This window comes from Sphingobacterium sp. (genome assembly GCF_039596235.1).
Taxonomy (GTDB): Bacteria; Bacteroidota; Bacteroidia; order Sphingobacteriales; family Sphingobacteriaceae; genus Sphingobacterium.
This window is the reverse complement of the sequence record NZ_JBCNKE010000004.1, coordinates 115343-230685: the sequence shown is the minus strand read 5'-3', so window position 1 is coordinate 230685 and position 115343 is coordinate 115343. Positions and strand designations below refer to the sequence as shown.

Below are 115343 nucleotides of genomic sequence, written 5' to 3'. Positions count from 1 at the left end.
ATACAGCGGGTCAATATGTTTTTAAGTTATAATTTCTTAAATCAGAATTTTTATCCGAAAGGTTATTATACTGTGCGACGTTATCCAATGAATACGGCTAACTTTAGATTTGGTATTTCGTGGAAGTTCTATGACTAATTGTCGCGAAAATTATGTGGGTGTTTTTTAGCTTGTTGCGGTTTTAAATGTAGAAAATCTTTGCAAATAATTTTGAGAATAGAATTTTTAAGCTATATTTGCACACGCAATTAGGGAACGGCGTTCTTTAAAAAGTATGGAGGCTTAGCTCAGCTGGTTCAGAGCATCTGCCTTACAAGCAGAGGGTCACTGGTTCGAATCCAGTAGCCTCCACCATACAAAGTCGGAGAATTAGCTCAGCTGGTTCAGAGCATCTGCCTTACAAGCAGAGGGTCACTGGTTCGAATCCAGTATTCTCCACCAATCCAAACGGAGGCTTAGCTCAGCTGGTTCAGAGCATCTGCCTTACAAGCAGAGGGTCACTGGTTCGAATCCAGTAGCCTCCACAAAAGCATCATCAACTGGTGCTTTTTTTTCGTTAGGGGGTTTAGCTCAGCTGGTTTAGAGCACTACCTCGACAAGGTAGGGGTCACTGGTTCGAACCCAGTAATCCCCACAATAAAAAAAGCGTTCTTAATGAACGCTTTTTTTATGCGGTACAAACGGGCTTGTGTAGTGCTCGTATTGTTCTTTCTATTGCAGAGGTCTAGCCTTAAACTTGCTTTAATTGCTGTCCGGAGTTACCTTTTTTTGCCCAATTTAAAGCCATAGCCTGTTGTCCATTCAATAAAGTCTGCTTTACCACCATGTGCTTTAATAGAGACGCCGGCGAAGAAATCTTTATATACTTTATAGCGTACGCCTGCTCTTAGATATACAGGTGTGCTTTCTCCATTGAATTTATTGCGGTGTAAGTATACGCCCACATTTCCGTTAATGTAAAGTCGCGAGTTTAGAACATGGTCGATGTAAAATGCGGGACCGTAGGAAAACAATGCCCCGAAACTACCTGCTTTGTCCCCTGCAATTTTCTCATCATTGCCACTTGCTGAATAGAAAGCGTCCATTCCTGCACCTAGCCGCCATTTGTATCCGAAGTGCTTGCTATAGTAGGCTCCTAATGTCGACTTAAAATATTGACCATCGTGATCCCGGTCAATCTGCTTTAACCCAAATGCATAATTAACATGTAATTCTTCTGTTTCTTCCATTGTGGGGACAGCACGTTTTCTGTAATCAAATGGTTTGCTTGTTGGGGTATAAGAAACCGATAAGCTCAATGGAAGTAGGTTTATTCCAGTGTTTGGTAGCGCCAATGCGCCATTGCTGAAATGGTGAAAAGCGATTCCCGCACCGATCTGAAATTTCCGGCTTAATCTGTAATTGGCCTGCAGTCCGAAGTCGATAAATACATTGTTTTTGCTTCCGATAATAAGGTTAAGTGGGTTGTCTTCTTCATTATATGGGTTGAATCGGCCTGAAAGGCCCAGGGCAATCCGGTAATTGAAGTTCCATTTGCTATTGACTTTGGGTTTGATGGGGATTGCTACGAAACCATAGAGCGCAAAAGGCTGGCCCAAGTGTTCCTGGCCAAAAGTACTGCTGTAGATGCCGACGCCATAGATGGGGTAGTTGTAAAGTTCGTTATAGATACTTTTTAATGAGTCCTGAAATTGTGTCTGGAAACCAACCCGAAAGTTAAGTCCACTGTAATAGGAGTCTTCTAAGGTCTGTTTGGTACGATCGTTAAATTTGAGTTCACCTCCACTTTCATGTTCGAGCTGAAATATTAACCTTGTTTTTGCGGGAGGGCGGTTGTTTAATGTGTCTTTCTGATTTTCTATTCTGGGGGTGACCTGCGCGTTTGTACGAAAGGAAAGGAGCGCGAAGATCACAAAAACAAGTATGCTTGATCTCATGAAATAAAACGTTAGCGTTTTTTTAAATTTTTGCAAAAATAAGAATGATAAACCATTGTAACAATATTCAATAAGCATATGGGAAATACAGATGACAAATTGCCGTATTCCAGCTACAAAGAGGAAAGCGCATGAGCGGCAGATTAAAATAAATTGTTTTTTATATGTGTTTAATTATATTGCATATCCACAGCAATTTATCTAAGTTTGAGTTGAAAAGAAAAAGGAAATATGATTAAAAACCTATTTAAAATTACTGCTGTTACGTTTGCACTAACAACAGCGGGGGGTACTTTGTTTGCCCAGAGCACCAAATTTGAATGGAAAGAATCTTCTGAGGGCGGATACACCTATAAGTATGTGACCAATGACCCTACCCATTCGAGATTTTACAAGCTCAAAAATGGTCTAACCGTTATTTTAAGTCCAACCAAGAAAGAACCCCGTATCCAGACCTACATTGCGACAAAAGCAGGAAGTAAAACCGATCCAAAAGATCATACAGGCTTGGCTCATTACCTGGAGCACATGCTCTTTAAGGGGACAGATAAATTTGGATCCAAAGACTGGGCCAAGGAAAAACCCTTGCTGGATCAGATTGATGCACTTTATGAAAAATATAATGTGACGACCGATGAGGCACAACGGAAAGCGATATACAAGGAAATCGACCGGGTGTCAGGTGAGGCTGCCAAGTATGCTATTGCAAATGAGTACGACAAGCTGATGGCGTCCATGGGGGCTGAGGGAACAAATGCGTTTACTTCTTTTGAACAAACGGTATATCAGGAGCAGATTCCAAGTAATGTGATGGATAAATATCTTGCTGTGCAGGCTGAGCGTTTTAGGAATCCGGTCCTGCGTCTTTTCCATACGGAGCTCGAGGCTGTATATGAGGAAAAAAATATTGGATTGGACAAGGATAGCCGCAAAGCTGTTGAGGCTATGTTCGAAGCCGCATTCCCGAACAATAACTATGGAAAACAGACTACCATTGGTACAGTAGAACATCTGAAAAATCCTTCCTTAAAAGCTATTAGGGAATATTTTAATACTTACTATGTGCCCAATAATATGGGAGTGATCATGTCGGGTGATTTTGATCCTACAGAGGTTGTAAAGAAGGTGGATAAAAGTTTCGCTTTTATGCAGCCCAAAGAAATACCGCCATATACTTTTGAGCCAGAAAAGCCTATTTTAAGTCCAATTGTTCGGGAGGTAAAAGGGCCTGATGCTGAATTTATGTTTATGGGATTCCGTTTTCCAGGAGCAGCGACCAAGGATGCACAGCTATTAAATCTGATGAGTCAGATCTTGACGAACGGTTCGGCTGGTCTGATCGATCTAGATCTAGTGAAGAACCAAAAGTTATTGGGTGCTGGAGCGTTTCCATATGTATTGAAAGATTACTCCTTATTGATTCTACAGGGAAATCCAAGTCAGGGGCAGAGCCTGGAAGAGGTGCAACAGTTGCTGCTGAAAGAACTGGATAAATTGCGCAAAGGTGAATTTTCTGATGACTTGATCGGCGCAATTGTCAATAATGCCAAAAAAGATGAGATCAAACAGCATGAAAGTTATGGTGATCGTGCAGAGGCATTGATGGACGCCTTCACCTCCGGTCAGGACTGGGCATCGGTGGTCAGTTATTCAGATGGATTGAATAAGATTACAAAACAGGATATTGTCAATTTCGCCAATCGATATCTGAACGAGAATAATTATGTTGTCGTTTATAAACGTAAAGGGGTTGATAATAATGTTGTCAAGGTTGTAAAACCGGAGATCACACCTGTCACAGTAAATCGTGATGATCAATCTGACTTCCTGAAAAAAGTAGAAGCAATGCCGGAAGATAAGATCCAGCCGGTTTGGGTAGATTACAATAAAGATGTTCAGAAAGCTACCGCGAATGGTTTGCCAGTGCTTGCTGTGAAGAATAATGATAATGAATTGTTCTCGCTGTCTTATCGTTTTGATGTGGGGAAATGGAATAATAAATTACTTTCATTGGCTGCAGGTTACCTGGAATTTTTGGGGACAAAAGAGAAGTCCAGCGAGCAGTTTAGCAAAGACTTTTATCAATTAGCGTCTGATTTTTCTGTTTCTGCTGGCAATGAAGAAACGTTGGTTTCTATTTCGGGCCTGAATTCGAACTTTACCGCTACGCAGTCTTTAATTCAGGATCTATTGCGCAATTGTGTGACGGACCAGGAGGCATTCAAAATGTATATTGCGCGCCTTAAGAAGTCAAGGGCTAACGCAAAGGAAAATAAGGGAGCTATTATGGAGGGCTTAAAATCATATGCGAAATATGGTGCTAAAAACCCGTTCAATAATGTTTTTACAGATGCGGAACTGGATGCATTGAAAGCGGAAGATCTGGTGAAAGCGTTGCATGATCTGGCCAATATGAAACATACGTTGCTTTATTTTGGACCGTTGAGTGCCAGTGAATTTGTGGCCAAGGCAAAACCGCTGAAACAAGGTTCGGGGGACTATGTGCAAGGGGCAAAAAGTATGGTGTTTACAGAGCAACCGACCAATAAAAATCAGGTATTGTTTGCCAATTTTGATATGAAACAAGCTGAAGTGTTCTGGTATAGATCATCAGGTACTTACTCCAGCTCGCTAACCCCAACAGTATCCTTGTTTAATAATTATTTTGGTGGCGGTATGGGAAGTATCGTATTCCAGACTATTCGTGAATCGAAAGCATTGGCCTATTCTACTTATGCCTTCTATGGACAGCCGTATAAAAAAGAAAATCATTATACAGTAGGGGCTTATGTGGGTACGCAGGCCGATAAATTCAATGAGGCCATTAAAGGTATGAACGAATTATTGGATGTCTTACCAGAAAGCGCAAAAGGGCTGGATATTGCTAAAGTGAGCTTGCAGAAGTCCATTGCCAGTGAGCGTGTGCTGAATGCATCTATTTTAAGTAGCTATCTGGCGGCTCAACGCTTGGGGAATACGACAGATATCCGTAAAGTAGTTTATGAGCAAGCTCCTAAACTGACTTATGCTGATTTGAATGCGTTCCATAAGAAAGAGATGAGTCAAAAGCCTTATGTGTATTGCATCGTAGCGAAAGAAGATGGCCTCAAAGCGGAAGATCTTGCTAAATTGGGCGAGGTCAAAAAACTAGACTTAAAAGAGATATTCGGTTATTAGTTTTTAAATGTTGGTATTTAAATAGGGCCTCGAGAAGAGTTTTTAAGCCTTTGGTCGATAAATTATAGTCTTATTCCCTAGTACTACATGAATAAATGAAAAGGTACTGTCCACAGTCGGACAGTACCTTTTTTTATATATCTTTTCCTCCTTGAACATTCTCTTTCAAATATTCAATTCTCCGAGGCCGTTTTTGTTTTTTGAAAAGTCTTTCTTACCTGTATTGTTTTGCCGGTAGGCTGTGTGCATATCAACAAAATCGGATAACCTTTTGTAGAATGCGTGTGGGAGACCCGTTGGGAGTTTGAATTTAAAGATAATCTTCTCGCTTAAGAGCTAAAACCGTGCTATTTCCTCAATCTGTTCGTTGATAAACTGAAGGGTGTCTTCTTTGAATAATTCCCCATTCTCATTCAGTTCCTGTTGTACATTAGGAAGGAATATCTTGAGTGGAAGAACCTGCATTCTAAGGTAGTGGCATATTCCGGTAAGGTGATCTATTCCACGTAGGTTGCCGTATCTTCCAGAAGATAATCCAACCAGTGCAACTTTTTTGTGGTAAAAACTGATCGGGAAGGTGCAGCAGTCAATAAAAAGTTTAAGCGCCCCAGGGATGCTTCCATTGTATTCAGGAGCTATAAAAATAAACATGTCGGCTTGGCTGACCTTGTGCTGGATCGGCTCAAAAGCTGCACTTCTTTTTCCGTAAAGATCTGTTTCTAAAATGTTTGATGGTAGGTCTGATAGTGAAAAGATCTCGCTCTCAATGGATTTACGACTAAGAAGCTGCTGGTAGCATTTTGCTATTTTTAACGTCTTACTATTGGGACGGTTTGTTCCGGATATTATTAAAATCATTGTGTTGTTGATACTTATAAAAAGCACTATTTCAAAGTGGATACATATCTTGATTTTTTGTATCTTAGCATCCTGAGGATATGTGCTTTTGATCAATCAAAAGTACGAAATATGCTGAATTTGTTAAGCTAATTTAAATTTAGCGTAAATATTTGGACAAATTGATCTTCGGGAAAGTGAAATGTAGTGTAAAATGACATTTTAATTAAGAAAGGTTTTCATTCAAGATGGGAAAAGTAATCGCAATCGCAAACCAAAAGGGTGGGGTCGGAAAAACCACAACGTCAATTAACTTGGCGGCTAGTTTGGCGGTTTTAGAATATAAAACATTGTTGGTAGATGCGGATCCTCAGGCAAACTCTACTTCTGGGATTGGTTTTGACCCTCGTACGATCAATGAAAGTATATACGAATGTTTGGTCAATGATTTGAATCCCAGAGATGCTATTCAGCCAACTGAGACACCAAATCTTGATCTTTTGCCTGCTCACATCGACTTGGTGGGTGCTGAGATTGAAATGATCAACATGCACGAAAGGGAATACAAGATGAAAAAGATCTTGGACCAGGTGAAAGACGATTATGATTTTATTATTATCGACTGTTCTCCTTCATTGGGTTTGATCACCATTAATGCACTATCTGCATCTGATTCGGTCATTATACCTGTTCAGTGTGAATATTTTGCATTAGAAGGATTGGGTAAATTGCTGAACACAATTAAAATCGTTCAAAACCGTTTAAATACTAGTTTGGAAATCGAGGGTATTTTATTAACGATGTACGATGTTCGTTTGAGACTTTCCAATCAGGTAGTCGAAGAAGTGAAGACGCATTTTACGGATTTAGTTTTTGAAACCATTATTCAACGTAATACCCGTTTGAGTGAAGCTCCTAGCTTCGGTATTTCTGTAATCATGCATGATGCGTCTTGTAAAGGTGCAATCAACTACTTGAATTTAGCGCGTGAAATATTGCAGAAAAACGGACATTTTAATGAAATGAATACAACAGTAACCGCATAATATGGCAGCACATCAGCGTAAAACAGGACTGGGAAGAGGTTTAGGTGCGCTATTAAACGATAGTGTAGAAGCTCCTGCTAAAAGTAATCAGCAAGTTGAGGAGTCGCCTTTGGTGACTTCTTCTACAGTAAATACAAATAAAGAAAATGGCAATATCAGCCATGTCCGGGTAGAAGAAATATCGGTAAATCCATTTCAGCCACGTACCGAATTTGATCCGGTTGCATTACAAGAATTATCGGAATCTATTATATTACAGGGTTTAATCCAGCCAATTACGGTACGTAAGATCTCGGATGGTAACTATCAATTGATATCGGGGGAACGTCGTCTTCGTGCTTCAAGATTGGCGGGTATAACGGAAATACCGGCTTATATCCGTACGGCCAATGATCAGCAAATGCTGGAAATGGCATTGATCGAAAATATCCAACGCGAGAACTTAAACGCTATTGAAGTCGCCTTAAGCTTTCAACGGATGATCGAGGAATGTAATTTGAAGCAGGAGGAGTTGGGTGAACGTGTCAGTAAAAACCGTTCGACTGTGACAAACTATCTCCGTTTATTGAAACTTCCTCCCGTGATTCAGGCTGCTATACGGGATGGCGCTCTGACGATGGGACATGCCCGTGCACTGATTAATATTTCCGAAGTAGATAAACAGTTATATATTTTTAAATTGATCATCGATCAGGGCCTGTCTGTTCGAAAGGCCGAAGAGCTTGTGCGTGAACTTCAAAAGGGAGGGAAGAAAAAAACGAACAAGGAGAAAACACCGATGTCATTTCAATTGCAAAAAATTGAGGATGATCTGGCGTCGAAATTTTCGTCTAGAGTCAAATTGAATTTGAAGAGTACCAAAGGTAAAGGGGCGATTGAGATTCCTTTTGAATCAGAGGATGATCTAAGCCGTATTCTTGAACTTTTAGATTGGTAATATGACCAAATTAATGAGTCTGCTTATTGCCGTATTTGCTGTACTGATGGTGCAGGCGCAGACTGTCGATACTATTTCAAAAAAGCAGGTTCAAACTGTCAATGCAGGCAGCTTGAAACCCAAATCAGCACAGGATACTGTTAAAAAGGAGTCCCGGAAAGAACGTAAGAAACGAGAAAAAGAAGAAGCCAAAGCGAAGGAAAAGGTGGTGTTTAAAGATTCTACCCGGTTGGCTATTGAAGCAAAAAATAAACAGGCCTGGAAGCGCTCTTTGGTCTTACCGGGATGGGGACAGTATACTAACGGCGGCGTTTGGTGGATTAAAGTGCCTGTGATCTATGGTGGACTGGCAACCACAGTGCTTGTTTTTGACTTTAATAATAAATATTATAAAGAGCTTTTAGGGGTACTGCAGGATAGGGCTGAAGGTCGGCCAGTAGATCCTTTTTATGAACGGATCCCTGATGAGTCAATTATTCGGGCAAAGGATAATGCAAGGCGAAATCGGGATCTAATGGTGTTATTGACACTCGGGGTCTATGGATTGAACGTCGCCGAAGCTTATATTGATTCTATGCTAAAATATCGCTGGAGCATCGGTGATGATAAACCCAAAAAGACTACTTTTTTGATCGGCCCTACATTAATGGACGCGAGTCTTGCATCAGGATCGTTTACTTTTAAACCTACAGTAGGGCTGAAATTGTCCATGAAATTCAATTAAAAACCTCATGTCGAAACCTGTAACATAGCACCACGGGGCAACAAATCAAGATTCTTTAGCGGCGTTGAATACGGATGCCTTCAATAAAAAATCGTTGTTAACTAGGTTTTGTGTCTGTTTTTCAATGGAATTTTTTAATTTTAAAATAAACTATACTTTATTTTCTAGATATATGAACATCATTCTCTTGGGATATGGCAAAATGGGGCAGATTATCGAACGATACGCACTAAAAAGGGGCCATCAGATTTTTTTAATTGTGGATGAAAATAATCGTCCCGGCCTGACAGCCGATGATATCAAGGGAGCTGATGTGGCAATTGATTTTAGTGTGCCATCTGCTGCTTTGGATAATATGAATCTCTGTTTGGAAGCTGGTGTTCCTATTGTGGTGGGTACAACAGGTTGGTACGATCAGTTGGAAAGTGTTAAAAGCAAGTGCTTGGATGTGAACGGATCAATTTTATATGGTTCTAATTTCTCGATCGGCGTGAATGTGTTTTTTCATATTAACCGTATGCTAGCGAAGGCTTTGCAACCTTATAAACAATATGATGTTCAGGTTGAAGAAATTCACCATATTCACAAATTAGATGCTCCCAGTGGTACGGCAATTACAATTGCGGAAGGTATCTTGGACCACAGTGATGTGAAAACAAACTGGGTAAATACTGTTGTGGGAGAGCAAGATGAAATTATTCCTAAGCCGCAGGAGCTTCTCATAGAGAGCCATCGGATTGAAGAGGTTCCAGGCACACATACCGTGCTGTACAGTTCTGAAGTGGATCAGATAGAATTTAAACATACTGCGCATAGCCGTGATGGTTTTGCTTTGGGGGCTGTCGTTGCCTCCGAATGGTTGAATGGTAAAAAAGGATTCTACCAGGTAACTGAAATTTTTGATTTTAATAAATAGTACTAATTAATAGATTATGTGGTTAATTATCTTTGCGGTTTTAACAGCAATAGCAGGATATGGATTGTGGCAATTGTTTGTTAAAGCTGGCAGAAAAGGCTGGGAAGCAATCGTACCTTTTTATAGTCAATATATACAGGCTAAATTAACAGGAAGACCAACATGGTGGGTGATCTTGTTGTTGATTCCTATTGTCAATATTTTTGTTTTCTATAACCTTTATCTCGACTTCATCCACTGTTTTGGTAAACGTCGTTTTTGGGAAAATACTGCAGCTGTTTTGGTGCCATTTATTGTGCTGCCTATGTGGGCTAAGGATAATAATGTACGATTCCTGAATGGATTGTATGCTAAAAATCTGAAAACCGCTGCACAGGAAGGTGTAGAATTGACCGAAGAGAAGCTTGCGGAAATAGAACAGGCCTCCTATAAGGAATATAAAGTCAAATATCCTTATAAGAAGTCTATGGTGCGTGAATGGGCTGACGCAATTGTGTTTGCAACTGTTGCAGCATCGCTTATCCGCGGATTTTTAATTGAAGCGTATATGATCCCGACAGGATCAATGGAACGTACCTTATTGATTGGGGATTTCTTATTTGTGAGTAAATTGAATTATGGCCCCCGGGTGCCTAATACGCCGATTGCTTTTCCCTTTGCGCACCACACAATGCCAATAACAGGTGGAAAGGCTTACTCTGAGTTGATTGAACTACCTTACAAACGATTGCCGGGATTTCAGAAGATAGAACGAAATGATGTTGTTGTCTTTAATTTCCCCGCAGGTGATACAGTAGCCTTGGAAAATCAGAATGCGAGCTACTATGACCTGGTCAGAGCTTACGGTTGGCAGACCGTTAATTCACAATTTACTATTCAGGCCCGCCCGATAGATAAACGCGAAAATTATATCAAGCGCTGTGTGGGCTTGCCGGGAGATAAAATTTCGATGAAGGATGCTAAACTCTTTATCAATGATCAACCGGGATTTGATCCGCCTGAAAGCCAAATGAATTATTATGTGTTGACAGATGGTACTCCTTTGGACATGGAACGTCTACGCGAACTACGTATCGAAGGCGGAGGATCTGATCAGCAACCGGGCGTATATGAACTGTATATGACAGATGATGAGGTCGAACTGGTGAGATCTTGGTCAAATGTAAAGGAAATAAGAAGAAGTCCAGCAGGCGAAGGAGCTTATCCGTATGACCCGCAGTATAAATGGGATTTCGATAACTTCGGACCCATCTTGATCCCGAAGAAGGGTTGGAAGGTAGCGTTGAATGCGCAGACCTTGCCTATCTATGAACGTGCTATTCGCGTTTATGAAAATAATAAACTTGAAAAGCGTACCGATGGTATCTACATCAATGATGTGAAAGCGGAGAGCTATACCTTTAAAATGGACTATTTCTGGATGATGGGAGATAACCGTCACAATTCCTTAGACTCAAGAGGATGGGGATTTGTGCCTGAAGACCATATTGTGGGTAAAGCATTATTTACCTGGATGAGTTGGGACGAAATAGGTACAGGTCTTTCTAAAATCCGTTGGAACCGTATATTTAAAGGAATTCATTAATAAGTGTACTTATAACGAGGCGTCTATTTTCTTTGTAGACCTTTGAATTGCTCTGATTAATAGATTGACAGAATTTAAGCGTAAATAGGATCCTTGTCGGGTTTACTGGCAAGGATTTTTGTTTGGGTATTTTATTGAATATGGAGCTTATTAAAAAAATCCTTCTCGCGAAGGGGAAGGATTTTTTAGGACTTTGAAGTAGCTATTTAGAGCGAATAGATCCAAAGTGATATCTTATTTCAGGCATAAGCCTTCGTGACATCATTTACTTTAGACAGGCCAGATAACGTTTGATTGTTTCCTCCAGCCCCAGGTACAGGGCATCTGAAATCAAGGCATGGCCAATGCTTACTTCTAATAACTCAGGTATATGCTGGTTGAAATACTGAAGATTATTTAGGTCCAGGTCATGACCTGCATTTAGACCTAAGCCAACTTCGCGTGCCTTTAATGCGGCTTTGAAATAGGGTTGAATGGCTTTTTCTTTATCAAATCCATATTCGCTGGCAAAGCCTTCTGTATATAATTCTATACGATCGGTCCCTGTTTCTGCTGCTGCTTCGACCATCTCTTCAACGGGGTCTACAAAGATCGATACACGTATACCCGCATCTTTGAACAACTCGCACATGTCTTTTAGATAGGCTTTGTTTCTGATGGTATCCCAGCCGTGATTGGAAGTGAGCTGTCCTTCGGCATCGGGTACAAGGGTTACCTGAGCAGGTTTGTTCGCTAATACCAGGTCGATGAATTTCTGTTCTTGACAGTTGCCTTCGATATTGAGCTCGGTCTGGATCTCGGCTTTTAAGTCAAATACATCCTGATAGCGGATATGCCTTTCGTCTGGCCTTGGGTGGACAGTGATACCCTGGGCACCAAATCGTTCACAGGCTAATGCTGCAGCTACAAGATTAGGATTATTACCGCCTCTGGAGTTTCTGAGCGTTGCAATTTTATTGATATTTACTGAAAGTCTAGTCATTTTCTTGTATGTTATATGGTAAAAATACAAATAATATCTATTTTTTTTTAACTTGCGTATATGGATGGAATCGATTATAGTTTGTTTAGTGGCTTTCGCCTATTGGACGTTATCGATATTATATTGGTAGCGATTATTATCTACTATATCTATAGTCTGATCCGGGGTACTATTGCCGTGAATATCCTGATCGGAGTCGCCTTATTTTACGGGGTCTATATTGTTGTCAAACAGATGCACATGCGTCTATTGACCGAAATATTTGGAGGATTTATATCTGTCGGATCCATTGCGCTCATTGTGGTATTCCAGCAGGAAATCAGGCGCTTTTTGCTCCATGTGGGTAAAAATATATCGATGAAACGAAAAAAGGTTTTCTGGTCTTTTTTAGGGAATAAGAAAGCTATACAAAAGGATCTTACTGAGGATCTAAGACCTGTTGTGGAGGCTTGCAGAAGCATGTCGCGTACACGGACAGGAGCGTTACTGGTTTTTTCAAAATATTTTGATGAGGAATATTACCAAAGCAGTGGTGAGTATATTGATGCACAAATTTCAAAACGTTTAATAGAGAGTATATTTCATAAAAACAGCCCGCTACATGATGGCGCGGTAGTGATTGTCGATTTCAAGATTATGACGGCGTCTTGTGTGTTACCGTTATCGGATAGTGAGGATTTGCCACTGCAATTTGGCCTGCGGCACCGTGCAGCAATCGGGGTTACTGAAATCTCGGATGCAATAGCGGTAATTGTCTCTGAGGAAACCGGGGAAATTTCTTTTGCAAAGGATGGTAATGTAAATATGAATGTTTCGCCCGAAGAACTGGAACAGCTGCTAAAAGATGAGTTATAAAAATGAAGTTGGCCCAAAGTAACAGAAGATCTTGCGCCTTGAATATTCGATAAGAGCGAGGGAGAGGCATTCGAAAAAAATGAACAAAAAAGGGGGATCTGACTTTTTGGATCCCCCTTTTTGTTATACAGTTTCCAATGCCTTATTTTTTTGCGGCATTGATGATTTGTGTATTCAATTTGATGTATTCGCTATTTTTGCCTTCAGTAGCTACCTCAACTCCTTTTGTAGCGGTTTCAATCGCGCCTTTTTTATCACCGGATTTTAATTGTGCCTTTGCTTTCCAATATAATACGTGGGCAGCCTTAGGTTGAGCTTTGGCCGCTTCGTCAAACCAAGCTAGTGCTTTCTTATCGTCTATATTATTGTTTAAATAGTACTGTGCTGCAGCGAAATAAGGTTTTTTATCTCCTTTCATAGCTTCATCAATAGAAGCGATAATTTTTGCCTGTTGATTGACCTTAAGGTCAACTTTTATAGCTGTTTTCTCCCATGCAAGAGTTAATACAGCATCTGTCGGCGTAACATTATCGAAAGAGATCGTAAATGTTTCCACCGGAGTACTCAAGTTCTGTGGTTTCACATTAAAACGAAGAGCATCTTCAGATTGATTGTAGGTATAGGCTCCCCATTGCTTGGTATTCTTGCTAATGATTACGGTCCACTCGTTCTTGTTGGGAATAGTAAACAAAGCATAGGTTCCGGCAGTAAGTTTATGTCCATTAAGGGTAACATCACCTTCAAAAGACAGGGTTGTATTCGTGTTGGCTCCTGTACGCCATACTTCATTGTATGGTACGAGTTCGCCAAAGATCTTACGGCCATTCATACTCGGACGGCTATAATTAAGGGTCACATTTTCGATTCCTAAGCCCTGAGTGATTGTTTGGGCGCTACTTGCAGCCGGTAGTTTTAATTGGGCAAAGGATTCGTTTGCAGTAAACATTAACGTTGCTGCAAAGGCAATGGCAAAGAATTTCTTTTTCATTTGTTCGATAATTTCTTTTTGAGCGTAAAGCTCGATTATTAATGACTATGAATTTGCGAATTAATGGCTAAGGTTCATTTATTTCAGATGAAGCACTTTGCATTATTATGGCACATGCAATGAATTCTGTCACAATAGTGCTTGGATTCATCATTTAAAAATAAGAAGAATTTCACAAAAAAGGGCATCTATTTTTTAGATGCCCTGTTGCTATAACAATATTTTGTTTTGATACTAGTTCTCCTTCCCAATTTTGTGTCCTTTGGCCGCAAAAAATAAGATATATAAATACGCCGGAACCATCGCAAAGAGAAATGCGTGTTGGAAATCAACATGTAAGCTGTCTTTTAAATAACCATATATCAAAGGCCAGATTGCCCCCCCGGCTATACCCATAATCATAATACCCGAACCTGTCTTGGTAAAACGGCCTAATCCTTTTATTCCAAGTGGGAAAATTGCTGGCCACATCAATGAATTTGCTACACCTAATAGGGCAACAAAGATATAAGACGTTAATCCTGTAGAAAACGCAGAAATAGCGGTGAACGTAATTCCCACAATTGTACAGATACGTAAAGCAGTTTGTTGCGATACAAATTTTGGAATGGAAATAATACCAATGAAATAACCAACTAACATACATACTAATGTGAAAGTCGTACCATACTTAACGAAAAATGGCGGAAGAGATAATAATCTGCCATAAGTTCCGATGATATCGCCTGCCATCACTTCCACTGCTACACAGAAGAAAATTGCTAAAAATCCTAAAAATAAATGCGGGAATTGGAAGATGCTTGTCTTTTTTGTTCCTGTAATTGTCACTTCATCTGTTGTTTCTTCTTCCTTATTGACATCAACCTCCGGCATTTTTACCGCAAATACGACAATGGCAAGAATGGCTACACCGATAGCTACACCGATATAGGGACCGTGAAGCCTTTCGGATAATTCTGCGAGTAAAGCATCATGTTCTGCACCTGCCTTAAGTTCTTTGATTCTGCTGGAAATACTGTCGTAATCTTTTAATAGGATACTTCCCAAAACCACAGGTACAATCATACCCGCTGTTTTATTGAAAATACCTACAATAGAAATCCGTTGAGCAGCACTTTCGATCGGGCCGATGATACTGAGGTAAGGATTAATCGCTGTCTGCAATAAGGCCATACCTGAGGCCTGAACAAAGATTGCGACCAGGAAAAGCTGATAGCTTAGGTTCGATGCCGCCGGAATAATGATAAGTGCACCAATAATAATCAAGACCAAGCTGGCTACAAGACCATTTTTAAATCCTATTTTGCCCAGAATCCATGAACTTGGCAATGCAAGAAAGAAATAGGCGATATACGATGCAAAAAGGATTAAAAATGCTTGCGTATCTGTCTCCAAATTAAATGCTAGTCGTACAAATGGAATCAGCGCTCCATTAGCCCAGGTGATATACCCCAGAATAAAAAATAATGCACAGCAAATGAGCATAGGAACTATTGCTGTTTTACCCGAATTAGGATTAGTGGTCATTTTTTTAATTATATTTTAGTTAAGTTATCGTTCATGGATTGGAATCTGTCAAAAAACTAGCGTTAGACAAACGATTGCATGCTATTTCTGATGATTTTTAAATGATCCATCTTACAAGACTACTTAATTTTCTTGAATATCGGAAATAAATAAAGTGGTATTTTGATAATTATTTGGCAAAAAAAAGAAGAATAAATTGTGAAAATTATTCTTCTTTTGTTGCAAATATTGTTGATTTCGAATTACATGGGATTAGTAAATCGAGTTAGCAAATTGCCGCTTATTTTGGCACGATAGCTACTGTAAGTCTTGAGATACAATTCAATTTATTGAAGCGGTCATACATTTTTATCTCCCAGATATGAGTTGACCGACCAATATGTATCGGACTACATTTTGCGGTGATGATTCCACTGCTTACCGGTCGGATGTGATTGGCGTTTACTTCGAGACCCACGCCACGATATTTGTCGGGATCAACCACCAAATTAGAAGCAATACTCCCTAAAGATTCTGCGAGTACTACAGATGCGCCCCCATGTAAAATGCCATGAGGCTGCTTTACATTGTCTGTAACGGGCATGGTTGCCGTAATACCATTATCATCTATTTCGGTTGCCCTGATTTCCAATAAACCGGAGAGGTATTTATTGAAAAAGACATTTATTTCCTCAATGCTGTAAGGCTGAAACCAAATTTTTGACATCGTCTGAATTTAAATAACGTTCCTGAATGATGATACGATGATGATTGAGATGCCCTGCAATCACATATAATAATGCTTTGACACTGGTGAGCCGTTCTGAGGCCATACCTTTACGCTCTAATTCTACATCATTAAAGCTGTTGAACAGCATCAGGTTGGCCTTGCGTAAATAAGTAAATTCTTTACTTAGACTTTCCAATGTGCGGTCATTGTAGCGGGAATATTGAATGAGGTAATCTTGATCATACCCTGCGAGCTCTTTCAGGTCGTTGCGCGAAAAACGTAACGCGCGGTAGGCCATGATTCGTTCATTGTCGATGACATGTCCGACGACCTCTTTGATGGTCCATTTATCTTCGGCATATTTGAAATTGCCTCTTTCTTCTGGAATAGCGTCCAGAAATGCAGGAAAGGAGAGCGTCTGTTCTTCCAATGCATCTAATACGTTATCGACTACAGTCTCAATATAGGGTGCGTAGACTGCTGGATATTCGTCAGATTTGAGTGGCTTCATATTTTAAGTTGCTTTTTAAGATTATTCGAAATGTTGTTCCTTTACCTATTTCAGATTCTTTAACAAAGATTTGTCCTTGATGATATCGTACCATTCGTTTGGTTAGGCTAAGACCAAGTCCCCAACCTCTTTTGCGTGTTGTAAAACCTGGCTGGAAGACAGATTCAAAATTTGACCTTGGAATTCCCTTGCCCGTATCACTAATGTCTATAAAAATTTCTTCTTTCGCAATATTTTGTGAAATATTAACAGTTATCTTTCCCTCTGTGCCAATAGCATTTACGCCGTTTTTCAATAAATTTTCAATGATCCAATCGAAGAGCGGAATATTGAGTTTGGCCTCCACATGCTTATCTCCATATAATTCGAATATAATCTTGTTACTGGTCCGTATGCGGAAATAATCAATGTAATTTTTGATCACATCATAGAGATTGTGATTGGTCAGCACAGGTGTTGAGCCTATTTTTGAAAAACGATCAGCGACAATTTCTAATCTTTTAATATCATTTTCCATTTCATTAAGTGTATCGTCTTCTTCGGCGTCAAATTTGATCCTGATAAGCTCTAGCCAGCCCATTAACGAGGATATTGGGGTTCCCAATTGGTGAGCGGCCTCTTTGGTCAGTCCCACCCAGACTAGATTCTGCTCGGATTTCCTAATGGAATTAAAAACGGTATAAGCTATAATCAGGAAGAGGGCAATCAGCGATAATTGAACATAGGGGAATACCCGCAATTGTTGCAGAAACCAAGAGTCTTTGTAGTAAACATGCCATTTTTGACCATTTTCCAATTCGAGGGTAATTGGAGGATGACTCTTTTTCATAAAGGCCAGCTGTTTCTGAAAATATACAGGGTCATATTCCAGGTCATTTGTAACACTATCATTCTGAATCGGCTTAATATTAGTCTTGGTAGAATCCAGATTACGCCAAAAAATAATATCGTTTTTATCGTCAGTAATAATTGCCGGTAAATTTAAACTATCTCTGACCGCGTAGATGAATGTAATGAATTCATCGTCTACGTCTGGCATAGTCATGATATTTTTGGTACTCATAGCCCATACTTCGGCTTTTGAACGTTCGGCATGGGCAAGGTTCCGAACAAGATAATTGGTATAAACCAAGGATGCGATGGCAATAATTGCCGCAAAGATGAGCAAAATAAATTTCCAGCGTTGTTGGCTTATCTGAGAGGATTTCATGATTCTGTATGTTGTACTCTCTTGCAAATTAATGAATAAATGTCTGTTTTTTGCACTTTTATTTGACCTTCGGAGTCATCCTGTTATCCAAATCAAAAATTTTGTGGTAATTTTGCCCCATGAGTTCAGAAAGAAGAGTAAGGGTGCGATTTGCACCGAGTCCTACTGGTGGTTTGCACCTTGGGGGCGTACGTACAGCTTTGTTTAATTTTCTCTATGCTCGTCAGCATAAAGGAGATTTTATTTTACGTGTCGAGGATACGGATCAAACCCGTTTTGTCCCCGGAGCCGAAGAATATATCAACGAATGTTTAGCGTGGTGTGGTCTGTCTCCGGATGAAAGCCCATTAAAGGGTGGTCAATATGGCCCTTACCGTCAAAGTGAACGAAAACCGTCGTACCGCAAATTTGCTGAGCAGTTGATCGCAGACGGATACGCCTATTATGCGTTTGATACTGCGGAGGAATTGGAAGAACAGCGTAAGCTACAACCTAATTTCCGTTATAGTCATGAAAACAGGTTGCAATTGCGTAATTCTTTGAGCTTGAGTGAGGCCGAAACCCAACAATTACTAGATGCCGGCACACCGCATACCATACGAATTAAGATCCCAACAGATGAAACAGTCTCTTTCAGCGATATGATCCGTGGTAAAGTCGCTTTTGATACCAATCTTGTCGATGATAAAGTGCTGCTTAAAGCAGATGGAATGCCAACTTATCACTTAGCCGTTGTGGTGGATGATAAGGCGATGGAGATCTCGCATGTTTTCCGTGGCGAAGAATGGTTGCCTTCGGCACCGATTCATGTTCTATTATGGGAATACCTAGGTTGGGCTGACAGCATGCCGCAATGGGCGCATCTTCCGTTAATCCTGAAGCCAGATGGAAATGGAAAATTAAGCAAACGTGATGGTGACCGTTTAGGTTTTCCTGTATATGCCATGAATTGGACGGATGCAAAATCGGGTGATACAACAAAGGGATTCCGTGAAATGGGATTCCTGCCAGAAGCTTTTGTCAATATGCTTGGTGTGTTGGGTTGGAACGATGGTACAGAACAAGAACTATTTTCTTTGGAGGAGTTGATCCAAAAATTCGGTGTTGATCGTATTAGCAAAGCTGGAGCAAAGTTTGATTTTGAGAAGGCAAAATGGTTCAATCACGAATGGATTAAACGTTCTCCAAGTGACTCTTTATTACCTCAGATCAATGATGTATTGGCTCAGCATCATATCAAAGTAGAGGAAGGTTATGTGAACCGTGTATTGGCTGCTGTCAAAGAGCGATTAACTTTTGTAGAGGATTTTTGGACTCAGGCTTCTTTCTTTTTTGTACAGCCTGCCGAATACGATCTGAATGCGGTAAAACCAAAATGGTCAACTGAAAAGACGGCATTCTTTGAAAATATGATGACATCATTTGAAAACTTTACAGAATGGAAAGCAGCGGAACTCGAATCATTTTTTAAAGAAGCAATTCAAAACTCAGGGATGAAGATAGGCGAATTGATGATGCCATTCCGGATTATGCTGGTTGGTGGAAAATTTGGTCCTGATGTTTTCCAAATTGTTGAACTACTTGGGCAACATGAAGTCATTGAACGTATAAAAAAAGCACTTCAGGAATTTGACGCTTAAACGCGGAAAGATATATTGTAGAAAAAGCTGTTGCAATCGATTTGTCAACAGCTTTTTTATGGCTATGAAATGCCTTAACTTTGGGTTAAAAGATACTACACCCAACGGCTTATCTGTTGCAGAATTAAGATCAGGTATTGCTATCGGCTTGTGATAATGGATTAGGCCAAGAGCTCGTGCAGATCTTCCTGAGAAAGTGATTTTATAAAACTTTCTTCTGTTGTGATAAGGCTCTGTGCAATAGATTTCTTCTTATTTTGTAGCGCCAATATTTTCTCTTCCACCGTGTCTTTACTGATGAATTTATAGATAAACACATTTCTGGTCTGCCCGATACGGTGTGAGCGGTCTACAGCTTGTTGTTCTACGGCAGGGTTCCACCAGGGATCCAATATAAAGACGTAATCTGCTTCAATCAGGTTGAGCCCTACACCACCAGCTTTAATTGATATTAAGAACAATTTGGTATTGTTGTTTTTGCGGAACTGGCTTACTGCTTCATCGCGGTTTTTTGTGCCACCATCCAGATAGGCATAGTTTGTTCCCTTCTTATCAAAATATTGCCTGAAAATATTGAGCTGTTTAACAAATTGTGAGAAGATAAGGACTTTATTTCCTCGCTGCATAACCATTTCAAGGGTTTCAATGACAGCATCAAATTTCCCTGAATCACCGGTAAATTCCTCATCAACCATTTTAGGATGATTGGCTAGCTGGCGAAGTTTGGTCAGTCCCTGTAATAGCGCAATCTGCGTTGATTTTGGTTTGTTGTCCAATTGTCCATCAAGAATGGCGTTGCGATACTCAGATTTAACCTTCTCATAGAGTTCCGACTGTTTATCGGTCATTTCACAATAGAGCACCTGTTCGGTTTTTGGAGGTAGCTCCGTTGCGACCTGATCCTTTGTTCGTCTTAAAATAAAAGGTTTGACAATCGCCTGAAGACGTTGGGCTTTTTCTTCGTCCTTTTTCTTTTCAATGGGCTGGACAAACTCCTTTTGGAAATAGGTGTAACTTCCCAACAACCCTGGATTGGTAAAGTGCATTTGTGCCCAAAGGTCGGATACTGAGTTTTCAACAGGGGTGCCGCTTAAAGCCAGTTTATTTTTGCTTTTCAGGCTCTTTATAGCCTTAAAAGATTTTGATGTGGGATTTTTAATGTTTTGGCTTTCATCGAGGATAATGTAATTGAAATAAAAGCCACTCAATATATCTTCATCAATACGCGCTATCCCATATGTTGTGATGATCAGGTCATATCTTGCAAATAATGAGGCATCTTTAATGCGATTATTTCCAGTATGCAGATGAATCTTGAGCTGGGGAGCAAATTGTTGTGCTTCTTTTTGCCAATTGTAAACAAGTGATGTTGGCAATACCAGAAGTGAGGTGTGTACTTCCTGCTGATCGACAAGCTGCTCTTTTTGTTGCTGTAACAGGGCTAAAGTCTGTATAGTTTTACCTAAGCCCATGTCATCTGCGAGACAGCCGCCAAATTTGTACTGTTTTAGGAAGTTAAACCAGTTATAGCCCGCTTTCTGATAAGGTCGAAGATTTCCTTTGAAATTCTTTGGTTCAGGAATATCGACAATTTCCTCGAAAGTAGCGAGATTTTGTAGTTTTCGGTTGAAAACTAATTTCGTGTGTTCGCTGATTTCAAAGAGTAAACCGATATGCACTTTATTTAATTTAAGTTCGTGTCTATCAGTAGAAAACTGGAAGAGATGATTGTATTGGGCGAACCATTCTTCAGGAATCATAGCAATCTCTCCGTTTGGAAGGGTAAATTCTTTGATATTGTTTAGAATATGGTTCCGTAAGTTTATAAAGGGAATTTCATAAGGGCCGAATTTAGCGATAGCACTGATATCGAACCAGTCATTATCCTCATCAACAGCAATGTCCAACGAGGTATGTCCTATGAAAAAGCGTTTTTGTTCACTGTTTTGTATAATCTGAAATCCCAAGGCCTTTATTTGTTCCTGGTGATTGTTCATCCAATCAAATACAGAGATGTGTTTTCCGGATTGAATAGATGGGGCGAGCAATCCAAGCTGACGATCCAGCTCCTCTAGGCCCAAATCTTTCAGATTCTTCTGCTGTTGTTCCTCCCAATGTAAAGAGCGTTTTACCCGATGAAAGGTGTATAGATCTTTGTCTTCGTCATATTCCATTCGGACGGTCACTTTATTTTCTGCTCCAGCAGTGAAGGTATGGGGCCCATATTGGAATTGCAGTTGTAATTTTGACGTACCATCTTCCACGTAGATCAAATGCAGTAAAGGGACTGCTTGGTGCTGATGTGTCTGTATCTCGAAGCCCTCAGCATAGACATGGTAGCGTTCAATTAATCCACAGACAAAACTTTCAAAATATTTCTTTTCCGTGCTTCTTCCAACAGAAATGTATCTTTTGTTGAGAAAGGGGCTTAGTTTTTTGCCTTCCAGGGCCTGATCAAAATAGTATAAGGTATTGTTTAAAAGTAGCCATGCCTGTGCATTGGTTAATACAATGGCATTTTTAAACATAAACTCTAAGCGCTGATTTTCGTATTTTATGGTTGGGAAGTAACGTGTTTCCTCCTCATTTCGGCGGAAATGGAATAAGATTGAGGCTGCTGAGGTCGCGCGTTTAATTTCCTGATCTGCTGGATAACCGTCTTTACTCATCATAAAAAGCGGTTTATCGCCGATAGACTCAAAAAATTGAATCATCTTTTCATCAATCTTTGGGCGCAACAAGTCATAAAGTTTTTTGTCAAAGACTTTGGAGAAAAAGTCTACGGGCCTGATCGCTTTTTTATAATACTTTTTGATAAGGTTTGTCTGTTCGATATCGTCAAGTAACCGGATGAGCTTATAGTCTACCTCATCCAATTCTGCAGCATAAGCATCTACGGTATTACTAAATATACGTTGATACCGTAGTGAGTAAGTCCCATTAGGATTGAGTTTGACCATGTGTGGCTCAATGAGATAGCCAAGATAGGGGTGCTCACAAATAGAATAAACGATTTTATATACTGGAAATGACTTAGACTGTTGCATTAAAAATAGCGGACCTTGTAAATAAAGGTATCTAATATACGATAAAATATAGTCAAAAGTGAAAATTAAAAGGTAAAAAATGAGGATTCCTAGGAATCTTTTTAGTCAATCAAACTAAGGTCTCAAATCTTTTGTTCGATTTTTAAATTTTTATCCAATTCTCTTAATTAAACCCTAAAAAAGTCCCTCAAAAACAAATTGAGCTGGACCTTTTAGGAAGACCTCTGTAAAATTGTGGCCGTCTTTATGGAACGATACATACAGTTGGCCGCCTAATACACGAATTGGGATATTGATATCGCCTTGAAGATTTGTTTGTAGTGCTACGGCCATCGCTGCGGCAGTAGCGCCGGTGCCACAGGCATACGTTTCGTCTTCTACGCCACGTTCAAATGTGCGTAGGAAATAGCCGTTTTCTTCTTTTTCTATAAAATTAACATTAATGCCTTCTTTGGCATATGTAGTGTTATTACGGATCGCAAAGCCATCCTGAAATACATTTTTTTCTTTTAGGTTTGTAACGAAGGAAACATAATGGGGAGAACCCGTTTGTAAGATATAAGCTTCGCCATCACGTCCAAATTCGTGGACATCAATCATCTGCAGGTTGACAAGATCAGCTGATAAAGAGGCGTGATGTATTCCATCTACTGCCAAAAAGGCAGTTTTGTCAGTGATAATGCCTAGGTCGTGTGCAAACGCTACGATACAACGTCCGCCATTGCCACACATGCTGCCTTCACGTCCATCTGCATTGTAATAGATCATCTCAAAGTCGTAATTTTCTTTGTTCTGGAGCAGCATTAGACCATCCGCACCAATTCCGAATCGGCGGTCACAAAGTCTTTTGACCAGCGCTTCATCGGTACGGGCAAATGAATTGTCGCGATTATCCACTAAAATGAAATCATTTCCTGCTCCTTGATATTTTGAAAATCTTACTTTCGATGCCATTATGTTGATTTGTAGTAACAAAAATACGTTTTTTTGTTACAAAAAAGCGGCAGAAAGTTAAGATTTGTTAAAATTATTGCATTTGTCTAGCAATTAACATTTTTTAACGTGTCGGATTTTCCGAAGGCCTTGAAATGGTATTACATTTGAACATATCCGAATAAAATCGGTAATTTTAAGAGCAAAAATTATCAGCATATATTAAGACAATAAATATAAATAAGTTTATGAATAAAGTCGGTTTAACGCTATTAACAGCTGTTTTCGGTGGAGCAGTAGCATTAGGTGGTTACAAGCTTATTGAGAATAAGAAATTAGAGGGCATGTCTTTCGAAGAGAAACAGAAAGTTTATTTTGCCAATAATCCTACAGGAGTAATGTCTTCAACAGGTAATCCTGATTTTACGCAGGCTTCTGCTGCAGTAGCTCCTGGAGTAGTACATATTAAGACAACGTATAGCAGAAAAGGTTCACAACAATCACAGGGATCCCCTTTTGATATGTTTGAAGAATTTTTTGGTATGCCACAGGGCGGCGGACGCCGTCAGATGCAGGCACAACCAGTGCAGGCATCCGGCTCTGGTGTTATTATTTCGGATGACGGTTATATCGTTACCAATAACCACGTGGTTGAGGATGCGGATAAGATTGAGGTGGTGTTGACAGATAAACGCACTTTTGAGGCAAAATTGATCGGTCGTGATCCGAATACTGATATAGCATTATTGAAAGTTGCAGGCAAAGGACTTCCTGTTGTAAAAATGGGAAATTCAGATAATGTTAATGTGGGTGAATGGGTGTTGGCCTTTGGTTACCCGCTTGGCTTACAGTCTACAGTGACTGCGGGTATTGTCAGTGCAACAGGTCGCGATATTGGTATTTTAAGAGAGGGACAACAGCAACGCGGTAATCCTTTTGGGGGCAGCACAGAACAGCCATTAGCGAGCTCGGCTATCGAATCATTTATCCAGACAGATGCGGTGATCAATAAAGGGAATAGCGGTGGTGCATTGACCAATGCTTCTGGTGAACTAATTGGTATTAACTCAGCCATAGCGTCACCAACGGGTGTATATGCCGGTTACGGTTTTGCTATTCCGGTTAATCTTGTGAAAAAAATTGCGGATGATTTTGTTGAATTTGGTAATGTAAAACGTGGTTATATTGGCGTTAGTTATGTGCCTATAACGTCTGAATTGGCCAAAGAAAAAGGTATTACAGAGATCAATGGATTATATGTTGAAGAGGCAGTTGCTGGTGGAGCTGCTGAAGCTGCGGGTATAAAAAAGGGCGATATCTTAACGAAGGTGAATGGTAAGGTAATTACAGGTTCTCCGGTATTAAGTGAAACCATCGGTCGTCTACGCCCAGGTGATAAAGTAAATATTACCTATAAGCGTGACGGCAAGGAAAAACAGGTGTCTTTGACATTGAAAGGCGAAGAATCGCTTAAATCGGCTTCTGGTGCGAATGGAAAAGCATCAAAAAGTGCGACTGAAATCTATAACAAATTAGGGGCAAGCTTTATTCCTGCTTCTGCTGCGAAGAAAAAAGAATTGGGTGTAAACTCTGGAGTTGTAGTCACACAGGTAAACCGTGGCGGTATCTTTGATTACTTTGGTGTCGAAAGAGGTTTAGTCATCACAGAGGTGAATGGAAAAGCTGTTAACAGTGTTGATGATATAGAATCTGCATTGGGTGCTACTCAACGTAATATTGTACGCTTAAAAGGTGTATCGCCTCAAGGCGGCGCAGTTCAATTGAGTTTCCCAGTTGAATATTAAAAATTGAATTAAGAATTGGTTGATTAATATAGTTTAGGTGGTTCTAACCGTAAGGTTAGACCACCTTTTTTATTAAAGGATTTCGCTGGAGAAGACCGTAAGATCCTAAATTATTTTGATGTATTTCTCTTTGAAAATAGCCCTTATTAAGATATAGTCATGCAGATTGTGTTATATATTATCATCGCTTATTGTGTGAAATGTCGTCATCTTTTGTGTGAATGAATGAACACAATCTAATCGAAAATACCTGAGATTAAATAATCATCGGAATGTTCCGATCGGAACTGGGAAGTACGATTTCATCAGGGTTTTTTCTTTAATAGGGTAAGTTTAGTTATTTTGTGCAAAAATGTAGAGATCGAGGTTGCATAACTATATTTGCGAAAGCTTAAAGGGCTTTTGGAAGATAATAATGTATGATTTGTCGGAATTTTGATCGCAATTGAGATTGTAGACTGCTCGTATTTTTCTTTTGGTTACATTGTTTAAAAAAAATATTTCGATGAAAATTTTAATGGTCTGTTTGGGAAATATCTGTCGTTCGCCGTTGGCACATGGGATATTGAAGCAAAAAGTAAAAGATAAACAATTAAACTGGGTGGTAGAGTCTGCAGGGACAGGTGACTGGCATATCGGTGAAGCCCCAGACCGCAGGGCAATTGCGATTGCCAAGAAATATGGGGTCGATATTTCCGGACAACGGGCAAGACATTTTCAGCCTACGTTTTTTAATGAATATGATCTTATATTTGTGATGGATCGTCAGAATTTTACGGATGTTTGTGCACAGGCAGAGAACAAAGATGACTTAGATAAGGTACAATTGTTTCTCGATGATGATATCGTTCCTGATCCGTATTTTGATGATAATTTGTTTGACCCCGTTTTTCAGATGATTGACAAGCGTTGCTCGGAGATGATCACAAAGATGTCCTCGTAAATGACATTGATATTATCTGACTTTTGTGAATTAATTCCTAATTTTCGATGATAAAAACGTTAAAGGAAGGCTTTTGGGGAAGTCATCATATAAATCATCGACAGGAATATCGATGAATACTATTTTATAAAGGGATCATATGACAATTCTACACAGTTGAATTTGTCTTTTCCGTTAAAAGAAAAAAATGAAAGCAGCAGAAGTAAATAAGAAGTGGAGCACCTTGCAGGAGGAAATTGCTTCTTTGTTTGATATGGAAAAACCTGATATCAAGGTATGTTTATTCCTCATCGGTGTGCAGGAATTAGGGAAAGGACCGCAGAGTTTTTCGAAGCGACAGAAAGAGGAACTGATGCATATCGCAACATGCCGCCTTTTTAGTGCCATGGGATTCTACACGTTAAAAGGGTTGGATGAAGAGGGGTGGCCACACTGGGAACTGGTAAAGCCCATTCCCAACTATACTTTATTGGAACAGGAGCTTATTATGAAGTCCCTAATTATTGATTATTTTGAAGAGTTAAACGTCATCTAAGGTATGAGATTTTTAAAAATTTGTTTAGTAACAATATTTTGTTTTTTGCAGATCTTGGCATTTGCAGCTAAACCGGAGTATAAGTATGTCCAGATTATTACGGACAAGGGAACTTGTGTATTGCGTCTGTATAATGCAACACCTAAACATCGGGATAACTTTGTGAAGTTAGCAAAAAGCAAATATTATGATGGTACTTTGTTCCATCGGGTTATCCAGAATTTTATGATCCAGGGTGGTGATCCAGATTCAAGAAATGCGGTTGAGGGTGCCCAACTAGGAAATGGAGGCCCGGGGTATACCATTCACGCGGAAATTCAGGATAGTCTATTTCATAAGAAAGGCACAATAGGTGCGGCGAGGGACAATAACCCCGCGAAAGCATCTTCTGGGTCACAATTTTACCTTGTTCAGGGTAAAGTATTCACTCCTGAAGATCTCAGTCGCTTAGAACAGACCCGGATGAACGGGAAGAAATTTTCCGAAAGGCAACGTCAAGCTTATACAACTGTTGGTGGAGCCCCACACCTGGACTGGAATTATACGGTATTCGGTGAATTAGTGCAGGGAATAGATGTTATTGACCAGATTGCAGCTGTGAAAACTGACAAGCACGACCGGCCAGAAACAGACCAAAAAATGAGTATGCATGTGCTGACCAGGCGTGAGGCCCTCAACCTGGAACGCGAACTTAAAGGTTTAAAACCCCAAACCGGTTTCTTTACCAAGATAGGTGATCTGTTTTCGTCCAAAGACTATTAAAAGTGCAAATTTCAAAATCTAATATCTAAATATTCATATTCTAAAGAAATGAAAATAGTAACCTATAATGTGAACGGTTTGCGGGCCGCTTTAAAGAAAGATTGGTTAGGTTGGCTGAAAAGTGTGAATGCTGATATCATATGCCTTCAAGAGATTAAAGCTACTCCTGATCAAATCCCGGAGGTAGTTTTGTTGGAAGAAATGGGTTATGAGCATTATTGGTATCCAGCACAGAAAAAGGGGTATAGTGGGGTGGCCATTTTCAGCAAGATTACTCCCACGCACGTAGAATATGGTTGCGGTCATGAAGACTATGATTTTGAGGGACGGATCATTCGTGCCGATTTTGATAGGTTATCGGTGATGAGTACCTATTTTCCTTCGGGGACAACAGGTGATATTCGTCAGGATTTTAAATATCGTTTTTTAGAAGATTTTCAGTTATATAGCAATAAGTTGTTAGCAGAAAAACCTAATTTGGTCGTATGTGGCGACTATAATATTTGCCATCGTGCGATTGACATCCATAATCCTAAATCAAATGCAAACTCTTCTGGATTTTTGCCAGAAGAACGAGAGTGGATGGAAAACTTTATTAATTCGGGATACATCGACTCTTTCCGTCATTTGAATCCAGAACCACATAACTATACTTGGTGGAGCTACCGTGCTGGGGCGCGATCCCGAAATCTGGGCTGGCGTATCGATTATAATATGGTGTCAAAGCCGCTAGAGACGCAAATCAAATCTTCACAGATTTTGTCAAATGCTGTCCATTCTGATCACTGTCCGGTTTTATTGGAACTGGATATGTAGATAAATAGTATTTTGAAAAAAAGCCATTTAACAATTGAGACAAATTTCTTGGTATTCTATTAAGGAGGCGTGCCTAAGGAAATATGGATTAAAACTAAAAAAAACTGGGGTATCCAAATGTTCGGATACCCCAGTTTGTCTAAAAGCTATGTTGATTAATCCACTTAAAGGGAGTTCAATCAATCCGTCAAATCTGTTTCGATAGCTGTTATCTTTAAACCTGACTTTGGATAATAGAGAGTTGTTGTGCAACCTTCTCCGCAATAGTCAAAAATGATTTTGTTACCGGATCTTCCTGATCTATCGCAATAGGGAAACCATTGTCTCCCGCGTCAGAAATGCCTTTAAGTAATGGTATTTCGCCAAGGAACGGTACTTTATATTCTTCAGCCAAACGTTTTCCGCCATCCTTGCCAAAGATATAGTATTTGTTATTTGGCAGTTCTGCCGGTGTAAAATAAGCCATATTTTCAACAACACCCAAGAGCGGAATATTGATGCTGTCCATTAAAAACATACCAATTCCTTTAACAGCATCTGCTAGTGCTACATGTTGTGGCGTGGTGACGATAACCGCTCCTGCAATAGGAAAAGTCTGTGATACCGTGATATGGATGTCACCGGTTCCAGGTGGCATATCGACAACTAGATAATCCAGTTCACCCCAATTGGCATCATTGAAAAGTTGTTTGATGGCAGAGGTGGTCATGGGGCCACGCCATGGAATAGGTTGATTTGGATCGGTAAAGAAACCGATAGAAAGTAATTTTAGACCGAATTTTTCAAGTGGTTCAATTTTAATCTGACCATCTGGCATCTCTACAGAGCCAGGTTTTGCTCCTTCTAATCCAAACATAATTGGTAGCGAAGGACCGTAAATATCAGCATCCAATAGACCTGTTTTTGCTCCTTTTGCATGGAGCGCCAAGGCAAGGTTCGCTGCGACAGTTGACTTGCCGACACCGCCTTTCCCTGAGGAAACCAAAATGATATTTTTGATTCCTGAGACTTGAGCACCTTGTTTACCAACCACATTGGAAGTCATGTTTATCTGGACTTCAAGATCCTTATCAATAAAATGTGCTATTGCGTTGCGGCAAGCATGTTCTATATGGTCCTTTAAGGGACAAGCGGGGGTAGTCAATATAACATCGAAGGCAATTTTTTGGTCTTCGATCTGAATATTTTGGATCATATTCAATGTTACAAGATCCTTTTTTAGATCAGGCTCTTCAACATAGGATAATGCATTTAATATTTGTTCTTTGGTAACCATCTATTATTCATTTGAAATCATGGAATACAAAACTACTCATTGCCGACCAATTTCATGTCATTTGTTTGTTTTTAATGGAATTCGGGTTATATATCCAGTTGGTGTTGGTGAAGGGTCGTTCCTCTAAGTCGTTCAATGAACGCTGTCAATCCTATTAAAACAGGCTAAATAGAGATGAGATGCTTGCTTTTTATGATAAAGCTCTTGTTGGTATTGGGAAAATCCTGGACAATTTTGTTTTCAGTTTAATTGGAGTTTGGATTAGGGATGTTTAGGTTGGTTTATGGGTAATTATAATTGTATATAAAGGCAAATTTATCTAAGTTTGACTATTGATATGCATGAATTTGCATGAAATTATAATTATGTCCAATCGATTTATAACATCTCTGAAGTCCCGCAAGTGGCGATGGCTTTATATTACTTTGGCTGTTTTCTTGATTTTGGTAATCGTGGGGGGCACTTATGCGTACCAAAAGCGAGACGGGATGCTCATGGGGGCGATCAATAAGGCAAAAGCTAAGCTGCTGGAAAAGTATGATATGGATTTGAAAATTCAATATTATGCCTTTCAGGGAATTAATGCGGTTCAATTTAAAAATATACAGTTGCTGCCTAAAAATAGAGAGCCGCTGGCACAGATTAATGATCTGACAGTTTCTGTTAAGTTATGGCCTCTTTTATTTGGTGATGTAAAACTGGGAGAAGTTATTTTGGATAATGCAACGGTTTCTTTGGTTAAGAAGGATTCCATTAGCAATTATGATTTCCTTTTTAAGAAACAAAAGAAGGATACAATAGAGAATGATAACCCGAAACAGAATTTGGCCGCCTTGGCAGACCGGCTACTGAAGAATGTGTTCTTTAAAATCCCGAATGATTTAGATCTTAAAAATCTTGAGCTTTCCTATAAGGACGACAGTACTTCTCAACGCATTGTGATACCCTCAGCTGTCATTGATGGGGGAGATATGGAATCTAAGTTTTTGCTAAACGATCATGAGGCTGCCTGGAACCTCACAGGGACAATAGATTCCGATAATCAGGAATGTGATTTACGACTTTTTTCGGATAAAAAAGAGGTGAATCTTCCATTATTACAACGCAAATTTGGTCTGGCGGTTAGCTTTGATGAAATATCCTTTCGATTGGACAAAGCCAATCGACGGAATAAGGAACTGTTGGAATTACATGGGCAATGGGGATTTAAAAACCTGAAGATAAATCATTGGCGTATCTCCAGTAAAGATGTTGTTTTTCCGGAGGCAATCATGCAGGGAGCATTGAATATTGGCGCTTCTTCCATAGAGGTCGGCAAGGAGAGTACTATACAGGTAAAAGATTTTGTTTTTTCTCCTTATCTAAAATATGTGCATAAGCCAGAGAAAGAGCTCTTTCTTGCGGTCCATACAGATAGAGTCAAAGCACAGGACTTTTTTGATGCCATGCCGGCAGGGTTATTTCCGGGGCTGAATGGTATTCAGGTTGAAGGGCACATTCAATATGATTTAAATTTCGCCTTAGAATTAAAAAGACCTGATAAGCTTCTCTTTTCTTCTAAAATGGATGATAGGGATCTGCAGGTTGTGAAGTGGGGAGAAGCGAATATTGGAATGCTAAATACACCTTTTACCTATACGGCTTATGAGGATGGTAAACTAATGCGTGAGATCGTAGTCGGCCCACAAAATCCGAATTTTACTCCATTGGATCAGATTTCCCGTTATATGCAAATCAGTTTGATTAATACCGAAGATCCTTTTTTCTTTAAGCATAAAGGCTTCGAAGAAAAGGCTTTCAAACTCTCTATTGTTACAAATATCAAAGAAAAAGGGTTTAAGCGTGGGGCGAGTACAATTTCCATGCAGTTAGTGAAAAATGTATTTCTTAACCGTAACAAGACTGTCGTTCGAAAGCTGGAAGAGATCTTGTTAGTCTGGTTGATGGAGCGTTCGCAACAGGTAAGTAAAAAACGTATGTATGAGGTTTATCTCAATGTGATCGAGTGGGGAAATAATGTATACGGAATTACTGAGGCTGCCCGTTACTATTTTGGGAAAACACCAGCGCAACTCGGTCTTGGAGAAAGTATATTTCTGTCCAGTATCGTGCCGCGTCCGAAGAAAGGACTTAACTTTTTTGATTGGACAGGCCACCTTAAAGGCAATATGTTGCGCTATTTTAATATCTATGGTCATATCATGACCAAAACGGGACAGATAGGTGTCGATTCGACTACAGCGGCCTATGGTTTTTATGAAGTCGTATTGCAACCAAATCTTCGTGCCGCTAGGCCTGCTGTTGTAGACTCGGTAGATACATTGGAAATGGGCGATGATCCATTGTTATTTGATGATTTAGGGGGAGGAGAGGCTGCCGACAATCTAGAAGGTATTTCTCTTCCTAAAACGATGAAAAAAATGTCCCAACCTGAAAAACAGGAGGAAGAGATCGCGGAACCGGAAAAGCATAAACGGTCTATTTTTGATAAGATCTTGGGCAGAAACAAAGAAGAAAAGGAAAAAACAGAGGCCGAGGCGACGAAGAATCCTAGGAAAACACAGAAGTAGCCTAGGTAAAATAGTTTGTTAAGGTCGATTTCGGATAGAAATCATACTCCGATATATTGAAATCATGTGTTGGGAAAACAAAAAGAAACAATATAGTGAAATAATAACCCGGAGAAGGAGGATATACGGAAGTAAATAAAATAGTGGCGCGAAACCATCGAATTTATTCAATGAAGCAAATTACCTGATTGCTTCGTCAGAATTGAAGGACAAATTTAAATAGATGAAAAAAATAGAAATTGACGGATTACTTTTTGAACCGCTTTTTGAAGAAGAACAGATTCAGAAAAGGGTTCGTTTGATGGGGATAGACATAAGTCTGCGATATGAGCACAAGCAGCCCGTTTTTATAGGAGTATTGAATGGTTGTTTTATGTTTATGGCTGATCTGCTCAAACAAATTGACGTTCCTTGTGAGATGTCTTTTATTAAATTAGCCTCCTATATAGGTACAGGCCAATCTGAATTGAATGAACTTTTAGGATTAGGTATTGATCTGGAAGGACGGGATGTGATTATCGTGGAAGATATCGTAGATTCCGGACATTCGCTGAAGCATACCTTGGATGCTGTGAAACGATTAAATCCAGCAAGTGTTATCGCTTGCGCACTGCTGGTCAAACCTGAAGCCCTGCAATACCATTTTGAGGAACTCACTTATGTTGGTTTTGAGATAAGTAAGGAATTTGTTGTGGGGTATGGAATGGATTTTAATGGTTTATGCCGCAATTTGCCGGATATTTATAAGAATGTCCCTGTTTAGATTTTTGCGTTAAGTTGTGAAAAGATAGAACTGAATATATAAATTTTGGTATTACCGGGTCTATTTGTCAACTGAAAATAGATCAAGGGACGGGAAAAAACTTCTTAAACGCTTGTTTGTCAATTAGCTTTGTCCCTTGATTCTACAACAATGTTGCTTAGTATTTAAAGGAACAAGTTTCAATATGATCATTGACCATGCCCACTGCTTGCATGTAAGCATAGCAAATCGTGGAACCAAAAAACTTGAATCCTCTTTTTTTCATATCTTTTGCTATTTTATCAGAAATCTCGGTCGTTGCAGGAACATGTTGCAAACTCGGCCAATGGTTGACCAACGGTTGCTGTTCTGGTAAAAATGTATATAGGTAATTATAAAAGCTGCCATATTCCAGTTGGATTTTTTTGAACAGCCGTGCGTTTGTAATAGTCGATTCAATCTTATTTCGATGTTTGATAATGCCGGAGTCTTTTAGGAGTGCCTCAACATGATCTGCTGTATAAAGACCGACTTTATCAACATCAAAATTCGCGAAGGCTTCTTGATAAGCTGATCTCCGACGTAGGATCGTAATCCAGCTTAAACCTGCCTGGGCTGATTCCAATATTAAAAACTCAAATAATGTTTTGTCGTCTTTGACTTGTCGTCCCCATTCCTTATCGTGATAATTGACATACTGTTCATCAGATCCGCACCATTGGCAGCGTACAATTTCTTTTGACATGTTCTATAAAAGATTTTTGAAGGCAATATAACTTTTTATCCTAACTTTACGACCATAAAAGAGTTTCGAATTTAAACAGTCTGTGATTTCTTCGTCGCCGATAAGAAACAGTTTATTTCAATGAAAGTTAATATCTTTAAATATTTTATTGTATTTGTAATTCTCTTTGTGTTTTCGGCTGTACAGGTGAGTGCACAACGACGGATATTGCAACGTGTTGCCCAAGATACGCTGTCCATAACGGATAGTATACATGTTTTAAAAGATTCGGTTTTATCACCTAATCAGAAAATATTGGCATCTCTAAATCCAGCGCTTCAGCAGCAATATCGAATTGTCACCGTAGGACCTGAGGGCTTGGCTGTTCACAATGTGTATGACTATGATGTAAAACAGTTTTTCAAAGGTGAACAACGTAATAATGCCTTGGCGAGACAATATGGGACACCTAAACCACACCGGGAGAACTGGATATTATTTACTGCACTCTTTTTGATATTTGGAGTTGGGTTAATTCGGGTATTTTTTCCTTCAGATATTAAATTGGTGTTTCAGGGCTATTTTGATGATCGCGTGTTATTATCAGTAAGTAAGGAAGATACGATCTTGACCTCTTGGCCATTTATTTTCCTATTTGTTTTGTTTTCAGGAGCAATGGCGTTATTTGTTAGTTTATTTTATGCTTATGAACTGAACCGCTTTGACTTTATTACGTTCCCCAATTATATTAAAACGATAGGTATGGTTGGTGGACTATTTGCTTTTAAAATCGGTTTTATACGATTTTTATCTTTTGTTTTTGAAATTAGAAAGCTGGTAAAAGAATATGTGACAGTGTTATACCTCATTTATTTTAATACCCTATTTTTGATGCTTCCCGTGCTGCTAATCCTGAGCCTGGTCCCATTAAGTGTGGTTGGGGTAGTTTTACATATGGCTATTGCGGGGGCTATCTTACTATTCCTATATAGATTTCTCAAAACAGCGGCACATATTATGTCAATGTATAAATTTTCAATTTCCTATTTAATTTTGTACCTTTGTTGCCTAGAAATAGCACCAATATTAATACTGTTAAGATTATTGAGCTAAAACTGGTTAATATGCAAACTTCAGACGTAGAAAGAGCAAAGAAGGTAAAAAGTGTACTGGTGACTTTACCAAAACCTGAAAACGATAAGTCCCCTTATTATGATTTAGCAAAGAAATACGGGTTAAAATTAGACTTTCGAGGTTTCATACATGTAGAGGGAGTTCCTGCCAAAGATGTGCGTAGGGATAAGGTTAATTTAGCAGATCACACTGCGGTAATATTTACAAGTAGAAATGCTGTAGATCATTATTTTAGGATATGTGAAGAGATGCGATTTGAAGTGTCTGCAGAAATGAAATATTTCTGTATCTCAGAGACGATAGCCCTTTATCTTCAAAAATATATTCAATATAGAAAACGTAAAATTTTCTTTGGTAAACAAACCGCTAAAGACCTGGAAGAAGTGCTGAAAAAACATAAGTCAGAAAACTTCTTATTCCCTTGTTCGGATGTTGCTAATGAAGAAACAAGAAATTGGTTGCAGCAGAATGGCTATAAGTTTACCCCAGCAGTTCTTTTTAGAACTGTAGTAAGTGACTTGAGTGATCTTAAAGATGTATTTTATGATGTGATTGTATTCTTTAGTCCTTCTAGTGTTCAGTCGTTATATGACAACTTCCCAGACTTTAAACAAAACAATACCCGTATTGCTGCGTTTGGTGCGTCAACACAACAGGCTCTTTTAGAACATGGATTGATTTTGGATATCCCTGCACCTACACCAAAAGCACCAAGTATGACTATGGCTGTAGAAGAATATATCAAAAAAGTGAATAAATAATAATCTAGTTAAGGTTAAGAATATAAAGGGTTTTTTTAAACCCTTTTTTTATTGACTTCAGTACTTATGGGATTTAATATATGACGATAATATGGAGCCATACCTGCGAGTACAAAAATAGTAACAGTATTGGCTTAATTTCCATGCGGTTGATAAAGAAACTGGTTACGCGTTTAATAAAGGCATACAGTTTGTGGATAATTGAACCGTTATAACAGGAGATTCATTTCGCTTGTTAAATTCAGGTTTGTAAGGTTGAGCTGGGTTGTTGTAGGGGAAATGTAATAAAAGTGACAGATGTCATTGAGATTTTAATTATATTTCTATTAAATTGTACCGGAATATTTGCTCCAGTTAAGAATAAGGTATAGTCGTTATTTTTAAAATTTGGCAGAAATATTTTTTATGTTTGTAATTAAGCAAAATTAGTCAGTCGTGAAGTTAAAGCAAGTTGATAAAATTTCGGGCATTCGATCAGAAGACTTTTTAAAAAACTATCTGAAACCAGGGTTTCCCGTGGTCATAACAGATTTTATTAGTGCTGATAGTCCTGCATGGAAGAAATGGAGTTATGATTACTTTAAGGAAATAGCCGGGGATATTAAGATTGATGTCTATGGAAAAGAAGAAGATTCAATGGACCGTGCGGCCAGTGCTCCTGTGGGACAAATGACATTTGCCGAATATTTGGATCTGATTACTAAAGAACCTACCGAGTTACGATTATTTCTGTTCAATCTGCTTAAGATACGTCCCGAATTGAAGCAGGATGTTATTTATAATGATGTGACAGGAGGAAAAGTGTTGCAGTGGTTGCCATTTATGTTTTTCGGAGGTGAGGGGTCTAGCACCCGCAACCACTTTGATATTGATATGTCCCATGTGTTCATTTCGCAATTTCAGGGACTTAAAAGAATCTGGCTTTTTCCGAATGATCAATCGGATCTAATGTATAAACTGCCATATAATTTCCATAGTATCGCTAATCCGAAGTATAGTAATTTGGAAGAATTTCCAGGTATAGAATATTTAGATGGATATGAAGCAGTGATTCATCCGGGCGAAACGCTATACATGCCCGCGGGATGGTGGCATTATATACAATATGAGACAGAAGGATATTCTATTTCAGTGAGGGCATTGGCTAATTCGATCAGTGAGAAATTGAAAGGCGCGCGGAACCTTTTTATTACAAGACATTTTGATAATACGATGCGAAAGATCTTTAAGGATCATTGGTTTCATTATAAAATAAATACAGCCAAGCGCCGCGCAAATAACGCTATTAAGAGAAATAAACGATAAAAATAAAGGGGGCTATTTAGCCCCCTTTATCGTTAATAGCTTTCTGATCTAGTGGATATATTTGTTCTAAGCCGATTCTTCATTTTCTGTCCTTTTACTTGCTTCTCTGTAAAATAATGTATAAGGGTCGCTGGAGTAGATTGTCGCCTCCGGATTATGTCTAAATGGAATTTCAGGATTAAAAATTTCACTGAGTATACTTCTTAGAAATTTAACGAAGTTTTCTTTCTGGAAAGCCAAAAAGTCTGCTGTTAATACGCCCTCTTTTCCATTGAATAGGGTTCCTTCTTCTCTCATTTTTCGGGCTACATATAGGTGTGGCTCCAGTTGCTTCCGGCCAGTCTTTTGTTCAAATACGTAGGCGTAGAAAAGTGTTTGTATAAGTGCTTTGTTCTCTGTGTTGGGGGCAAACACCAGATCCATCTCTTTAAATATAACGGAATCACCTCCAGTTTTATAATCAACAATTCGACTGATGATACGATCATCATGTGTGATGACCTCGTCGACACGGTCAATGATACCATATAATGTAACCTGTTCCTCTTTACCATTGACTTCAATAGCGAACGGAAGTGTATAGTCGGTATCGTTTTCCAGTTCTATGATACGAAAAGCCTTGTAGTTGGCTATATCGTATTCAAGATACATCTTGACATATTCACAGGCAATCTTCAACATAATGCGTTGCAGGCTATTAAGGTCGCTCGTAGAATTTAATTCCATCTGATACTGAAAGCCTATTTCCCGAATGACAAAAGATTCGATCTGATTGAATTGCTGTTGTAGGGTGTTCGTTGGAGTAAAATCTTTTATATCCTTAAATGGCAGGAATATTTTTTCCATGACATTGTGGATAACAGTCCCCAGTTTGTTCATCTCAAACTCCTGTGAAATAGAAGGTGGTTCTTTGATACTAGCAATATGCTTAAGGAAGAATTGTAGTGGCGATTGTAGGTATGTTGTTAGCGCCGTTGCTGATATTCTCTTCTGATCGATGATAAAGTCCTGATACATCTTGGACCAAACCTCGCCCTGTTTTTGAATTACGATCTCTGTTGTTTTGTTGGGGAACTGGATGGTTTGCTGCTGAATTTTCCGTTCAAAATTAAACTTGCTTTCAAACTCTAGCTGTTTGATAAACCGACTTTCCTCACCTGTTGAACTTTCGTCTACTAACCCGTTGTAGAAAATATGGATACCTTCACTATATTGAAAATGTCTATAGAACAAATAAGCTGACAGTGCATCTTGATTTTCCAATATCGGAAGCCCGTAAGCTCTTCTTAGACTATTTGGGATAAAAGTCGGAGAATTGGATGTTTTGGGTAGCACGCCTTCATTTGCACCTAAAATATACACGTTGTCAAAATTTAAACATCGGCTTTCCAAAAGTCCCATAATCTGGATACCTTCAAGTGGATTTCCTTCTATCGCCGAATTTATTGACGATATAGCTTTTTTGATCAATCCGATCTGAAAGCTTATGGTTAAAGGTGAAACTGTCTCAAAACCCAATAGCAATTGGTTGAGTGTCTTTTTGGTTTCTATCAGCAGGTTATTGTCAATCTGGCGGATACGTTCTTGTGTGGAGATGCTGTGTAATAGGTCTTCAATAACCTTAATGAGTGTCGGGATCAATTGAGAAGGGTGGGCGATCGGAACAAAAAACTGGGGTAACGCACTTTTGAAATGGAGCTCTTCCAATGCAATTTCAAATAATTGCTTGTCGGCAATCCCTTTTTGAATTTTGTGCTTGTCTTCAACAGCAACCTGTGTTAGCGGATGATTAATAAACGTTTCAAGGGTTTGATAGGAAACCTTGTTTTTCTTTAATTGTGATATTTCTAAATGCACGTCCATCCATAAGTTCAATATACCATAAATAGGGGATTGGGTTAGGGGATAGCCGGTAGTAATATTGGGGTTAACATCAGGTAGGCTTTGGAGTAAAGGAACCAATAGGTTTTCATCGGCTAGCAAAATGGCTGCGGTCTGCTCCTTGTTGTTGCTTTTTTCAAGGATGTCATACAGCAACTTTGTCTGACTTATTTTGCCTGTGCTTGCATATAAGTTGACTGTCGAAGTTCTGTTACCAATAATATTTGGACTATCACCAAGTGCATTAGCAAGCCCGGTCTGAAAAATATTCCGACGAATGAATAGACCAGCTTCTTGCATATTGTCTTCCAAATAGTAAGCATCTGCATCAAAGTAAAAGAGTGCTTTTCCTTCTTCTTGCCATTTGCGGAATAATTTGGCTTCAGCTCTATTCAAAGCATTGAAACCAACGAATAAAACCTGTTGGAAGGATGTTATAAAGTCCTGATGGCCAGCTTTGTCTTCGGCCAGATCACGGTAAATGGTTGGATAATTGGTCTGTCCGCCAGCTTTAAGCGTTTCTTTAAATTTCGTGTATAATATTGGAAGTCTTTTCCATAGTTGTAAAAATCGCTCTTGGACAGCGCTATGACCGGCAAGGGAAAAGGATTGCCAAAACTGACGGATAAATCCCTGCTGTTCTTGTGTAAGGTGTTGGAAAGCAATATCAATTTTGGTGTTATCATAAAGTTCGAGATAGATCTGTTCGATGGGAACCAGATCATAGTCCAATTGTCCAAAATCGCTCAGTACAATCTCCGCAATAGGATAAAATTCTTCTAACGTTTCAGGCTCTTTACCCTCTGCGGCCAAAAGCTCATTATGTATTTTAAAAAGCAGGAAAAACTGGCCCAAAGGGCTGGCCTCGGTATGATTGGTCGATAATTTGAAAAATTCTTGTATGGTAAAAAATTGGGGTGACCAAATTGCTTTTCCATAAACTTCGGCAAGGTGTTTTTTGAGGTATGTAATGGGACGTTTATTGTTAAACACGATGGCAATCTCACTCAAATCGTTTCCAAAACGCCGTTGGATATCCGTTGCTACTAATTTTAAAAAGGCTGTCTGCATCGTGATCGCTTATTTTACTTCAATTAATTGATTTGATTTGGCATAATAGAGGTAGGCTTTGACATTGCTGTAGCCTAGGTTCTCCAAATTTTTCTTATAGTTGTCAACCTGATATTTGTGGCCAATGTAATCCGTTTGCGTGAACTTAAAGTCCAGTACAATTGTCTCTTCTTCAGAAGTAAAGACTTTGTCAGGGCGGATAGTTTCACCCTTAGGAGTAATGATACTGGCTTCATTCCAGATTTTATATTTTCCTGAAAGCCACTGATTGATGACAGGATGGTTCCAGATCTGATTGATTTCTTGTAGCAAGTATGGTTCATCCTCTTTTGATAGTACACCTTCCTGAATGAATTGATGGACCAATCGGGAGATATCTTTTTTTCTAGAGATCTGAGCCATAATTTCATGAGCCAATATCCCATATTGAGCCGCTTTTTCCAGCATCATGATATCATTGATCGTGCGTGTACTGGATTTTTCCAGAGCCATCTCGAGTTGTTTGGAAATGGGGTAGTGGTTGAGCGAAATGGTATTGTCTTCTTGGTTTTGATGTACAGTTCGCGGTATAGTTTGATCGACCTTTATATTGGCATTTTCTAATGTAAACGGAGCAGCAGATGAATCTAAGACCTGATAGAGTACATCGCTTATATATTCATCCCTGATGTCATATCCCGTAATCTCACCAGTCTTTTTGTCCACAGACTCTTTAAATGATGGAGCTGTAATATAAAGGTGTTCAATAGCACGTGTTGTGGCTACATAGAAGGTGTTGAGTGCATCCATATAATTGAACAGCATTTCTTCAAAATACTGTTTGAAGAAGACAGACTTCCCAACTGACGTTGTATATTTTATGGGGATTTTTCCTAATTGGGCAAAGGGCGTATCATGAGTGTCGATCCAGAAATCACTATTGATCATCCCATCCAGATCCCAAGAGCAGAAAGGAAGCATGACAACATCATAAGCAAGTCCTTTTGATTTATGAATTGTTGTAACTTCGATTGCATTTATTTCTCCGTTGGAGGGGAGTACTGCACGATTACCATCTTCTTCCCAGAATTCCAGAAACTGATTAATTCCACGCTCACCATTGGTCGAAAAAGCCGAAATCATATCCTTGAACGCCAACAGGTAGGGAAGGTGAATGTTGTGTTCTGTTGTGAAACCGTAGATTTCAATAAGCTTTTCTACTAAATGAACCAGCGGTTGTTTCTGCCAGATTTCCCAGGAATCGATCAATGCTTGGGGAAGAAAATCTTTCAGTGCATGAATATCGTTGGAAGCAAATAGTAGCCACACGGCCTGATCGACTGTATTATTCTGGATAGTCTGATAGAGATAAACCATTTTTGCTTTATGTATGCTATGTTTATCCGAAGTGTATACGAGTGCTTTTAACGTTTCTATTAGCAGGAGCACTGCATCGTTGCTAGCCAATGATAGCGCATCTCCAGAGATGACCTCAAAATTAAGATTCTCCTCTTTTTTGAAATCCATTAATTTTTGGATAACCAATTTTGCTTGTGCATTACTCCGGACGAGGACACCTATTTGTTTGGCCTGATATCGATCGGTATGAAACCATTCTCCTATCTTTTTGCATAAAAGATCAAGAGATTCCTCGATAACCTGATTTCGTCTGTAGCGTCCATCTGATACAGGGATATATGAAATTTCGATGGATCCTAATTTGTTGAGGTCCCCCTTTTTGTGTACAGGGATTTCCTGTTGACTATTTTCATAGGCTTTAATAAGCATATTATTATTCCCCGAGGCAGCCCACCAATGTTTCCCGTCTTCGTCGAGGTTTTCATTGACCTTTTCATTTAGAATACGCTGCAAATGTTGTGGAATACTACTAAAAAGATAATTGTTTAGCTGTATGATATTCGGAAGACTGCGAAAATTGGTGTCGAGACTACCATTTTCAATAAAACTGGTTTTGGTACGTGCATCTAGGTTGAACGCATGGCCAATTTGCTGTTCGACCTGTTGGAGTAATATGCGCCAATCTCCATTTCGCCAACGATATATACTCTGTTTGACATCGCCAACGATGAGATGCTCACTTAGTGTACCATTGGCATCAGCAAGTGCATTGATCAGTAGCGGGCTGTAGTTTTTCCATTGAATACGTGAAGTGTCTTGAAATTCGTCGAATAAAAAATAATTGAAGCGATTCCCTATCTTCTCCCAGATGAATGTTGGATCGCGGTTCTCATCGATCCCAAGTTTATTTAAAAGGATCTGCGAATCAGAGATTAACTGAGCACTGTTTTCTTTGCGCCATTGGCTTAACAGATCGCTCATTTCTTTGAGCAAGCGTAGGTAATAAAGGTTATTTTGTACCGCTTGATATGCAATGTAAGCTGCTAAATTCTCCTGAAGTTTCTGAAAAGAATGTAGGATGGGAGCAAGTGCAGATTGGAGATCGTAGCGTATATTTTTGCAGCTATCTGTAAATGCCTCCTCATTTTCTATTAGCTGAACGTATTTGTCCAATATCTTGGCAATTTCTGAAGCACTTAATTTGTCTGTTTTTTTATTGGTCTTGCTCGCTGAGATAATTTTATTGCGTGATTTTCCTTTAAGCTCATTTTCGGGAATATTGAACCTCTTGAAGGTCTCACTAAACGTTTCGATCGTTAGCGAAAGTGCTTCTGTGAAAGAGTTTATTTTTTGTTCGATTTCCTGATTTAGGAGGTTGAAAACTTCCCGTGGATTGGCAGAATTAATATAGCTGTCAAACTCCTGGAAATTCTCAGAAAAAATCAGGTTGGCCAAACTCATTAATTGCTGGCGATAGTTCCAATTCTCATTTTTGGCTATTTTCTTCTCCGCATAGGCAATAATCCAATCAAGTAAGTCCGGCCGATCATCTAGTAATTGATTGAGCATGACTGTCAGGTCATTTTTGACTTTGTTGACATTCATCTCGATCTTATAGGCTGCGTCAAGATTGAGCTCATAGGTAAATGCACGGATGACTTTCTGGGAGAAACCATCGATTGTGCTGATGGTGAAATGACTGTAGTCGTGTAGAATACGACGATAGACATTGTAGGATTTCTCCTGGATCAGGTAAGCTGTCCAATCGGGCTGTTGCTGCAATAATAACTTTCTGAAATCTTCGATTTTGGGACTGAGGTCTCCAATAGCTAAGCCGTGGAGCACAGAGAGAATACGTTCTTTCATCTCTGCGGTGGCTTTATTGGTAAATGTTACAGCCAATATCTCTTTATAGCTATTTTCCTTGGATAGCAACAATGTTAGATAATGTAATGTCAGACTAAAGGTTTTTCCTGAACCGGCCGAAGCTTTAAGTATTTTTAATGGCGCAACAGATTTCATGGAATGAAGGTAGAAAGTAAAATGTGAATTGGCAAAAATGCCTGCGATTATTTAAAATAAAAAGTAAGCTTAATTTATATCCGATTCAGCTCGCCTATAATATATCATTCTTGCTCTTCATTATTTAGTGCTTTTATTTAATTCCTGTCAAATATGGGGCTGAAGAATATAACTCGATTGCTCTTATTAAAAAAGCGACTCAATTTAACTCAATAGTAAGTGAAACCAGTTTTCGGTTTGGATACGATTCCAAAGACGAGTAACAAAAGTTAAGGATCAAATATACCATTATGGAGAGAATGGAAAGATGATATTATATGTGAATAGTCTTTTGATATAAATCAAGCCATGTCTAAAAATGTGGAAAATGCTTTTTCTTTACTTCGGCTCAGTGTTAGACCGATAAGGAAATACTGCCATATTGGACAAAGAAAACAGCGGGAAAAATGACGTTGGATGCCATAGGGAAACCTACTGCAATGAATTACCTTGTAAAAGGGGATTTTGGATAGGCTAAAGATGTCATTCTCAGTGAATTTTTATTAAATTATGTCCATGAATAAAAAAAAATAACTATCTTTGCGTCCCCTCTAGTATGAAGCTCGGGGGATATGTTGAATACATAAAATAAAATTAAAAAATGGCAACTAAAATCAGATTGCAAAGACATGGTAAAAAAGGACGTCCTTTTTACCACGTAGTCGTAGCGGATTCTCGCGCTCCACGTGATGGTAAATTCATCGAACGTATCGGTTCTTACAACCCAAACACAAATCCTGCAACTATCGTTTTGGATTTTGAGAAAGCTTTGGATTGGATGAATAAAGGTGCGCAACCTACTGACACAGCTCGTGCTATCCTTTCTTACAAAGGTGTTCTTTACAAAAAACACTTACAAGGTGGTGTGAAAAAAGGCGCTTTTGACGAAACTGCTGCTGAAGCTAAATTTACTGCTTGGACTGAAGCTCAAGAAGCTAGAATCTCTGGTAAAAAAGAAGGTTTAGCTCAATCTAAAGCGGATGCTAAAAAAGCCGCTTTAGCTGCTGAAGCGAAGAAAAAAGAAGAAAAAGCTGCTGCTGTAGCTGCTAAAAATGCTCCTGTAGCAGAAGAACCTGCTGCTGAAGAGACTGAAGCTCCTGCATCGGAAGAAACTGAAGGTTAATTCTTTCATAAAGTATTCGAGAAAGCCGGCTCAATCTTGAGCCGGCTTTTTTAATAAAAGAGCAGGTATTGAAATTTGTTGAGGCCTGTACTGCTTAAATAGACCGTAAGTTTAAATCCTCATCATTTTGATACAAAGTGAAAAAATAAAAAGAGGTGGAATACATAGCGGAAGCTTGATGTATGACATCTCAACATGAATATCTCAATATATACAATACTACAAATGACTGTCGATCAAAGTTTTTATATAGGCTATATCAGCAAAACGAGAGGCCTTAAAGGCGAAATGCAATTGTTTTTTGAATTTGAAGACTATGAGCGTTTGGATATGGATGTCGTTTTTTTGGAGATCAATAAAAAACTTGTTCCTTATTTTATCGATACGATAAAACTGCAAAAAAATAGTACCGCCTATGTGACATTCGAAGACGTAGATCACATCGACAAGGCGCAGGCGCTCGTTCGAAAAAAGGTTTATCTTCCCAAGGATAAAATGCCTGAACGGGATCCGGATGATTTTAGATATACAGATTTAATAGGCTTTTTGGTGATCGATGAAAATCATGGTGAATTGGGGAGAATTACGGATGTACAGGAATTCCCACAGCAGTTTGTCGCTACGGTCGATATGGACGGAAAAGAGTTGATGTTCCCATTATCCGATGATTTAATCTTGGGCATAGATGGAGAAGAGGAAATTATCGAAGTAGAATTGCCTGAGGGGCTAGTCGATCTCTATAACGAATAAGAGCGATTGTCCTAAAAGTTCGTTCCTGATTACAAAATAAGGATCTAAATTTAAGGTGTTTTTTTAATCCTCGTGCATACGACGAAGAAGGTCTAAGTTCGTAAAACAATTTAGACCTTTTTCTGTCATAAAATTTAAGTCCGATTTTATTTAATAGTATTGATGTGCTGAAACATTCAGGAGTAGCTCAACTCTGCTGGATTTTGAGTATCTTGGTAGTAGATAATCAATTTATTGACCACATTAAATGATCTGTTTTGAAGCCATTATTGATCCTTATTTCAACGATATTTTTGTCCTCTTGCGTTTTTCTGGGAAAGGATAAGGAGTTCTCCGCTGGAAATTACCAGGTTATTTGCGGCTATACCAATGAGGCTTATTTGAAGGCTAAAGCCGATAATCCGCTAAATGTTGAGCCTGATATCCCCTGTGATCATCCGCTTTATCATCGTTCCTTTCTCTCGCTACGGGATAAAGCACATTTTGTCCTCGCTATAGACGATGTCCTGTTGAATGGTAAATACACATTTAAAGGAAATAAGCTTGAGCTTATAGATGCTGCCAAGGGAAAACTTTCCTTGGATATTATCCAGATAAACAAGGATTTTGTGCAGTTGAAAGGTGACTTCTCTCCATTTAATTCCGCCCATTTGCCCAATACCGAACGCCTATATATCAATTTCGAATTGGACAAGACTCCCATTCGCGAGCAGCCTAGTAAATTTGATAGCGAAGTCAATCTGTGGCGTAATATTCCAACAAGAGCTGAGAACGAGCGAGAGATAAAGGCCCGAGCATTGAATTTTTTGGATTATTCGATTGCCTATTTTCAGCATATCTCTAATTCCGGTGTTCATAATGATTATAAAATAGATGGGGTCGAATCTCCGATTACCTATGCCCGAAATGGAATAGTATTAAAAAGATGGGAAGATGTTCCTGTCTCGTGGAAGGAGCTGTTTTACAACGAGGAAAATGCATTGGTTGCCTATAAATATTTAATGGATGGGTTTAAGTACGGACAGAAGGAGAAGTATAGTGTTTCCGGTCTATTGTTAATCACATTCTATTTAAAGAACCTACGCAATGCTCTTTCTACTTTGGAGTAATTTGGGCGGGAAAAAATTGGCACGAGGCAGCTTTGGTGCCATAATTTTTAGATTTTCAAAAAAATATTTTTGTTGTTTGGTTTTTTAAAACGATATTAGCAACGCTTATAGAGAAAGGCCGAGGGACTAGACCCAGTGAAGCCTTAGCAACCTGTATTGTTCAAGGTGCTAAATTCTACCCTGCTCCATGTGGGAAAGATAAGTTACATGCAGATAGACATATCCTCGACTTGTGCGTTTCGATGTAAGCCAACCCAAACTTAAAACAGTTTTTTAATGAAGATTACCGACCATATCCAGAACGCTAAAGGAAAAACATTGTTTTCTTTTGAGCTATTGCCGCCTGCTAAAGGACAGGGCATCCAAAGTATTTTCAAAACAATGGATGAACTGATGGAATTTAAACCACCTTTTATTGATGTAACTTATCATCGTGAAGATTACATCTATAAGGAACATGCTAGCGGGTTATTGGAACGTGTGTCCTATCGCAAGCGCCCGGGAACAGTGGCAATATGTGCTGCTATCATGAATAAATATAAGGTGGACGCAGTCCCGCATCTGATATGCGGAGGCTTTACCAAAGAGGAAACGGAAAATGCTTTGATTGACCTGAATTTCCTGGGTATCGACAATGTGTTGGTGCTGCGAGGTGATGCGCGCAAAGGCGATGCTGATTTTATTCCAACTGAAGGTGGCCATGCTTTTGCAACGGATCTATTGGAGCAGGTCACAGATATGAATAAGGGGAAATATCTCCATGAAGATATTATTACATCTGAGAAAACTGATTTTTGTATTGGTGTTGCCGGATATCCTGAGAAGCATTTTGAATCCCCTAATTTCAATACAGACTTTAAATACCTGAAGCAAAAAGTCGACATGGGGGCCGAATTTATCGTGACACAGATGTTCTTTAATGTAGAAAAATACAAGGAATTTGTGACCAAATGTCGGGACAACGGAATTCATGTACCTATTATTCCGGGGCTCAAACCTTTGACGACAAAAAAACAGTTGGTCACATTGCCACGAATTTTCCACTTGGATATTCCAGAGGAATTGAGCGATGCCGTTGCATCATGTAAAACCAATGCCGATGTGAGGCAAGTAGGTGAAGAATGGCTTGTGCAACAATGTCAGGAGCTGATTAAATTTGGTGCGCCTGTGTTGCATTTTTATACCATGAGTAATCCCGGGCCAACCAAAAAAATCGTTGAAAAATTAGCCTAAAAATCAAAAAAAGCGAGGGAAGCCCCTCGCTTTTTTTATTGAACCTATAGTAGGCATACCATTATACCTATTGCGAAAGAATTCCTGTACATGCAATTGTTGCCTTCATGTATATACGGGGCTTAAGATGAAATCAGCCCCCTTTTAAAAAAATATATTTCTCTTTTCATTATAGAAGAGGTTTCTTTAGAAAAAATATTTTTAGATAGATCATGGTGTTAAATAGTGTTAATTAACATTTTTAAATCGAGATAACTGTTTAATTTAAAGTACTAAAAGGAATAAAGATTTAGACCAATTGACCTTATGACGTACAGTAAATTAAATACTCTATTCGGTTTGACCTGTGGCCTCGTTGCTACGTTTGTGTACATTGCTACCGTCGAAAAGACCGTGAGTTGGTGGGACTGTGGTGAATTTATTGCATGTGCCTACAAGCTTGAGGTTGCCCATCAACCTGGAGCACCCCTATTTTTGCTTATTCAGAATGTTTTTTCCAATCTGGCATTCGGTAACACCGGGAAGATAGCCTACTGGATGAATATTGGTTCGGCGATTTGTAGTGGTATGACGGTGGCATTCTTATTCTGGACAATCACCGCAATAGCCAAGAAGATTTTGAAAAGGCCACAGCAGCCTACTTTCTCTTACTACTTACAGCTATTCGCTGCAGGGACAGTCGGAGCAATGGCTTTCAGCTTTAGCGATACATTTTGGTATTCCGCTGTGGAATCTGAAGTATACGCGATGTCCTCGCTTTGTACAGCAGTGGTTTTCTGGGCAATTTTCAAATGGGAAGTGCGGGCGGATCAGTATGGAAGCGACCGCTGGTTGATTTTTATTGCTTTTGTTATGGGACTTTCGATCGGAGTCCACCTCTTAAATCTGTTGGCTATTCCCGCCATAGCTATGGTGGTCTATTTTAAAAGGACCTCGGAAATAAATCTGAGAGGTATTTTAGTTGCATTTTTATTGAGTTTGTTGGTTCTGGCAGCAATTCTTTGGGGTATCATTCAGTGGTTGGTAGCTTTTGCTTCAAAAATAGACCTGTTGTTTGTGAATTCGCTCGGACTGGGGTTTGGGGCTGGAATTCTCTTCTTATGCATACTTATCGGTGGTACCATTGTATATGGCCTTTTTTATTCACATAGAAACCGGAAGTATACGTTAAATACGGCCTTATTGGCCTTTTGTTTCATTCTATTTGGTTATAGTTCCTATTCCATGGTATTGATCCGCGGAAAAGCGAATCCATCCCTCAATAATAATGCGCCTGATAATGTATTTTCGTTTTTAGGTTATTTGAGCCGCGAGCAGTACACACAGGAGCCTTTGGTGAAAGGGCCATATTACGATTCGAAAGCTATAGACATAAAAAGTAAGACTGGTTATCGGAAAGATGAGTCCAATTATACAGCATTTACACAGGTTGATAAGTATGATTTTGATCGAGAAACATTTTTTCCGCGTATCTATAGCCAGGATCCAAATCATCAAGCTTACTATAGAAGTTATCTCAAATTAAAAGACGGTGAAAGACCGCAGTTTTCTGATAACTTTAAGTTTTTCTTTCATTTTCAATTGGGGGAAATGTATGCACGTTATTTCTTATGGAATTTTGTGGGAAGACAGAATGATAAGCAGGGTTATGGGTCATATACCGATGGGAATTGGCTTTCAGGATTAAAAAAGTTTGACAATTGGCGTCTTGGCGGACAATATGATCTCCCAGAATCACAGCAAAATGATCCCAGCCGAAATACGTATTTTTTCCTGCCTTTATTATTGGGTATAGCAGGAGCGATTTGGTTATATACGCACCATAAGCCCTATACTTTGGTGGTGACTTTATTATTCGTTTTCACTGGTATAGCGATTGTTGTGTATCTTAACCAAACTCCGTTACAACCCCGTGAACGTGATTATGCTTATGCGGGATCCTTTTACGCTTTTGCTATTTGGATCGGGCTAGGTACAATAGCATTGGTGCGTTTTTTAAAGCGTTTTGTTCAGACCCCTTATGCGTTAGTTACAGGTTTATCTTTTGCACTTTTGGGCGGGCCGATTATTCTGCTACATCAAAACTGGGATGATCATAATCGTTCCGAAAAATCCTTGGCACGGGATATTGCACGCAATTACCTTGAAACCTGCGCACCGAATGCGATCTTATTTACCTATGGCGATCATGATACCTTTCCGTTATGGTATTTGCAAGAGGTGGAAGGTGTTCGTCCAGACGTCAGAATAGTTGTACTGAGTTACTTAACGGGTGATTGGTATATGCAGCAGGCCAAGAAACCGACCTATCAGGCTGATGGACTTCCGATTGCAATCCCTGCCGAAAAAACAAAAAAGGGTATTCGCGATTATATCCCATTTATAGATCGACAGTTGAATGCTGCTGTTGATATTCAACAGTTATTGCAGTTTGTTACTTCCGATAATCCAGATTATAAAGTTCAGCTGAATTCGGGTAGTTTGGAGAATTATTTCCCGACTAAGAAGGTTAGATTGGCTATCGATAAAGCTGAGGTGTTAAGAAAGAACGCTGTACCGGCTTATCTACAGCATGCAGTTGTTTCTACAATGGAATGGGAAATTCCCGGGGATCACTTATCCCGATCGGATCTGACTTTGTTGTCCCTCCTTGAAAATAATCATTGGGATCGACCGATCTATTTTTCAAATATGCTGCCCGGTGATATTAAGTTGGGACTGGATAAATATCTTGTCAATGAAGGATTCGCTTCAAGGCTGATGCCCGTTGCTGTGACCAATGAACAGCAGGCGTCTGCTGGCGAGATGACAGCTTTCGTCGATGTGGAAGCCTTATATGATAATATCATGCATAAATACAATTGGGGGAATATCAAGAATGCAAAATATTTAGATACCGATTCCTTTCGCTTCTCGAGTATGTATGCGCGGGATATTTTTGGTAAGACAGCACGGTTACTGTTGGAAAACGGACAGGTCAAACGAGCTGGAGAAGTGGCCAAGAAAGCTTACGACCAATTGCCGGATCGAGTATATGCAATGTCGGATGCGATTAATTATGTAGATATCATTGATAGCCTATACCGTTCCGGACAAGGGCACCTTGCCGGAAATATCGTAGACAGAAACCTGGATTATGTTTCACAAAATATGGACTATTTACACCAATTGGTATTAGATCAAAAAAATCTAGGCTTTGAATGGAGCGAAATGCAGACGGCATTAGACTCGGTGGATCGTTATCGAGATATTTTATTGACAGCCAATGATAGCAAGCGGTTGGCACGTGTTGAGGGGCTTAGAAAACAGTATCAGCAATGGTATGGCATAGAATAGAAAAGTAAAAGGTCGGAATTGTTTCCGACCTTTTACTTTTTATGGTTTACTTAACCATTTTTCTTTACTTCTTTTCCCCAAGAGTCTTTCAATGTAACTGTACGGTTAAAGACCAAGTGTTCAGGGGTGGAATGTGTGTCCAAAGTAAAATAGCCTAAACGAATGAATTGATACCCTTTTCCTGGGGTAGCAGTAGCTAGATCTGGTTCGATATAAGCACGTTCAATTATATGTAAACTTTCAGGATTAATAGAATCTTTGAAGTTTTCGGCTGCAGCTGGATTTTCATCATTGAATAACCTGTCATATAATCTTACCTCAGCTTCCTTTGCATGGGGAACAGAAATCCAATGAATCGTTCCCTTAACTTTCAATCCAGATGTATCTTCGCCCGATTTTGAATTAGGGATATAAGTACAATGTACTTCTGTTACCTTTCCATTTTCATCTTTGATGAAATCGTTACAAGTAACGATATAGGCGTGTTTTAGTCGAACAGAAAGGCCCGGGCCGAGACGGAAGAATTTTTTTGGAGCATCTTCCATAAAGTCCTCTCGTTCAATCCAAAGTTCTTTGGAAAAAGGTATAGTCCTATGGCCCTCACCACCTTCAACTTCAGGGTTATTCTCACCGACTAAATCTTCTACTTGGCCATCTGGATAATTTGTGATCACTAATTTGATCGGATCAAGGACAGCCATTCTGCGCCAGGCAGTTTTATTCAGATCCTCACGGATACAAAACTCCAGTAAACTGACGTCAATCATGTTTTCCCGTTTTTGAACGCCGATCTTGTCGCAGAAGTTACGAATACTCGCGGGAGTATATCCTCTTCTTCTTAAACCCGAGATTGTTGGCATCCGTGGGTCATCCCAGCTTTCCACAAACTTATCATTGACTAGTTGCAATAGTTTACGCTTGCTCATGACCGTATATGTCATATTTAAGCGTGCAAATTCATATTGTTTTGAGGGGAAAATTTCCAATTTCTCAATACACCAGTCATACAGGGGACGATGCGGAATAAATTCTAGTGTACAGATCGAATGTGTGATCTTCTCTATAGAATCCGATTGTCCATGTGCAAAATCATACATGGGGTAGATGCACCATTGATTGCCTGTCCGGTGATGATGAGCGTGTTTGATGCGGTACAACAAAGGATCGCGCATATGCATATTCGGGCTAGCCAAATCTATCTTTGCGCGTAGTACCTTTTCGCCATCTTTGTATTTACCGGCACGCATGTCTGCGAATAGAGCTAGATTTTCTTCAATAGACCTGTCGCGATAGGGAGTTGGAACTCCCGGTTCCGTTGGCGTGCCTTTTGCTGCTGCAATTTCTTCAGCTGTACTATCGTCAACATAAGCTAAACCTTTTTTTATGAGCTCAACAGCGTAGCTGTAAAGTGTCTCAAAGTAATCCGAAGTATATAATTCCTCTGCCCACTGGAATCCAAGCCATTGAATATCTTTCTTGATGCTTTCAACATACTCTATATCCTCAGTGACAGGGTTAGTGTCATCAAAACGTAGATTAGTCTTGCCATTATACTGCTGTGCTAATCCAAAATTCAAGCAGATAGACTTGGCGTGACCAATGTGGAGGTAACCATTTGGCTCAGGAGGAAAACGTGTTAATACACGTCCGCCATGTTTTCCTGTACGAAGATCCTCTTCGACAATTTCCTCGATAAAATTTAATGATTTTTCTTCACTCATAGTACAAAGTTAATTATTCGCGGCGAGATATTAGCTAGGAGATCGTAGATATTCGGCTTAGCGTGAGCGGTTAAATGAGACAGTCGATTTGTTTAGCACTAACGGGCCTCGTAGCAAGTGGATCTCAAACAAAAAAGGGGCACTCTAAATTGAAATGCCCCTTTTACCGATTTTGATACTACTCTATTTATAAGTGAAGACTTCTCCTAACTCATCATTATTGGTGAAAGTACAGTGTTGGTCAATCAATTCTCCTGTACCGATATTGATAATCATACCATGGACCGCAAGATCGTCACGTTCTTTCCAAGCATTTTGAATGATCGATGTCGCGCAAAGATTAAAAACTTGCTCCTGTACATTGAGCTCGATTAAACGGTCTACTTTTTTGTCATGCTCTTGGATTGCATCGATCTCTTTACTGTGTAGGCGATATACATCTTTGATATGGCCCAGCCAATTGTCGATAATACCATACTGCTTGCGGCTTAAAGAAGCAGCTACGCCACCACAACCGTAGTGTCCAGCAACAATGACATGTTTAACTTTCAAAACATTAACCGCATAGTCTAATACGGAAAGCATACTCATATCAGAGTGGATAACCATGTTGGCGATGTTGCGGTGTACGAATACCTCTCCGGGCTTTGTGCCTGTCAATTCGTTGGCAGGTACACGGCTATCAGCACAGCCAATCCACAGAATTTCGGGATTCTGACCTTTTGCAAGTTGTTGGAAACGACCTGTCGTGTCATTTTTTACAAAATCCATCCACTCTTGGTTTCCCTTAATAATATTGTCAAATCCTGCTTTTAAATCTTTATTTTCCATATTTCCTATTTGCCCCGGAGGGGCACTTTTTCAATTTTATAATAATACAAATTTTTAACTCTGTTGTTTACGGGTAACAACTTTATTTTTTATAGACTACCTGTAAAAGCTCAATCTCCTTGCCTTTACTTTTGGCATTCTGTTCAAAATCTTTTATGACCTCGATGACATCCTTATCGATAAATTTACTGAACGTCCCGTCAATACGGATCTTACTGACCGATTTTGGTAAGTTATATAGTTTCTGTTGGATAGGAACTTTGTTCAAAAATGAAACTTCCTCTGCTAATACAATGACGGCCTTATCCTCTTCGTTGTCCTTCTCAATATTATATTTAAAAGCATTTTTCATATTTGCTCTTAAAATATAGAATGTTGCTACAACAATTCCAATTCCAACCCCCATCAATAAATCTGTCAATACGATAGCAACAATAGTTACAAAAAACGGAATAAATTGATCCAATCCTTTACGATACATAGACGTAAATAAGCTTGGTTTAGCTAATTTATAGCCGGTATGAAGTAAAATTGCAGCAAGACATGCTAGAGGAATCATATTTAACATCGTGGGAATAGCCAGCATAGCAACGAGTAACCAAATACCGTGTAAAATGGCAGATTGCCTTGTTTTTCCACCCGCATTCACATTCGCTGATGAACGTACAATAACAGATGTCAAAGGTAACCCGCCCAAGAGGCCGCTTGTCATATTACCAATTCCCTGGGCAACTAGTTCACGGTTAGTCGGTGTGTTCCGTTTATATGGATCAATCTTATCTACCGCTTCTATACTCAATAGGGTCTCCAAGCTAGCAATAATAGCAATCGTAAATGCGGCTATCCAAACATCTTTATTGACGATCTGGGTGAAGTCAGGCAATGTGAATAAACCTGTAAATTCGGCAAACGAGCCTACAATTGGCACGAGTACAAATTGTTTATCGTGCAATTGAAAAGATGAACCCTTAAAGAGATAAGCCAAAGCAACACCGACAATAACGACAACCAGTGGTGCGGGAACTTTATTCAATTTAGGGATTGCTGGCCAAAAGATCAGGATCGCTAACGATAAGGCACAGATGATCAATGCGCCAAAATTGATGGCTGAGGCAACGGTGTCAAAATATGCACCTATACCATGCCCATTGTCCAGTTCAAAAGCATGTGTTTCAATTAAGCCCAAGGCCAAAGGAATTTGTTTCATGATAATGGTAATACCGATAGCAGCCAACATACCGACAATAACTGCGGAGGGAAAATAATTTCCGATCATACCCGCTTTTAAAATACCAAGAATCACCTGAACCACACCTGCGATGACAACCGCAAGTAGAAAGGTCTCATAAGCACCTAGGCTCTGGATAGCTCCTAGAACAATAACTGTGAGGCCAGCAGCGGGCCCACTGACACTGAGTGGAGATTTACTGATTGAAGCAACAACGATTCCACCAATTACACCAGTCAATAATCCTGCAAACAATGGCGCACCTGAGGCCATTGCAATTCCCAAACATAATGGAAGTGCCACCAAAAACACCACAACACTAGCAGGGAAGTCATATTTTAAGTCTCTTTTCGAAAGTTTCAGAAAAGCCGACGTACGAGTTCCAAACATAAAATTTGTGTTTATCTGTATAATAAATCTTTCTAACAACACCTGCACAGAATAATAATGAACCACCTATTGGAGGTCTCAAGATACTAAGGAGCATTGTGCTTTCAGAAAAAAATCAATAAGAAACCGCATACTGGGATTCAGCATGAGGACGATTTGAATACATCCCATAGGGATGCCTTTATTAACAGTTAGGAGGCGGCGTTGGAACCGTAGGATGGAAAGCTAAAATGCTTTTCTCGTTTTTAAGGTAATTCTTTTGTTTTCCTTGGTTCTCAACAATGATAGTCTCGAATACAATGGGTTCGTCTGATTTTGTATTGAAAAATTTTGATGCGGTCTCAAGCGTATCTGTGCTTGCGCCATTATTGTTCTCGATTTCTATTTGTAAAACAATTTGTAAAATGGTATTCTGGTCTAAGCTATTGGAAAAAATAGGCGATATAGAGATGGCCATCTTTGTGAAAAAGATGATCGCACATAGGAATGCTGCCACAAATCTAAATCTCTTATTTAACATTTTTTAGTACCTTTAATGGTGTTGTTTTACATCGTAAAAATAGCAATTCTATGTTAATTTCAAATTAAAAGTGCATACAAAATGAATTTTGGCACGAAATTGTGACGGAAAGATTATTTTTTGGAGAGTTTTCAATATCATTTATGAACTATAAATATTAAGCCTTTTCTATGGCAAATAAAGAACAATTTATCGAGAAGGTTCAGGCTTCTTATAACCCCAAGGGGGCTTTTATATATTTGGGAGCGGGTATTTTGAATGGTGAGATTTTAGCAGATGCAAAGGTCAATCTGGCACTGAAAATGATGAATCGACATGGGCTGATTGCCGGTGCGACAGGAACAGGTAAAACCAGGACGCTCCAATTGATTGCCGAGCAATTATCAGATGCATCCGTGCCCGTATTTATGCTTGATGTAAAAGGTGATCTTTCTGGTCTTGCAGTTCCCGGAGTGACCAATCAGGCATTGCTGGATCGGGGAAATGCGGTAGGAGTGCCTTTCGAACCGGCCAGTTTTCCCGTAGAACTTTATTCCTTGTCAGGCAATAAGGGAATTCCCATGCGCATTACAATAGAAGATTTCGGGCCTGTGCTATTGGGTAGGATCTTGGAGTTGAATGAAACACAGACCGGAGTTTTGGCCGCCATGTTTAAGTATGCACAGGATCATCAAATGCCATTAATAGATTTTACCGATACCAAGAAGTTATTAACTTATCTTTCTGACGGTCCAGGGAGTGAGGAGATCAAAAACGATTACGGTAAGATCAGTTCGGCGAGTTCAGGTACAATTTTGCGTAAGATTGTCGCTTTGGAACAACAAGGCCTAGCGCATATCTTTGGGGAAAAGGAATTTGATATCAGCGATTTATTTCAGAAAGTTGACGGAAAGGGTATGATTAGCCTATTGAATATTTCCGATGTGCAGGATCAACCCGTACTCTATTCAACATTTTTATTGAGCCTGCTCGCGCAGCTGTTTAAGAACATGCCTGAAGTGGGGGATTTGGACAAGCCAAAACTGATATTTTTCTTTGATGAGGCACATCTTCTTTTCAATGGGGCGTCCAAAGCATTTCTAACGCAGGTGGATCAGATTATCCGGCTTATCCGATCTAAAGGCATCGGCGTGTTTTTCTGTACTCAGTCCCCAACGGATGTTCCCGAATCGGTATTGGCGCAATTGGGAAACCGTGTACAACATGCTTTGCGGGCCTTTACGCCTAATGATGCCGAAAATCTAAAAAAAACAGTGAAAACCTACCCTAAATCGGATTTCTATGAGATTGACCAGATTTTAACATCATTAGGTACCGGTCAAGCGTTAATTACGGTATTGAACGACAAGGGCATTCCTACGGAAGTTGTGGCTACCCATTTGGTACCGGCCCGTGCGGTAATGGGGCCTGCAGATGATGCAACAATCAATCAGATTATCAATCAGTCCGACTTAAGAGCGAAATATCAGGAAAGACAGGAAAATCGCTCTGCTGCCGAAATTATCGATGAGAAAATGCAGGTTGTTCAACAGGAAGAACAGCGCGCCGCTGCAGAAAAGGAGGCTGCCAAAGCTGATCGACCAACATCAAGAAGGCAAACACCATTGGAGGCTGCACAGCGTACCGCGACAACAACACTTGCTAGAGAAGGAGTCAAGCTGCTAGGGAAATTGGCAACAGGGCTATTGAATGCATTCTTAAAGAAGAAATAACACTAATTTTTAATAATTTTCGTTCCAATACGCTATTTTTAGAAACCGATTGATACTTAGCTAAATTTGCTTTTAAGGGCAAATTTAGCTAAGTTTGCGGACGAAAAGAAAGTTCTATTAACGCAATTTAAATATGAGTAAACCAACCCTTTTGATTTTGGCAGCAGGAATGGCTAGCCGGTATGGTTCTTTAAAACAAGTAGATGGTTTTGGCCCACACGGCGAGACAATTATTGACTATTCAATCTATGATGCCATTCGTGCAGGATTTGGAAAAGTAGTCTTCATTATCCGGGAAGAATTCCTGGAGAAGATGAAAGATGTTTTTGATAAAAAATTGGAAGGTAAAATAGAAGTAGACTACGCTTTTCAAAATTTTGATTTAACGAAGTTTGGCGTAAATCACGTCATTGAAAGAACGAAACCTTGGGGTACAGCACACGCTGTGATGAGCGCTAGGGATAAAGTGAACGAACCTTTCTGTGTGATCAATGCGGACGATTTCTATGGCTCAGATTCTTTCAACAAAATGGCTAAGTTTTTAACGACTGAAGTCTCAGACGAACAGATGTCATTGATGGGTTTTCAGGTCGGAAATACAATGTCTGATTACGGCTATGTATCACGTGGAGTATGTGAAGTTAGTCCTACAGGCCATATGGAAAGTGTTACTGAGCGTACCAATATCTATTACAAAGGTGAGGGTGACGATCGCAAGATCGTTTATGAGGAAAATGGTGTTGAACACGATCTAGATCCTGAAACACGAGTTTCGATGAACTTTTGGGGCTTTACACCGAAGATATTCGAAGTTGCACAGGCAATGTTCCCAGCTTTTGTTGAAGAAAACAAAGAGAATTTGAAAGCTGAATTCTTTATTCCTTCGGTTCCAGACTATATGGTGAAACATAAACTAGCAGATTTCAAAGTAATCCCGACATCATCGAAATGGTTTGGGGTAACTTATAAAGAAGATAAACCTATCGTTCAAGAATCAATTTCGAAATTGGTTGCTGATGGTGTATATCCTGAAAAGTTATTTTAAGAGCTAACAGAAATAGCTTATATTGAACCTGTATTGTGTCAAACAATACAGGTTTTTTTTGCCTAACAATGCAGATGTTCTGGACAGGCATTGTGCTGTTTTCGGATATGGAGTCCTTGGAAGCAGCCAAGATTAAACCGGCACATTAGATTATGATAGAAAATCGAATTATTTGAATGAAAAAAATACGTAAGGTGTTAGGATATATTGTTTTAGGAATTCTTGGTTTTTGTGTTTTATATGTTGTTGCCGAGTATTGTCTTTCACGACTCGCTGTATCATCCAAAAAGGTTCCTATGGACCGCAACATTCAGGTATTTGTTAAATCGAATGGTATACATACGGATATTGTGTTACCGGTTATTATGAAAGAGCTGGATTGGTCTCATATATTCCCTTATACCAACACGGTTGGTAAAAAAACAGGTTATCAATATATGGGGATAGGCTGGGGGGACAAAGGCTTTTATTTGGATACACCGGAGTGGAAAGATCTCAAGGCTTCAACGGCCTTTGTGGCAGCCTTTGGGTTAGGACAGTCTGCAATCCATGTGACCTACTATAATTCCATTCGAGAGAATGACTTATGTTTTGGGTATAAGATAAATGAAGAGCAATATCGCGTACTCGTAAAGTATATCTATGATTCGTTGGATTTGCATGAAGGTAAACCTATATTGGTTGATACAGACGCACAATACGATGACGCAGATGCTTTTTATGAAGCCAAAGGAGCATATAGTATGTTCTATTCCTGTAATACCTGGACGAACAATGCGTTGAAGAAGGCGGACATGCCAGCGGGGGTCTGGGCTACATTGGATAAAGGAATATTGAGCCATTATCGGAAGTAGCCTGGGCTATTGAATTCTTTTAAGAAAATATAGATAAACAGCTCCTTCGCTTTTTGAAGTGTTAAACCGAGGAGCTGTTCTTAGAAACAAAAAAGCTCCGGGTATGCATACCCGAAGCTTTTTTGTTATCAGGAGGAGTGATTATTTCACTTCTTCGTAATCTACGTCAGTTACGTCATCACCACCTTGGTTTCCACCTTGTGCTTGACCAGCATCTCCTTGAGGTTGTTGTGCGCCACCTTGAGAAGCAGCGTACATTTCTTCAGAAGCGGCATTCCAAGCATTTTGCAATTCTTCAGAAGCTGAATCAATATCGGCGAAGTTTTTCGCTTCATATGCAGCTTTTAATTTCGTTAAGCCAGCTTCAATAGGAGCTTTCTTATCTGCAGAAATTTTGTCGCCATATTCTTTCAATTGTTTTTCAGTTGAGAAGATCAGGGCATCTGCTGCATTTACTTTGTCAGCTTCTTCTTTCATTTTTTTATCAGCATCAGCATTTGCTTCAGCTTCTTCTTTCATGCGTTTGATTTCGTCATCAGATAAACCTGAAGATGCTTCAATACGGATGTTTTGCTCTTTGCCAGTTGCTTTATCTTTTGCTGACACTTTGATGATACCGTTGGCATCAATGTCAAAAGTAACTTCAATTTGAGGCACTCCACGAGGTGCAGGAGGGATATCGTTCAGATGGAAACGACCGATTGTACGGTTTTGGTTTGCCATTGGACGCTCACCTTGTAAGATGTGGATTTCCACAGATGGTTGATTATCTGAAGCTGTTGAGAATGTTTCCGATTTTTTAGTCGGGATAGTTGTATTTGCTTCAATCAATTTAGTCATTACACCACCCATTGTTTCGATACCCAATGAAAGTGGAGTTACATCCAATAATAGTACATCTTTTACTTCACCAGTTAATACACCACCTTGAATAGCAGCGCCTAAAGCAACAACTTCGTCAGGGTTTACACCTTTAGAAGGCTCTTTCCCGAAGAAAGCTTTTACAGCGTCAACAATAGCAGGGATACGCGTAGAACCACCTACTAAGATAATTTCGTCGATATCTGACTTGCTGAAACCGGCATTTTTCAACGCAGACTCACAAGGAGCAATTGTTCTCTTGATCAAGTCAGCTGCCAAGGCTTCAAATTTAGCGCGTGATAATGTACGAACTAAGTGTTTTGGACCAGTTGCATCTGCCGTGATATAGGGTAAGTTGATTTCAGTAGAAGTTGCACTAGATAATTCAATTTTCGCTTTTTCAGCAGCTTCTTTCAAACGTTGCAACGCCATTGGGTCTTTTTTCAAGTCAAAGCCATTGTTTTCGTTTTTGAATTCTTCATTCAACCAGTTGATGATCACGTTGTCGAAGTCATCACCACCTAAGTGTGTATCACCGTCGGTAGATTTTACTTCAAATACACCATCACCCAATTCCAATACGGAAACGTCATGTGTACCACCACCACAGTCAAAAACGACGATTTTCATGTCTTTGTGTGCTTTATCCAAACCGTAAGCTAAAGCAGCGGCAGTAGGTTCGTTGATGATACGTTTAACAGATAAACCAGCAATTTCACCAGCTTCTTTTGTCGCTTGACGTTGCGCATCGTTAAAGTATGCAGGTACTGTAATAACAGCTTCTGTTACTTCTTGTCCTAAGAAATCCTCAGCTGTTTTCTTCATTTTTTGAAGAATCATTGCAGAGATCTCTTGTGGTGTGTATTTACGGTCGTCAATTTCTACGCGCGGTGTATTGTTGTCACCTTTAACGATTTTATAAGGTACGTGTTCAGCTTCTTTTACGGCCTCATCATATGAAAGTCCCATGAAACGTTTAATAGAATAAATCGTTTTATGTGGATTAGTAATTGCTTGACGTTTAGCTGGATCACCCACTTTACGTTCACCACCCTCTACGAAAGCTACAATGGAAGGAGTGGTACGTTTACCTTCGTTATTCGTAATTACTACAGGCTCGTTACCTTCCATTACGGCAACACATGAGTTTGTAGTACCTAAGTCAATTCCTATAATTTTAGACATATCTTGTATTTTAATTTTTTACTTAATAAATTCTATCACTCTATTATCAACCCTTATGCCAATCCGAATGTTTTGTAAAAAAATCACTATTTGTCATCAATTTGTCCTTAGGTCCTGCCAAACTGACATTTTCAATACACAAGTTGCTCCAAGATCCGTTTTTTAGCTGACTCATTTTGACGATTGCGTGGCATATATCTGCCAAAGAGTGCTGTAAATTCTTCCAGTTGCATTTGTTTTGATTTTTTGTCTCGCCAATCTGTGGGGACGAGATTATTGGTATAGGCGATATTTGTTGCCCAATATTGGATATGCATCTCTGGTATGACCAGCCCCAATATCATACCCGGAAGACCATGGCTCAGGGCAGGGCCTGCAGAGACCGGTATTTCTTCTGCATAATAAGCAATCAAATAGAGTGAATCTTTGCTAGCTCCATTCACCCTTCGGCAGTTGATACCTGCGATATTGCGAAACTCCTCAGTAAAGCGCCAGGTGATGCTATCTAATGTTTCTGATAGCAAATATTTTTCATCGATGTCCAATTGAATCTCGGCTTTCCCAGTTTTCAGATCTTGGTAAAGTACTTTTCCATTTTTACTGGCTCCGCCTCTGAGGGTACTTCGCTGATTACTCTTACCCACGCTTCGCGGCACGCCCTGATTTCTGCCAGCTCGGCCACTTGCTGTGATACTTGGGGCGCCCATTTTGATTTCACGGGCTTGCTTTTCCGTCGTTGTAGTTTCCTCTGGCATGAGCACTGTAGCATTCTCATCGAAATAAAGATTAAGTTTTTCTGTACGTGAATCAGGCATCTTATCAATATGTTCCATGAAGTTTAAGCCCCGATCCATCATCTTTGAACCCATGTCGTTGGACATCTGACGCATCAATGCTTTTGTATAAATTATCTTGTCGAAACTGATGGTGCCTCTGCTGCCAAAATAGGCATATTGAGCCTGGAGAGATAAACTGGCAACGAAGCATATAATAATGGTTAAATATGTTCTAATCATTGCTTTTTCCTAAATATTTATTGAAGTCCCATTTGAGGCCTACTAGAAAATATTGTGTTAATACTTGTTGGATGGATTCCGAATAGTTAGTATCGCTGCCATTCCGACGTGTATTGTTAAATGTGTTAAAGATATCAAAAGCCTTAAGACTTACTGTCAGACTTTCATCTTTCAGCACCTTTTTCTCTAGTTCCATGTTGATGTAAAATTGATTTATTGATTTCTTGTACAGTTTGGTTGGTCCTGTATAGCTATAAAAGATATTTGTCACGATGTTGAACCGCTTTGGTAGAAAGTATTTAACATATCCCGAGGCTCCCCCTTCAAAGTTGGTCGCATTATATTGGGTGTTGATCGAGTTTTGTTGCGCATTAATGCCGGCGTTCAATGAAACATCAAAATCGAAACCCTCTGAATCCTGTTCATTCAAACTGGAGCTGAGTCCAAATGTGGTGTTTTTTGAATTGTTCAGCAGAAACTCGCCTTGGGATTGTCCACTTTCAAATTTTGTGAAGCTATAGCTGTTACTGTATCGTACATTTGCCCCCTTATTGAAGTTAATCCGGCGGTTGGCGACAGGCTGCATATGACTGATGTTTAAGTTACCGCTCCAGTTTGATTTGCCAGCTAAATTTTCGTAGCTGCTGATCTGGGCCGAATTTTCCATAACTGTTATTTTGTTGACAATCGGATTATTCACAAAAGAGAAATTCCCATTAATGTTAATATTCGTTCCCTTCAGTAAACTGAATGCATTATAATTGGCCGAAATGATATTGTTAACGGCGCGTTTTAAGTCTGGGTTACCGATCTGTTGAAATAACGGATTGGTCTGGGGTTGCAACGGTTGTAGCTGATCAAACGAAGGAATGATATTCGAACTGTGGTAAGCTAGTCGAATGTGCCTACTGTTTGAAATACGATAGTTAGCATCAAAATTTAAATTGTTATCCCAGAAATTCCTTGAAAGGTTTATATCCCGGTCGCTGTCACTTAACTTTTGATTTTTGTAGAATATTCGGTTGGATAGATTCATATCCAATTTATCCTTCCGATAGGACAAATAGACATTGATTCCCTGGTTGGTATTATTGTCTATTTGATTCTTAGAGTATAATGGATCTTTCTCATTAGTTGCTTTGTCTCTGGATATCTGTTCATTCCTGTTGTCTGATTGGTTGAAGCTATAACCTAAGGCCAAATTCATAAAGTCATTTAGTCGACTATTGAAATTTAATGAGGTTGAAAAATCATTGCCCTTAGTATTGATGCGTCTATTTTGGTTAATACGTGTTGTATCACTGCTTTTAAATAGAATAGTTTCCGAATTAACCTTGCTTTCCGAATTTGATTCATTATGATTGTTTGCAACCATTAAATTTAATGAACTGCCAGCTTTGAGTCTTTTTCTATAATTCAGGCGAAGATTATTGCTTTGGCTCGAAGTATTCGATTCATTTTTCTCATTAAAGGAGCTGACAGCGGCACCGGCGCCATCATTGGTAGCACTTTCCGATTGACTCAAACTGAAATTATTTGACCAATTGCCGTTGGTTTGTAAGTCTATATTTTGTGTTGAATCGAGCCGCATGGAAATATTGGATCTGATGCCGTTGCTTCTTGCGCTATTTTCACTGCTGCTTTTGCTCTTTCGCTCTAATATCGAGCTGTCGGGAAGGATATTTTTGTTGTAATCTTCTGACCGGTTTTTGTTGCTGCTATTGTTATAGCTATAGTTAGCATTTACTTTTAGCGCCTTTTTGAAGAACTGATTTTCGTAATTTGCGCCTAAAGATGTATTTAGCGGCTCTCCGGTGATCTGATTGTTCATTCGTAAAGATCCTTCATGACTATTAGAGCTTCCCATATTATTATGGTTGGCAGTTATGCCGATGCGCTCAGTCTGGTTGAATTTGGCCGCGAACAGGTTTCCGGCATAGAGCTCTTTCGTCCCGCCCAATATCTCCGCATTTCCGAAGATACCTTTTCTAGCTTTTTCTTTTAATACCACATTGACTGCCTGAATACGGACACCATCATCTATACCGGAGAGTTCGGCCTCTTCTGATTTTTTCTCGTACAATTGTACTTTGTCTACGGCATCTGCGCGAACATTACGTATAGCGATTTTAGGATCATAACCAAAAAACTCTTCCCCATCAATAAAGACTTTCTGTACAGTTTTGCCCTGGGCTGTAATATTCCCTTCGCCCGAAACTGTAAAGCCGGGCAATCGGCGTAAGAGATCCTCGAGTTTGGCATTTTTTTCGGTTTCGAAACTTGCCGCATCATATTCTATGGTGTCACCTTTGATTGTAATAGGGAGTCTGCGTGTAATGATGACTTCTTCAAGCACATTTTTCTGCGAATTGATTTTGATGTCGCCAAAGTCGATATCTTGTCCTTTGAGCTCAATAGTATCACTATAAAGTTCAAACTTTGGATAAGTTGCTAAAAGTATATAGCTACCAGGCTTAATATTTTTGATCTGAAACTTTCCCTCCTCATTGGCCCTATTGAAATAACGGAGAACGGAATCGGTGTTCAATAGAATGACAGAAGCATTGGTCAATGGCTTATTGTCAGCTTTATCTAAAATTTTTCCTTTAATACTTGTCTGGGAATAGGCAGTGCTAATCGCAAAAAATAATAGTAATAATTGAATGAATCTTTTCATTTACTGGTTATATCTGCCAAAGATAATTGAGTTAAATGTTAATAAATGTGAAATCTTATGCGGCAATGTAAAATCTTTGGTAGATGGAGTTTTGACAAAGTTGGATCTAAAAATTACCTTTGCACAAAAATGATGTTATGACTTTTGAAAATTATTTGCAACAATTCGAAGATATTTTGAATCATCCTGAAAATCACCCAACATATCAGGATGATGAATACTATCAATATACAAAAATGAACTGGACAAGGATGGGGCGTTGGTTAAAACGTTTTGAACCGAATGAAACATTCCAGCAGTTTATTGATACGATTTCGGAAAGGCAACAATGGATCATTATTACCGAACCTTGGTGTGGTGATGCGGCACATTCTGTCCCAATGCTTGCAAAGATGGCAGCTAAAAATTCCAATATTACGGTTGATATCCAATTGCGTGATAGCGCACCATTTTTAATAGATTCCTATTTAACAAATGGCGGGAAATCAATTCCAATTCTAGTGATCCGAAATGAAGATGGAGTAGATCTTGCAGTTTGGGGGCCAAGGCCAAAAAATTGCCAGGACTTATTCTTGAGCTTGAAGGAGCAAGGGAAAGATTTCGCGGATATTAAAGAAGAGATTCAAAAATGGTATAATACTGACAAAGGAGCAGAGATTCAAAAAGAGATTCAGGCACTTTTGCAGAAGTAGAAAAGAAACAGCGTCAACGTTTGGCTTTGAATAGTAGAAGTAATATTCAGGTATGTTGCACTGTAAAAAAAAGAGCCAAATTCATCGAATTTGGCTCTTTTTTGAAAATTGCTCTTTAATAGTTTGTTTTTAAATGAGTTGAATACGCCCAATTTTATTAGTCAGAAACATTTTGCATCAATTTCATCGCTGTTGGTGCCTGTGAAAATAACTCGCCTGCTTATTTGCTGCTTTTTGCTTCCAATATAGTTGCAATTTTATGAAACCCTCTTTTTCTGGCATGCTGTAAAGGTGTTACACCTTCGTTGTCAGCTATATTTTTATCGCTGTTGGCGTCCAAAAGTATCTGGACAATGTCCACATATTTTTGACTGCCATCCCCGAGTATGATAGCTTCTAATAGTGCGGTCCAGCCCAGTCTATTGATATGATCTATAGGGAAACCTTTTGTATTGGCTAATAGTTTTACAGTTTCCACATGACCGCGTTCACAGGCTGGAATAAGTGCTGTACCATTGTATCGATTAAAAATCTTGAAATCTGCTCCGTGATCGAGGTAAAGTTTAACTAGTTCAGTATACCCTGAAGCACCAGCGTATAGAAAGGGACTATTTAAGATATTGTCCTGCTGATTCACATTCGCACCATATTGAAGAAGTAATTTGGCCATCGCCAGATCTTTTTTTTCGGTGGCAATCAACAACAGCGATTTTGAATCTTTATCTTTTTGGTTTGCATTTGCTCCTTTATCCAATAGTTCCTTTAACGCATTGACCTGTCCTTTGGAAACAGCTTCAATAATGCTGTTCTGGGCGATATTATCTTGATTTGTCGTGTCCATACTTTTGCATTGTACTGAAAGTGCTGATATAATAACGAGTAGCACTAGTTTAATATATAAATTTTTCATGTTGACGAATGGCTTAGTGATAGTTCTGTTCATTTTGGTTTCTTGATATTCGCTTTTGATATACTACAAATTTAGGTACTAACTAAGCGCTTGTTTTGTTAGATTTATATGGATTATTGTCAAATTTATATAAATCTAATTGTTAATGGTCGAAAATGAATAAACTTAATTAATAAGATATGAATATTGAAGATCTAAGAGAGTATTGCCTGTCCATTGGGCCCGTTACAGAAGAGACCCCTTTTGGGCCCGATACATTGGTATTTAAAGTAGGAGGCAAGATATTTTTATTGGTTGGATTAGATCAGGTCGATATACTCCAATTTAATGTGAAATGTGATCCAGAGAAAGCAGTGGAACTCAGGGAAAGATATGATCAGACGGTATTTCCAGGATATCATATGAACAAAAAACACTGGAATACAGTCATTGCGAATCGGGAACTGAATGATCGGGCATTAGAAGAACTTGTGTTGCACAGTTATAGTCTGATTGTTGAAAGTTTGCCAACTAAAGTTAGACAGGAAATAAAAGGTAGTTAATATTCTTCTGAATTGTAAAGAATTAGTTGCTTAGCAGGAAAAGGTGATCGAAATGACTTTTCTTGGTAGGTATAATAGTAGTTTTGTGCTCATTTCCATGCAGCATCGCCAGCATTGGGAATATATTTACACTAATACTATTTTTTATGAGACAAAGACGAATTTACCCTTGGGTAATTTGTATTATGCTACTTTTTAGCCTTGGGAGTTGCATAAAAGAGGAGGCATTAAATGCTGAGGCTGATATTGAAGGAGCTACTATTCCACAAAGTGACCAATTTTTAAAGAGGAAACCTTCGATTGATAACAATACAGTTGTTTTTTCTCTAAAACGTTTCACGGGAAATTATGTGCAGTCGCCTGAATTTGTATTAACACCTGGCGCGACAATAGAGCCAAAAAGCGGAACACAGCTTGATTTTACTGAACCACAAAAATACACCGTTACTTCTGAGGATGGAGCCTGGTCCAAGACCTACACTGTTTCATTCGTTATTGACGAAGGCGCGGATTTGTATTCCGCATTTGAACATGCGGAAGTGGTAGATACCGATAGCCCAGAAGGACATTATCATAAATTTTATGATCTGACAAAACTTGGACAGAAGACATACAGCTGGGCTACGGCAAATGACGGCTATAATATTTTGGCTGAAACACTTTTGGAAGAAGGAGAGCAATTGGTCCCGGGTTTTTACCCAACATCCCAGATTAACGATGGATATATTGGCAAAGGGGTGCGGCTCATTACTAAAAGTACCGGTTCATTAGGTGGAATTTTCGGAACGCCATTGGCTGCAGGAAATTTATTTCTGGGATCATTTCAAACCACTTTTCCTACAATCAAGTCACCACATTTCGGAGTATTATACGAGGAAAAAACGCCGCCATTGGCTATCAAAGGTTTTTTTAAATATAAGGCTGGGGAAAAATTTGTTGTTAATAATAAGCCATCATCACTCGCCAAGGATACTTGGGATGGTTATGCTTTGTTATTTGAAAGAGCTTTGCCACCCAATGACGATTTTTTGTCTGGAGACCATGGTTTTGTTGATAAGCGAATAGTAGCAATAGCACGGGTTGGAGTCAAAGAACAGATCGAGACTAACGAATGGACAGCGTTTAACTTGCCGTTTTCTTTTGTAAATGGTAAATCATTTGATCCCAATAAGGAATATATGTATACAATTGTATTCAGTTCAAGTAAGGAAGGCGATAAATTTAATGGTGCTGTAGGAAGCACATTGCTTATTGATGAAGTTGAGCTTGTGGTCAATGATAGCCAATAAGCAAGGATCCTTATACTACTGGATTTAGCCACCTTGTAAAATTGCTGTGAGCAATATTAATTAAATTGATAACTAGTGAAGTTTTTACAAAGATGCTTGTTTAAAGAAGAACAGATCAGCAGGTATAAGCCGCTGTCTTTCGAGGACAAACATCCGTCAAAGGAATATTTTAATGAACAAAGTACTATATATAATTGCTGTTTTAATTATGGTGACCGGTGATGTGCATGCACAAAATGGTACACCCAAACGTAATCCAAATTTTTTTAATACAGCTGTTGATTACTCCGTCCAAGCACAATTTAGTATTGGGGGAAGTAGCCCATTGGGCCTTCCTAATACAATACGCAAAATCGAAAGCTACAATCCAGGTTTGCAGGTAGGCTTGGAAGCAAATGCGACAAAGTGGTTGAAGGAAAATAAACCGTGGGGAATTCGCACGGGAATTCGTTTTGAGACGAAAGGAATGAAAACCGAAGCTCAAGTGAAAAATTATCTGACCGAGATTGTGAAAGATAATTCAAAGGTGAAAGGGTACTATACAGGAAAGGTGGAGACGAATGTGCAAAATACCTATCTGACATTACCGGTTTTAGCCGTTTACAGATTGTCGGACCATTGGAATTTATATGGGGGACTCTATTTTTCTACGTTGCTGGATAATACATTTGATGGAAATGTATCGGATGGATATTTGAGACAAAACACTCCGATAGGAACAAAAATTACGTTTGAAGAGGGGAGTCAGGCTTCGTATGATTTCTCTGACAACATCCGAAAATTTCAATGGGGAACACAGCTTGGAGCAGAGTGGAAGATGAACCGACATTTCAAATTGTTGACAGACCTTACCTACGGGTTTAATAATATTTTAGAAGATGATTTTACCTCGATAGATTTTGGTATGCATAATATCTATCTTAATATAGGTTTTGGATATAATTTCTAATAGGAGCGCCCATAAAGGCAATTGCCTGCACGTTGGGATCATTTGATAAAATAAATGCATTTCTTAAAAAGAACAGTCCGTTAGTAATCAAACTAACGGACTGTTTTTATTATAACTTTAAACTAAACTGCTTGTGTTACATTTTTAAGCCAATCTCCCTCAGTCTTTCATCCAAGTACTGTCCAGCGGTATAGTCTTCGTAGACTTTTGGATGAGCTGCGTCAATACAAGAATCTAATGAAGCTAAGCTCATGGATGATTTAGGATGTAAAAAGAACGGAATGGAAAAGCGGGAAGTTCCCATTTTTTCACGCGGAGGATTAACTACACGGTGGGTTGTTGACTTAAGTTTGTTATTAGTCAAACGCTGTAGCATGTCTCCTACGTTGATGACAATGTCTTCTCCTTTTGCTTTGATCGGGAACCATTCTCCATCTTTCGTTAATACTTCTAGTCCATCTGCACTAGCGCCGATTAATAGCGTAATCAGATTGATGTCTTCGTGAGCACCTGCACGTACAGCATCAGGAGCCAAGGCATCTGGATCTGTAATTGGAAAATAATGGATTGCGCGCAAGATCGAGTTACCATTGATGACAAACTGCTCAAAATAATTTTCTTCAAGATTAAGGTAAGTTGCAATTGCTTTTAGTAATTCGCGTCCTGTATCTTCTAGTTTTTTATATACTTCAGCTGTCACACCATTAAATCGAGGTATTTCCTCGACCTCAGGGTTATCTGGAAAGTCAGTTTTTGAATATTCTTCACCAACGATGTTTTGCCCCCGTTGCCAGAATTCCTTTAAATCTGGCGTTTTAGCATCTTTCGCTTTTTCTCTTCCTTTAGCAGTGTATCCACGTTGGCCCGCAAGCTCAGGAAATTCATACTTTTCTTTTATTTCGGTTGGTAAACCAAAGAATTCTGGGACGACCTGATATAATTCCTCAATTAATTCTTTTGATAAACCATGGTTTGCGATCGTTACAAAGCCTGTTTCATTGAAAGCCTTTCCAATATCCTGAATGAATTGATTTCGTTGTTCTTGGGTTCCTTGTGTATAATGCAACAAGTCCAAGCGAGGTATGTTTACTAAAGCCATACGAAGTTGATGTTTGTTTAGGACAAATTTAACGCAATTAATTTTGAATATTAAACATGGATTGTTAATAAATGCTTTATGTTTTTCTTTATTTAGCTGTATTTCAGGTGTTAAAAGTTTTCCACATTAATGTTATGGTCATAAAAATGCAAGAAATAATGTTCTTAAGAGATAGTAGGCGATAATTCATAAAAATTACATTTTCTGGCTTGCTATTCTAATTCTTAACTATTATATTTGTTATGCAAGCATAATAATAAATCGCTTGTGATTACGCTATGGACCAAAATCAGACAATCGACTATTTTTTAAAAACAGGTTGGCAAACGATTGCCAATAAATATAATCAAATTGCTTCGCAGTATGGTTTTACCCAAGCGGCGGGTTATATTTTGATCAATATTCATAAGGAGGGTACGCCTGTTTCTCAGATTGCGAATTTGACGGGGGTTAAAACAACGAGTTTGTCCCGGGTGTTAAATAACTTAGAATCCTTAGGGTTCATTTACCGGGAGACCAGCGAAACGGATAAACGCTCTGTGAAAGTGTATCTGACAGACTTAGGTCGGGAGAAAAGAAGGATAGCCAAGGATGTGGTACGCAATTTTAACCAGTACCTCGCTGATAATTTTTCGGAAAATGAACGTGATCAATTGATAGCTTCTTTGGCTAAGCTCAATGAGCTTGCGACCAATTATAAGGAAGAAGTGATCATATAAAAATTAAACCAAATGTACGGATGTGCATGATAAATATGTTATGATGAACAGAAATATTAGAAAAGTGGCAGTTCTCGGTTCGGGTGTTATGGGCTCGCGAATTGCTTGTCATTTTGCTAACATTGGTGTCGAGGTTTTACTGCTGGATATCGTTCCCCGCGAACTGCTGCCGGCAGAAGAAGCTAAGGGTCTAACGTTAGAGAGTAAAGCCGTTCGGGACCGGATTGTTAACAGTTCGTTGGAGACTGCATTAAAGTCAAATCCTTCACCGATTTACAGCAAATCATTTGTAAAACGTATCAAGACAGGTAATTTTGATGACAATCTTCAAGACATCGCCCAGGTGGACTGGATCATTGAAGTCGTTGTGGAGCGCTTAGATATTAAAAAATCTGTTTTTGACCGGGTTGAACAGTTCCGTAAGCCTGGTACATTAATTACTTCCAATACTTCTGGTATTCCTATTCATCTCATGACAGAGGGCCGTAGTGAAGATTTTAAAGATCATTTCTGCGGTACACACTTCTTCAATCCGCCGCGGTACCTGCCTTTATTGGAGGTGATTCCAACACCACATACTAAGCCCGAGGTTGTCGATTTCATCCTTCATTTTGGTGATAAGATGTTAGGGAAGACAGTTGTGCTATGTAAGGATACACCAGCCTTTATTGGTAACCGGATTGGTGTGTATTCGATGTTGGCAGTGACTCATCTGATTGAGCCCTTGGGATTGACGGTGGAGGAAGTGGACAAATATACAGGTCCAGCAATGGGGCATCCAAAATCAGCAACTTTCCGTACTGCGGATGTTGTCGGTCTCGATACCTTGGTGAATGTAGCCAATGGCCTGGCCCAAAATGCACCTGAAGACGAAGCCAAAGGTGTATTCCAGCTTCCTGCCTTTATCAGTAAGATGGTTGAAAATAAATGGCTAGGTGAAAAAACAAAAAAAGGCTTTTACGAGAAGGTAAAAACAGCTGATGGTAATTCTGAAATTCTTTCCCTAGATCTTAAAACATTAACATTTGGCTCGCAACAGAAAGTTAAGTCAACAACCTTAGAGGCGACCAAACCGGTTGAAGATATCCGTAAACGGATGAAAGTCTATGAACAGGGGACAGACAAGGCTGCGGAGCTTTTCCGTGCCATGCATTATCCTTTATTTGAATATGTTTCACGTCGGGTTCCTGAGATTACAGATGATTTCTTCCGTATTGATGATGCCATGCGTGCCGGCTTTGGTTGGGAGCTCGGTCCATTTGAAGTATGGGATGCTTTAGGGGTGCGTGAGACGCTGGCTAAGATCAAAGCTGAAGAGAAGCGCTTGCCAGGGCAGGATGGTGAGGTGGCGTCCTGGGTGCACGAAATGTTGGATTCAGGACATGAATCTTTCTATAAAATAGAAAATGGCGTTCGCCATTATTACGATATTGCATCCAAATCCTATAAAGCTATTCCTGGAGCAGAGGATTTGATTGTATTGGATCATATCCGTGAAAGCAAAACCGTCTGGAAAAATACAGGTGTTTCCATTATTGATCTCGGTGACGGAATCATCAATTGTGAGTTTCATACCAAGATGAATACCATCGGTGGCGATGTGATTCAGGGCTTGAATAAAGCGATAGATCTTGCCGAAAAAGAATACCGTGGATTGGTTGTTTCCAATGACGGAAAAAACTTCTCTGCTGGAGCCAACATCGGAATGATTTTCATGATGGCTGTGGAGCAGGACTTTGATGAGTTAAATATGGCTGTTCGAGCCTTTCAAAATACGTCCATGCGCTTGCGCTATTCATCCATTCCAGTTGTCGTAGCACCATTTCAGATGACTTTAGGCGGTGGCTGTGAGTTTTCGATGCATGCAGATTTTGTACAGGCGCATGCCGAGACCTATATGGGATTAGTTGAGCTTGGTGTAGGTGTTATTCCCGGTGGCGGTGGAACTAAGGAATTTACATTACGTGCTTCTGAAGAATTTAAAGATGATCAGATTGTTCAAAATACCTTAAAGGATAAATTCTTGACTATTGGTCAGGCTAAAGTTTCGACTTCTGCCTATGAAGCCTACGAATTAGGTTATTTGCAAAAAGATAAATTTGCGATTTCGATGAACCGCGCGCGTTTACTTGCTGATGCTAAAGCGAAAGCACTTGAACTTGCGGACGAAGGATATGTGCAACCAGCTCCACGAAACGATATCAAAGTGTTGGGCAATCAAGGTTTAGGGATTGTATATGTAGGCGCATCATCCATGCGTGAAGGAAATTATATCTCCGATTATGACCGCAAAATATCGGAAAAATTAGGTTGGGTGATGTGTGGTGGCAATCTGTCATCGCCAACGGAAGTGTCCGAACAGTACTTGTTGGATCTTGAGCGCAAAACATTCCTCGAGCTCTGTGCTGAACGTAAAACACTTGAAAGAATTCAGTACATGTTGACAAAAGGAAAGCCTTTACGGAATTAGTATTGGGTATTGAGTAGGTTGCGGAAATCGAAGAAATTGAAAAAATGCTATACAATCTTATAAAGTCTTTAAAATGAATGATAATTGAGTGGTGGTACTCAATACTGAATACCCACTACTCACTACTAAAATAAAAATAATGGAAGCATACATCGTAGGAGGATTTCGTACAGCAGTAGGTAAAGCGCCTCGAGGAGGATTTCGTTTTATGCGGGCTGATGATTTAGCATCAGATGTGATTAAACATCTTGTGTCCACTGTGCCAAATTTAAATAAAGAAGATATAGATGATGTCATCGTGGGTAATGCGATGCCTGAGGCAGAGCAGGGTCTTAATATGGCACGTTTTATTTCCCTAATGGGTCTAGATACTGATAAGGTGCCTGGCGTTACCGTTAATCGCTATTGTGCCTCTGGATTGGAGACGATTGCTACAGCGGTAGCAAAGATCAAGGCCGGTATGGCAGATGTCATTATTGCCGGTGGTGTTGAAGTGATGTCAGGAATGCCTTTCGGAGGCTGGAAAATTGTGCCCAATCCTGTTGTTGCCAAAGAGCATCCTGATTGGTATTGGGGGATGGGACTAACTGCGGAAGCCGTAGCCAAGGACTACAATGTCTCCCGTGAAGATCAAGACGCCTTTGCGCTTAAATCCAATCAAAAGGCTGTAGCCGCTATTCAGAATGGTCATCTTAAAGATGGTATTGTGCCGATTACTGTCAAAGAGAACTATCTGAAAGATGGGAAGATCGCAACACGTGAATATATTGTGGATACCGATGAAGGGCCTCGGGCAGATACATCCCTGGAAGCTTTGAGTAAGTTGAAGCCGGTTTTCGCTGCTAACGGTTCAGTAACAGCCGGAAACTCCTCCCAAACATCGGATGGTGCCGCCTTTGTACTGGTGATGTCAGAGGCTAAAGTGAAGGAACTGGGGGTAAAACCAATCGCTAAGCTCGTTAGTTTTGTTGTTGCAGGGGTGCCACCACGTATCATGGGAATTGGACCAATCTATGCAATACCTAAAGCATTGAAACAGGCAGGACTTAAAAAAGAAGATATTGATTTGTTTGAATTGAATGAAGCTTTTGCTTCCCAATCTTTGGCTGTTATTCGTGAACTTGAGCTTGATGAAGAAAAAGTCAATGTCAATGGCGGCGCAATAGCTTTAGGGCATCCCCTTGGCTGTACAGGAGCGAAGTTGACCGTGCAGGTTTTGCATGAACTGAAACGTCGTGGTAAAAAATATGGTATGGTGACGATGTGTGTGGGGACAGGGCAGGGGGCCGCTGGTATTTTTGAACTGCTGGACTAAGGAGCGGGGCTAAAAATCGGATAAACAACATTGTTCGCGGGTCGTATAGCGAATAAGAATATTAAAAAATAGTGTAAATCGGAGCAGTCAATAACCACCTGTCGGATTACACCACAAATCTAAATTAACAATGAGCGAAAATAAAGCAATCAAAGGCGGTGAGTTCGTGATAAAAGAGACTCCCTATACAGCTATTTTTATCCCAGAGGAATTTGATGAAGAGGCGAAAATGATTCGCCAGACCTGTTTGGATTTCCTAGAAACAGAAGTGTTAAATAAGCTTGACCGTATTGACGCGCAAGAAGAAGGTTTGATGCCTAGTTTGTTGGATAAAGCTGGCGAATTAGGGATGCTGGGCGTATCGATCCCGGAGGAATACGGTGGGTTTGGCAAGAACTTCAATACCTCGATGCTTGTTGCAGATGCCGTAGGTGGGGGATTCTCTTTTGCAGTAGCTTTGTCTGCACACACTGGTATTGGTACTTTACCTATTCTTTATTATGGGAATGCGGAGCAGAAGGCAAAATATATCCCTAAGCTTGCTACAGGAGAATGGAAAGCTTCGTATTGTTTGACGGAACCCAATGCTGGATCGGATGCCAATTCGGGCCGTACCTCTGCAAAACTAAATGCCGAAGGAACCCACTATCTGATCAATGGTCAAAAAATGTGGATTACCAATGGTGGATTTGCAGATATCTTTATTGTATTTGCAAAAATCGATAACGACAAAAACCTAACCGCATTTATTGTCGAAAAAGATTTCGGCGGGATCACCATGAATCCCGAAGAACATAAACTGGGAATCAAAGGATCTTCCACTCGTCAGATCTTCTTTAATGATTGTGCTGTGCCTGTTGAAAACATGCTATCCGAGCGGGAAAACGGATTTAAGATTGCCGTAAATATTTTGAATATCGGAAGGATTAAGTTGGGTGCTGCGACAAATGGTTCGGCTCGTATGGTGATCAATCATGCCGTTCAATATGCCAACGAACGTGTGCAGTTTAACTTACCGATTTCTAAGTTTGGCGCCATTCGATACAAACTGGCTGAAATGGCGACACGTTTATTTGCTGTGGAATCAGCATCCTATCGTGCGGGGCAAAATATTGATGATGCCTATGATGCACTGATTGCAGGCGGGATGGATGAAGCGAAAGCCAAATTGAAATCCGTGGAACAATTTGCAATTGAGTGTGCCATTATCAAAGTATGGTGTTCAGAGATGCTGGATTATGTGGTGGATGAAGGCGTACAGATCTATGGAGGTATGGGCTATTCAGCCGATGCGCCGATGGAGCGCGCTTACCGTGATTCACGGATCAACCGCATCTTCGAAGGGACCAATGAGGTGAATAGGCTGCTTGTCGTAGATATGCTGTTAAAACGGGCAATGAAAGGTGAGCTGGATCTGATGGGACCTGCACAGGCGGTGGCTAGTGAATTATTGGCCATTCCTGATTTCGGAGAAGAAGATGACGCACCATTTGCAGCAGAGAAGAAAATTATTGCCAACCTCAAGAAGGCAGGCCTGTTGATTGCTGGAGCTGCGGTTCAAAAGTTGATGATGTCGCTTTCAAAAGAAGAAGAGATTCTGATGAATATCGCAGATATTATCGGTTACGTATATATCGCTGAATCTGTCCTGTTACGTGCAGAAAAGCTTGTCCATACGGGTTCTGAAAAGGCTGAGTACGCGACAGATATGGCGAAGATCTATCTGTATGGCGCGATTGATAAAATCAACGCTGCAGGTAAAGAAGCTTTGTATTCCTTCGGTGAAGGCGATGAGTTGAATATGATGCTGGTTGGATTGCGTAGGTTCACCAAAGCGCAACCATTTAACATCAAAGATGCACGTCAGCGGATTGCCAAGAAATTAATAGAAGAAAATAAATATTGTTTTTGATTGATAATGATTATTGGTTTTGGTTATTGGCCGGAGAGAAATCTTCGGCCATTTTTGTGTTACAATAACTCAAAGTATCCACAATTATAGTAAATTTAGCCTTTTAATACTAACCGTTATATGGCATCGTCAAGATCATTTGTACTTACAGAAGACTGGGTAGTCGTCATTTTGGGACTCGCTACCATTTTTTTAGCACTTTCAGGTGTTTTTGCACCTGTACCTAATTTTTCCTGGGGTAATTCTTCCGAACTGGCCTCTACAATTTTTGATGTAGCCAACCTCAATAAGATTTTCCAGCAGTTTATATTTGTCTTTGTGACAGGTGTTTTCGGTGCACTTTTGCTCGGTAAATCTGTTAAACACCTACTGGTCGTATTTCCTGTAGTGTTTATTTTGACTGTATTCGCGTTGATATTAGCGGGCAATTCGACAGTGAAAGAATATAACCTCGAGGCTGTTATTTTCAGTTTGATTATCGGTTTGGTTATCAGCAATTGTTTTAAGTTGCCTCCATGGTTTAAGGAGGCCTTAAGTACTGAATTGTATGTCAAGATCGGATTAATTCTATTGGGTACCACCGTTATCTTTGGGGATATTCTTAAAGCGGGCTCTTTAGGGCTTATCCAAGCTTTGGCAGTTGTGTTGTCGGTGTGGTATTTCGCTTTTTGGCTCTGTAAAAAATTGAAGATAGACAAGGAGATGTCCCTGATGTTGTCCAGTGCAGTTTCTATTTGCGGTGTTTCAGCAGCTATCGCTACTTCCGGGGCCATAAAAGGTGATAGTAAAAAACTTTCTTATGTGATTTCTTTGGTGCTGATCACCGCAATTCCAATGATGATTTTTATGCCCTATATGGCGGAATGGATGGGCTTGTCGCAGGAAGTGACCGGTGCATGGCTAGGAGGTAGTATCGATACAACCGGAGCTGTTGTTGCTTCCGGTTCCCTGGTGGGGGAGGAAGCGTTAAAGATCAGTACAATTGTCAAATTCTCACAAAACGTATTGCTAGGACTAGCAGCATTTGCGATCAGCATCTATTGGACCTACGCGAAATCTGTGGATGAGGAAACGAAAAGAGATAAACCGACACTAAGGATCATCTGGGAACGCTTCCCTAAATTTGTGCTTGGGTTTGTATTTGCCTCACTATTATTTTCTTTTGTAATTTCCCCTGAAAAAATTGATGCTGTCAAGGGTAGCCTTAAAAATCTGCAGGGACTCTGGTTTACCTTAGCATTTACTTCAATCGGTCTGGAAACAAATTTCAAAGACCTTTTTGTACAAGATAATAAAAAGCCTCTTTATGCATTTTTGATTGCCCAGACCTTTAATGTTGTTGTCACCTTGTTGATTGCATTGCTGTTGTTTCGGTAATCTAACGTAAGCGTATCATACGAAATACCTTCGGAGCTAAATAATATATGTGAAAAAGTCCACCATCTTTGGTGGACTTTTTCTATTCTTGTCATTTTCATTTTGACGACCCCTTCGATTGTTTCCCGCTAAATGCCTCCAACGAAAATAGAGGGTTTATTTTATACTTAATGTCTTTGGATTGTCGGATAAGAGGAGGTTGGTCAAGGATGAGAAAGCTAAGCTAATTATAAGTGGAATATTTGTATCGAGGAGTGGTCGTGAATGACTTGTACAAGAAAAGAGATTTTTTAATATATTCTTCACGGGTTAAATCGTTGTTAATTAGTGCTTAATGCCCGTATTATGAAAAAATATTTATAAAATCTATCAAATTAGTAGTCTTTTAAAAAATATTTCTATATTTGTACTGTTATCCTGATTTACAGCGCGTCATGGAAGGGTAGCTGAAAAATGAATATACTTAATTATGGAAAGAATGAAACAAGATTACTATTTAAAAACAAGTTTACAGATCACTTCATTGGATATAGCTTTTATTACTGCTGGAAATAGTGGAAAACGAATGTGTTGTTAAAATTTCTCTCTTACACTCTCTTATATTAGAAAAGGGAAGCTGAGGCTTCCCTTTTTAAACAAAGTTTTAACAATGAAACAAGTTCTATTGGCGTTGGCACTTGTTTATTTTCACTATTAAACTGAATAAATTTATGAAAAAAAATGCTATTTTTCGAATTAGCGTCATATTTAGCTTGCTTTTAGCGGGTACTTATCAAACTTATGCGCAGGTAGAAAATCCTAAACCCATTATAAATGCTTCATTAACAGGTACTGTGGTAGATGCGGTTACAAAAGAGCCCCTGCAAGGTGTAACTGTGCAAATTGAAGCCGTTACCCACCAGGTGAAGACTGACAGCAAGGGTGTATTTCAATTTGTTACCGGGCAAAAACTCCCTTTTTCACTTATTGTATCCATTGTAGGGTATCAGACAAGACGGGTTGTCGTGGATCAGTCACCTGCTGTGATCGAGCTGACGCCACGTTTGGAAGCCTTAGATCAAGTAGTTGTGACTGCCCGTAGGCGCAAGGAGCAATTGCAGGACGTGCCGATTCCTGTTTCTATTATCCGTGGAGCGGCATTGGAGGATGCTGGAGCTTTTAACGTCAACCGGCTGAAAGAACTTGTTCCAACGGTTCAACTGTATTCTTCCAACGCACGTAACACGACACTTAATATCCGCGGACTAGGTTCAACTTACGGTCTTACCAATGACGGTATCGACCCGGGTGTCGGATTCTATCTGGACGGCGTCTATATTGCGAGGCCGGCAGCAACTTGGTTGGATTTTATTGATATTGATCAGATCGAAGTATTGCGTGGACCGCAAGGGACACTTTTTGGTAAAAATACTACAGCCGGCGCCTTTAATATTACTTCACGTTTACCGCAATTTACACCCGAAGCCAATGTTGAAGTGAGTTATGGTAATCAGGGGTTTATTCAGGCAAAAACTTCCATCTCTGGGCCTTTGACCAAGAATCTGGCTGCCCGTGCCTCTTTTTCAGGTACACAACGGGATGGCAATCTGTTCAATGTTCATACCAATCGAAAAATCAATGATATCAATAATCTTGGATTCAGAGGACAATTGTTGTTTACACCAACGGAAAATATCAAACTTGTGCTCTCAGGTGATGTCTCTTCTCAAAAGCCTGATGGTTACGGCTGGGCAGTTGCCGGTGTTGTCAAAACCCAACGAGCTGATTACCGGCAGTTTGATGCTATTGTCAAAGATTTAGGTTATGAGCTACCTTACAAAAGTGCTTTTGAGCGTAAGATCGACCTCGATACACAATCCAAAGCGGAAAATAAACTGGGCGGTGTTGCCCTGAATGCTGATATTAAGATTGGTGAAGGTACATTGACATCTACCTCTGCCTGGCGAAAATGGACGTGGGTGCCACTCAATGACCGGGATTATTTAGGTCTTCCTGTTTACACAGTTTCTGCTGGTAATTCGGTACATAACCAATGGTCGCAAGAGTTCAGGTATTCTGGCAAAATCAGTGAGAAAATCAGTGGAGTTGTTGGTTTATTTGGCTTGTGGCAGGACCTAGGTACTGATCCTGTACATACTGAGGAAACAGGGGGCGCATTCTGGCGTTTCCAGAAAAATTCGACGAGTCCCCTATGGGAGACCCCGGGCTTATTTGACAATTTCGGTATTAAAACCGTTTACGGGATCAAAAGTACAAGCTTAGCCGCTTATACACAGATTGACTGGGAAGTGACCTCTAAACTTCATATCTTACCAGGGCTACGTTACAATTACGACAAAAAGAAAGCAAATTATGATAGACAGACCTATGGTGGGCTACAGACATCCGATCCAGCGCTGTTGGCTCTCAAAAATGGGGTCTATACCAACCAGACTTTTGATGTGAATGCGGATGCAGATAATTTTTCGGGACAGCTTTCTGCGAAATACCGTTTCAACCCTAAGATCAACGCTTATGCTACCTATTCCATCAGCTATAAGCCAGTTGGCATTAATGTTGGCGGATTGCCGACTGCAAATGGTACGGTGCTGCTGGATCTAGCAGAAGTGAAACCAGAAGCAGTTCGCCACAAGGAGTTGGGTGTGAAAACTAACCCAACGCGCAATTCGATCCTTAACTTATCCGTTTACCAGACGGACATCAAAGATTATCAAACCCAGGTACAGACGCCTGAACCAGGAGTAAATCGCGGCTACTTGGCCAATGCTGAGAAAGTACGCGTCAAAGGTGTGGAACTCGACGGTAATATTAATATTGGACACTTTCTGCGTCTCAATGCTGCACTGGCCTATACCGATGCGAAATACGTGAAATTTACAAATGCACCAGTTCCGCTGGAAGAAGTTGGTGGGCAACAGGCATTCAAGGATATTTCAGGCGGAGTGCTTCCGGGGGTATCCAAATGGTCTTGGTCTTTGGGCGAAGAAATCAATCAGAGTGGTAAACTGATCGGTATCAATGGGTCCTACTTTTTGGGGGCAGATCTTTTCCATCGTTCCAAATTCTCTTCAAGTTCATCTCCGTCAAAATATTTGAATATAGATGCTTATACGTTGCTGAATGCGCGTTTAGGCTTTAGGGGATCGAATGGTGTTACAGTTTTTGTGTGGAGCCGGAATCTAACAAACAAAGATTATTATGAGCAGCTGCTCGCGGCCCCTGGTAGTTATGGTCAATATGCCGGAGTTGTAGCTGATCCGAGAACCTACGGCGTAACGCTGCGGTACAATTGGAAACAGGGGAATTAAATCCGTAATTCATAAATATATTTTCATTGGCCGTCTCTCATTTATTTAGGGACGGTTTTTTTGTGCCCGAAGCAAGGAATTGGTGTTAATGGGGATTTTATTGATGATAATTTGCGCCCTCTACTTGCTTTATTTATGGAAAACCGTATCTTAATTCATCATTAAGGTGAAAGATTTGCGCATGAACGAAAAAGAGCTATTACAACATTATAAAACAACAGGAGACCTGTCTGCGCTGGGGAAATTATATTCGCCTTATATGTCCCTGCTTTATGGTGTGTGCTTCAAGTATTTGCAAGATCCCGATCGTAGCCAGGATGCGGTTATGCAGATTTTTGAAGAGCTCATTCAGAAGCTGCGTCATTACGAAGTTGACAATTTTAAAAGTTGGTTGCACGTATACAGTAAGAATTATTGTTTGATGCAATTGCGTAAAGATAAACGGACGACACAGGTAGATATTGAAGACAATTTGTTTGAAAGTGAACAAAAACTCAATACCAGTGAGGAGGCAAAATGGGAAGAAAGGGATTTTGAGCGATTAGAAGGTTGTATGGAAATCTTAAACCAGGAACAGAAAGAATGTGTACGTTTGTTTTATCTCGAACAAAAGTGCTACAAAGATATTGCAGATTTAACAGGATATGACCTGAATAAAGTAAAGAGTGCTATCCAGAATGGGAAGCGCAATTTGAAGATCTGTATGGAAAGGAAAGAAAATGGAAAATAATTATCAATTATCGCGAATTCATAATTACATCCATGGCTTGATGAGTAAAGAAGAAATGTTTCAACTGGAAAAAGAAGCGTTAGAAGACCCTTTTTTACAGGATGCCATTGATGGGTATCGATTGCAGAATGGTGTGGATGCGAGGCAGTTAAGTTTGTTGCAGCAAAGACTTAACCGTCGGGTCGAGAATACAATCGCGACAAGACATGCACAGTACTATACTTGGCAGCGTTTGGCCATAGGCGCAGCGGCAGGAGTTTTGTTTGTCGTTTTATTAGCGCTTCTATATTTTAAACATTTCAATGGTAAGGCTGAGCGGACAACAGATGTCACATTGAGTGAACCAGAAAATAGGCTGGCTATTGAGCCACTGTTGGACGGGGGGGATGCTACACCGCTTGGCGGATGGAAAGCCTATGAGCAATATTTAAATGATCAGGTAAAGGATGCTGGAAAAGGGGGAGAGATTATTGTTAATTTCACGATTGGTAAAGGCGGATTGCCAGAACAGATTCGCGCGGAAGGAACCCCTGAGCAAGCGCTTGTCGACGAGGCTATACGGCTTCTTCAGTCTGGCGGTAAATGGCAAGGAACAAAAGGTCGTCTCAAGGTTTCTTTTCCTCAGAAGGAGTTGAAAAATTCCATCCAGTCGAATATCATCAAACCGCCACATTGTTTTGGGATAGAAAAGAAGGATAGTCAATAGTAGGCTATCCTCCTTTCTTTTGTTGGTTATGTTATAATAAATGAAGGCACTGAAACCTCTTGGTGGATAAGATCGGGAAGAACCGGTCATCCTTAAGATAAATCCAGTAACCGGTTGCGCATCAGTAAGCTCGAACCAATTAAACCGGCCTCTTCTCCCAGTGTTGAAATTTTAAAAGAGGTGTCTGTATTGACTAGATTTAACGAGAACTTGTTGATCGAGGAAAGAATTGGTAGTAAGATAATAGATTCCGTTGTCGCTATTTTCCCCCCGAGAATTACAAGTTCTGGGTTAAATAGGTTCAATAGGATCGCAATTCCTTTTCCAATTTTTTCACCTGCTTTTGATAGTAATTCTATCGCTAAAATATCATCGTTTTTAGCTGCGCTTATAATGTGCTGTAATTTAATATCATCAATTGTATTGACTTTTTCAGTAATGGATGAAGAAATTCCTGCTGATAATGCTTCTTTCATTTGCTGTGTTAACGCAACACCAGAAGCTTCTGTTTCCAAACATCCTTTTTTTCCGCAATGACAGATAATATCATTATTTAAAAAAGGCATATGGCCAAATTCTCCCGCAAAACCTGATTTGCCTGAATAAAGAGCACCGTTGATAATAATACCCATTCCAATACCATCATCCAGGTTGATAAAAAGGATATTCTTTTCGTTTTCAACCACACCTTTCGCGTATTCTCCGAAAGCCATTGCTCTGGTGTCGTTTTCAACATAACCCGGTACACCAAAACGTTGGGTTAATACATCTCGAAGTGGGGTTTCATGAAAATTAAAATAACTGTAACTATTTCCTGTAATATGGTCTACCCTACCAGTAATGTTTAATCCTATACTAACAATCTTATGTCTGTCATTAGCGTGTTTTTCAATAAAAGTATCGATATGGTTGCAGAGCAACTCGAAACAAGCTGGGGTATTTTGTAAATAAAAAGTAATATCCCGTTCAATATGAACAACCTCTTCAACGAAATTCACGATCGCAATATTAATATTATGCCGATTCACTTCCACAGATAGGAAATAAGCGCAATTGGGATTTAAACCATAGATATTCGGTTTTCTCCCTACGCCATTGAGTATCTTCCCATGGTCGATCACCAGACCCTCTGTGATCAATTCGTTGATGGTCTCATTGATCTTTGGAATGCTTGTCTTGGTTGCCTGAGATAATTCCGCAATGGTGCCTCGATTTTGAATAATCAGAAATGATAATATATCCCTTTTTAGCAATGATGTCTTATATAAAACAGCATTATTGGTAATCAAATCTGACTTTAGCGGAGAGAAAATATCAATAATTGATTTCATTCTGCACATGTTATTTTTACAATTATAGTAATTAATCTATAGATATGCTATAATTAATATTCGTATTGCTGTAAAACGGACTAATATGTTTTATATTTTTTTAACAAAAGTGTTTTTATTAAAATATTTTAATAAAAACACTTTTGTTAATTCTTTTTTTTATTAATTTGCCTTTCGTATAACAGGCCTTACTAACCTTGCCTGTTGTGATGGATATAGACGAATTATAAATTATTATGGAAAAATATATCAATATTTATCAGGAATACTTGTTGAACAATGTGGTGCCGTTTTGGCTTAAACATTCGCCTGATACTGTATACGGTGGTTTTTTTACCTGTTTGTTGCGTGATGGGCAGGTATTTGACACCGATAAATTTGTGTGGCTTCAGGCGCGTGAAATATGGACTTTTGCGATGTTGTATAATGAAGTTTCACCCAAAAATGAATGGCTAGAGATGGCGGTACAAGGCGGGGAGTTTTTGATAGAACACGGACGTAATCCTTTGGGTCATTGGTATTTTTCCCTGCAACGTGATGGAAAGGCATTGACTGAGGCCTATAGTATCTTTTCAGATTGCTTTGCTGCGATGGCATTTGCGCAGCTCCATAGAGCGACGGATATTGATGCTTACGCAGATATTGCTACCTCAACATTTAATCACATCTTAGAACGAAAAGATAATCCCAAAGGACGGTTTTCCAAAGGGGTAGCTGGAACCCGTGATTTAAAAGGGTTTGCACTACCGATGATTTTATGCAATCTGGTGCTCGAAATAGAGCATCTATTGCCAAAGGAGGTTGTGGAGAAAGTTTTGGTGGAGGGTGTCACCGAGGTAATGGATATATTTTATCAGAAGGATTTAAAGCTCATTTTGGAGAATGTTTCACTGGAAGGTTCATTTATAGACTGTTTTGAAGGGCGACTTGTGAATCCGGGGCATGGGCTGGAAGCAATGTGGTTTGTCATGGATATTGCCCGCCGATGGCAAGATAAGGTACTTATTGATAAGTGTGTTGAGATCAGTTTAGATATATTGGAATATGGCTGGGATGCGGAACATGGGGGAATTTTCTATTTTCGTGATATCAAAAATTTTCCACCTCAGCAATTGGAATGGGATCAGAAGCTTTGGTGGGTACATTTAGAAGCATTAGTGGCTGTTTTTAAAGGCTACGAACTTAGTAGGGAGCCACGTTGTCTGGAATGGGCGGAGCGGTTGCATCTTTACATTTGGGATCATTTTGTTGATAAAGAATATGGCGAAATGTTTGGTTATCTTCAGCGAAACGGGGATCCATTGTCATATGCAAAAGGAGGAAAATGGAAAGGTTTTTTTCATGTGCCACGTGCACTTTTTCAACTATGGAAAACAGCCGAACGGATCCAGATGAATAAAGAATATCTATAAGAAATAGCCCGCTAACCAATTTATACTATTTATGAATAACCAACGATTATACCTAGGGGCCCTGACCTGTTTAGGTGTCCTTTACTTTATGATGGGATTTGTTACTGTATTGAATGATACATTAGTCCCCTATTTCAAACAGGGCTTTCATTTGAATTATGCGCAATCCTCATTGGTGCAATTTTACTTTTACCTAACCTACGGATTAGTATCCATTCCTGCTGGGAAGATGCTAATGCGTATCGGCTATAAAAAAGGGATGATTGTTGGATTTTTTTTAGCTTCTGTTGGTGCAATGCTTTTTTTTCCTTCGGCCTTGCTCCATGAATATCATTTGTTTTTGTGTGCATTATTTGTTTTGGCAATAGGGGTTGTGCTATTGCAGGTGTCAGCAAATCCATACATCACAGCTTTGGGAGCGCCAGAAACGTCTGCGGCTAGATTGACGCTGATCCAGGGCGTCGGCTCGCTCGGTACGACATTGGCACCATTGTTTGGTGCGCATTTTATCCTGTCGAAAATTGAAGGAGCGGTCGATTCATCACAGGCTCTTGTTGTTCCTTACCTAATGATCGCTCTCGTGCTTCTGGTTATAGCCTTTGTAATATGGAGGCTTAGGCTTCCCGAGGCTCAAACTAAGGTGGGGCGGACCAGGCTTTCGTTGGGGGATACTTTACGGCTGTATCCAAAACTTAAATTCGGTGTATTGGCATTGTTTCTTTATGTGGGTGCTGAAGTTGCCATCGGAACATTTCTAACAAATTATACAGCGGATAGATTAGGTGTGTCGGAGTCCAGTGCAAACTATTTTGTCTCCTATTATTGGGGCGGAATGTTAATTGGAAGACTGGTAGGAGCATTTTATCTCCGTTATATTCAGGTCTCTAAACTGCTGATGATATTATCTGGACTTGGGTGTATTGCTGTGCTTTTCTCGATTTCGACTGCTGGATTATGGTCAGTCTTGCTTCTCGTAGGTTGTGGGTTCTATAACTCTGTGATGTTTGCTTCAATTTTTAGTCTGTCAATTGATGGAATGGGTGAAAATGCTAGGCAGGCGTCTGGTATTTTGTCAACAGCAATTACTGGTGGGGCCATAGTTACCTATCTCCAAGGGAATCTCAAGGATAGTTTAGGCTGGGAAGCAGCCTTTTTTATATCTGCGTTATGTTATCTGGGGATTTTCATTTATGCACGATTTGTCCATAAATACCAGTCAAAGTAGATTTTATTGATAAATTATTTTGTTTCACTCCTTTCTTATTTTAATAAAATACTTTGTTTTCTTTTTAATTTTTAAAAAAAATTAAAAAATACTTGATTGTTTAAAAAATATATCTTTTATTTGAGTAATAAAACCAATTATGCTTTTTCTAGGCAAACCGTTATGTATATGAACAAACCTGAAACAAATCAAACTGAAAAAGTTCTTTTTCAATACTTTGTGAAAACTGTTTGGGTATTGCTGTTCGTGATGTGGATAAGTGCTGTATGGGGACAAGGCAATCTCATCACGATCAAAGGGACGGTTAAAGACGGATCCAAAACACTGGCCGGGGTCAGTGTGAAGGTTAAGGAGAAAAATACTGTCGCCACGCAAACAAATACCAATGGCCGTTACAGTATTTCCGCACCAGCCAACGGACATTTAGTTTTTACCATTGTGGGGTATGAGAGTAAGGAAGTTGCGATCAATGGTGACGCAGAAATTAATGTTACACTCGAAATGAGTAGTGGACAACTGGATGAGGTGGCAGTGGTTGCATTTGGTAAGCAACGTAAATCAACGATGGTTGGGGCTGTTACAACGATAAATCCGAAGGAACTCAAGGGACCTACAAGTAACCTGACCACCATGTTGGCCGGACGTGTAGCCGGCATGATCGCCTATCAGCGTAGCGGTGAGCCGGGTAGAGATAATGCTGATTTTTATATCCGGGGGGTTGGTACCTATGGTACGGGTAAAAAAGATCCCTTGATCTTAATCAACGGTATTGAGTCTAGCCCTTATGAATTTGCACGTATTCAACCCGATGATATTGCTTCTTTTTCGATTTTGAAAGACGCTTCGGCGGCGGCTTTGTTTGGGGCGCGAGGAGCCAACGGCGTGGTGTTGGTAACAACTAAGCAAGGTCATGATGGAAAGACCAAATTTAACGTGCGTTACGAATCTTCTCTGTCTTCCAATTCCCGCAATTTCAAGTTCGCTGATAACATTACCTATATGGAAATGGCCAATGAGGCAAAGTTAACCAGAAAGCCCCAGGATGTTCCAGCCTATTCCGCAGAGAAAATCGAGCGAACGAGATTGGGTATGGATCCTTTTCTATATCCAAGCAATGATTGGATGGATTTAATGGTGAAAGATAATACATTGAACAGCCGTTTGAACTTTAATATTGGCGGCGGGGGAGCCAAAGCCGATTATTATGTGTCGGGTACAGCTAATGTAGATAACGGAATATTTAACACCTTGGAACTGAATGGGTTTAATACGAATGTAAAAGCACGGACTTTTGGACTTCTATCAGATTTTAGTTTGAGGTTTACTCCTTCTACACGGGCAAAGTTCCGTCTGAGCGGTAACTTTAGCGATTATAACGGACCTGTTTCAGGAGGTGGTGAGGTGTTCAAAGCTATTTTAAAATCGAACCCCGTTATGTTCCCCGCTATATTCGATGCGAGCTATGATCCATTGAAAAAACATCCCTTATTTGGAAATGCGAAAACACCGAGTAATGGGTTATATTTTAATCCCTATGCTTCTATGCTGTCTGGTTACGAAACGAATAGTTCAGCCTATATGTTGGCTCAGATCGAGTTGAATCAAGACTTTAATTTTCTCTTGCCTGGGTTAACAGCACGTATCATGGGATACACCAAACGTAGATCGTATTTTGCTAAAGCGAGACAAAATAGTCCTTTTTATTATTCAGCTATTATTGATCCCAATGAAGGCTTCCGTGGTCTCCGGTTATTAAACGAAGGCGAGGGAAGGGAGTATCTTGATTATAAAGAATGGGGAAAAGATATCAATAGTTACAATTGGTTGGAGGCAGCGGTCAACTACAACAAGGTAGTGAATGAGAAGCACGATTTTGGTGCCATGTTGGTTGGCTATATGAGTGATTATGTCACTGGAAATGCCGGAAGTTTAATGGCATCGCTGCCTAAGCGAAATATGAGCTTGTCCGGACGGTTTACTTATGGTTATGACAGCCGTTATTTAATGGAGTTTAATTTTGGTTATAATGGTTCTGAACGCTTCCATGAGAAAAACCGCTTTGGATTTTTCCCTTCCATAGGGGTGGCGTGGAACTTGAGTGAGGAACCGTTTTTAAAAGATTTTAAAGGATCTGGTGGTAGGATTAAACTGCGTGGCTCTTATGGCCTTGTGGGAAATGATCAGATCGGGTATGATACGGATCGCTTTTATTATATGTCGGATGTCAATATGAACAACGGAGACAGGGGATATACATTTGGGCAAAACTTTAGTGAAAGTAAATCCGGAATCAGTGTTAACCGCTATGCCAGCTATGACATTAGTTGGGAAAAGGCTTATAAAACCAATGTGGGGTTAGAGCTGGGGCTGTTTAAAAGTTTTAGTCTGGAACTGGACCTATTTAAGGAGCACCGTACCAATATTCTGCAGCCCCGGGCACATATTCCGCTTACAATGGGCCTGTCTTCTACGCCACAGGCAAATCTGGCTGAGGTAAGAAGTCGAGGGCTTGATGCGACATTGGATTATACCCGATCTTTTATGAACAATAGTTTCCTAACCGTGAAGGGAACCTTTACCTATGCGACCAATAAAATTACACAATTTGAAGAAACAGATTACCCCACAGGTGTACATCGCTCAATCATAGGTAATTCGACTTCCCAAACATTTGGCTATGTGGCGGAGCGCTATTTCGTGGATGATCTCGAAGTTGCCAATTCACCAAAACAGTTTTGGTATACGAATTATCGTGCAGGAGATTTAAAATATCACGATATCAATGGGGATGGGCGGATTTCAGATATGGATATGGTGCCTTTAGGTTATCCAACTGTACCGGAGATTATTTATGGCTTAAGTTTTACTTACGGTTACAAGGGTTTTGATATTAGTGCTTTAGCACAAGGGTCCGCACGATCTTCTTTCTTTATTAGTGCAGGGGCTATCGCACCGTTTCTAGGTTCATCGACACAGAATGGCTTATTGCAGTCCATTGTGGATAGTCACTGGTCGGAGAGTAATCCAGATCTGTATGCATTCTATCCTCGATTGTCGCTTGATGGGGTTGAGAACAATTACCATACTTCCAGTTGGTGGATGAGAAATGGGGCTTTTGTACGTTTAAAAACCTTAGAATTGGGATACAATTTGCCTTCAAAACTATTGGATCGCTACCGGGTCTCTAATCTGCGTGTGTATGCCAATGGAATGAATCTTTGGGCTTGGAGTAAGTTTAAACTTTGGGACGTGGAAATGGGAGGAAATGGCTTAGGTTATCCGGTGCAGCGTGTGTTCAATTTAGGAGTCCAACTAGGTTTTTAAAACGAAGTTAATCGAAATAGAGATGAAAAAAAATATTTTTAAAACAAGGAGATATTTGGCTTTTAGGAAGCGGATTGCTTTTTGGGCGGTTGGTTTGTCTATGCCCCTGCTTTTAAATAGTTGCTTTAAGGATTATTTGGATATTATGCCCGATAATGTCGCAACAATTGAGCATGCCTTTGCCAATAAATATGAGGGAGAACGCTATTTGTACACCTGCTATTCCTGGCTGCCTCCAATCGATGGTCAGAGCATTTATTTTTTTGGTGCAGATGATGTGTGGACCTGGAGTTTCAACCATGAAAGCTACCAATGGCCATGGCAGATTGCATTAGGCATGCAAAATGTCGATAACCCTAACGTGAATGCTTGGAATGGTGATCGTTCGGGATTTGATTTTTTTAAAGCGATCCGGGATTGCAATGTTTTTATTGAAAACACTTCTAATCCGACGATCATGTTGGATTTAGACCCACAAATGCGCAAACGCTGGGTAGCCGAGGCAAAGTTCTTGAAAGCCTATTATCATTTTTTCTTGTTTAAAATGTATGGACCGATTCCGATTGTTGACACGAATTTCCCAATGGATGTAGATCTAGAGACCGTAAAGGTAAAACGTGAGTCTGTGGATAAAGTAATCGGTTATATTACAGCATTGATTGATGAGGCTGCTCCTGATCTACCAGTTTCTATTGACAAGATGGCCACCGAAGCAGGGCGCGTGACCAGGGTAGCAGCATTGATGCTGAAAGCAAGGGCATTAACTACAGCCGCCAGCCCACTCTTTAATGGTAACCCAGATTATGCCGGATTTAAAGATAAGGAAGGACAGTCATTATTCCCGACTGTCTATGATGCAAACAAATGGAAATTGGCAGCTGATGCCTGTTCAGAGGCGATTGATATCGCCGCGGGTGTAAAGCTACATAAATTCAATCCCGGTCTATTTGAGATGAGTGCGGAGACATTAAAGCAGATGCATATACGATCGGCGATTACCGAAAAGTGGAACAGCGAGTTGATCTGGGGTAGGTCCGGAAAGGTCAATAGCCGCGGCATCCAGGAAAAGGCAGCCATCGATGAGATGGATCCACAATTTGGGAAACAGACCTATGCGGGTTCGTATTTTTCTGTCACCCTAAATATGGTCGAACGTTTTTATACCGAGAATGGGGTGCCTATTGACGAAGACAAGACTTGGGATTATGCAGGTCGTTTTGAACTAAGAACCCCAATAGACAAAGATAAGTACCGGCTGGAAGTAGGTTATAAGACAGCAGCCATTAATTTTGATAGAGAACCGAGATTTTATGGCAGTTTAGGCTTTGATGGTGGTCTGTGGTTGCAATCATCAAATAAAAGCGATAAAACGCCATGGAAGATACATGGAAAGCTTGGGCAACCTCAGGCCAAGCAAAGAGATATGTATTATAATGAGACTGGTTATTGGATTAAAAAATTTGTGGGCTGGATATTTACGCCAACGAGTCAATCGTTTACAACGGAAAATTACCCTTGGCCCGAGATGCGTCTAGCTGATCTCTATCTGCTCTATGCCGAATGTCTGAACGAAATCGGTAATGGAAATGATGCGATTTATTACTTAGATCTCATCCGCGAACGCTCAGGGTTGAAAGGAGTGAAAGAATCCTGGACAAATTATTCTACCCGTCCGAATAAGTTTGCGTCTAAAGATGGCTTACGTGAAATTATCCATCAAGAACGGGAGATTGAATTGGCATTTGAAGGTTCCCGCCTCTGGGATCTGCGCCGTTGGAAAAAAGCAGAATTGTTCCAGAATCGTCCTGTCAAAGGCTGGAGTATCATGCAAAAGACAGATATCGAATATTATCAGGCCCGTACCTTGCACCTCCAGCAGTTTATCGCACCTAGAGATTATCTATGGCCTATTCAGACCAGTGAGTTGCTGAAAAATAAGAATCTCGTACAAAATCCCGGTTGGTAATCACATAAAAGTAAAAACATGAAAAAGATATTAATATTATTTTGCTTCATTGGAATGCTCTCCTACGGATGTAAAGAAGAGTTTAATACGCCGGTGCAGAAAGAGGGAGAGGTAAAGGGACAGGTAACGGATGTCAAGATTATAGGAACACCGGGAGGAGCTGTTTTGACTTATAACCTGCCAAAAGATTATAATCTGCAGTATGTCATGGCTGAGGTTCCAACAGGAGATAGTCGGGGGGTAGCGTATTTTAAGGGTTCTGCCTACAATAATAAGATTGAGATAGAAGGCTTATCGGATGATAGTGAGCGTGTGGTCAAAATTTATGCGGTTAGCAAGGCCGAAATCAAGTCGGCGCCAGTAGAGGTTAAGGTAAAACCTTTATCGCCGCCATTTCGAGAGGTATTTAAGAGTCTGCAATTTATGGCTGACTTCGGTGGTGTAAATATGAAATTCGACAATCCGACTGGGGCTGATTTGGGATTCCTATTGGAAGTTGAGCAAGGTGGGGAATGGAAGCTCTATCAAGGCGGATATTATACACAAATGAAAAATGGAAATCATACATTCAGGGGGATGGAAGCCGAGCCCATGAAATTTGCATTATCAGTTCGTAATCGTTGGGGACATACCTCAGAAAAAAAATATTTCACATTGACGCCACTTTTTGAAAAGATGCTGGACAAAGGGCTATTTAAAGACCTCACGTTGCCAGGCGACTCACCCATCTACACAACAGAGTGGAATATCGCTAAACGTTTTGCATGGGACGGTACCTGGTCTTCTGATTTTACTTTCCCGAATAACTATGGAAATTGGTTAAATGTAAGTACAAATGCAGTTAATGACGGCCAGCCAACACATATTACCATTGACCTTGGAGTTAAGGCCAAATTGAGCCGTTTTCGGGTGAATCATTACTATCGTTTTATCGATAAAGGTATGCGTAGGTATGAAATATGGGGACGGACAGATGCACCTACAGATGGTAGTTGGGACGGCTGGGTGAAGATGATCAGTTATGAACAGAAGAAACCCTCCGGTTTACCCGGCGAGTCGTATACGGCAGAGGATGCCGAAGTTTGGCTCGCAGGAGACAATGGCGATTTCTCTGCCGATTTACCCCCCGTACGGTACATTCGGGTGAAGTGTTTCGAAAATTGGTCGGGTACGGCAAACCTGAATTTCGCGGAAATTACGTTTTGGGGTGATGACAAGTTTTAAAATCAATGGCTTCATTACAGCTGAAAAAACAAACTAGTGAACCGAACGATTGAGCTCAAAAATACCTTAAAGTACTAATTTAATGAGTAAACGAGCTCATTTATACCGATGAGATTAACACTTATAAATAATTTATACAGATGAAAAAATTAATGTTAATATGCGGTTTAGCACTATTATGCTTGGCCTGTAGCAAGATGGATGAGTATAAAAATCTCATCGGCGGCAGAGAGCTAATTTATGCTGCCAAAGGGGATACCATCAACGTATTGCCAGGAGCTGATCGCTTAAAATTGACTTGGATGATAATGACTGATCCAAATATCACGAAGACGGTAATCTATATGAATAGCCGTAAAGATTCTGTCGTTATTCCTGTCAATCGAACGGCCGGTTTACAGAAGCTCGAATATCTCTTTGATCCGCTACCCGAGGGAAATTACAATTTTGAGTTAATCAACTATAATAGTTTAGGTAGTCCCTCTGTACCACAGTATATAACAGGACGTAGTTATGGTGAAAAATATAGAGCTACCCTATTGAACCGGGTTTTACTCAATCAGGAGATTCAGACAAATGAATCTGTTCAACTGAAATGGGGGAAGTCGGATGTGCAAAGCTGCGGGGTAGATTTGGAGTATACCGATGTAGAGAACAAATTGGTCAAGGTGAGAATTGCTGCGGATGCGGAAGAAAATAATCTTCCTCAGTATAAAAAAGGAAGTTCTTATCGCTATCAGACTTTGTTTCTTCCGGACTCATTATGTATTGATACCTTTCGCACAGATTGGGTAGAACAGAAACCCTTGTTTGAAAAGCCGATGGATAAGGCCTTGTTTAAAGCCATGTCACTCCCCGGTGATGCACCCATGGTACCAGGCGAAAATTATCGGATTGAAAATGCCTGGGATGGTGTGTGGGCGACCCAATGGGGTGACTATGGAAATTGGAGAAGCTTGTCTTCTGATCTGAGAAGTAAGACCGTACCAGCTCGCGTTACATTTGATCTGGGCGAAGCGGTGCAACTGAGCCGATATAGAATCAATCATTATTGGCAATTAGAAAACCGGATGATGAAGCGCTACGAAATCTATGGTCGTGCCGACAAGCCGATCGATGGTGATATGGCCGGATGGACTAAACTGTATAGTTTTACCCGTACAGATGAAAGTCAAGCCGCATGGCTGGCCGGGGATAATGGATCATTTGATACGGCATTGCCTAAAGTACGTTATATCCGCATGGTATGTTATGAAAACTATTCTAACGAGACAGATATGGGCTTTGCGGAAATCACTTTCTGGAAGTATTACTAACAATGAAAAACCATGAACATGATTAGAAATTTAAAAATCTTGGCTGTCCTTGGCATATTGACAGTGGGCATCATAAGGTGTAGTAAGGATAACGTGGTAGGACCTACAGAAGAGCCAAAACCGGAAGCGAAAGAAATAAAGCTGCCTTCTGCCTCCCGCATTTCGGATATGGCATTAATTTATCACGGGGGATCCCAACGGATTGCCAATAACGACGAGCAGATGAAACATTATGTCTTTCGGGATAATGGTGGTAAGCCGGAATTTTTGTTTGACAGTTTTCTTTTTCTGGAGATCACAACAACTTTAAACGGACAATTGTATGATTTTGGTGTAGAGGTACCCTATGCTAAAATACCGGGCAAAGCCGAATGGATATGGCTGTTGGACCAGACCTTTGCAGAAGGTAGAGGACCGGATGCTATTGAACATACGATAGACAGTTTAGTACAAAAGGGGTATGCTCCACCTACAAAACGGAAAGTTATCTTCTCCATTCCTAACCCCATTTATGGAAATAAATCCTGGGGAATGATTGACAATAAAGCAATGGACATGTCAAAATTAGAGGACCGGTTTAAGGCCGCGCGTTGGTACGTCGAACAGGTTCAGGAACGATGGAAAAAGAAAAACTACAAATATATTGAGTTAGAGGGATATTATTGGGTTCACGAAACTATCGATAGCCATAACAAGGACGATGTATTAATTAAGCAAGTGAGTGATCTGGTGAAAAGCGACAAGAAGGATTTTGTATGGATTCCTTACAATTGGGCAGAAGGAGCCGAACGCTGGAAAGAAATTGGGTTTACGAGAGCTTATCAGCAACCGAATTACTTTTTTGATCTAAAATCAGAGCTATGGATTTTACAGCGCGGAATCGATTTTGCTAAGGAAAACGGCTTACAGCTGGAGTTTGAATTTGATGACAGGGTTTCAGAAGAAGGGTACCGCAAGCATTTTTATGACTATGTGGAGAAGTTTGGAGAAAGTGGCGTGTGGGACAATCAAGAAGTAGCTTATTACGAAGGTGGTGGTGCTTGGTACAGAATGTCTATCAGCAAAAAAACAGAGATGATGAAAATGGCAAAAACATTAGGTGATATCATCGTGGAAAGACAGAAAAGCCTAAAGTAAATTGTCGTTTGCAATTAGCTATTCAAATAAACCGATAATAAATAAAACTAAATTTTTAATGAAATTTACCACTTATCTAATATGCTGTGCTGCTATATTTTTTGTAAATACTGGCCTAGCACAGACAAAGCACTCCAACAAGAAGATTTCCACTGCCGAAAACGTTTCAGATTTAGCACTGATCTATCATGGAGGAAACCATCGCCTTCGGTATACTTCGGGGCAGATGAAACCTTATGTGTTTCGGGAAGTAGCGGGAAAGCCAGAGTATTTGTTTGACAGTTTTCTTTTTCTGGAAATCGTGACCAAGGCAAATGGAAAAGAGTATGATTTTGGGGTAGAACTGTCCTATCGTTCGGTGCCGAATAAGACAGAGTGGGATGCACTATTGAACGAAACGTTTGCGAAAGGCCGAGGACCTGATGCTGTAGAATATACCATCGATAGCCTAGTGAGATTGGGCTACCCGCCACCTACAAAGCGTAAAGTTTTCTTTGCGCTGCCTAACCCTATATACGGCAATAAAAACTGGGGGAGTATTCAAGGTAAGAAATTGGATCTGGGACTGCTGGAGGATCGTTTTGCTGCTACCAAGTGGTATGTGGATCAGATAGAGCATATCTGGAAAAAGAAGAAATACAAATACCTCGAATTGTGCGGGTTTTATTGGTTGCATGAGACCATTGACCACAAAAATCAGGACGATCAGCTGATCAGTCAGGTGAGCAATTTCCTGAAAAAGAAAAAGCATGACCTGATATGGATTCCTTACAACTGGGCGGAAGGCGCCGAAGATTGGCGGAAAATCGGTTTTACCAAAGCCTATCAACAGCCCAATTACTATTTTGACCTGAAGTCAGGCTTGTGGATTCTGCAAAGAGGAATTGAATTTGCCAAGGAGCATGGATTGCAGCTGGAGTTTGAGTTTGATGAAAAAGTCGCTGAAGAAGGTTATAGAAAACACTTTTATGATTATGTCGAACAATTTCAGAATGGCGGTGTCTGGGATACGAAAGAAGTGGCCTATTACGAGGGCGGCGGAGCTTGGTATCGCTTGTCCATCAGTTCGGATCCGGAACTCAAGAAAATGTTTAAGTTATTGGGAGATATTATTGTCAAACGTCAATCTCGGTTGAAATAAGGAGAGTTATGAGAAAAGTGATCTATCTTATTACAATATGGGCAGTATTAGTTTTATCCTCAGCGATGATAACTGCGCCCAAAGTACCTTCTTCTAAAAAGATTGTTGATCTGGCTTTGATATATCATGGCGGAGCGCAGCGCGTTCATTGGAATGCCGATGCATTGAAGCATTATGTTTATCGAAATAATGAAAAAAAGACGGAGTGGCTTTATGATGGTTTCCTATTCCTGGAGTTCTCGGCAAAAATTAATGGAGAACAAGTAGATTTCGAGTATAATAATGGGCTGCGTGGTGGCCGTGGTGCGACCAAGAAAGACTGGCAATGGCTATTGGAACGTACTTTCGCACCGAAAGAAGGACCGAAAGCTGTAGAATATATTTTAGATAGTCTGGCTAAAAGTAAGATCTTTCCTCCATTTAGACGTAAAGCTGTTTTTGCCCTTCCATTGCCAATTTTTGAACAACGGAATTGGGGCGAATTGTCTGGCAAATCGTTGGATTTTGCTGAGGTGAAGGATAGGGCGCAGGCGATGATTTGGTATATCGATCAAGTACGTGAATATTGGCGAAAAAGCAATATAAAACACCTGGGTTTTGGCGGTTTTTATTGGACGCATGAAGCTGTTTTTGATAAGCACAAGGATAAAGAGCTGGTTAGGCTAGTAAAAGCCTATTTGGAGCAAATAAATGAACCATTAAGCTGGATACCCTATTATGGTGCTGAGAATTCGCCGTTCTGGAAAGAACTTGGATTTGATGTCGCTTATCAGCAGCCTAACTATTTTTTTGAAGTGAAAACGCCTATGGAAATCCTGACCGGAGCCATTAAGTTTGCACAGAACAATAAACTATCGCTTGAGATGGAATACGACGGACGTGTCGATCAACCGGAATTTAGGAAAAAATTCTATGAGTATCTGGAGAAATTTGATGATGCGAAGGCTTGGAATAAACTTCCTATTGCTTATTATGATGGGGATGGAACTTGGTATCATATGTCGATGAGCAAGGATATGGAAATGAAGAAGATGAAAAATACATTGGCAGATATCATCGTGAAGCGCCAATTAAATTATCAACATATAGCCAATACATGGGAATAATAAATAAAGTCTTGAACAATTTTAGCCAACTGTTGTTTTTGGGGATGCTGTTGCTCTGTAATTCATTACAGGCAGCAGCGTCTTTAACAATGAAGGCGGATCGTCTTCGGCAATTTGAAATATTGTCATCGAAGCAATATGTAAAAATGCTGGATAGCAAATTGTATATCGGCGCTAAGTTTGACGCCTATAATGATATTATTATTGCTTTTGAAAAATGCATGTTTAACGAATTGATGACCTTTTCGAAAGTTGGTTTAGCAGATAATTTAACCCTTCTTCCGCTCGCTTACCCCGAGCGAAAAATCAATCGTGTACTCAATGAAACTAGCTCAGATAATATTGGGCCTGTTATGCTGAAGCAGGGTGGCTGGGTAGGAGGAAATCACAGTTTCCTGGAGAAAGGGCGTATTAGTACGGCCAAGACAATCAGTTTTGCCTTTTATGCAGATGGAAAACAACTTCGTGATGGCGATGCCATGGAAGCAGAAATAGTTGTCATCAAAGTGAAAAATGAGATCTATGATCCCTTTCAACCCACAAAAGGAGCTGATGGGGAGGCGCTCGCGCTAAATGAAGTACTATTGGAAGAAGACATCACCTATACCATACAAAAAGGACAGCTATATGTTGAACTGTCCCATGCTTATAAAAATACAAAGGAATATGTGATCGGGCGGTATTATGGCATGCAGAGCATGTTTGTTGGAGAGACAGAAGTCATGACTCCAAATGCTTCATATTCCGACTTTCAGCCTGTGCCTGAGGAGTTGTTTTTGTACAAAAAGAAATATCCCTTGTTCAATCGTTTTATTGAAAGGAATTCGGTTACGGGTATCTGTCAAGCAAGTTATTTGATGCCTGCGACCGAGCGGGATCCCTATTGGACGCTGGCAGCCGAGGATAAAATATTTGTTAGGGCTCATGGCAAAACCTATCACAACCAGGTTGCCGAAAGACCGGTGCGAAAAGGTGCTGTTTTCAGCTGGACCGGATTATACAACTGGTTTACTCCACTAGTGAATGATAGAAAGAATCTGGTTTATACAGGGATAGTAAAAGGAGAAATTTTTCTGTTTATTGATTGTAAGCAACAGGGGCAGTCGACATGGAAGTTGCCTGAAGAACTCGCGGGAAAGAAATATAGGGTTGTTGAAAAAGGGACAGGCATCTCCTTTCTACAAGATGGTCGGTTAGCCAACCTGAAAGCGGATTGTGCAGGTAGTATGATCCTTGCGTATTATTAATCTTTTCGGTGTTATTACGCCAGAAATAAAAATATGGAAAGCACCCATTTGTGTTAATGAATAGAATACTAAAAAATAAGTAGTTAAAAATGAGAAAAACCATATTATTGATTACTGTCATCTGCTGTGTTTATATTGTTCGTGCGCAGCAATATCTGCCCTTGTCATCTCCGAAGACAAATTATATTACTGACCTGGCATTGATCTATCAGGGCGGTGTACATCGGCCCGATTGGACACCTGAACAGATGGCACATTATGTATACCGAAAAGATCAGGGCAAGGTGGAATTTTTATTTGACGGTTTTCTTTTTATCGAATTCAAAGACGGTAAAGGGAAAGACTATTCAATAGGATATGAAAAGGAACATGCCGGAAAAAAAGAATGGGCCTGGTTGCTTGACCGCAATTTTGAAAAGCAAAAAGCAGTACCAGCACTGAATGAGGTATTAAAGAATCTAAGCAAGCAGGGAATCCGTCCGATGCAGCGACGTAAAGTTGTATTAACTCTACCTGAGCCCATCTTTGGTCAACAGGATTGGGGAGAACTCGATGGTAGGAAACTTTCGTTTAAAAATGAAGATGATCGTTTTGAGGCCTGTAAATGGTATATTGATACCGCATTGGCCTATTGGAAGAAAGCTCAATTAGATCAGCTGGATTTCGCTGGATTTTATTGGGTTGCCGAGCAGAGTTCAGATGGCCAACATCTTATTCCACGTATTGCGGCATATATTCAACAGAAAGGGTTAAAGTTCTATTGGATCCCTTACTGGAAAGCCGAAGGTCATGGTGATTGGCAAAAAGTAGGTTTCGATGCCGCCTATCAGCAACCTAACCATTTTTTTGAAGAAAATATTCCAGACAGCCGTTTGGATGAAGCCTGTGACTTTGCCAAAGCACATGCTATGGGTATGGAAATGGAATTTGATAGTCGTGTAGAACAACCTAATTTCGAAAAAAGGCTACAGGCCTACATTGACGCTTTTGATAAACATGGTGTCCTCCAACATGCTGCAATGGCCTATTATGAAGGCGGAGATGCGATGATGAAATTAGCGGCAAGTACCGATCCCAAAAATAGAGCAATCTATAAGAAAGTCTGTGACCTGATTGTTGAAAGACAGAAAAAAGCAGATGAAACCAGGAAAGTAAAACCGAGAAAAACCAAATAGATAAAAAAATGAAAAAGTTATTTAGCAGCCTGCCTGTGCTTGTTGCCTTTATTGCCATGCAAAGTGTATGTGTGGCTCAACAAGTTAAAACCGTAAAAACAGCTACTAGCAGGCAGATCTCAACACTCAGCAAATCGGAAAAGAAAGATGGATTTATGATGCTTTTTGATGGACGGAATTTTGATAAATGGATTCCATCTGAAGCTTATGATATTACCCCGGATGGCTTCATTCGCTCCAATCCCGATAAAAAGGCCGGGACCAACCTCTATACAAAAGAAGAATACGACAATTTCATCTACCGTTTTGAATTTAAATTGACGCCAGCTGCCAATAACGGAATTGGGATCCATGCACCATTGGAGGGAGATGCGGCCTATGTAGGGAAGGAAATTCAAGTATTGGACAATGACGCCGATGTATACAAAGAACTAGCTCCTTATCAGTATCATGGATCTGTGTACGGTATTATTCCTGCAAAAAGAGGAGCACTAAAACCGCTTGGCGAATGGAATCAGGAAGAAATTCGCGTTGATGGTTCAAAAATCAAAGTAACATTAAATGGACAGGTGATCGTGGATGCTGACCTAAAGGAGGCGACAAAGAATGGAACAATGGATAAATTAGATCATCCGGGGTTGAAACGGACGACTGGGCATATTGGCTTTTTAGGGCACGGTTCTGAAGTCTTCTTCCGAAATATTCGGGTAAAACGTTTATAACCTAATATATGACCAACCATTATGCGAAGGATAAAATTGTTGCAACTGTACGTTGTTTTATGTTTTTGTGCGGGGGCAGTATTTAGCGCTGCGGCACAACAAACCAAAAAATCCAAAAATATCGTGCTGTCCAAGACGGCATTGCGGGATAAAATAAAAGGAGGCTGGGCTGGACAGGTGATAGGCTGTACCTATGGAGGCCCCACAGAGTTCCAATACTTGGGGCGAATGATACCCGATTCCGTGGATATTCCGTGGAATGATCAGGTTGTGTCGGGTTATTATGATAAGTTTCCGGGACTATACGATGATATATACATGGACCTTACCTTTGTTGAAGTGATCGATAAACATGGGGTAGAAGCGCCAGCTACCTCTTTTGCGGATGCTTTTGCCAATAAAGGTTATCAGCTCTGGGCGGCAAACCAGATGGGGCGTTATAATGTCCTACAAGGACTAAAACCACCGAAGTCGGGGCACTGGACCAACAATCCCCATGCCGATGATATAGACTTCCAGATTGAATCCGATTTTATTGGATTGATGTATCCAGGCATGCCTGCTTCAGCTGCAAAATTAGCGGATAAAGTGGGGCATATTATGAACTACGGTGATGGATGGTACGGTGGTGTATTTATTTCTACGATGTATACCTTAGCCTTTATATCCGATGATGTTCCTACAATCATTGAACAGGCGCTTGCAGCAGTTCCGGCACAGAGTGATTTTCATAAATGTATAGCGGATATTATAAAATGGCATAAACAATATCCGAATGACTGGCGAAAAACCTGGCAGGAGTGTGAGCATAGATGGAGCAACGAAGTTGGTTCGCCCGATGGGGTATTAGCCCCATATAATATTGATGCGAAAATAAATAGTGCATATGTCGTGATCGGACTATTGTACGGTGATGGTGATTTTTTTAAGAGCATCGATATAGCGACCCGATGTGGGCAGGATTCGGATTGTAACCCTTCAACCGTTGCAGGAATCCTAGGGACACTATACGGCTATGATCAGATTCCCGAAAAATGGAAGTCGCCACTTATGCCGGTATTGGATCGCAATTTTGATTTTACAGCCATTTCGTTAAATCGCATTTATGAACTGAGCTATAAACATGCCCTTGCGATGATCCAAAAGCAAGGCGGACAGATCAGGACAGATGATGTGCTCATAAAAAAACAGCAAATCAAACCTGTACGTTACGAAAAATCTTTTGAAGGACATTATCCGATCAGGGTGGAGTCGTTATTGGGGCAGCAATTAAAAGATACATACGAATACAATTTTGAGGGTATTGGTCTCGTGTTTCGAGCAAATGTAGACGGCCCCGATGATTATGAAGCTAAAGTTGCCTTTTCCATAGATGATCAGTTGATCGAAACAGCAACATTACCTGCCAAGGAAATAAAAAGGCGGTACGAGATGTTTTATAAATATCAATTACCCAGTGGAAAACATAAACTAACTGCTGAGTGGCTCAATCCGAAAGAAGGTGTGCACATTAACTTATATGGTACAGTGGTCTATGGGAATAAGCCTTTGCCGCTTTAATCTGTACTATTGATTGATAGCAATAGCTATTGGCTACTGATTCAGGTTTTAATCTTACTACCTGTTGTTAACAAGTGCAGAATTACTCCACATTGGTTTTAATCATCTATTGGCGTTTATTTTGTATGTAAAAGGATCGAAAGAAATCATTGCCTATAAAAGGTTTAATAATGATCTCATCCAGTATAATAAATCTATAACCCTGCTATCTTTTACTTTGTCCCATACAAAGTAAAAGATAGCAGGGTTAATTTATAGACGATTGTCTACTTAAAATGAGTACCGCAAGCCGAGCTGTATTTGAAAAGGATTACCATTTAAATTGGAGACGCCTACACCTGAGCTCATGTTGTAAATATATTGTTGATTAGTAGCATCAAAGCTCTTAATAGCATACAGATTTTGTTTGCCTAAGTTATGTCCTACACCCCAGCTTTTTTTCAGCAGGTTAGCGACGTTGAAGATATCCACCGAAGCTTCAATATGATGTTTCTTGTATATTTTTACGTTTTTGGCGAGATGCAGGTCGAATACACCATAGAAACCGTTGATACCACCATTCCGTTCGGCTATACGTCCTAGGTTTCCATTGATATAATTTTTAATGCTCTGTTCTGCATTTGGATCATCCAAGATAGCTTGAATACCATTCTTGATATAATCTGGTGTATTCGAGCTATTAGGATCGTAGACAAAAGCAAGATCGTTGGAATTCACAAAGTCACCGTTTACATTACCATTAACTGCCAGGGAATAGCGGGAGCCTGCAATTCCGCTAAAGCGTAACCCCATGGATACGCCCCATAGCGAAGGCATCGTACCATAGAAAACGACCTTATGACGGAATTGATTATCCGAATATGCCATTGTAGTCAAATCGCGCGGATCGTCTTTGACCATTAAAGAGAGCGTAGCAGTATTGGCAACATTGCCATTATATGAGGTATTATCCTTGGTATCATTCCAGGTGTATGACATTGTGATCTGCCCATCCTTGTAGTAACGATAGGTTCCGTCCAATACAACAGTATACGAATTGTTTTTTCCATCACTATTCATTTCCAATACGCGACCTATCTGCTTTGTCTTACGACTATTGGTCCAGTTGGCAGCACCGTTTGTTGTATTGATGCTGGATGCCGGAACATATACCCCACGATTGCCCTCGGCAGTCAGCCTAAAATAGGGATTCTCCACCATATTCCGATCTACATACATATAGTTGTTGCGTCCCCAAGTACCATAGGCACTTAACCCAACGCGTAGCGAAGGTGAGAAAAAGTGATTGATAGAGATGTTGGCTTTATATACAGTCGGTACCTTAACGTCCTTACTGTTCATATTAATTGTAACAAGTTTTTCAATCTTTGGATTGTCCAATAGCTCACGCCCAGGGGCGCTATCCGGATCCTTGCGATAGCCCGGGAAATTGGGTTTGGGAATCAATGTAGGATCCGTGATGTCTACCCCAGCGATTCGCGAGCCATCAAACAACATATTGTTTAACATAGAATATGGGTTGAGTGCCGAACCGAATACACCAGCTCCGAAACGGATGATATTTTTCTTCTCTTCATTGATATCCCAGTTGAATTGCACGCGCGGTTGTATTTGAAATGTGTTGATCCCATTGTCAGTTGAAAGCCCTAGTTCGTCATAGACCGTCTGATTGAACGTAGCCTTCTTGAGGTATTTCGTGTTGTCCAGACGCAGGCCCCCGACAACATCTAAACCTCGCGCAATCTTTGCCTCCATCTGTCCGTAGACTCCTATAGCCAGATTGTTGACCAAGGTATTTTCCTTGTCAGTCATATAAACATCACGGGCATAGCGATAAGGAGTTAGGTTATTGAAGTTTTGTAAACCTGTAAAATAAAAACGACCGTTCATTTCACTTCCATAACGAAAATCCATGTTGGTATACATGATATCCGCACCAAAAGTATATTTGATCTTATCTGTATTGTAGTATAGGTTATTGACCAACTGTAGCATATTGCCATTGAACCATTCTGGTGAAAAGCGTTGACCACCGAGTTGGATAGAATTGTTGTATTTATTCGTGCCATCTACTGATTGAATGGATTCGACGATTGCACGTGGAATACTATGTGATTGGTCAAATCCATCAACATTATGCTGGGCTTCAGAACGTTCATAAAAATGCTGGATCTTTAAATCATTGGTCATGCTAGAATTGATCGAGGTACGCAAAGAAGCCATAAGGCTGTTGTTGATATACTTTCTGTTGGTGTAGGATTCGAAAGCATTAATACCCGTATTGTCTCCTTCTTGTTGGTTGTCCGAATCGTAAACAAAGTTATTGCGAACAGTCAATAAGTTTTTTTCATTCAATTGCCAATCAATTCGGGCGAAAGCAGCATCAGTCTTTTTCTTTTTGTCAAAAGAACCAAATAGACGGTCTGCACTAGCACCATATTTACCTACAGCAATTTGCGTAAATTCATCTAAAGTAGCTTGAGTTACTTTATAACGAGCAATGTCCGCTGTTGTTTGAATATCAGCGATCTGAAGTGGACGGGTATCCATTTGACGGTCCCAAGTGACGAAGAAATGGGCTTTATCCTTGATGATCGGTCCGCCAAGGGAGAAACCATATTGGTAGGTAGAGAATTTTTGTTTTCTCGGAGTTCCGTTCAGGTTGTACTTGCTGGAAAGCCAGCCCGCACGTGCAAAAGTGAATGCACTTCCGGTTAGCGTATTTGTTCCTGATTTGGTTACAGTAGTAATACTTCCACCGCCACTACGGCCAAAAGTAACATCATAATCATTGGTCACAACTTTGAATTCTCGAATAGCCTCCATCGAGATTGAATAAGCTCCACCGCTATTTCCTCCAGCTACAGTACTTCTGGAGTTCATACCGTCTACCGTGAAATTTGTGGAAGAGGCGCGCTGTCCCGCCAGATTGGTTCCACTGCTTACCGGAGAAAGATCAATCAAAGAGGAAAAATTTCGTCCATTTACAGGCATCTTTTTGAGATCATTGGCTGTAATGGCAGTAGATGCTCCCAATGTTTTGATCTTGTTTTTTAAATCGGCTGCCGCCCCTTGGACGATTACTTCATCCAATTTATTCTCTGCGGAAGATAAGATAAAATCTACATTGAGTTCATCGCCATAGCTCAATTTATAATCGGTCTTTTTCTGTTCCGAGTAGCCAACATGATTTACAGCTATAGTATATGGTGAGCCTAACGGCAATTGTTGGAAAGTGTAGACACCATTCTGATTGGTTAATGTTGTTTGCTTAAATCCTGTCGATTCATTTTTCACGGATACTGATGTGCCTTTCACAGGTCCATTGCTATCTGTGATTCGGCCGGTAATTGTTGCTTCAGTCCCTTGGGCCCAAGTGTTAGCTGGGATTTGAAAGAATGTAATAATGGTTAAGAGCATTAACCAAATGATGTTTCTTTGCATGATAAGTTTTCGTTTTCGTTGATCAGTTGTTTGTCACAAGTATGTTGCGAAATTATCGCTGCAAGATTGTTAAATGGTTAAGATCCTGTTATTAAATATTTAAAAAAAAGCTGCTGTGTTAAAACATTGCTATCATGATTTCTCCAATAACCTTTACACGAATCTTTCTTTTTTATTTGCATATGAAAATGTGAACCGTGGAAATCTAAGAGAAACGTTTTTTGTCAATCAACTCGTATTCCAGCAACAGGTCAACTTCACAAATCAAGGAGATTTTATTGTAGATGAAAAGTACACAATTGAGATAGGAGGGAAGAATAAGTCCCGTAAACAAATTCAGGGGATAGAAAAAGCCTATATCGTAGCAGACGGCATCGAATTCGGATACCTCAACAAGATTCCTTTATGGTTGTTCGGATTTTTGTATTAGTAAATTTCATAGAAGATGCACAAAATAACTAGTAAGGGCCCGAATGATTCGAGCCCTTAATGATTTTATCCCATGTTGCAGTACCTTATTCTTCCCAACGGATTTTTTCCTCGATCGGTGTACGCACCGGTTCACGTGCATCCGATTGGTGGTGTCCCAAATAAAATAAACCAATACATTTTTGGTTCTCTTCCAGATTAAGGAAACTGCCCAAATGATTGATCAGACCCGGAGTTGCCCAGTAACCACCAATATTCAATGAGTGTGCGGCAAGCCACATATTTTCTACAGCGGCAGCAGTACAGGCCAGTTCTTCCCATTCAGGGACTTCACCCGTATAATTGACAATAAGCGCAATGGCAACATTCGACTGTGTTGCTTTTTTACCCATCGTGATTTCTGTCGCTTCGGTATATTTCTCTACCGGTGTAACCGATTTATAAATGCGGGATAGTTCAGCTCCCAAGCGTTGAAGCCCTTCTTTGCGGAAGATGACAAAACGCCAAGGCTGTGTGCGTTTATGTGTTGGAGCAGCATTGGCTGCTTCTAAAATGCTAAGGATATCCTCTTTGCTGACTTCTTCTTCGGTAAAAGAAGCTTGAAAGACCGATCTTCTGTAGTGTATTGCTTTTAAAACGTCGTTTTTCATTAAAAATATGTTGATTTTAGAATGTATTTATGCTTTTTCTTCCCATAAAGATACAACATGCAAAATTGTTTTGACCGCTTTTTCCATATCTTGTACAGATACCCACTCCTGTTTGCCATGAAATGCGTGTCCGCCTGCGAAGATATTAGGACATGGAAGGCCCATAAATGAAAGGCGTGAACCGTCGGTACCCCCTCGGATACTTCTTCTTTCCGCGACCATACCTGCTCTTGTAATCGCTTCCATACCGATTTCCATAATTTCTGGATGTTGATCCAGGACTTCTTTCATGTTGCGGTATTGCTCTTTTACAGTGAATGTATAGGTACAATTTGGATAACGCGCAACAATAGATTTTGCTATCGCTTCCAGTTCGTCTTCGTGTTTTTTAAGATTAGCTGTTGCATGATCACGGATGATAAATTGAATCTCCGCTTTTTCCACAGTCCCACTAATATTTACCGGATGCACAAATCCATCTTTCTTATTGGTACTTTCAGGAGAAAGTCTGTCTTTTGGTAGGGCATCTATAACTGCACTTGCGATTTTTATCGCACTCTGCATTTTGCCTTTCGCAAAGCCAGGATGTACGGAGACACCGTGGATTGTCAACGTTGCTCCATCTGCAGAGAATGTCTCATCTTCGATTGTGCCCGCTTTTTCACCATCCATAGTGTAGGCAAAGTCTGCTGCCAGGCGCTTTAGGTCCGCTTTATCAACACCACGGCCGATTTCTTCGTCTGGCGTGAATAAAATCTTGATATCACCATGTTTAATCTCCGGATGTTTCATCAATAGGCGTGCTGCATCCATGATTTCAGCTATACCAGCCTTATCGTCAGCGCCTAAAAGCGTTGTTCCACTGGCTGTAATCACATCATTTCCGATCTGGTTGGCTAGGTCAGGATGTTCTGCATATCTGATTACAATGCTGGTATCATCTGGTAGTATTAAATCTTGGCCTTGGTAATTCCGATGTACCAATGGCTTTACATCTTTGCCCGAAGAATCCGGAGAAGTGTCCATATGCGAGCAGAAACAGATCACAGGAACTTTCTTGGATGTATTAGAAGGAATAGTCGCATAGATGTATCCATTCTCGTCCATGGCGGCATCCGAAATGCCCAATGCTAAGAGTTCCGCTACCAATAATTTGCCCAGATTTTTCTGTTTTTCGGTAGATGGACATGTTGGTGAATTGACATCAGATTGTGTATCAATCTGTACGTAACGTTGAAATCTTTCCGAAACTGAAAAGTCGCTTATGTTATTAATCTCAAATGTACTCATGCTAATCGCCTTAATGTGATAAGGGTGACCAAATTTACAAATTCTAATGGGCTTCGGCCAAAAACAAACAAGACTTGTCAATAAACTGACAAGTCTTGTTTATAAGATCTAATATTTAGCGCAAGTCCCGTATTTTTCTCGGGACTAATAATCCTAGTTTAGTTTATTTTTTCTCATCTGCGTAGCCAAATACTTTCTGCAGGATATTTGTATTTCTGCTTCCACCGATATTGTTTCTGATTTTCGATTCCTGATCAGCGACTTTAATAAACAAGCCATCGATAGCTTTTTGCGTAACATAAGCGGTGAGATTTGTTTCCACCTTATTCCCTAGCGGTAAGTTATTATAGGCTGAAGTCAATTGCGTCCAATATTGATCCACATTATTGACGCCCATTGCAGACTGAATGACCGGGCTGAACTTTTTTGTTAATTCGGTTGATGTATTTGTCTTAAAAAATGTGGTTGCGGCATCCTGCTTGCTGCCCAATAGAATATTGGTCGCATCAGTAATGGTCATTTTAGATAATGCATTCACAAATACTGGTGCGGCTTCTTTTACGGCGCCTTCAGCTGCTCTGTTCATGCTCTGAATAAATTGATCACAAAGCTTGCCCATACCCACAGCGCGCAGTGTTTTTTCTACTTTTTGTGCCTCCGCAGGCATCAAAATCCTTACGGCTGCATCACCTAAGAAACCATCTTTTTTTGCCAGCGACTCAATACTGATATTAAGACCATTGCTTAACGCCTGTTTGATACCCAATGAAGCATCCTTGCTTGACAAGGAGGTCAATACGTTTGTTTTGGTCGAACCTGAACCAGAGACTGGAGTACCGGCTGCCGGTGAATTTGTATTTCTTGTGCTGTCGGTTTGACTTTGGTTTACCTTATTCAGCGCATCGTTGATCTTTTTAAAAATTTGCGCTTCACTTTTGTTGGAGTATAGAAGACCCGAAACAAATAACGCACAGTATAGCAATGGAAATTTCATCATGATATGTTTTGCTGTCAAAATTAAGGATATCGACTGTTAATTTTTCTAAAAGTTTAAATCCTGGGTTGTTCATCCCGTTAGATTGTCCAAACCCGTAGCAGATGCGCCACAATAGCGCCGTGACCAGCGCTATGTATTGTCACAATACCTTTGCTTTTTAGTATATCCCAAATAAAAAGTATCAAACTCATTTCATATCCTAATTATACCTAAAAAAAACACCCTAAAAGTTGATCAGGACTTTTAGGGTGCAGTTCAAAAAAAGCTTTATCCGTTACGGAAAAATTATTATTTAAATATTATATATACTATTTCCATGAAAGTGTTGTTACAACAGGAAAATGGTCGGAAGGAAACTTACTCAGATAAGTGTCTGTTAAAATACCATATTTCTTTGCCTGGAAAGGTTTGGTGATAAAGATATGGTCAATACGACCAGAAGCCCTAAGGCTCTTTCCCCAACCATTAAAAGAAGAGTTGGGCTCATATTTAAGCGGAGATACCTCATGTACATCGGTGACTACATTGCTTTTGGCAAGTGTAAAGTAAGCCTCATCTTTTTCGTCTACATTAAAGTCGCCTGTTAGGATCAGCGGAAGATCCTTCGCAAATTCTTTTGCTTTAGCCAGTATCAACTTTGCGCTTTCCGTTCTGGCGGTACGTCCGATATGGTCAAAATGGGTGTTCATAAAGATAAAACGCTTTTTATTGGCTTTATCTTCAAAAATTCCCCAGGTACAGATACGTGGTAAGGCTGCGTCCCAACCTTTGTTCGGATGTTCGGTATCTGTTGCTGAAAGCCAAAATGTGCCACTCTTTATCGCTTTGAACCTATTGGTATTGTAGTAAATGGCCGAGTGTTCGCCTTCCTGTGCACCATTATCGCGACCCACTCCGACATAGTTGAATCCGGGAAGTAGCGTTTTTAGATCCTGAACCTGATCATAAAAAGCTTCCTGAACACCGAATATATCAAAACCATGGTACTTAATCAGATTGGTCAAAGGCACTTTGCGGTCAACCCACATATTACCTGTGTCTACTGTATTTCTTTGCCTGATGTTGTAAGTGGCTGCAATAAAATCCTGTGCATAGGATATATACGATAGGCATAATGCTGCAGCGAGAATAACGTATTTTTTCATCTATTTTAATTTGTTCTTCAGTTGTGATGAAGCTATCCGATTTATTCATCGAGTGTATGTTTTAATCGGCATGCATAAGCTTGCTTTGCTCGATTATTTAATCCCTACTGTGCTCGAATAGATCATGATGGTTTCACATTGGAATAATTCATTTAGGAATAGCTACTTCGTGCTTAGAGATGCATAACATTCCGTTTTTGTTATTTAGTTCATTATTTTTTCAATACCTGAAGCAATAATTCCGGTTCATCTGTTGTGATAAAATCGATCTTTTGTCCAATTAGATTCTTCATTTCTTCTTCCGTATTGACTGTCCATGCATTCACCTTCATCCCCAGTTGATGCGCTTCCTGTAACCAGCCTGCATTCTTTTTGAAGACCGAAAAATGGTAATCCAGACCATTGACTCCTGCAGCATTCACATCAGCAGGTGATTTGTCTCCATTAAGATATTGGATATTTGCTTTAGGAGCGAGTTCATGGATCTTTTGACAGGCCTCAAAACTGAATGCGATATAATCTGTTATTTTCTCTGCTTTCAGATTTTTCACCATTTCAACAGCCTTTGTTGCAGCCTCAAGCGTGCGTTCTACACCGAGTTTGTTTGTTTTTAACTCTAGGATCAGGCGTAAACCCTTCAATTTTTTTCCTGCTTTGATATATTCTTCCAACGTTGGGATAGATTCCCCATTCGGATGTTTTTTTCCAAGGAGTTCTGTATATGTTGCTGTTGCGATGTCAATACCATAGAAATCATTGTCGTGGTTGACGACAAGAATATTGTCTTTGGTGAGGTGTACATCAAACTCAGAACCAAAGAGTTTGAGGTCATGTGCAGCTTTTAAAGACGCTATGGAATTTTGGGGAAGATGACTGTTTTTCCATACGCCACGATGTGCAATTGCTTTGGTCTGCGCAAATACTGTTGCCGATGAAATGACCATAGCCAGGGTCAGGCAGCTAAAAATGTGTTTTTTCATATGTGTTAGTTTGAAAGCTGATTTTGCAGCATAAAAAAAGTGGTACTTTTTATCCTGGTTCACAAGATCTAAAGTACCACTTTTATATGTAGTTATTGTTAACTGTAATTTATTTTTTACCATTCCACTCGGCCATGAATTCATCCAGGAATTCAAGCATGTACTGATGGCGGTGTTCTGCAATTCTTTTTGCGGCCGCTGTATTCATCTTATCTTTCAGCAGGAGTAGCTTCTCATGGAAGTGATTGATGGTCGGAGCCTCGGAATGTTTGTAGGCTTCCTTATCTTTATATTCCTGTACCGGAATATTTGGATTGTACATTTCGCGCCCTTTATTTCCACCAAAACTGAAGGCACGCGCAATTCCTATTGCACCGATGGCATCCAAACGGTCGGCATCCTGTACAATTTCCATTTCTTTGGAATGGAACGAAACTTCACCAAGACTTGCTTTAAAAGACATGTTAAAGATGATTTTTTTAACATGGTCAATAATTTCTGGAGAAATTTCTAGACTGACCAAAAACTCTCCGGCAACGCGAGGGCCAATTGTTTCGTCACCGTCATGGAATTTGCTGTCCGCGATATCATGCAGGAGCGCTGCTAATTCGCAGACCATGACATCAGCTTCTTCATCTTCTAAAATTAACTTCGTATTGTTCCATACGCGTTGAATATGCGACCAATCATGGCCTGCTTCTGCAAATTTCAGGCGATCTTGCACAAATGCGACTGTGCGTTCAATAATGTTATTCATACAATACTTTTGTTTTTTCGCGAGTACCCTCGTATAATTCGTATTCTAATAATCTACAATCTAATTTGCCATTATAAAATTCTATACGTCTGGATGCACGGAGCCCGATTTTCTTTGCGAGATCCGGATTTCCTGTAAATATATAGCCTCTATAACCTTTGCATTCCTGTTTCATAAAATCACCCATGCGCTTGTAGGTAATCTCCAACTTAGTATGCGTACCTAAACGTTCACCGTATTCTGGATTGAATAAGATGACACCGCCCTCTTTAGGAACGTGAGTTTCCGCAAAATCGCATACTTCAAATGAAATTAATTGTTCTACGCCTGCCGTGCGGGCATTCATCTTGGAAACGTTGATCGCTTCTTCGGATATATCCGTAGCGATAATCTGAGGAGCTGCCTTTTTATTGATCTGATCCTTTAATAAGCGGCGTTCCTGGAAGAAAACAGTTTCATCATAACCAATGAAATGCATAAACGAATAATTCATACGCAATAGTCCCGGTTTTCTATTGGTGGCAATCAACGCCGCTTCAATAGCTAAAGTCCCCGATCCACACATCGGATTGATGAATGCCGATACGCCATCCCATTTTGAGGCAATGATGGTTGAGGCGGCTAAGGCTTCCAGCATAGGTGCCTTGCCCGGAATCTTACGATACCCATGTTTCGCCAGCGTTTCTCCAGAGGTATCCAGGAAAATTTCAGCACGGTCGTCCTTCCAGTAGAGGTGAACAACAGCTTTGTTATTTTCCGGACCTGAATTCGGGCGCATACCTTTTTTATCTTTGATACGATCTACAATCGCATCTTTCACTTTGACATTCGCAAATAAAGGCGTGCTAATTGTCTCATTGTCCACATTGGAGCTCACCGAGAAATAACCATCAAATTGAATGAGCTCTTCCCAGGCAATCGTGCTCAGTTCTTCATAGAGCTCAGTAGGATTGTTCGCTGAAAATTCCTTTAAAGAATATAGAATCTGCGAGGCGGTACGCAAGTTCAGATTGAGCTTGATCGTATCGTTTACGCTGACTTTCAATTCGACTCCAGTAGGAAATGCTCTAACAATGTCAAAACCTAACTCTTTAACTTCCTGTTGCAAATACGGCGATAAGCGTTTATTGCACGTAATGATAACTTTATTGGGGGTGTTGAAAACTTCCATCATATTTTGTACAAAGTTAATTAAACTCTTCCTCAAAAATTGCTTAATTTTACGCTTTAATATTTATTTTTTTGATTATGGAAATTAGAGGAAAAGTACACGAGATAGGAGCGACACAACAAGTGACAGAATCATTCAAAAAACGCGATATGATTGTAGCTTATGCCGAAAACCCACAATTTGTTGAGTATATCCGTTTTGAGTCCACACAAGACAGAACTTCAATTTTTGATAACCTAGCGATTGGCGAAGAGGTAGAGGTATCTTTTAATCTTCGTGGTCGTCCATGGACAAATAAAGATGGCGTAACGACATATTTCAATTCATTGGTTGCATGGCGTGTAACAAAATTAGGAAATGCTGCTCCGGCACCATCTTCTCCAGGTTATGCGGATATGCCTGCTCCTGTGGATTTGTCTGGCTCATCAGATGACGATGACTTACCATTCTAGTCTGAAATAAGACATTCAAATCCTGTCGGCATAACCGAAACATGCATTGTATGTATCGATTTTGCCTTACAGTTTATCATATTAGACTGGACTGCCCGTTTGAGCAGTCCTTTTTATTTTGTACACATTCCGCCTTGGCTTCCTCCCCTTATTTGATAACCAACTAACGCGCCGTGCACTGTCGACAGCTCCCGGTATTCTATGGCGGGGAATTTTGGAGTTACATAAATTACTTTCTTGGCGCTGAAATTGCTTGATATCGGATACATTTAAATAAAAATAGCATATTATGAGATCAGCAACATTACTTATTTGTCTCGCAGCACTTTCTCTGAGCGCCTGCAATCAAACAAAAAAAGAAAATCAACAAGTGGTAACAACAGATTCCTCCGATCACACGGCGATGACAGCAGATACCACCCATACCTCTCAAAATTCCCTGGATTGGCCCGGTAAATATGAAGCCACGATCCCCTGTGCTGATTGTGAAGGGATCAAAACAAATATTACCTTAAAAAATGACAATACCTTTTCTATTGTAAGTGAATATATCAATAAGAACACCAAAGTTGAGGATTCAGGTAAAGTCATGTGGCATGATAACGGTTCGGTTGTACACCTGACAGGTAAAGAAACGAATATGAAATTAAAAGTAGGTGAAAATAAATTGATCGGGCTGGATCAGGAAGGCAAAGAGATCGATGGCCCTAATGCAGATCGCTATATTTACAATAAGGTCGAAGGCGAAAAATAAGCGCTGATCAAATCGAACTAACCGCTCACATACTTTCCAAACGGGATTTTTCGCAGGCAATACGTCAGTAAAGCACTGGAAAGTAAGGTGAGTACCGCTGCGACCGGTATTTTCCAGAATGTCGCTAATGGGAGTAGCGGATGAATATAGTTCAAAAACAAGATATGGCTTAGATAGATACCAAAACTATGGATGTCGATGAATTCCCAGAATGCATTCAACCGTTCTGGGAGTTTTAGACATTGGATAAAAACAAATAGTAAGCCTGCACTTAATGCAATATTGGGTGAAAGATAATTATACAATGTAGGGTCAAATTCCCCTTTTTCCACACTAAGATAATAAGTACCCCAACCCGTAATCAGACAACAGCCTATAAAGAAGGGGAGGCTAGACCATCTTAACTGAGGGACTGGATGATTGTAGAGATAGTATCCCAAGACGAGATAACCCATATAACCTGTAAAGAAGGTTAAGTCAAAATTCGGAAGATA

88 protein-coding genes, 4 tRNA genes and 1 riboswitch (2 of these 93 running past the window's edge) are annotated in these 115343 nt (G+C 40.0%); of the genes, 59 read left to right on the top strand and 33 right to left on the bottom strand.

Features of this window, described 5'->3' with window-relative positions:
- From ABDW32_RS10825 to ABDW32_RS10805, 5 genes are all read left to right on the top strand, one after another.
- Positions 1–138 carry the final stretch of a putative porin gene (locus ABDW32_RS10825; RefSeq protein WP_343562247.1) on the top strand. The gene continues 1932 nt to the left of window position 1, outside the view, so the window shows 138 of its 2070 coding nt (coding positions 1933–2070); the start codon falls outside the window, past its left edge; its stop codon occupies positions 136–138.
- A 138-nt stretch (positions 139–276) separates the two neighbouring features.
- Positions 277–354 (top strand) — tRNA-Val (locus ABDW32_RS10820).
- Between the two features lie 9 nt (positions 355–363).
- Positions 364–441: transfer RNA gene (locus ABDW32_RS10815), tRNA-Val, on the top strand.
- An 8-nt stretch (positions 442–449) separates the two neighbouring features.
- Positions 450–524, top strand: a tRNA-Val gene (locus ABDW32_RS10810).
- Between the two features lie 35 nt (positions 525–559).
- Positions 560–634, top strand: a tRNA-Val gene (locus tag ABDW32_RS10805).
- A gap of 124 nt (positions 635–758) precedes the next feature.
- Here the strand turns inward: ABDW32_RS10805 and ABDW32_RS10800 are convergent.
- Positions 759–1937, bottom strand: a complete 1179-nt coding sequence (locus ABDW32_RS10800) for an acyloxyacyl hydrolase (RefSeq protein ID WP_343562245.1) — start codon at positions 1935–1937, stop codon at positions 759–761.
- A gap of 231 nt (positions 1938–2168) precedes the next feature.
- Between ABDW32_RS10800 and ABDW32_RS10795 the strand changes: the two genes are divergently transcribed.
- A complete protein-coding gene (locus tag ABDW32_RS10795) occupies positions 2169–5114 on the top strand; it encodes an insulinase family protein (protein WP_343562243.1) in 2946 nt (981 codons plus the stop codon).
- A gap of 336 nt (positions 5115–5450) precedes the next feature.
- Here the strand turns inward: ABDW32_RS10795 and ABDW32_RS10790 are convergent, their stop codons facing one another.
- Complete coding sequence (locus ABDW32_RS10790; protein ID WP_343562241.1) at positions 5451–5972, bottom strand: NAD(P)H-dependent oxidoreductase; 522 nt, start codon at positions 5970–5972, stop codon at positions 5451–5453.
- A 227-nt stretch (positions 5973–6199) separates the two neighbouring features.
- Here ABDW32_RS10790 and ABDW32_RS10785 point away from each other — a divergent pair, with 227 nt between their 5' ends.
- The 5 genes from ABDW32_RS10785 to lepB all read left to right on the top strand — a co-directional run bounded on the left by ABDW32_RS10785 (position 6200) and on the right by lepB (position 11159).
- Complete coding sequence (locus ABDW32_RS10785; protein ID WP_343562239.1) at positions 6200–6997, top strand: AAA family ATPase; 798 nt, start codon at positions 6200–6202, stop codon at positions 6995–6997.
- Position 6998: 1 nt separating this feature from the next.
- Positions 6999–7934 (top strand): ParB/RepB/Spo0J family partition protein, encoded by a 936-nt coding sequence (locus ABDW32_RS10780; RefSeq protein ID WP_077437165.1) that lies wholly within the window; start codon positions 6999–7001, stop codon positions 7932–7934.
- Position 7935: 1 nt separating this feature from the next.
- Positions 7936–8658 (top strand): DUF5683 domain-containing protein, encoded by a 723-nt coding sequence (locus ABDW32_RS10775; RefSeq protein WP_343562234.1) that lies wholly within the window; start codon positions 7936–7938, stop codon positions 8656–8658.
- Positions 8659–8830: 172 nt separating this feature from the next.
- Positions 8831–9574, top strand: coding sequence for a 4-hydroxy-tetrahydrodipicolinate reductase (gene dapB / locus ABDW32_RS10770; protein WP_343562232.1), 744 nt, complete (start codon positions 8831–8833; stop codon positions 9572–9574).
- Between the two features lie 16 nt (positions 9575–9590).
- Positions 9591–11159 (top strand): signal peptidase I, encoded by a 1569-nt coding sequence (lepB, locus tag ABDW32_RS10765; protein ID WP_343562230.1) that lies wholly within the window; start codon positions 9591–9593, stop codon positions 11157–11159.
- Positions 11160–11424: 265 nt separating this feature from the next.
- Here lepB and ABDW32_RS10760 read toward each other — a convergent pair whose 3' ends face one another.
- Positions 11425–12141, bottom strand: a complete 717-nt coding sequence (locus ABDW32_RS10760) for a pyridoxine 5'-phosphate synthase (RefSeq protein ID WP_343562228.1) — start codon at positions 12139–12141, stop codon at positions 11425–11427.
- Between the two features lie 60 nt (positions 12142–12201).
- Between ABDW32_RS10760 and cdaA the strand changes: the two genes are divergently transcribed.
- A complete protein-coding gene (gene cdaA / locus ABDW32_RS10755) occupies positions 12202–12996 on the top strand; it encodes a diadenylate cyclase CdaA (RefSeq protein WP_175992071.1) in 795 nt (264 codons plus the stop codon).
- A 142-nt stretch (positions 12997–13138) separates the two neighbouring features.
- On the opposite strand, the gene ABDW32_RS10750 is transcribed toward cdaA, so the two are convergent.
- The 5 genes from ABDW32_RS10750 to ABDW32_RS10730 all read right to left on the bottom strand — a co-directional run bounded on the left by ABDW32_RS10750 (position 13139) and on the right by ABDW32_RS10730 (position 17941).
- Entirely contained in the window at positions 13139–13984 is an 846-nt protein-coding gene (locus tag ABDW32_RS10750) for a DUF2911 domain-containing protein (protein WP_343562224.1), read from the bottom strand.
- Between the two features lie 234 nt (positions 13985–14218).
- A complete protein-coding gene (gene gluP, locus ABDW32_RS10745) occupies positions 14219–15511 on the bottom strand; it encodes a glucose/galactose MFS transporter (RefSeq protein WP_343562222.1) in 1293 nt (430 codons plus the stop codon).
- Positions 15512–15791: 280 nt separating this feature from the next.
- Positions 15792–16217 (bottom strand): hotdog fold thioesterase, encoded by a 426-nt coding sequence (locus tag ABDW32_RS10740; protein WP_077437158.1) that lies wholly within the window; start codon positions 16215–16217, stop codon positions 15792–15794.
- Entirely contained in the window at positions 16183–16731 is a 549-nt protein-coding gene (locus ABDW32_RS10735) for a DinB family protein (protein WP_343562219.1), read from the bottom strand. Before ABDW32_RS10735 ends, ABDW32_RS10740 begins: the two co-directional genes overlap by 35 nt.
- On the bottom strand, positions 16712–17941 hold the full coding sequence (locus ABDW32_RS10730) for a HAMP domain-containing sensor histidine kinase (RefSeq protein WP_343562217.1): 1230 nt from the start codon (positions 17939–17941) through the stop codon (positions 16712–16714). Before ABDW32_RS10730 ends, ABDW32_RS10735 begins: the two co-directional genes overlap by 20 nt.
- Positions 17942–18060: 119 nt before the next feature.
- On the opposite strand from ABDW32_RS10730, the gene gltX reads away from it, so the two are divergent.
- Positions 18061–19581: a glutamate--tRNA ligase gene (gltX, locus tag ABDW32_RS10725; RefSeq protein ID WP_343562215.1), complete on the top strand. Its 1521-nt coding sequence runs from the start codon at positions 18061–18063 to the stop codon at positions 19579–19581.
- A 161-nt stretch (positions 19582–19742) separates the two neighbouring features.
- Here the strand turns inward: gltX and ABDW32_RS10720 are convergent, their stop codons facing one another.
- A complete protein-coding gene (locus ABDW32_RS10720; RefSeq protein ID WP_343562213.1) occupies positions 19743–22628 on the bottom strand; it encodes a DEAD/DEAH box helicase in 2886 nt (961 codons plus the stop codon).
- Between the two features lie 174 nt (positions 22629–22802).
- On the bottom strand, positions 22803–23582 hold the full coding sequence (gene dapF / locus ABDW32_RS10715) for a diaminopimelate epimerase (protein WP_343562211.1): 780 nt from the start codon (positions 23580–23582) through the stop codon (positions 22803–22805).
- Between the two features lie 227 nt (positions 23583–23809).
- Here dapF and ABDW32_RS10710 point away from each other — a divergent pair, with 227 nt between their 5' ends.
- The 5 genes from ABDW32_RS10710 to ABDW32_RS10690 all read left to right on the top strand — a co-directional run bounded on the left by ABDW32_RS10710 (position 23810) and on the right by ABDW32_RS10690 (position 28422).
- Positions 23810–25366, top strand: a complete 1557-nt coding sequence (locus ABDW32_RS10710) for a Do family serine endopeptidase (RefSeq protein WP_343562209.1) — start codon at positions 23810–23812, stop codon at positions 25364–25366.
- A gap of 505 nt (positions 25367–25871) precedes the next feature.
- Complete coding sequence (locus ABDW32_RS10705; RefSeq protein ID WP_343562207.1) at positions 25872–26309, top strand: low molecular weight protein-tyrosine-phosphatase; 438 nt, start codon at positions 25872–25874, stop codon at positions 26307–26309.
- Positions 26310–26496: 187 nt separating this feature from the next.
- Complete coding sequence (locus tag ABDW32_RS10700) at positions 26497–26844, top strand: hypothetical protein (protein ID WP_343562205.1); 348 nt, start codon at positions 26497–26499, stop codon at positions 26842–26844.
- Positions 26845–26847: 3 nt separating this feature from the next.
- Entirely contained in the window at positions 26848–27606 is a 759-nt protein-coding gene (locus ABDW32_RS10695) for a peptidylprolyl isomerase (RefSeq protein ID WP_343562203.1), read from the top strand.
- A gap of 48 nt (positions 27607–27654) precedes the next feature.
- Positions 27655–28422, top strand: coding sequence for an exodeoxyribonuclease III (locus tag ABDW32_RS10690; protein WP_343562201.1), 768 nt, complete (start codon positions 27655–27657; stop codon positions 28420–28422).
- Positions 28423–28636: 214 nt separating this feature from the next.
- Here ABDW32_RS10690 and ABDW32_RS10685 read toward each other — a convergent pair whose 3' ends face one another.
- The gene (locus ABDW32_RS10685) at positions 28637–29698 is read right to left on the bottom strand and encodes an Mrp/NBP35 family ATP-binding protein (RefSeq protein WP_343562199.1); all 1062 of its coding nucleotides are present in this window, start codon (positions 29696–29698) and stop codon (positions 28637–28639) included.
- A gap of 365 nt (positions 29699–30063) precedes the next feature.
- On the opposite strand from ABDW32_RS10685, the gene ABDW32_RS10680 reads away from it, so the two are divergent.
- Both ABDW32_RS10680 and ABDW32_RS10675 read left to right on the top strand, forming a co-directional pair.
- Complete coding sequence (locus tag ABDW32_RS10680; RefSeq protein ID WP_343562197.1) at positions 30064–32268, top strand: biosynthetic peptidoglycan transglycosylase; 2205 nt, start codon at positions 30064–30066, stop codon at positions 32266–32268.
- Between the two features lie 223 nt (positions 32269–32491).
- Positions 32492–33031 (top strand): phosphoribosyltransferase family protein, encoded by a 540-nt coding sequence (locus ABDW32_RS10675; RefSeq protein ID WP_286589316.1) that lies wholly within the window; start codon positions 32492–32494, stop codon positions 33029–33031.
- Between the two features lie 157 nt (positions 33032–33188).
- On the opposite strand, the gene ABDW32_RS10670 is transcribed toward ABDW32_RS10675, so the two are convergent.
- Positions 33189–33755, bottom strand: a complete 567-nt coding sequence (locus ABDW32_RS10670; protein WP_343562193.1) for a DNA-3-methyladenine glycosylase I — start codon at positions 33753–33755, stop codon at positions 33189–33191.
- Between the two features lie 120 nt (positions 33756–33875).
- On the opposite strand from ABDW32_RS10670, the gene ABDW32_RS10665 reads away from it, so the two are divergent.
- From ABDW32_RS10665 to ABDW32_RS10655, 3 genes are all read left to right on the top strand, one after another.
- Entirely contained in the window at positions 33876–34847 is a 972-nt protein-coding gene (locus ABDW32_RS10665) for a DUF4271 domain-containing protein (RefSeq protein ID WP_343562191.1), read from the top strand.
- 11 nt (positions 34848–34858) lie between these two features.
- Entirely contained in the window at positions 34859–35629 is a 771-nt protein-coding gene (locus ABDW32_RS10660) for a uroporphyrinogen-III synthase (RefSeq protein ID WP_343562189.1), read from the top strand.
- Positions 35630–36064: 435 nt separating this feature from the next.
- Complete coding sequence (locus ABDW32_RS10655; protein ID WP_077437139.1) at positions 36065–36934, top strand: cupin-like domain-containing protein; 870 nt, start codon at positions 36065–36067, stop codon at positions 36932–36934.
- 66 nt (positions 36935–37000) lie between these two features.
- Here the strand turns inward: ABDW32_RS10655 and ABDW32_RS10650 are convergent, their stop codons facing one another.
- Positions 37001–39886, bottom strand: coding sequence for a PD-(D/E)XK nuclease family protein (locus ABDW32_RS10650; RefSeq protein WP_343562185.1), 2886 nt, complete (start codon positions 39884–39886; stop codon positions 37001–37003).
- A 9-nt stretch (positions 39887–39895) separates the two neighbouring features.
- Entirely contained in the window at positions 39896–43246 is a 3351-nt protein-coding gene (locus tag ABDW32_RS10645; RefSeq protein WP_343562183.1) for a UvrD-helicase domain-containing protein, read from the bottom strand.
- Between the two features lie 640 nt (positions 43247–43886).
- Between ABDW32_RS10645 and ABDW32_RS10640 the strand changes: the two genes are divergently transcribed.
- The 5 genes from ABDW32_RS10640 (at position 43887) to ABDW32_RS10620 (ending at position 50836) form a co-directional block, all read left to right on the top strand.
- On the top strand, positions 43887–44408 hold the full coding sequence (locus ABDW32_RS10640; protein WP_343562181.1) for a 30S ribosomal protein S16: 522 nt from the start codon (positions 43887–43889) through the stop codon (positions 44406–44408).
- Positions 44409–44603: 195 nt separating this feature from the next.
- On the top strand, positions 44604–45158 hold the full coding sequence (rimM, locus tag ABDW32_RS10635) for a ribosome maturation factor RimM (RefSeq protein ID WP_343562179.1): 555 nt from the start codon (positions 44604–44606) through the stop codon (positions 45156–45158).
- A 257-nt stretch (positions 45159–45415) separates the two neighbouring features.
- A complete protein-coding gene (locus ABDW32_RS10630; protein ID WP_343562177.1) occupies positions 45416–46267 on the top strand; it encodes a hypothetical protein in 852 nt (283 codons plus the stop codon).
- Between the two features lie 102 nt (positions 46268–46369).
- Positions 46370–46472: riboswitch (SAM riboswitch) on the top strand.
- Between the two features lie 71 nt (positions 46473–46543).
- The gene (gene metF, locus ABDW32_RS10625) at positions 46544–47500 is read left to right on the top strand and encodes a methylenetetrahydrofolate reductase [NAD(P)H] (protein WP_077437133.1); all 957 of its coding nucleotides are present in this window, start codon (positions 46544–46546) and stop codon (positions 47498–47500) included.
- A 306-nt stretch (positions 47501–47806) separates the two neighbouring features.
- A complete protein-coding gene (locus tag ABDW32_RS10620) occupies positions 47807–50836 on the top strand; it encodes a DUF2723 domain-containing protein (protein WP_343562174.1) in 3030 nt (1009 codons plus the stop codon).
- A gap of 50 nt (positions 50837–50886) precedes the next feature.
- Here the strand turns inward: ABDW32_RS10620 and ABDW32_RS10615 are convergent, their stop codons facing one another.
- From ABDW32_RS10615 to ABDW32_RS10600, 4 genes are all read right to left on the bottom strand, one after another.
- On the bottom strand, positions 50887–52557 hold the full coding sequence (locus ABDW32_RS10615; protein ID WP_343562172.1) for a glutamine--tRNA ligase/YqeY domain fusion protein: 1671 nt from the start codon (positions 52555–52557) through the stop codon (positions 50887–50889).
- Positions 52558–52740: 183 nt separating this feature from the next.
- Positions 52741–53388 (bottom strand): carbonic anhydrase, encoded by a 648-nt coding sequence (locus ABDW32_RS10610; protein WP_343562170.1) that lies wholly within the window; start codon positions 53386–53388, stop codon positions 52741–52743.
- An 82-nt stretch (positions 53389–53470) separates the two neighbouring features.
- The gene (locus tag ABDW32_RS10605; RefSeq protein ID WP_343562168.1) at positions 53471–55006 is read right to left on the bottom strand and encodes a SulP family inorganic anion transporter; all 1536 of its coding nucleotides are present in this window, start codon (positions 55004–55006) and stop codon (positions 53471–53473) included.
- Between the two features lie 184 nt (positions 55007–55190).
- Positions 55191–55526 (bottom strand): hypothetical protein, encoded by a 336-nt coding sequence (locus ABDW32_RS10600; protein WP_343562166.1) that lies wholly within the window; start codon positions 55524–55526, stop codon positions 55191–55193.
- A 170-nt stretch (positions 55527–55696) separates the two neighbouring features.
- On the opposite strand from ABDW32_RS10600, the gene ABDW32_RS10595 reads away from it, so the two are divergent.
- From ABDW32_RS10595 to ABDW32_RS10585, 3 genes are all read left to right on the top strand, one after another.
- Positions 55697–57238, top strand: a complete 1542-nt coding sequence (locus ABDW32_RS10595; protein ID WP_343562164.1) for a helicase HerA-like domain-containing protein — start codon at positions 55697–55699, stop codon at positions 57236–57238.
- Positions 57239–57371: 133 nt separating this feature from the next.
- Positions 57372–58283, top strand: coding sequence for a sugar phosphate nucleotidyltransferase (locus ABDW32_RS10590; protein WP_343562162.1), 912 nt, complete (start codon positions 57372–57374; stop codon positions 58281–58283).
- A 176-nt stretch (positions 58284–58459) separates the two neighbouring features.
- Complete coding sequence (locus ABDW32_RS10585; RefSeq protein ID WP_343562160.1) at positions 58460–59137, top strand: TIGR02117 family protein; 678 nt, start codon at positions 58460–58462, stop codon at positions 59135–59137.
- A gap of 141 nt (positions 59138–59278) precedes the next feature.
- Here ABDW32_RS10585 and dnaK read toward each other — a convergent pair whose 3' ends face one another.
- The 3 genes from dnaK to ABDW32_RS10570 form a co-directional block, all read right to left on the bottom strand.
- A complete protein-coding gene (dnaK, locus tag ABDW32_RS10580) occupies positions 59279–61183 on the bottom strand; it encodes a molecular chaperone DnaK (RefSeq protein WP_343562158.1) in 1905 nt (634 codons plus the stop codon).
- A gap of 131 nt (positions 61184–61314) precedes the next feature.
- Positions 61315–62199 carry a GLPGLI family protein gene (locus tag ABDW32_RS10575; RefSeq protein ID WP_343562156.1) on the bottom strand — a complete coding sequence of 295 codons (885 nt, stop codon included), beginning with the start codon at positions 62197–62199 and terminating at the stop codon, positions 61315–61317.
- Positions 62192–64876: a TonB-dependent receptor gene (locus tag ABDW32_RS10570; RefSeq protein WP_343562155.1), complete on the bottom strand. Its 2685-nt coding sequence runs from the start codon at positions 64874–64876 to the stop codon at positions 62192–62194. Before ABDW32_RS10570 ends, ABDW32_RS10575 begins: the two co-directional genes overlap by 8 nt.
- Positions 64877–65013: 137 nt before the next feature.
- Between ABDW32_RS10570 and ABDW32_RS10565 the strand changes: the two genes are divergently transcribed.
- Complete coding sequence (locus ABDW32_RS10565) at positions 65014–65568, top strand: thioredoxin family protein (protein ID WP_343562153.1); 555 nt, start codon at positions 65014–65016, stop codon at positions 65566–65568.
- A gap of 220 nt (positions 65569–65788) precedes the next feature.
- Here ABDW32_RS10565 and ABDW32_RS10560 read toward each other — a convergent pair whose 3' ends face one another.
- Positions 65789–66409 (bottom strand): ankyrin repeat domain-containing protein, encoded by a 621-nt coding sequence (locus tag ABDW32_RS10560; RefSeq protein WP_343562151.1) that lies wholly within the window; start codon positions 66407–66409, stop codon positions 65789–65791.
- 248 nt (positions 66410–66657) lie between these two features.
- Here ABDW32_RS10560 and ABDW32_RS10555 point away from each other — a divergent pair, with 248 nt between their 5' ends.
- From ABDW32_RS10555 to ABDW32_RS10545, 3 genes are all read left to right on the top strand, one after another.
- Positions 66658–67020: an MmcQ/YjbR family DNA-binding protein gene (locus tag ABDW32_RS10555; protein ID WP_343562149.1), complete on the top strand. Its 363-nt coding sequence runs from the start codon at positions 66658–66660 to the stop codon at positions 67018–67020.
- Positions 67021–67166: 146 nt separating this feature from the next.
- Entirely contained in the window at positions 67167–68309 is a 1143-nt protein-coding gene (locus ABDW32_RS10550) for a PCMD domain-containing protein (protein WP_343562147.1), read from the top strand.
- 172 nt (positions 68310–68481) lie between these two features.
- Positions 68482–69258: a porin family protein gene (locus tag ABDW32_RS10545; RefSeq protein WP_343562145.1), complete on the top strand. Its 777-nt coding sequence runs from the start codon at positions 68482–68484 to the stop codon at positions 69256–69258.
- 136 nt (positions 69259–69394) lie between these two features.
- Here the strand turns inward: ABDW32_RS10545 and ABDW32_RS10540 are convergent, their stop codons facing one another.
- The gene (locus tag ABDW32_RS10540; RefSeq protein WP_343562143.1) at positions 69395–70357 is read right to left on the bottom strand and encodes a 2-oxoglutarate and iron-dependent oxygenase domain-containing protein; all 963 of its coding nucleotides are present in this window, start codon (positions 70355–70357) and stop codon (positions 69395–69397) included.
- Positions 70358–70635: 278 nt separating this feature from the next.
- Here ABDW32_RS10540 and ABDW32_RS10535 point away from each other — a divergent pair, with 278 nt between their 5' ends.
- The 8 genes from ABDW32_RS10535 (at position 70636) to ABDW32_RS10500 (ending at position 82894) form a co-directional block, all read left to right on the top strand.
- On the top strand, positions 70636–71076 hold the full coding sequence (locus ABDW32_RS10535) for a MarR family transcriptional regulator (RefSeq protein WP_343562141.1): 441 nt from the start codon (positions 70636–70638) through the stop codon (positions 71074–71076).
- Positions 71077–71116: 40 nt separating this feature from the next.
- The gene (locus tag ABDW32_RS10530; protein WP_343562139.1) at positions 71117–73546 is read left to right on the top strand and encodes a 3-hydroxyacyl-CoA dehydrogenase NAD-binding domain-containing protein; all 2430 of its coding nucleotides are present in this window, start codon (positions 71117–71119) and stop codon (positions 73544–73546) included.
- A gap of 139 nt (positions 73547–73685) precedes the next feature.
- Positions 73686–74861: an acetyl-CoA C-acyltransferase gene (locus ABDW32_RS10525; protein ID WP_343562137.1), complete on the top strand. Its 1176-nt coding sequence runs from the start codon at positions 73686–73688 to the stop codon at positions 74859–74861.
- Positions 74862–74991: 130 nt separating this feature from the next.
- Entirely contained in the window at positions 74992–76773 is a 1782-nt protein-coding gene (locus ABDW32_RS10520) for an acyl-CoA dehydrogenase family protein (RefSeq protein ID WP_343562135.1), read from the top strand.
- Positions 76774–76893: 120 nt separating this feature from the next.
- The gene (locus ABDW32_RS10515) at positions 76894–78150 is read left to right on the top strand and encodes a putative sulfate exporter family transporter (protein WP_343562133.1); all 1257 of its coding nucleotides are present in this window, start codon (positions 76894–76896) and stop codon (positions 78148–78150) included.
- A gap of 710 nt (positions 78151–78860) precedes the next feature.
- Complete coding sequence (locus tag ABDW32_RS10510; protein ID WP_343562131.1) at positions 78861–81458, top strand: TonB-dependent receptor; 2598 nt, start codon at positions 78861–78863, stop codon at positions 81456–81458.
- 181 nt (positions 81459–81639) lie between these two features.
- Positions 81640–82188, top strand: coding sequence for a sigma-70 family RNA polymerase sigma factor (locus ABDW32_RS10505; protein WP_343562129.1), 549 nt, complete (start codon positions 81640–81642; stop codon positions 82186–82188).
- Positions 82189–82228: 40 nt separating this feature from the next.
- On the top strand, positions 82229–82894 hold the full coding sequence (locus ABDW32_RS10500) for a hypothetical protein (protein ID WP_343562127.1): 666 nt from the start codon (positions 82229–82231) through the stop codon (positions 82892–82894).
- 92 nt (positions 82895–82986) lie between these two features.
- Here ABDW32_RS10500 and ABDW32_RS10495 read toward each other — a convergent pair whose 3' ends face one another.
- The gene (locus tag ABDW32_RS10495) at positions 82987–84225 is read right to left on the bottom strand and encodes an ROK family protein (RefSeq protein ID WP_343562125.1); all 1239 of its coding nucleotides are present in this window, start codon (positions 84223–84225) and stop codon (positions 82987–82989) included.
- A 236-nt stretch (positions 84226–84461) separates the two neighbouring features.
- Here ABDW32_RS10495 and ABDW32_RS10490 point away from each other — a divergent pair, with 236 nt between their 5' ends.
- The 13 genes from ABDW32_RS10490 (at position 84462) to ABDW32_RS10430 (ending at position 102780) form a co-directional block, all read left to right on the top strand.
- The gene (locus ABDW32_RS10490) at positions 84462–85637 is read left to right on the top strand and encodes an AGE family epimerase/isomerase (RefSeq protein WP_343562123.1); all 1176 of its coding nucleotides are present in this window, start codon (positions 84462–84464) and stop codon (positions 85635–85637) included.
- Between the two features lie 31 nt (positions 85638–85668).
- Positions 85669–86862, top strand: coding sequence for a sugar MFS transporter (locus ABDW32_RS10485; RefSeq protein ID WP_343562121.1), 1194 nt, complete (start codon positions 85669–85671; stop codon positions 86860–86862).
- A gap of 168 nt (positions 86863–87030) precedes the next feature.
- Positions 87031–90186 (top strand): TonB-dependent receptor, encoded by a 3156-nt coding sequence (locus ABDW32_RS10480; RefSeq protein WP_343562119.1) that lies wholly within the window; start codon positions 87031–87033, stop codon positions 90184–90186.
- A gap of 22 nt (positions 90187–90208) precedes the next feature.
- The gene (locus tag ABDW32_RS10475) at positions 90209–92152 is read left to right on the top strand and encodes a RagB/SusD family nutrient uptake outer membrane protein (protein WP_343562117.1); all 1944 of its coding nucleotides are present in this window, start codon (positions 90209–90211) and stop codon (positions 92150–92152) included.
- Positions 92153–92170: 18 nt separating this feature from the next.
- Positions 92171–93376: a DUF5000 domain-containing lipoprotein gene (locus ABDW32_RS10470; RefSeq protein ID WP_343562115.1), complete on the top strand. Its 1206-nt coding sequence runs from the start codon at positions 92171–92173 to the stop codon at positions 93374–93376.
- 140 nt (positions 93377–93516) lie between these two features.
- A complete protein-coding gene (locus tag ABDW32_RS10465) occupies positions 93517–94692 on the top strand; it encodes a DUF4998 domain-containing protein (RefSeq protein WP_343562113.1) in 1176 nt (391 codons plus the stop codon).
- Positions 94693–94710: 18 nt separating this feature from the next.
- Positions 94711–95829, top strand: coding sequence for a DUF4855 domain-containing protein (locus tag ABDW32_RS10460; protein WP_343562111.1), 1119 nt, complete (start codon positions 94711–94713; stop codon positions 95827–95829).
- Positions 95830–95887: 58 nt separating this feature from the next.
- Entirely contained in the window at positions 95888–96970 is a 1083-nt protein-coding gene (locus tag ABDW32_RS10455; RefSeq protein ID WP_343562109.1) for a DUF4855 domain-containing protein, read from the top strand.
- Between the two features lie 8 nt (positions 96971–96978).
- Complete coding sequence (locus ABDW32_RS10450; protein WP_343562107.1) at positions 96979–98076, top strand: DUF4855 domain-containing protein; 1098 nt, start codon at positions 96979–96981, stop codon at positions 98074–98076.
- Positions 98067–99323, top strand: coding sequence for a hypothetical protein (locus ABDW32_RS10445; RefSeq protein ID WP_343562106.1), 1257 nt, complete (start codon positions 98067–98069; stop codon positions 99321–99323). The genes ABDW32_RS10450 and ABDW32_RS10445 overlap by 10 nt, the downstream gene beginning before the upstream one ends.
- An 89-nt stretch (positions 99324–99412) precedes the next feature.
- Positions 99413–100498: a DUF4855 domain-containing protein gene (locus ABDW32_RS10440; RefSeq protein WP_343562104.1), complete on the top strand. Its 1086-nt coding sequence runs from the start codon at positions 99413–99415 to the stop codon at positions 100496–100498.
- Between the two features lie 8 nt (positions 100499–100506).
- Positions 100507–101220, top strand: a complete 714-nt coding sequence (locus ABDW32_RS10435) for a DUF1080 domain-containing protein (protein WP_343562102.1) — start codon at positions 100507–100509, stop codon at positions 101218–101220.
- Positions 101221–101241: 21 nt separating this feature from the next.
- Entirely contained in the window at positions 101242–102780 is a 1539-nt protein-coding gene (locus tag ABDW32_RS10430; RefSeq protein WP_343562100.1) for an ADP-ribosylglycohydrolase family protein, read from the top strand.
- 270 nt (positions 102781–103050) lie between these two features.
- On the opposite strand, the gene ABDW32_RS10425 is transcribed toward ABDW32_RS10430, so the two are convergent.
- Positions 103051–106224: a carboxypeptidase regulatory-like domain-containing protein gene (locus ABDW32_RS10425; RefSeq protein WP_343562098.1), complete on the bottom strand. Its 3174-nt coding sequence runs from the start codon at positions 106222–106224 to the stop codon at positions 103051–103053.
- A gap of 115 nt (positions 106225–106339) precedes the next feature.
- Between ABDW32_RS10425 and ABDW32_RS10420 the strand changes: the two genes are divergently transcribed.
- Complete coding sequence (locus tag ABDW32_RS10420) at positions 106340–106654, top strand: hypothetical protein (RefSeq protein ID WP_343562096.1); 315 nt, start codon at positions 106340–106342, stop codon at positions 106652–106654.
- An 85-nt stretch (positions 106655–106739) separates the two neighbouring features.
- Here ABDW32_RS10420 and ABDW32_RS10415 read toward each other — a convergent pair whose 3' ends face one another.
- The 7 genes from ABDW32_RS10415 to ABDW32_RS10385 form a co-directional block, all read right to left on the bottom strand.
- Positions 106740–107303, bottom strand: a complete 564-nt coding sequence (locus tag ABDW32_RS10415) for a nitroreductase (RefSeq protein ID WP_343562094.1) — start codon at positions 107301–107303, stop codon at positions 106740–106742.
- 27 nt (positions 107304–107330) lie between these two features.
- Positions 107331–108593 carry a peptidase T gene (gene pepT / locus ABDW32_RS10410; protein WP_343562092.1) on the bottom strand — a complete coding sequence of 421 codons (1263 nt, stop codon included), beginning with the start codon at positions 108591–108593 and terminating at the stop codon, positions 107331–107333.
- A gap of 163 nt (positions 108594–108756) precedes the next feature.
- On the bottom strand, positions 108757–109590 hold the full coding sequence (locus ABDW32_RS10405; protein ID WP_343562090.1) for a DUF4197 domain-containing protein: 834 nt from the start codon (positions 109588–109590) through the stop codon (positions 108757–108759).
- 308 nt (positions 109591–109898) lie between these two features.
- Complete coding sequence (locus ABDW32_RS10400) at positions 109899–110735, bottom strand: endonuclease/exonuclease/phosphatase family protein (protein ID WP_343562088.1); 837 nt, start codon at positions 110733–110735, stop codon at positions 109899–109901.
- A 212-nt stretch (positions 110736–110947) separates the two neighbouring features.
- Positions 110948–111715 (bottom strand): glycerophosphodiester phosphodiesterase family protein, encoded by a 768-nt coding sequence (locus ABDW32_RS10395; protein ID WP_343562086.1) that lies wholly within the window; start codon positions 111713–111715, stop codon positions 110948–110950.
- Between the two features lie 109 nt (positions 111716–111824).
- A complete protein-coding gene (locus ABDW32_RS10390) occupies positions 111825–112472 on the bottom strand; it encodes an HD domain-containing protein (RefSeq protein ID WP_343562084.1) in 648 nt (215 codons plus the stop codon).
- Positions 112465–113643, bottom strand: coding sequence for a class I SAM-dependent RNA methyltransferase (locus ABDW32_RS10385; protein WP_343562644.1), 1179 nt, complete (start codon positions 113641–113643; stop codon positions 112465–112467). Before ABDW32_RS10385 ends, ABDW32_RS10390 begins: the two co-directional genes overlap by 8 nt.
- A gap of 77 nt (positions 113644–113720) precedes the next feature.
- Here ABDW32_RS10385 and ABDW32_RS10380 point away from each other — a divergent pair, with 77 nt between their 5' ends.
- Positions 113721–114095, top strand: coding sequence for a DUF3127 domain-containing protein (locus ABDW32_RS10380; RefSeq protein ID WP_077437102.1), 375 nt, complete (start codon positions 113721–113723; stop codon positions 114093–114095).
- A 289-nt stretch (positions 114096–114384) separates the two neighbouring features.
- Positions 114385–114849 (top strand): copper resistance protein NlpE, encoded by a 465-nt coding sequence (locus ABDW32_RS10375; protein ID WP_343562082.1) that lies wholly within the window; start codon positions 114385–114387, stop codon positions 114847–114849.
- 17 nt (positions 114850–114866) lie between these two features.
- Here the strand turns inward: ABDW32_RS10375 and ABDW32_RS10370 are convergent, their stop codons facing one another.
- Positions 114867–115343: the 3' end of an acyltransferase family protein gene (locus ABDW32_RS10370; protein ID WP_343562080.1), read on the bottom strand. The gene runs 525 nt beyond the window's last position; only the last 477 of its 1002 coding nucleotides appear in the window; its start codon lies off the right edge, out of view — the gene reads right to left on this strand; the stop codon is at positions 114867–114869.

Coding starts and splice junctions, on each gene's coding strand:
- ABDW32_RS10800 (WP_343562245.1), bottom strand. CDS start 1,937: ATGAGATCAAGCATACTTGTTTTTGTGATCTTCGCGCTCCTTTCCTTT.
- ABDW32_RS10795 (WP_343562243.1), top strand. CDS start 2,169: ATGATTAAAAACCTATTTAAAATTACTGCTGTTACGTTTGCACTAACA.
- ABDW32_RS10790 (WP_343562241.1), bottom strand. CDS start 5,972: ATGATTTTAATAATATCCGGAACAAACCGTCCCAATAGTAAGACGTTA.
- ABDW32_RS10785 (WP_343562239.1), top strand. CDS start 6,200: ATGGGAAAAGTAATCGCAATCGCAAACCAAAAGGGTGGGGTCGGAAAA.
- ABDW32_RS10780 (WP_077437165.1), top strand. CDS start 6,999: ATGGCAGCACATCAGCGTAAAACAGGACTGGGAAGAGGTTTAGGTGCG.
- ABDW32_RS10775 (WP_343562234.1), top strand. CDS start 7,936: ATGACCAAATTAATGAGTCTGCTTATTGCCGTATTTGCTGTACTGATG.
- dapB (WP_343562232.1), top strand. CDS start 8,831: ATGAACATCATTCTCTTGGGATATGGCAAAATGGGGCAGATTATCGAA.
- lepB (WP_343562230.1), top strand. CDS start 9,591: ATGTGGTTAATTATCTTTGCGGTTTTAACAGCAATAGCAGGATATGGA.
- ABDW32_RS10760 (WP_343562228.1), bottom strand. CDS start 12,141: ATGACTAGACTTTCAGTAAATATCAATAAAATTGCAACGCTCAGAAAC.
- cdaA (WP_175992071.1), top strand. CDS start 12,202: ATGGATGGAATCGATTATAGTTTGTTTAGTGGCTTTCGCCTATTGGAC.
- ABDW32_RS10750 (WP_343562224.1), bottom strand. CDS start 13,984: ATGAAAAAGAAATTCTTTGCCATTGCCTTTGCAGCAACGTTAATGTTT.
- gluP (WP_343562222.1), bottom strand. CDS start 15,511: ATGACCACTAATCCTAATTCGGGTAAAACAGCAATAGTTCCTATGCTC.
- ABDW32_RS10740 (WP_077437158.1), bottom strand. CDS start 16,217: ATGTCAAAAATTTGGTTTCAGCCTTACAGCATTGAGGAAATAAATGTC.
- ABDW32_RS10735 (WP_343562219.1), bottom strand. CDS start 16,731: ATGAAGCCACTCAAATCTGACGAATATCCAGCAGTCTACGCACCCTAT.
- ABDW32_RS10730 (WP_343562217.1), bottom strand. CDS start 17,941: ATGAAATCCTCTCAGATAAGCCAACAACGCTGGAAATTTATTTTGCTC.
- gltX (WP_343562215.1), top strand. CDS start 18,061: ATGAGTTCAGAAAGAAGAGTAAGGGTGCGATTTGCACCGAGTCCTACT.
- ABDW32_RS10720 (WP_343562213.1), bottom strand. CDS start 22,628: ATGCAACAGTCTAAGTCATTTCCAGTATATAAAATCGTTTATTCTATT.
- dapF (WP_343562211.1), bottom strand. CDS start 23,582: ATGGCATCGAAAGTAAGATTTTCAAAATATCAAGGAGCAGGAAATGAT.
- ABDW32_RS10710 (WP_343562209.1), top strand. CDS start 23,810: ATGAATAAAGTCGGTTTAACGCTATTAACAGCTGTTTTCGGTGGAGCA.
- ABDW32_RS10705 (WP_343562207.1), top strand. CDS start 25,872: ATGAAAATTTTAATGGTCTGTTTGGGAAATATCTGTCGTTCGCCGTTG.
- ABDW32_RS10700 (WP_343562205.1), top strand. CDS start 26,497: ATGAAAGCAGCAGAAGTAAATAAGAAGTGGAGCACCTTGCAGGAGGAA.
- ABDW32_RS10695 (WP_343562203.1), top strand. CDS start 26,848: ATGAGATTTTTAAAAATTTGTTTAGTAACAATATTTTGTTTTTTGCAG.
- ABDW32_RS10690 (WP_343562201.1), top strand. CDS start 27,655: ATGAAAATAGTAACCTATAATGTGAACGGTTTGCGGGCCGCTTTAAAG.
- ABDW32_RS10685 (WP_343562199.1), bottom strand. CDS start 29,698: ATGGTTACCAAAGAACAAATATTAAATGCATTATCCTATGTTGAAGAG.
- ABDW32_RS10680 (WP_343562197.1), top strand. CDS start 30,064: ATGTCCAATCGATTTATAACATCTCTGAAGTCCCGCAAGTGGCGATGG.
- ABDW32_RS10675 (WP_286589316.1), top strand. CDS start 32,492: ATGAAAAAAATAGAAATTGACGGATTACTTTTTGAACCGCTTTTTGAA.
- ABDW32_RS10670 (WP_343562193.1), bottom strand. CDS start 33,755: ATGTCAAAAGAAATTGTACGCTGCCAATGGTGCGGATCTGATGAACAG.
- ABDW32_RS10665 (WP_343562191.1), top strand. CDS start 33,876: ATGAAAGTTAATATCTTTAAATATTTTATTGTATTTGTAATTCTCTTT.
- ABDW32_RS10660 (WP_343562189.1), top strand. CDS start 34,859: ATGCAAACTTCAGACGTAGAAAGAGCAAAGAAGGTAAAAAGTGTACTG.
- ABDW32_RS10650 (WP_343562185.1), bottom strand. CDS start 39,886: ATGCAGACAGCCTTTTTAAAATTAGTAGCAACGGATATCCAACGGCGT.
- ABDW32_RS10645 (WP_343562183.1), bottom strand. CDS start 43,246: ATGAAATCTGTTGCGCCATTAAAAATACTTAAAGCTTCGGCCGGTTCA.
- ABDW32_RS10640 (WP_343562181.1), top strand. CDS start 43,887: ATGGCAACTAAAATCAGATTGCAAAGACATGGTAAAAAAGGACGTCCT.
- rimM (WP_343562179.1), top strand. CDS start 44,604: ATGAATATCTCAATATATACAATACTACAAATGACTGTCGATCAAAGT.
- metF (WP_077437133.1), top strand. CDS start 46,544: ATGAAGATTACCGACCATATCCAGAACGCTAAAGGAAAAACATTGTTT.
- ABDW32_RS10620 (WP_343562174.1), top strand. CDS start 47,807: ATGACGTACAGTAAATTAAATACTCTATTCGGTTTGACCTGTGGCCTC.
- ABDW32_RS10615 (WP_343562172.1), bottom strand. CDS start 52,557: ATGAGTGAAGAAAAATCATTAAATTTTATCGAGGAAATTGTCGAAGAG.
- ABDW32_RS10610 (WP_343562170.1), bottom strand. CDS start 53,388: ATGGAAAATAAAGATTTAAAAGCAGGATTTGACAATATTATTAAGGGA.
- ABDW32_RS10605 (WP_343562168.1), bottom strand. CDS start 55,006: ATGTTTGGAACTCGTACGTCGGCTTTTCTGAAACTTTCGAAAAGAGAC.
- ABDW32_RS10600 (WP_343562166.1), bottom strand. CDS start 55,526: ATGTTAAATAAGAGATTTAGATTTGTGGCAGCATTCCTATGTGCGATC.
- ABDW32_RS10595 (WP_343562164.1), top strand. CDS start 55,697: ATGGCAAATAAAGAACAATTTATCGAGAAGGTTCAGGCTTCTTATAAC.
- ABDW32_RS10590 (WP_343562162.1), top strand. CDS start 57,372: ATGAGTAAACCAACCCTTTTGATTTTGGCAGCAGGAATGGCTAGCCGG.
- ABDW32_RS10585 (WP_343562160.1), top strand. CDS start 58,460: ATGAAAAAAATACGTAAGGTGTTAGGATATATTGTTTTAGGAATTCTT.
- dnaK (WP_343562158.1), bottom strand. CDS start 61,183: ATGTCTAAAATTATAGGAATTGACTTAGGTACTACAAACTCATGTGTT.
- ABDW32_RS10575 (WP_343562156.1), bottom strand. CDS start 62,199: ATGATTAGAACATATTTAACCATTATTATATGCTTCGTTGCCAGTTTA.
- ABDW32_RS10570 (WP_343562155.1), bottom strand. CDS start 64,876: ATGAAAAGATTCATTCAATTATTACTATTATTTTTTGCGATTAGCACT.
- ABDW32_RS10565 (WP_343562153.1), top strand. CDS start 65,014: ATGACTTTTGAAAATTATTTGCAACAATTCGAAGATATTTTGAATCAT.
- ABDW32_RS10560 (WP_343562151.1), bottom strand. CDS start 66,409: ATGGACACGACAAATCAAGATAATATCGCCCAGAACAGCATTATTGAA.
- ABDW32_RS10555 (WP_343562149.1), top strand. CDS start 66,658: ATGAATATTGAAGATCTAAGAGAGTATTGCCTGTCCATTGGGCCCGTT.
- ABDW32_RS10550 (WP_343562147.1), top strand. CDS start 67,167: ATGAGACAAAGACGAATTTACCCTTGGGTAATTTGTATTATGCTACTT.
- ABDW32_RS10545 (WP_343562145.1), top strand. CDS start 68,482: ATGAACAAAGTACTATATATAATTGCTGTTTTAATTATGGTGACCGGT.
- ABDW32_RS10540 (WP_343562143.1), bottom strand. CDS start 70,357: ATGGCTTTAGTAAACATACCTCGCTTGGACTTGTTGCATTATACACAA.
- ABDW32_RS10535 (WP_343562141.1), top strand. CDS start 70,636: ATGGACCAAAATCAGACAATCGACTATTTTTTAAAAACAGGTTGGCAA.
- ABDW32_RS10530 (WP_343562139.1), top strand. CDS start 71,117: ATGATGAACAGAAATATTAGAAAAGTGGCAGTTCTCGGTTCGGGTGTT.
- ABDW32_RS10525 (WP_343562137.1), top strand. CDS start 73,686: ATGGAAGCATACATCGTAGGAGGATTTCGTACAGCAGTAGGTAAAGCG.
- ABDW32_RS10520 (WP_343562135.1), top strand. CDS start 74,992: ATGAGCGAAAATAAAGCAATCAAAGGCGGTGAGTTCGTGATAAAAGAG.
- ABDW32_RS10515 (WP_343562133.1), top strand. CDS start 76,894: ATGGCATCGTCAAGATCATTTGTACTTACAGAAGACTGGGTAGTCGTC.
- ABDW32_RS10510 (WP_343562131.1), top strand. CDS start 78,861: ATGAAAAAAAATGCTATTTTTCGAATTAGCGTCATATTTAGCTTGCTT.
- ABDW32_RS10505 (WP_343562129.1), top strand. CDS start 81,640: ATGAACGAAAAAGAGCTATTACAACATTATAAAACAACAGGAGACCTG.
- ABDW32_RS10500 (WP_343562127.1), top strand. CDS start 82,229: ATGAGTAAAGAAGAAATGTTTCAACTGGAAAAAGAAGCGTTAGAAGAC.
- ABDW32_RS10495 (WP_343562125.1), bottom strand. CDS start 84,225: ATGAAATCAATTATTGATATTTTCTCTCCGCTAAAGTCAGATTTGATT.
- ABDW32_RS10490 (WP_343562123.1), top strand. CDS start 84,462: ATGGAAAAATATATCAATATTTATCAGGAATACTTGTTGAACAATGTG.
- ABDW32_RS10485 (WP_343562121.1), top strand. CDS start 85,669: ATGAATAACCAACGATTATACCTAGGGGCCCTGACCTGTTTAGGTGTC.
- ABDW32_RS10480 (WP_343562119.1), top strand. CDS start 87,031: ATGAACAAACCTGAAACAAATCAAACTGAAAAAGTTCTTTTTCAATAC.
- ABDW32_RS10475 (WP_343562117.1), top strand. CDS start 90,209: ATGAAAAAAAATATTTTTAAAACAAGGAGATATTTGGCTTTTAGGAAG.
- ABDW32_RS10470 (WP_343562115.1), top strand. CDS start 92,171: ATGAAAAAGATATTAATATTATTTTGCTTCATTGGAATGCTCTCCTAC.
- ABDW32_RS10465 (WP_343562113.1), top strand. CDS start 93,517: ATGAAAAAATTAATGTTAATATGCGGTTTAGCACTATTATGCTTGGCC.
- ABDW32_RS10460 (WP_343562111.1), top strand. CDS start 94,711: ATGATTAGAAATTTAAAAATCTTGGCTGTCCTTGGCATATTGACAGTG.
- ABDW32_RS10455 (WP_343562109.1), top strand. CDS start 95,888: ATGAAATTTACCACTTATCTAATATGCTGTGCTGCTATATTTTTTGTA.
- ABDW32_RS10450 (WP_343562107.1), top strand. CDS start 96,979: ATGAGAAAAGTGATCTATCTTATTACAATATGGGCAGTATTAGTTTTA.
- ABDW32_RS10445 (WP_343562106.1), top strand. CDS start 98,067: ATGGGAATAATAAATAAAGTCTTGAACAATTTTAGCCAACTGTTGTTT.
- ABDW32_RS10440 (WP_343562104.1), top strand. CDS start 99,413: ATGAGAAAAACCATATTATTGATTACTGTCATCTGCTGTGTTTATATT.
- ABDW32_RS10435 (WP_343562102.1), top strand. CDS start 100,507: ATGAAAAAGTTATTTAGCAGCCTGCCTGTGCTTGTTGCCTTTATTGCC.
- ABDW32_RS10430 (WP_343562100.1), top strand. CDS start 101,242: ATGCGAAGGATAAAATTGTTGCAACTGTACGTTGTTTTATGTTTTTGT.
- ABDW32_RS10425 (WP_343562098.1), bottom strand. CDS start 106,224: ATGCAAAGAAACATCATTTGGTTAATGCTCTTAACCATTATTACATTC.
- ABDW32_RS10415 (WP_343562094.1), bottom strand. CDS start 107,303: ATGAAAAACGACGTTTTAAAAGCAATACACTACAGAAGATCGGTCTTT.
- pepT (WP_343562092.1), bottom strand. CDS start 108,593: ATGAGTACATTTGAGATTAATAACATAAGCGACTTTTCAGTTTCGGAA.
- ABDW32_RS10405 (WP_343562090.1), bottom strand. CDS start 109,590: ATGATGAAATTTCCATTGCTATACTGTGCGTTATTTGTTTCGGGTCTT.
- ABDW32_RS10400 (WP_343562088.1), bottom strand. CDS start 110,735: ATGAAAAAATACGTTATTCTCGCTGCAGCATTATGCCTATCGTATATA.
- ABDW32_RS10395 (WP_343562086.1), bottom strand. CDS start 111,715: ATGAAAAAACACATTTTTAGCTGCCTGACCCTGGCTATGGTCATTTCA.
- ABDW32_RS10390 (WP_343562084.1), bottom strand. CDS start 112,472: ATGAATAACATTATTGAACGCACAGTCGCATTTGTGCAAGATCGCCTG.
- ABDW32_RS10385 (WP_343562644.1), bottom strand. CDS start 113,643: ATGGAAGTTTTCAACACCCCCAATAAAGTTATCATTACGTGCAATAAA.
- ABDW32_RS10380 (WP_077437102.1), top strand. CDS start 113,721: ATGGAAATTAGAGGAAAAGTACACGAGATAGGAGCGACACAACAAGTG.
- ABDW32_RS10375 (WP_343562082.1), top strand. CDS start 114,385: ATGAGATCAGCAACATTACTTATTTGTCTCGCAGCACTTTCTCTGAGC.